Origin of the sequence: Synechococcus sp. A15-44 (assembly GCF_014280115.1) — a bacterium.
In the GTDB taxonomy this organism is placed as follows: Bacteria; Cyanobacteriota; Cyanobacteriia; order PCC-6307; family Cyanobiaceae; genus Parasynechococcus.
Window position 1 is genome coordinate 1,089,591 of record NZ_CP047938.1, and the last position, 109,484, is coordinate 1,199,074.

Annotated in this window: 121 protein-coding genes, 1 tRNA gene and 1 pseudogene (2 of these 123 cut by a window edge); 70 read left to right on the forward strand and 53 right to left on the reverse strand. The window is 60.6% G+C overall.

Features of this window, described 5'->3' with window-relative positions:
* A protein-coding gene (gene msrA / locus SynA1544_RS06075) for a peptide-methionine (S)-S-oxide reductase MsrA (protein WP_186515197.1) crosses the window boundary here: on the reverse strand, positions 1–340 show its 5' portion. The gene continues 374 nt to the left of window position 1, outside the view; 340 of the gene's 714 nt are visible here — the first part of the coding sequence; its start codon is at positions 338–340; the stop codon falls past the left edge of the window.
* A 105-nt stretch (positions 341–445) separates the two neighbouring features.
* Here msrA and SynA1544_RS06080 point away from each other — a divergent pair, with 105 nt between their 5' ends.
* The gene (locus tag SynA1544_RS06080; protein ID WP_186515198.1) at positions 446–709 is read left to right on the forward strand and encodes a hypothetical protein; all 264 of its coding nucleotides are present in this window, start codon (positions 446–448) and stop codon (positions 707–709) included.
* A 232-nt stretch (positions 710–941) separates the two neighbouring features.
* Here SynA1544_RS06080 and SynA1544_RS06085 read toward each other — a convergent pair whose 3' ends face one another.
* Both SynA1544_RS06085 and SynA1544_RS06090 read right to left on the reverse strand, forming a co-directional pair.
* Positions 942–1,205 (reverse strand): hypothetical protein, encoded by a 264-nt coding sequence (locus SynA1544_RS06085; RefSeq protein ID WP_011364125.1) that lies wholly within the window; start codon positions 1,203–1,205, stop codon positions 942–944.
* A gap of 67 nt (positions 1,206–1,272) precedes the next feature.
* Complete coding sequence (locus SynA1544_RS06090) at positions 1,273–3,036, reverse strand: ABC transporter ATP-binding protein (protein WP_186515199.1); 1,764 nt, start codon at positions 3,034–3,036, stop codon at positions 1,273–1,275.
* Positions 3,037–3,197: 161 nt separating this feature from the next.
* Between SynA1544_RS06090 and trpD the strand changes: the two genes are divergently transcribed.
* From trpD to SynA1544_RS06130, 8 genes are all read left to right on the forward strand, one after another.
* Positions 3,198–4,244, forward strand: coding sequence for an anthranilate phosphoribosyltransferase (gene trpD / locus SynA1544_RS06095; RefSeq protein ID WP_186515200.1), 1,047 nt, complete (start codon positions 3,198–3,200; stop codon positions 4,242–4,244).
* Positions 4,245–4,251: 7 nt separating this feature from the next.
* Complete coding sequence (gene carA, locus SynA1544_RS06100) at positions 4,252–5,412, forward strand: glutamine-hydrolyzing carbamoyl-phosphate synthase small subunit (protein WP_186515201.1); 1,161 nt, start codon at positions 4,252–4,254, stop codon at positions 5,410–5,412.
* Between the two features lie 42 nt (positions 5,413–5,454).
* Complete coding sequence (locus SynA1544_RS06105) at positions 5,455–5,844, forward strand: STAS domain-containing protein (protein ID WP_186515478.1); 390 nt, start codon at positions 5,455–5,457, stop codon at positions 5,842–5,844.
* On the forward strand, positions 5,841–6,251 hold the full coding sequence (locus SynA1544_RS06110) for a Mini-ribonuclease 3 (RefSeq protein ID WP_186515202.1): 411 nt from the start codon (positions 5,841–5,843) through the stop codon (positions 6,249–6,251). The genes SynA1544_RS06105 and SynA1544_RS06110 overlap by 4 nt, the downstream gene beginning before the upstream one ends.
* Positions 6,252–6,426: 175 nt before the next feature.
* A complete protein-coding gene (rlmB, locus tag SynA1544_RS06115; protein WP_370594102.1) occupies positions 6,427–7,899 on the forward strand; it encodes a 23S rRNA (guanosine(2251)-2'-O)-methyltransferase RlmB in 1,473 nt (490 codons plus the stop codon).
* Between the two features lie 57 nt (positions 7,900–7,956).
* Complete coding sequence (locus SynA1544_RS06120) at positions 7,957–8,202, forward strand: DUF1816 domain-containing protein (RefSeq protein WP_115132509.1); 246 nt, start codon at positions 7,957–7,959, stop codon at positions 8,200–8,202.
* Positions 8,203–8,230: 28 nt separating this feature from the next.
* Complete coding sequence (gene gatA / locus SynA1544_RS06125) at positions 8,231–9,706, forward strand: Asp-tRNA(Asn)/Glu-tRNA(Gln) amidotransferase subunit GatA (RefSeq protein ID WP_186515204.1); 1,476 nt, start codon at positions 8,231–8,233, stop codon at positions 9,704–9,706.
* A 70-nt stretch (positions 9,707–9,776) separates the two neighbouring features.
* Positions 9,777–13,295: a DNA polymerase III subunit alpha gene (locus SynA1544_RS06130; protein WP_186515205.1), complete on the forward strand. Its 3,519-nt coding sequence runs from the start codon at positions 9,777–9,779 to the stop codon at positions 13,293–13,295.
* 36 nt (positions 13,296–13,331) lie between these two features.
* Here the strand turns inward: SynA1544_RS06130 and SynA1544_RS06135 are convergent, their stop codons facing one another.
* Genes SynA1544_RS06135 through ruvA form a run of 3 tightly spaced genes read right to left on the reverse strand, consistent with a single transcriptional unit; the run spans position 13,332 to position 14,728 of the window.
* Complete coding sequence (locus SynA1544_RS06135) at positions 13,332–13,745, reverse strand: PAM68 family protein (RefSeq protein ID WP_186515206.1); 414 nt, start codon at positions 13,743–13,745, stop codon at positions 13,332–13,334.
* 12 nt (positions 13,746–13,757) lie between these two features.
* Positions 13,758–14,027, reverse strand: coding sequence for a 30S ribosomal protein S15 (gene rpsO / locus SynA1544_RS06140; RefSeq protein WP_186515207.1), 270 nt, complete (start codon positions 14,025–14,027; stop codon positions 13,758–13,760).
* Between the two features lie 56 nt (positions 14,028–14,083).
* Complete coding sequence (gene ruvA / locus SynA1544_RS06145) at positions 14,084–14,728, reverse strand: Holliday junction branch migration protein RuvA (RefSeq protein WP_186515208.1); 645 nt, start codon at positions 14,726–14,728, stop codon at positions 14,084–14,086.
* Positions 14,729–14,750: 22 nt separating this feature from the next.
* Between ruvA and SynA1544_RS06150 the strand changes: the two genes are divergently transcribed.
* On the forward strand, positions 14,751–15,212 hold the full coding sequence (locus SynA1544_RS06150) for a hypothetical protein (protein ID WP_186515479.1): 462 nt from the start codon (positions 14,751–14,753) through the stop codon (positions 15,210–15,212).
* A gap of 3 nt (positions 15,213–15,215) precedes the next feature.
* Here SynA1544_RS06150 and SynA1544_RS06155 read toward each other — a convergent pair whose 3' ends face one another.
* Positions 15,216–16,106: a DMT family transporter gene (locus SynA1544_RS06155; protein WP_186515209.1), complete on the reverse strand. Its 891-nt coding sequence runs from the start codon at positions 16,104–16,106 to the stop codon at positions 15,216–15,218.
* A gap of 53 nt (positions 16,107–16,159) precedes the next feature.
* Between SynA1544_RS06155 and dnaG the strand changes: the two genes are divergently transcribed.
* The 5 genes from dnaG to SynA1544_RS06180 all read left to right on the forward strand — a co-directional run bounded on the left by dnaG (position 16,160) and on the right by SynA1544_RS06180 (position 19,420).
* Positions 16,160–18,208: a DNA primase gene (dnaG, locus tag SynA1544_RS06160; protein WP_186515210.1), complete on the forward strand. Its 2,049-nt coding sequence runs from the start codon at positions 16,160–16,162 to the stop codon at positions 18,206–18,208.
* 55 nt (positions 18,209–18,263) lie between these two features.
* A complete protein-coding gene (locus tag SynA1544_RS06165; RefSeq protein WP_115132806.1) occupies positions 18,264–18,521 on the forward strand; it encodes a hypothetical protein in 258 nt (85 codons plus the stop codon).
* A complete protein-coding gene (locus tag SynA1544_RS06170; protein WP_186515211.1) occupies positions 18,521–18,832 on the forward strand; it encodes a hypothetical protein in 312 nt (103 codons plus the stop codon). The genes SynA1544_RS06165 and SynA1544_RS06170 overlap by 1 nt, the downstream gene beginning before the upstream one ends.
* Positions 18,833–18,968: 136 nt before the next feature.
* Positions 18,969–19,247 (forward strand): hypothetical protein, encoded by a 279-nt coding sequence (locus SynA1544_RS06175; protein ID WP_186515212.1) that lies wholly within the window; start codon positions 18,969–18,971, stop codon positions 19,245–19,247.
* Positions 19,247–19,420, forward strand: coding sequence for a hypothetical protein (locus SynA1544_RS06180; protein WP_186515213.1), 174 nt, complete (start codon positions 19,247–19,249; stop codon positions 19,418–19,420). The genes SynA1544_RS06175 and SynA1544_RS06180 overlap by 1 nt, the downstream gene beginning before the upstream one ends.
* Here the strand turns inward: SynA1544_RS06180 and SynA1544_RS06185 are convergent, their stop codons facing one another.
* The 12 genes from SynA1544_RS06185 to SynA1544_RS06235 form a co-directional block, all read right to left on the reverse strand.
* Complete coding sequence (locus SynA1544_RS06185) at positions 19,421–19,768, reverse strand: hypothetical protein (protein WP_186515214.1); 348 nt, start codon at positions 19,766–19,768, stop codon at positions 19,421–19,423.
* A 25-nt stretch (positions 19,769–19,793) separates the two neighbouring features.
* Positions 19,794–20,327, reverse strand: coding sequence for a hypothetical protein (locus SynA1544_RS06190; protein ID WP_186515215.1), 534 nt, complete (start codon positions 20,325–20,327; stop codon positions 19,794–19,796).
* A gap of 1,746 nt (positions 20,328–22,073) precedes the next feature.
* Positions 22,074–23,075: an IS3 family transposase gene (locus SynA1544_RS06195; RefSeq protein WP_255477751.1), complete on the reverse strand. Its 1,002-nt coding sequence runs from the start codon at positions 23,073–23,075 to the stop codon at positions 22,074–22,076.
* Positions 22,957–23,244 carry a transposase gene (locus tag SynA1544_RS14690; RefSeq protein ID WP_255477752.1) on the reverse strand — a complete coding sequence of 96 codons (288 nt, stop codon included), beginning with the start codon at positions 23,242–23,244 and terminating at the stop codon, positions 22,957–22,959. The genes SynA1544_RS06195 and SynA1544_RS14690 overlap by 119 nt, the downstream gene beginning before the upstream one ends.
* A gap of 596 nt (positions 23,245–23,840) precedes the next feature.
* Positions 23,841–24,302, reverse strand: a complete 462-nt coding sequence (locus SynA1544_RS06200; RefSeq protein WP_186515216.1) for a hypothetical protein — start codon at positions 24,300–24,302, stop codon at positions 23,841–23,843.
* 80 nt (positions 24,303–24,382) lie between these two features.
* A complete protein-coding gene (locus tag SynA1544_RS06205) occupies positions 24,383–24,781 on the reverse strand; it encodes a hypothetical protein (protein WP_186515217.1) in 399 nt (132 codons plus the stop codon).
* A gap of 220 nt (positions 24,782–25,001) precedes the next feature.
* Positions 25,002–26,297: a DUF4041 domain-containing protein gene (locus tag SynA1544_RS06210; RefSeq protein WP_186515218.1), complete on the reverse strand. Its 1,296-nt coding sequence runs from the start codon at positions 26,295–26,297 to the stop codon at positions 25,002–25,004.
* A 978-nt stretch (positions 26,298–27,275) separates the two neighbouring features.
* Positions 27,276–27,641: a hypothetical protein gene (locus SynA1544_RS06215; RefSeq protein ID WP_186515219.1), complete on the reverse strand. Its 366-nt coding sequence runs from the start codon at positions 27,639–27,641 to the stop codon at positions 27,276–27,278.
* A gap of 83 nt (positions 27,642–27,724) precedes the next feature.
* The gene (locus SynA1544_RS06220) at positions 27,725–29,173 is read right to left on the reverse strand and encodes a translation initiation factor IF-2 N-terminal domain-containing protein (RefSeq protein ID WP_186515220.1); all 1,449 of its coding nucleotides are present in this window, start codon (positions 29,171–29,173) and stop codon (positions 27,725–27,727) included.
* 52 nt (positions 29,174–29,225) lie between these two features.
* Positions 29,226–29,618 carry a thermonuclease family protein gene (locus SynA1544_RS06225; protein ID WP_186515221.1) on the reverse strand — a complete coding sequence of 131 codons (393 nt, stop codon included), beginning with the start codon at positions 29,616–29,618 and terminating at the stop codon, positions 29,226–29,228.
* Positions 29,619–29,839: 221 nt separating this feature from the next.
* Positions 29,840–31,114 carry a Y-family DNA polymerase gene (locus tag SynA1544_RS06230; RefSeq protein WP_186515222.1) on the reverse strand — a complete coding sequence of 425 codons (1,275 nt, stop codon included), beginning with the start codon at positions 31,112–31,114 and terminating at the stop codon, positions 29,840–29,842.
* 12 nt (positions 31,115–31,126) lie between these two features.
* A complete protein-coding gene (locus tag SynA1544_RS06235) occupies positions 31,127–31,558 on the reverse strand; it encodes a LexA family transcriptional regulator (protein WP_186515223.1) in 432 nt (143 codons plus the stop codon).
* Between the two features lie 82 nt (positions 31,559–31,640).
* On the opposite strand from SynA1544_RS06235, the gene SynA1544_RS06240 reads away from it, so the two are divergent.
* Both SynA1544_RS06240 and SynA1544_RS06245 read left to right on the forward strand, forming a co-directional pair.
* Positions 31,641–32,435, forward strand: coding sequence for a calcium-binding protein (locus tag SynA1544_RS06240; RefSeq protein WP_186515224.1), 795 nt, complete (start codon positions 31,641–31,643; stop codon positions 32,433–32,435).
* 45 nt (positions 32,436–32,480) lie between these two features.
* Positions 32,481–32,870: a hypothetical protein gene (locus tag SynA1544_RS06245; protein ID WP_186515225.1), complete on the forward strand. Its 390-nt coding sequence runs from the start codon at positions 32,481–32,483 to the stop codon at positions 32,868–32,870.
* Here SynA1544_RS06245 and SynA1544_RS06250 read toward each other — a convergent pair.
* From SynA1544_RS06250 to SynA1544_RS06270, 5 genes are read right to left on the reverse strand one after another with little or no spacing between them, the layout of a single operon-like run.
* Positions 32,839–33,438 (reverse strand): 2OG-Fe(II) oxygenase, encoded by a 600-nt coding sequence (locus SynA1544_RS06250; protein ID WP_186515226.1) that lies wholly within the window; start codon positions 33,436–33,438, stop codon positions 32,839–32,841. The two genes, SynA1544_RS06245 and SynA1544_RS06250, sit on opposite strands and share 32 nt — an antisense overlap.
* A 2-nt stretch (positions 33,439–33,440) precedes the next feature.
* The gene (locus SynA1544_RS06255; protein WP_255477754.1) at positions 33,441–34,274 is read right to left on the reverse strand and encodes a hypothetical protein; all 834 of its coding nucleotides are present in this window, start codon (positions 34,272–34,274) and stop codon (positions 33,441–33,443) included.
* A gap of 36 nt (positions 34,275–34,310) precedes the next feature.
* Positions 34,311–34,745: a 23S rRNA (pseudouridine(1915)-N(3))-methyltransferase RlmH gene (locus SynA1544_RS06260; protein ID WP_115082171.1), complete on the reverse strand. Its 435-nt coding sequence runs from the start codon at positions 34,743–34,745 to the stop codon at positions 34,311–34,313.
* Complete coding sequence (locus tag SynA1544_RS06265; RefSeq protein ID WP_114989032.1) at positions 34,742–35,170, reverse strand: hypothetical protein; 429 nt, start codon at positions 35,168–35,170, stop codon at positions 34,742–34,744. Before SynA1544_RS06265 ends, SynA1544_RS06260 begins: the two co-directional genes overlap by 4 nt.
* A gap of 3 nt (positions 35,171–35,173) precedes the next feature.
* On the reverse strand, positions 35,174–35,659 hold the full coding sequence (locus SynA1544_RS06270) for a pentapeptide repeat-containing protein (RefSeq protein ID WP_115009256.1): 486 nt from the start codon (positions 35,657–35,659) through the stop codon (positions 35,174–35,176).
* A gap of 78 nt (positions 35,660–35,737) precedes the next feature.
* Here SynA1544_RS06270 and SynA1544_RS06275 point away from each other — a divergent pair, with 78 nt between their 5' ends.
* From SynA1544_RS06275 to SynA1544_RS06310, 8 genes are all read left to right on the forward strand, one after another.
* The gene (locus SynA1544_RS06275; RefSeq protein ID WP_186515228.1) at positions 35,738–36,100 is read left to right on the forward strand and encodes a YraN family protein; all 363 of its coding nucleotides are present in this window, start codon (positions 35,738–35,740) and stop codon (positions 36,098–36,100) included.
* 14 nt (positions 36,101–36,114) lie between these two features.
* Positions 36,115–36,939 carry a 16S rRNA (adenine(1518)-N(6)/adenine(1519)-N(6))-dimethyltransferase RsmA gene (rsmA, locus tag SynA1544_RS06280; RefSeq protein WP_186515229.1) on the forward strand — a complete coding sequence of 275 codons (825 nt, stop codon included), beginning with the start codon at positions 36,115–36,117 and terminating at the stop codon, positions 36,937–36,939.
* 9 nt (positions 36,940–36,948) lie between these two features.
* Positions 36,949–37,872, forward strand: coding sequence for a 4-(cytidine 5'-diphospho)-2-C-methyl-D-erythritol kinase (gene ispE, locus SynA1544_RS06285; protein ID WP_186515230.1), 924 nt, complete (start codon positions 36,949–36,951; stop codon positions 37,870–37,872).
* Positions 37,869–38,186, forward strand: coding sequence for a DUF3082 domain-containing protein (locus tag SynA1544_RS06290; protein WP_186515231.1), 318 nt, complete (start codon positions 37,869–37,871; stop codon positions 38,184–38,186). Before ispE ends, SynA1544_RS06290 begins: the two co-directional genes overlap by 4 nt.
* 182 nt (positions 38,187–38,368) lie before the next feature.
* Entirely contained in the window at positions 38,369–39,352 is a 984-nt protein-coding gene (locus tag SynA1544_RS06295) for a pyruvate dehydrogenase complex E1 component subunit beta (RefSeq protein WP_186515232.1), read from the forward strand.
* A gap of 5 nt (positions 39,353–39,357) precedes the next feature.
* Entirely contained in the window at positions 39,358–40,839 is a 1,482-nt protein-coding gene (gene secD, locus SynA1544_RS06300) for a protein translocase subunit SecD (protein ID WP_114989196.1), read from the forward strand.
* Positions 40,840–40,842: 3 nt separating this feature from the next.
* Positions 40,843–41,832: a protein translocase subunit SecF gene (gene secF / locus SynA1544_RS06305; protein ID WP_186515233.1), complete on the forward strand. Its 990-nt coding sequence runs from the start codon at positions 40,843–40,845 to the stop codon at positions 41,830–41,832.
* On the forward strand, positions 41,825–42,046 hold the full coding sequence (locus SynA1544_RS06310) for a hypothetical protein (RefSeq protein ID WP_115162130.1): 222 nt from the start codon (positions 41,825–41,827) through the stop codon (positions 42,044–42,046). The genes secF and SynA1544_RS06310 overlap by 8 nt, the downstream gene beginning before the upstream one ends.
* On the opposite strand, the gene SynA1544_RS06315 is transcribed toward SynA1544_RS06310, so the two are convergent.
* Positions 42,043–42,279 carry a hypothetical protein gene (locus tag SynA1544_RS06315; RefSeq protein WP_255477755.1) on the reverse strand — a complete coding sequence of 79 codons (237 nt, stop codon included), beginning with the start codon at positions 42,277–42,279 and terminating at the stop codon, positions 42,043–42,045. The two genes, SynA1544_RS06310 and SynA1544_RS06315, sit on opposite strands and share 4 nt — an antisense overlap.
* Before the next feature lie 114 nt (positions 42,280–42,393).
* Between SynA1544_RS06315 and SynA1544_RS06320 the strand changes: the two genes are divergently transcribed.
* Positions 42,394–42,573 (forward strand): hypothetical protein, encoded by a 180-nt coding sequence (locus tag SynA1544_RS06320; RefSeq protein WP_186515234.1) that lies wholly within the window; start codon positions 42,394–42,396, stop codon positions 42,571–42,573.
* Positions 42,574–42,722: 149 nt separating this feature from the next.
* Here the strand turns inward: SynA1544_RS06320 and SynA1544_RS06325 are convergent, their stop codons facing one another.
* Genes SynA1544_RS06325 through mnmH form a run of 4 tightly spaced genes read right to left on the reverse strand, consistent with a single transcriptional unit; the run spans position 42,723 to position 46,242 of the window.
* Positions 42,723–43,712: an AI-2E family transporter gene (locus SynA1544_RS06325; RefSeq protein WP_186515235.1), complete on the reverse strand. Its 990-nt coding sequence runs from the start codon at positions 43,710–43,712 to the stop codon at positions 42,723–42,725.
* Positions 43,709–44,788 carry an AI-2E family transporter gene (locus SynA1544_RS06330; RefSeq protein WP_186515236.1) on the reverse strand — a complete coding sequence of 360 codons (1,080 nt, stop codon included), beginning with the start codon at positions 44,786–44,788 and terminating at the stop codon, positions 43,709–43,711. The genes SynA1544_RS06325 and SynA1544_RS06330 overlap by 4 nt, the downstream gene beginning before the upstream one ends.
* A complete protein-coding gene (psb28, locus tag SynA1544_RS06335) occupies positions 44,785–45,168 on the reverse strand; it encodes a photosystem II reaction center protein Psb28 (RefSeq protein ID WP_025362320.1) in 384 nt (127 codons plus the stop codon). The genes SynA1544_RS06330 and psb28 overlap by 4 nt, the downstream gene beginning before the upstream one ends.
* Before the next feature lie 30 nt (positions 45,169–45,198).
* Positions 45,199–46,242 (reverse strand): tRNA 2-selenouridine(34) synthase MnmH, encoded by a 1,044-nt coding sequence (gene mnmH / locus SynA1544_RS06340; protein ID WP_186515237.1) that lies wholly within the window; start codon positions 46,240–46,242, stop codon positions 45,199–45,201.
* A 40-nt stretch (positions 46,243–46,282) separates the two neighbouring features.
* On the opposite strand from mnmH, the gene SynA1544_RS06345 reads away from it, so the two are divergent.
* Both SynA1544_RS06345 and SynA1544_RS06350 read left to right on the forward strand, forming a co-directional pair.
* On the forward strand, positions 46,283–47,002 hold the full coding sequence (locus SynA1544_RS06345; protein ID WP_186515481.1) for a GUN4 domain-containing protein: 720 nt from the start codon (positions 46,283–46,285) through the stop codon (positions 47,000–47,002).
* 53 nt (positions 47,003–47,055) lie between these two features.
* Positions 47,056–47,493: pseudogene (locus SynA1544_RS06350) on the forward strand (ATP-binding protein).
* On the opposite strand, the gene SynA1544_RS06355 reads toward SynA1544_RS06350, so the two are convergent.
* A complete protein-coding gene (locus tag SynA1544_RS06355) occupies positions 47,453–47,707 on the reverse strand; it encodes a DUF6439 family protein (protein WP_114989049.1) in 255 nt (84 codons plus the stop codon). The pseudogene SynA1544_RS06350 and the gene SynA1544_RS06355 sit on opposite strands and share 41 nt — an antisense overlap.
* 49 nt (positions 47,708–47,756) lie before the next feature.
* On the opposite strand from SynA1544_RS06355, the gene SynA1544_RS06360 reads away from it, so the two are divergent.
* Positions 47,757–48,026, forward strand: coding sequence for a hypothetical protein (locus SynA1544_RS06360; RefSeq protein ID WP_186515238.1), 270 nt, complete (start codon positions 47,757–47,759; stop codon positions 48,024–48,026).
* A gap of 37 nt (positions 48,027–48,063) precedes the next feature.
* On the opposite strand, the gene SynA1544_RS06365 is transcribed toward SynA1544_RS06360, so the two are convergent.
* The 3 genes from SynA1544_RS06365 to glnA all read right to left on the reverse strand — a co-directional run bounded on the left by SynA1544_RS06365 (position 48,064) and on the right by glnA (position 51,038).
* Positions 48,064–48,354 (reverse strand): copper-binding protein, encoded by a 291-nt coding sequence (locus tag SynA1544_RS06365; protein WP_186515239.1) that lies wholly within the window; start codon positions 48,352–48,354, stop codon positions 48,064–48,066.
* A 74-nt stretch (positions 48,355–48,428) separates the two neighbouring features.
* Positions 48,429–49,502: a class I SAM-dependent methyltransferase gene (locus SynA1544_RS06370; protein WP_186515240.1), complete on the reverse strand. Its 1,074-nt coding sequence runs from the start codon at positions 49,500–49,502 to the stop codon at positions 48,429–48,431.
* 114 nt (positions 49,503–49,616) lie between these two features.
* Positions 49,617–51,038: a type I glutamate--ammonia ligase gene (gene glnA / locus SynA1544_RS06375; RefSeq protein WP_186515241.1), complete on the reverse strand. Its 1,422-nt coding sequence runs from the start codon at positions 51,036–51,038 to the stop codon at positions 49,617–49,619.
* 206 nt (positions 51,039–51,244) lie between these two features.
* Between glnA and SynA1544_RS06380 the strand changes: the two genes are divergently transcribed.
* Entirely contained in the window at positions 51,245–51,769 is a 525-nt protein-coding gene (locus SynA1544_RS06380; protein ID WP_186515242.1) for an allophycocyanin subunit beta, read from the forward strand.
* Positions 51,770–51,877: 108 nt separating this feature from the next.
* Entirely contained in the window at positions 51,878–53,062 is a 1,185-nt protein-coding gene (locus SynA1544_RS06385) for an alanine--glyoxylate aminotransferase family protein (protein WP_186515243.1), read from the forward strand.
* Here the strand turns inward: SynA1544_RS06385 and SynA1544_RS06390 are convergent.
* Positions 53,034–53,477 (reverse strand): nucleoside deaminase, encoded by a 444-nt coding sequence (locus SynA1544_RS06390; protein ID WP_255477756.1) that lies wholly within the window; start codon positions 53,475–53,477, stop codon positions 53,034–53,036. The genes SynA1544_RS06385 and SynA1544_RS06390 overlap by 29 nt on opposite strands.
* Before the next feature lie 100 nt (positions 53,478–53,577).
* On the opposite strand from SynA1544_RS06390, the gene SynA1544_RS06395 reads away from it, so the two are divergent.
* Positions 53,578–54,987, forward strand: a complete 1,410-nt coding sequence (locus SynA1544_RS06395) for an aminotransferase class V-fold PLP-dependent enzyme (RefSeq protein ID WP_186515245.1) — start codon at positions 53,578–53,580, stop codon at positions 54,985–54,987.
* A 121-nt stretch (positions 54,988–55,108) separates the two neighbouring features.
* Here the strand turns inward: SynA1544_RS06395 and SynA1544_RS06400 are convergent, their stop codons facing one another.
* Genes SynA1544_RS06400 through SynA1544_RS06410 form a run of 3 tightly spaced genes read right to left on the reverse strand, consistent with a single transcriptional unit; the run spans position 55,109 to position 57,790 of the window.
* Positions 55,109–56,698, reverse strand: coding sequence for a YcjF family protein (locus SynA1544_RS06400; protein ID WP_186515246.1), 1,590 nt, complete (start codon positions 56,696–56,698; stop codon positions 55,109–55,111).
* Between the two features lie 34 nt (positions 56,699–56,732).
* A complete protein-coding gene (gene lspA, locus SynA1544_RS06405; RefSeq protein WP_186515247.1) occupies positions 56,733–57,224 on the reverse strand; it encodes a signal peptidase II in 492 nt (163 codons plus the stop codon).
* A complete protein-coding gene (locus tag SynA1544_RS06410; RefSeq protein ID WP_186515248.1) occupies positions 57,221–57,790 on the reverse strand; it encodes a biotin transporter BioY in 570 nt (189 codons plus the stop codon). The genes lspA and SynA1544_RS06410 overlap by 4 nt, the downstream gene beginning before the upstream one ends.
* 56 nt (positions 57,791–57,846) lie before the next feature.
* On the opposite strand from SynA1544_RS06410, the gene SynA1544_RS06415 reads away from it, so the two are divergent.
* Positions 57,847–58,074 (forward strand): DUF3148 domain-containing protein, encoded by a 228-nt coding sequence (locus SynA1544_RS06415; RefSeq protein ID WP_006849608.1) that lies wholly within the window; start codon positions 57,847–57,849, stop codon positions 58,072–58,074.
* On the opposite strand, the gene SynA1544_RS06420 is transcribed toward SynA1544_RS06415, so the two are convergent.
* Both SynA1544_RS06420 and SynA1544_RS06425 read right to left on the reverse strand, forming a co-directional pair.
* Positions 58,071–59,327 carry a pitrilysin family protein gene (locus SynA1544_RS06420; protein WP_186515249.1) on the reverse strand — a complete coding sequence of 419 codons (1,257 nt, stop codon included), beginning with the start codon at positions 59,325–59,327 and terminating at the stop codon, positions 58,071–58,073. The two genes, SynA1544_RS06415 and SynA1544_RS06420, sit on opposite strands and share 4 nt — an antisense overlap.
* A complete protein-coding gene (locus tag SynA1544_RS06425; protein ID WP_186515250.1) occupies positions 59,324–60,607 on the reverse strand; it encodes a pitrilysin family protein in 1,284 nt (427 codons plus the stop codon). The genes SynA1544_RS06420 and SynA1544_RS06425 overlap by 4 nt, the downstream gene beginning before the upstream one ends.
* Before the next feature lie 18 nt (positions 60,608–60,625).
* On the opposite strand from SynA1544_RS06425, the gene SynA1544_RS06430 reads away from it, so the two are divergent.
* The 11 genes from SynA1544_RS06430 to SynA1544_RS06480 all read left to right on the forward strand — a co-directional run bounded on the left by SynA1544_RS06430 (position 60,626) and on the right by SynA1544_RS06480 (position 71,241).
* Entirely contained in the window at positions 60,626–61,369 is a 744-nt protein-coding gene (locus tag SynA1544_RS06430; protein ID WP_186515251.1) for a phycocyanobilin:ferredoxin oxidoreductase, read from the forward strand.
* A complete protein-coding gene (locus SynA1544_RS06435) occupies positions 61,369–62,265 on the forward strand; it encodes an HlyD family efflux transporter periplasmic adaptor subunit (protein ID WP_186515252.1) in 897 nt (298 codons plus the stop codon). Before SynA1544_RS06430 ends, SynA1544_RS06435 begins: the two co-directional genes overlap by 1 nt.
* A complete protein-coding gene (devC, locus tag SynA1544_RS06440; RefSeq protein WP_186515253.1) occupies positions 62,262–63,431 on the forward strand; it encodes an ABC transporter permease DevC in 1,170 nt (389 codons plus the stop codon). Before SynA1544_RS06435 ends, devC begins: the two co-directional genes overlap by 4 nt.
* Positions 63,431–64,108 carry a DevA family ABC transporter ATP-binding protein gene (locus SynA1544_RS06445; protein WP_186515254.1) on the forward strand — a complete coding sequence of 226 codons (678 nt, stop codon included), beginning with the start codon at positions 63,431–63,433 and terminating at the stop codon, positions 64,106–64,108. Before devC ends, SynA1544_RS06445 begins: the two co-directional genes overlap by 1 nt.
* 36 nt (positions 64,109–64,144) lie before the next feature.
* Positions 64,145–64,300, forward strand: coding sequence for a hypothetical protein (locus tag SynA1544_RS06450; RefSeq protein ID WP_006850288.1), 156 nt, complete (start codon positions 64,145–64,147; stop codon positions 64,298–64,300).
* 94 nt (positions 64,301–64,394) lie between these two features.
* Entirely contained in the window at positions 64,395–65,327 is a 933-nt protein-coding gene (locus SynA1544_RS06455; RefSeq protein ID WP_186515255.1) for a glycosyltransferase family 2 protein, read from the forward strand.
* A gap of 130 nt (positions 65,328–65,457) precedes the next feature.
* Positions 65,458–66,174 (forward strand): 30S ribosomal protein S2, encoded by a 717-nt coding sequence (gene rpsB / locus SynA1544_RS06460; RefSeq protein WP_006850376.1) that lies wholly within the window; start codon positions 65,458–65,460, stop codon positions 66,172–66,174.
* Positions 66,175–66,258: 84 nt separating this feature from the next.
* Positions 66,259–66,921, forward strand: a complete 663-nt coding sequence (tsf, locus tag SynA1544_RS06465; RefSeq protein WP_038555235.1) for a translation elongation factor Ts — start codon at positions 66,259–66,261, stop codon at positions 66,919–66,921.
* A 5-nt stretch (positions 66,922–66,926) separates the two neighbouring features.
* On the forward strand, positions 66,927–68,048 hold the full coding sequence (locus SynA1544_RS06470) for a hypothetical protein (RefSeq protein WP_186515256.1): 1,122 nt from the start codon (positions 66,927–66,929) through the stop codon (positions 68,046–68,048).
* 32 nt (positions 68,049–68,080) lie between these two features.
* A complete protein-coding gene (gene recG, locus SynA1544_RS06475; RefSeq protein WP_255477782.1) occupies positions 68,081–70,519 on the forward strand; it encodes an ATP-dependent DNA helicase RecG in 2,439 nt (812 codons plus the stop codon).
* A 20-nt stretch (positions 70,520–70,539) separates the two neighbouring features.
* Entirely contained in the window at positions 70,540–71,241 is a 702-nt protein-coding gene (locus SynA1544_RS06480; RefSeq protein ID WP_186515258.1) for a M15 family metallopeptidase, read from the forward strand.
* Here the strand turns inward: SynA1544_RS06480 and SynA1544_RS06485 are convergent.
* Positions 71,205–72,947, reverse strand: a complete 1,743-nt coding sequence (locus SynA1544_RS06485) for an NADPH-dependent assimilatory sulfite reductase hemoprotein subunit (protein WP_186515482.1) — start codon at positions 72,945–72,947, stop codon at positions 71,205–71,207. The genes SynA1544_RS06480 and SynA1544_RS06485 overlap by 37 nt on opposite strands.
* 88 nt (positions 72,948–73,035) lie before the next feature.
* On the opposite strand from SynA1544_RS06485, the gene glyS reads away from it, so the two are divergent.
* The gene (gene glyS, locus SynA1544_RS06490; protein ID WP_186515259.1) at positions 73,036–75,201 is read left to right on the forward strand and encodes a glycine--tRNA ligase subunit beta; all 2,166 of its coding nucleotides are present in this window, start codon (positions 73,036–73,038) and stop codon (positions 75,199–75,201) included.
* 50 nt (positions 75,202–75,251) lie between these two features.
* Positions 75,252–75,476, forward strand: a complete 225-nt coding sequence (locus SynA1544_RS06495) for a hypothetical protein (RefSeq protein WP_255477758.1) — start codon at positions 75,252–75,254, stop codon at positions 75,474–75,476.
* Between the two features lie 49 nt (positions 75,477–75,525).
* Here the strand turns inward: SynA1544_RS06495 and chlP are convergent, their stop codons facing one another.
* Complete coding sequence (gene chlP / locus SynA1544_RS06500; protein ID WP_186515260.1) at positions 75,526–76,893, reverse strand: geranylgeranyl reductase; 1,368 nt, start codon at positions 76,891–76,893, stop codon at positions 75,526–75,528.
* Positions 76,894–77,001: 108 nt separating this feature from the next.
* Between chlP and SynA1544_RS06505 the strand changes: the two genes are divergently transcribed.
* The 8 genes from SynA1544_RS06505 to ccsB are packed head-to-tail and all read left to right on the forward strand — an operon-like array spanning position 77,002 to position 85,830.
* The gene (locus tag SynA1544_RS06505) at positions 77,002–77,754 is read left to right on the forward strand and encodes a M15 family metallopeptidase (RefSeq protein ID WP_186515261.1); all 753 of its coding nucleotides are present in this window, start codon (positions 77,002–77,004) and stop codon (positions 77,752–77,754) included.
* Positions 77,751–80,282: a U32 family peptidase gene (locus tag SynA1544_RS06510; RefSeq protein WP_186515262.1), complete on the forward strand. Its 2,532-nt coding sequence runs from the start codon at positions 77,751–77,753 to the stop codon at positions 80,280–80,282. The genes SynA1544_RS06505 and SynA1544_RS06510 overlap by 4 nt, the downstream gene beginning before the upstream one ends.
* A 57-nt stretch (positions 80,283–80,339) precedes the next feature.
* Entirely contained in the window at positions 80,340–82,148 is a 1,809-nt protein-coding gene (gene typA, locus SynA1544_RS06515) for a translational GTPase TypA (RefSeq protein ID WP_186515263.1), read from the forward strand.
* Positions 82,148–82,504: a DUF309 domain-containing protein gene (locus SynA1544_RS06520; protein ID WP_186515264.1), complete on the forward strand. Its 357-nt coding sequence runs from the start codon at positions 82,148–82,150 to the stop codon at positions 82,502–82,504. Before typA ends, SynA1544_RS06520 begins: the two co-directional genes overlap by 1 nt.
* A gap of 50 nt (positions 82,505–82,554) precedes the next feature.
* The gene (locus tag SynA1544_RS06525) at positions 82,555–82,992 is read left to right on the forward strand and encodes an LptA/OstA family protein (RefSeq protein WP_186515265.1); all 438 of its coding nucleotides are present in this window, start codon (positions 82,555–82,557) and stop codon (positions 82,990–82,992) included.
* Positions 82,989–83,717 (forward strand): LPS export ABC transporter ATP-binding protein, encoded by a 729-nt coding sequence (gene lptB / locus SynA1544_RS06530; protein ID WP_186515266.1) that lies wholly within the window; start codon positions 82,989–82,991, stop codon positions 83,715–83,717. Before SynA1544_RS06525 ends, lptB begins: the two co-directional genes overlap by 4 nt.
* A gap of 29 nt (positions 83,718–83,746) precedes the next feature.
* Positions 83,747–84,877: an LptF/LptG family permease gene (locus tag SynA1544_RS06535; RefSeq protein WP_186515267.1), complete on the forward strand. Its 1,131-nt coding sequence runs from the start codon at positions 83,747–83,749 to the stop codon at positions 84,875–84,877.
* A gap of 38 nt (positions 84,878–84,915) precedes the next feature.
* Positions 84,916–85,830, forward strand: a complete 915-nt coding sequence (gene ccsB, locus SynA1544_RS06540) for a c-type cytochrome biogenesis protein CcsB (RefSeq protein ID WP_186515268.1) — start codon at positions 84,916–84,918, stop codon at positions 85,828–85,830.
* A 31-nt stretch (positions 85,831–85,861) separates the two neighbouring features.
* Here ccsB and SynA1544_RS06545 read toward each other — a convergent pair whose 3' ends face one another.
* The 3 genes from SynA1544_RS06545 to rpe form a co-directional block, all read right to left on the reverse strand.
* Entirely contained in the window at positions 85,862–86,338 is a 477-nt protein-coding gene (locus SynA1544_RS06545; RefSeq protein ID WP_186515269.1) for a glycine zipper 2TM domain-containing protein, read from the reverse strand.
* Between the two features lie 1,088 nt (positions 86,339–87,426).
* Positions 87,427–87,555 (reverse strand): hypothetical protein, encoded by a 129-nt coding sequence (locus SynA1544_RS14695; protein WP_255477759.1) that lies wholly within the window; start codon positions 87,553–87,555, stop codon positions 87,427–87,429.
* 155 nt (positions 87,556–87,710) lie between these two features.
* On the reverse strand, positions 87,711–88,394 hold the full coding sequence (rpe, locus tag SynA1544_RS06550; protein ID WP_115008971.1) for a ribulose-phosphate 3-epimerase: 684 nt from the start codon (positions 88,392–88,394) through the stop codon (positions 87,711–87,713).
* 150 nt (positions 88,395–88,544) lie between these two features.
* On the opposite strand from rpe, the gene glpX reads away from it, so the two are divergent.
* The 7 genes from glpX to SynA1544_RS06585 all read left to right on the forward strand — a co-directional run bounded on the left by glpX (position 88,545) and on the right by SynA1544_RS06585 (position 95,488).
* Complete coding sequence (gene glpX, locus SynA1544_RS06555; RefSeq protein ID WP_006851350.1) at positions 88,545–89,549, forward strand: class II fructose-bisphosphatase; 1,005 nt, start codon at positions 88,545–88,547, stop codon at positions 89,547–89,549.
* A 31-nt stretch (positions 89,550–89,580) separates the two neighbouring features.
* Positions 89,581–90,879: a glutamyl-tRNA reductase gene (locus tag SynA1544_RS06560; RefSeq protein ID WP_186515270.1), complete on the forward strand. Its 1,299-nt coding sequence runs from the start codon at positions 89,581–89,583 to the stop codon at positions 90,877–90,879.
* Positions 90,880–91,000: 121 nt separating this feature from the next.
* The gene (locus SynA1544_RS06565) at positions 91,001–92,296 is read left to right on the forward strand and encodes a glucose-1-phosphate adenylyltransferase (protein WP_186515271.1); all 1,296 of its coding nucleotides are present in this window, start codon (positions 91,001–91,003) and stop codon (positions 92,294–92,296) included.
* Between the two features lie 134 nt (positions 92,297–92,430).
* A complete protein-coding gene (gene gndA / locus SynA1544_RS06570; protein WP_186515272.1) occupies positions 92,431–93,849 on the forward strand; it encodes an NADP-dependent phosphogluconate dehydrogenase in 1,419 nt (472 codons plus the stop codon).
* Between the two features lie 11 nt (positions 93,850–93,860).
* Positions 93,861–94,574 carry a 6-phosphogluconolactonase gene (gene pgl, locus SynA1544_RS06575; protein WP_186515273.1) on the forward strand — a complete coding sequence of 238 codons (714 nt, stop codon included), beginning with the start codon at positions 93,861–93,863 and terminating at the stop codon, positions 94,572–94,574.
* On the forward strand, positions 94,555–95,115 hold the full coding sequence (locus SynA1544_RS06580; protein ID WP_186515274.1) for a CIA30 family protein: 561 nt from the start codon (positions 94,555–94,557) through the stop codon (positions 95,113–95,115). Before pgl ends, SynA1544_RS06580 begins: the two co-directional genes overlap by 20 nt.
* 4 nt (positions 95,116–95,119) lie before the next feature.
* On the forward strand, positions 95,120–95,488 hold the full coding sequence (locus SynA1544_RS06585) for a hypothetical protein (RefSeq protein ID WP_186515275.1): 369 nt from the start codon (positions 95,120–95,122) through the stop codon (positions 95,486–95,488).
* Positions 95,489–95,499: 11 nt separating this feature from the next.
* On the opposite strand, the gene ilvD is transcribed toward SynA1544_RS06585, so the two are convergent.
* Genes ilvD through SynA1544_RS06600 form a run of 3 tightly spaced genes read right to left on the reverse strand, consistent with a single transcriptional unit; the run spans position 95,500 to position 98,138 of the window.
* Positions 95,500–97,173 carry a dihydroxy-acid dehydratase gene (ilvD, locus tag SynA1544_RS06590; RefSeq protein ID WP_186515276.1) on the reverse strand — a complete coding sequence of 558 codons (1,674 nt, stop codon included), beginning with the start codon at positions 97,171–97,173 and terminating at the stop codon, positions 95,500–95,502.
* Positions 97,174–97,217: 44 nt separating this feature from the next.
* Complete coding sequence (locus SynA1544_RS06595; RefSeq protein ID WP_114989086.1) at positions 97,218–97,496, reverse strand: hypothetical protein; 279 nt, start codon at positions 97,494–97,496, stop codon at positions 97,218–97,220.
* A 36-nt stretch (positions 97,497–97,532) separates the two neighbouring features.
* A complete protein-coding gene (locus SynA1544_RS06600) occupies positions 97,533–98,138 on the reverse strand; it encodes a uracil phosphoribosyltransferase (protein WP_186515277.1) in 606 nt (201 codons plus the stop codon).
* A gap of 73 nt (positions 98,139–98,211) precedes the next feature.
* On the opposite strand from SynA1544_RS06600, the gene SynA1544_RS06605 reads away from it, so the two are divergent.
* Positions 98,212–98,703 (forward strand): pentapeptide repeat-containing protein, encoded by a 492-nt coding sequence (locus tag SynA1544_RS06605; protein ID WP_244273103.1) that lies wholly within the window; start codon positions 98,212–98,214, stop codon positions 98,701–98,703.
* A gap of 5 nt (positions 98,704–98,708) precedes the next feature.
* Complete coding sequence (gene cobW, locus SynA1544_RS06610; protein WP_186515278.1) at positions 98,709–99,821, forward strand: cobalamin biosynthesis protein CobW; 1,113 nt, start codon at positions 98,709–98,711, stop codon at positions 99,819–99,821.
* Here cobW and SynA1544_RS06615 read toward each other — a convergent pair.
* Positions 99,758–100,624, reverse strand: coding sequence for a DMT family transporter (locus SynA1544_RS06615; RefSeq protein WP_186515279.1), 867 nt, complete (start codon positions 100,622–100,624; stop codon positions 99,758–99,760). The genes cobW and SynA1544_RS06615 overlap by 64 nt on opposite strands.
* A gap of 86 nt (positions 100,625–100,710) precedes the next feature.
* Here SynA1544_RS06615 and SynA1544_RS15030 point away from each other — a divergent pair, with 86 nt between their 5' ends.
* Together SynA1544_RS15030 and SynA1544_RS15035 are read left to right on the forward strand one after the other, a co-directional pair.
* Positions 100,711–101,229 carry a DUF389 domain-containing protein gene (locus SynA1544_RS15030; protein ID WP_370594103.1) on the forward strand — a complete coding sequence of 173 codons (519 nt, stop codon included), beginning with the start codon at positions 100,711–100,713 and terminating at the stop codon, positions 101,227–101,229.
* Positions 101,230–101,262: 33 nt separating this feature from the next.
* Positions 101,263–101,796: a hypothetical protein gene (locus SynA1544_RS15035; protein WP_370594105.1), complete on the forward strand. Its 534-nt coding sequence runs from the start codon at positions 101,263–101,265 to the stop codon at positions 101,794–101,796.
* A gap of 46 nt (positions 101,797–101,842) precedes the next feature.
* On the opposite strand, the gene SynA1544_RS06625 is transcribed toward SynA1544_RS15035, so the two are convergent.
* On the reverse strand, positions 101,843–102,796 hold the full coding sequence (locus SynA1544_RS06625) for an SDR family NAD(P)-dependent oxidoreductase (RefSeq protein WP_186515483.1): 954 nt from the start codon (positions 102,794–102,796) through the stop codon (positions 101,843–101,845).
* A gap of 131 nt (positions 102,797–102,927) precedes the next feature.
* Here SynA1544_RS06625 and SynA1544_RS06630 point away from each other — a divergent pair, with 131 nt between their 5' ends.
* The 4 genes from SynA1544_RS06630 (at position 102,928) to SynA1544_RS06645 (ending at position 104,986) form a co-directional block, all read left to right on the forward strand.
* On the forward strand, positions 102,928–103,470 hold the full coding sequence (locus SynA1544_RS06630; RefSeq protein WP_186515281.1) for a TIGR00730 family Rossman fold protein: 543 nt from the start codon (positions 102,928–102,930) through the stop codon (positions 103,468–103,470).
* A complete protein-coding gene (locus SynA1544_RS06635; RefSeq protein WP_186515283.1) occupies positions 103,470–104,165 on the forward strand; it encodes an SDR family NAD(P)-dependent oxidoreductase in 696 nt (231 codons plus the stop codon). The genes SynA1544_RS06630 and SynA1544_RS06635 overlap by 1 nt, the downstream gene beginning before the upstream one ends.
* A gap of 69 nt (positions 104,166–104,234) precedes the next feature.
* Positions 104,235–104,522: a hypothetical protein gene (locus SynA1544_RS06640; protein ID WP_186515484.1), complete on the forward strand. Its 288-nt coding sequence runs from the start codon at positions 104,235–104,237 to the stop codon at positions 104,520–104,522.
* A 5-nt stretch (positions 104,523–104,527) separates the two neighbouring features.
* On the forward strand, positions 104,528–104,986 hold the full coding sequence (locus tag SynA1544_RS06645; RefSeq protein WP_186515285.1) for an HIT family protein: 459 nt from the start codon (positions 104,528–104,530) through the stop codon (positions 104,984–104,986).
* Here the strand turns inward: SynA1544_RS06645 and SynA1544_RS06650 are convergent.
* From SynA1544_RS06650 to nrdJ, 4 genes are all read right to left on the reverse strand, one after another.
* The gene (locus tag SynA1544_RS06650; protein ID WP_255477760.1) at positions 104,970–105,386 is read right to left on the reverse strand and encodes a hypothetical protein; all 417 of its coding nucleotides are present in this window, start codon (positions 105,384–105,386) and stop codon (positions 104,970–104,972) included. The two genes, SynA1544_RS06645 and SynA1544_RS06650, sit on opposite strands and share 17 nt — an antisense overlap.
* A gap of 2 nt (positions 105,387–105,388) precedes the next feature.
* Entirely contained in the window at positions 105,389–105,625 is a 237-nt protein-coding gene (locus SynA1544_RS06655; RefSeq protein ID WP_186515287.1) for a hypothetical protein, read from the reverse strand.
* A gap of 592 nt (positions 105,626–106,217) precedes the next feature.
* Positions 106,218–106,304 (reverse strand) — tRNA-Ser (locus SynA1544_RS06660).
* Between the two features lie 58 nt (positions 106,305–106,362).
* Positions 106,363–108,693 carry a ribonucleoside-triphosphate reductase, adenosylcobalamin-dependent gene (nrdJ, locus tag SynA1544_RS06665; RefSeq protein ID WP_186515289.1) on the reverse strand — a complete coding sequence of 777 codons (2,331 nt, stop codon included), beginning with the start codon at positions 108,691–108,693 and terminating at the stop codon, positions 106,363–106,365.
* A 121-nt stretch (positions 108,694–108,814) separates the two neighbouring features.
* Here nrdJ and SynA1544_RS06670 point away from each other — a divergent pair, with 121 nt between their 5' ends.
* Positions 108,815–109,484, forward strand: the 5' portion of a protein-coding gene (locus SynA1544_RS06670; RefSeq protein WP_370594106.1) for a trans-aconitate 2-methyltransferase. The gene runs 8 nt beyond the window's last position; 670 of the gene's 678 nt are visible here — the first part of the coding sequence; the start codon lies at positions 108,815–108,817; its stop codon lies beyond the right edge, outside the window.

Consider the following 109,484-nt stretch of genomic DNA (forward strand, 5'->3'; position numbering starts at 1 on the left):
TGGGGTCGTGGCACTCCCAGAACAGTTTCAGCAGGTCGCTGAAGTCGAGGGCGGGTCGGCTCCACACCACACGCACCACTTCCGTGTGTCCCGTTCTGCCGGAGCAGACCTGGTTGTAGGTGGGTTGCTCGGTCTGGCCGCCCGCATACCCCACAGCAGTGCTCACCACCCCAGGCAGTCGCCAGAACCCTTTTTCAGCACCCCAGAAGCATCCACAGGCAAAGATTGCTTCCTCCTGGTCGGCCATCAGGGGTGCCTTCAGCGGCGTTCCCAACACGGCGTGCGTTGCCGGGGCCGAGGATTCGGCGCCGCCGCGGAGAGACAGCCAGGAAGGAAGCATGTTGGTTGCGCTGGTCCGCAGAGCCTAGGCAGCGGATTCCGCACAGTGATGCTGCCACGAAGAGAGCAATCAGTGAACTTTCAGTGATGGCTCACCAAGTGAGAGATGAAAGGGAACGAATCAAAGCTTGTCTTGAAGAGTGGTTCTTCTTTGAACAATGTTCTGCAGAAAGGTGTTGATGGTTTGTCAGTGGTTTTCAGCCTGAAGGGCGCTGTTGCTGAGCTGTCTCGAGGCGAGTCTGCGGGGCAGGCACATTTGATGGTTGACACCATTGGGAATGTCATCAGGGGTGGAGGAGATTGTGCCGATGGCTGGGCTATGGCCAGAAAGAAGACGAATTGGGAGGATCAATCAATTGCAAGCCATTGATTGATGGCTTGTTGATGAAGAAAGCTGTTTCTCAGAAACAAAACCAGATGGTTCATTCTGTTGAACCAGAAAGCGCACCTGCGCCAGGACTGTCTGCCCTCAATCTCTGTGCAGGATGGAACGAGCTCCTGGTGATGGTGACCAAGGGATCGTGGTCTCGTCCTGAGGAACCATCGCGGGATAGCCGTTCCGGACGTGTTGATAGGCCCTCGTTTCTTGTTGCCGTGGATGCTCAAGACGCGTTGGCTTCCCCCTCAACTGGGTTGAGCTGGATGTGATTCAGCAGCGTTGTGACGAAGGCGAAGAGCAGAAACGGCAGGCTGAGCACCAGAATCAGCCCCACCCCCACCAGCGCAAACACCGGTCGCGACGAGCCCATCAGGGCAAGCCCCGCAGCCAGGCTCACAAAAATGACGGCCATCCAGGCCAGCACCTGTCCGTAGATATCGCCAAAGGTGAGCGTGCAGCGCACCGCGAAGGGGGATCCGCTGGTCATAGGCAAGGAGTTGTCTTCACAGCTAAGCCACAAACGTTGGTGTTGTCAGAAACCGCCCGGAGATTCTTCAGGAAGCCAACGCATCCAGTTGTTGCGACGCCTGCTGACGCTCCCAAAGCCGTTTGTACACACCCGGCTGCTGAATCAAGGCGTTGTGGTGACCCTGTTGAACGATGCGTCCGTTCTCCATCACCAGGATGCGATCACAGGCCGCTGCGGCTGAAAGTTGATGGCTGATCATCACGATCGTCCGGTCGTCCTGAGCTCGGATCGAATCCAGAATCGCCGCGGCCGTGTTGTTGTCAACGCTGGCCAAGGCGTCGTCGAGAACCAACACCGGCGCCGACATCAGCAGAGCCCGGCCCAGGGCTGTGCGTTGACGCTGACCACCACTCAAGGTGATGCCGCGTTCGCCAACGATGGTTCCGAAACCATCGGGGAAGCCCTTCACGTCATCAGCCAGGCGGGCTTGCTCTGCCGCCAGTTCAACCCGCTGATCACTGGCGTCAGGGTCGCCATAGCGCAGGTTGTCCGCCAGGGTGCTGGTGAACAGAAAGCCCTCCTGGGGAACGATCGCCACGTCACGGCGCAACCTCTTCAGGGGCATCTGGGTGACATCCACACCATCCAGGAACAGCTGTCCCGGTTCCAGTGGCACCATCCGACCGAAGGCCCGAGCCAGGGTGGTCTTGCCGCAGCCCACGGCCCCTACAACAGCCACCAACTCCCCAGGCTCGATGCAGAAGCTCAGGCCATTGAGGGTGTTCTGCTCTGCGCCCTGGTACTGAACCGTCAGGTCACGGGCTTCAAAACGCCCCCGGTGTTCTGCCGTTGGCTGGGGCTGAACATCAGAGGGATCCGGGTCTTTGATCTTGGGTTCCCTTTTGAGTAGCTCCTCCACCCGCTCGAGACTCACCTGGCCGGTCTGGAAGGTGTTGAGCGTGAATCCCAGCAGTGCCGTTGGGAAGACGAGCTGCTCCACATAAAGAATCAGGGCCACCAGTCCTCCAATGCTCAGACGACCGGCTTCGAGCTGGCCGCTGCCGATGGCCAGCAGCAAAAGAACCGAGAGGGAGGAAATGCCCTGAAGCAGCGGGAACAGAGTGCTTTGTGTTCTCGCCAGCTGAATGGCACTGTCGCGGTAGCGGCGGTTGCGCGTGGCAAAGGCCTGCTGTTCTGCTCCCTCCTGGCCGTAGATCTTGATGGCCCCGATTCCCGAGAGATCCTCCTGAATCAGGTTGCTGAGGGCGGAGAGTTCTTCCTGCTGCGCACGCTTCTGACGCATCATGCGCCCACCGAACAGGCGCACGGTGCTGAGCATCACGGGGTAGAGCCCGACGGCGGCCAGGGTCAGCCACGGATCGATGGCCAACATCGCGGGCAGCGTCAGCGCATAGGCCAGCAGCGTGTTGGTCAGGCTGAGAATCGCGAATCCGAGCAGGCGCCGGATGTTTTCCACATCGCTGGTGGCGCGACTGATCACTTCACCGCTGCCCTTGCTCTGAATCCAATCGGGTTCCTGGCGGAGCATGTGCTCGAACAGGCGCTGACGCAGATCCACCTCCACCTGCCGACCCACACCGAAGATGAGCTGTCGCGAGGCCAGCCGGATCACCCCCATGGTGCTGGCGAGCAGCACAACCCATCCCGCCTGGCGCAGGACTCCGGCGTAGCTGAAGCCCTCCTGCAGCTCGTCCACAACGCTGCGCACTTCCATCGGGATCGTGACCCGCAGAACGTTGACCACCACCAGGGCGATGGCTCCCAGCAGCACCGTGCGGCGGTGGGGACGCAGATAGCGGCCGATCAGATCGAGACGAAGGGCGGCCATGCGAGCTCGTGGGTCCCGTTGGCAGGCCAACCTAGGCATCCGGCTTCAACGGCTGGTCGTTGGCTGGTCGTTATCCGTTGATCTGGGGGATAGTGGGACTGTCCCCATCACCCGGCCCGGCGTGCCTCGCACCCCGGGTTTTTTACTGCCAGCTCCCCTCCATGTCTTCAGACCCGCGTTCCTGGTCCGGTTGCTTGGACCATCTGCTGCAGGGCAACAACCTCAGCTCCGATGAGGCCACTGCCCTGATGCGTGCCTGGCTGGCCGAAGAGCTCGAGCCCGTGCAGACCGGGGCGTTCCTGGCTGGACTGCGGGCCAAGGGGATGGTGGCCAATGAGCTGGCGGCCATGGCGGCTGTCCTGCGCGAGGCCTGTCCCCTTCCCTGCCCCCGGCCCGATCTGGCCATGGTCGACACCTGCGGCACCGGTGGTGATGGTGCCGACACCTTCAACATCTCCACGGCGGTCGCCTTCACCGCCGCCGCCTGCGGGGTCAATGTGGCCAAGCACGGCAACCGCAGCGCCAGCGGCAAGGTGGGTTCAGCCGATGTGCTCGAGGGGCTTGGCCTCAACCTCAAGGCACCGTTGAACAATGTTGTGGAGGCGTTGCCGGGAACCGGTGTCACCTTCCTGTTCGCTCCCGCCTGGCATCCAGCTCTTGTGAATCTGGCGCCGCTGCGACGCAGCCTTGGGGTCCGCACGGTGTTCAACCTGTTGGGACCTCTGGTCAATCCGCTGCAGCCCCAGGCGCAGGTTCTTGGCGTGGCGCGTCCGGAACTTCTCGATCCCATGGCGGGCGCTCTGCAGCGCTTGGGCCTGAGCCGAGCCGTGGTGGTTCATGGTGCTGGAGACCTCGATGAAGCGTCCTTGGCGGGACCCAATGCCTTGCGTCTGATCGAATCCGGGGGCATCACCACAAAGGAGGTTTCCCCTGAAGATCTGGGCCTCACCCGTGCTGGTCTCGATCTGCTGCGCGGTGGTGACTGCGCGGTGAACCAGCAGATCCTTCAGAACGTTCTTCAGGGGCAGGGATCCCTGGCGCAGACGGAGGTTGTGGCCTTCAACACAGCCCTGGTGCTCTGGGCTGCCGGGCTGCAAAGCGATCTGCCGGCTGCTGTTGCTCAGGCTCTGGCTGTTCTCAACGAGGGCAAGGCCTGGAACAAGCTTGTGGCTCTGCGGGCTGCCCTGTCCGACGGAGATGGAGAATGAGTGAATGATGACCTGCGGCGGCCCTTCGATGCCCGATTCCCCATCAGACAAGGCTTATCTCGTCCTTGCCGATGGCACGGTTCTCACCGGTGTCGGCTTCGGCCATCGCGGCACCACCATCGGTGAGGTGGTGTTCAACACCGGCATGACCGGTTACCAGGAGGTTCTGACGGACCCCTCCTATGCCGGGCAGCTGGTGAGCTTCACCTATCCCGAACTCGGCAACACCGGGGTGAATGCAGACGATCAAGAAGCTGATCGCCCCCATGCCCTTGGCGTCATTGCCCGCCAGCTGGCCCCAGTTCCCAGCAACTGGCGCTGTGAACAGTCCCTTGAGAGCTGGATGCAGACTCACCAGCTTGTGGGCATCAGCGGTTTGGATACCCGTTCCCTGGTGCGTCACCTGCGTGAGGTGGGGGCCATGAATGGCGTGATCAGCAGTGACGGTCAGACCCCGGCGCAGTTGCTTGAGCTCCTAAAGCAGGCCCCGTCGATGCAGGGGTTGAACCTGGCGGACCGCGTCACCACTCGTGAGCCTTACCAGTGGAATCAGGCCTGCAGTGTTGGCTTCGATCAGCGTTTGCAGCGCCGCAGCGACGCGCCCTTTCGCGTTGTCGCCATCGATTTCGGCATCAAGCGCGCCATCCTCGATCGATTGGTCGCCCATGGCTGTGACGTCACGGTTCTGCCCGCAGGCACGGATCTGGACACAGTTCGTTCCCATCGCCCGGATGGCGTCTTCCTGTCCAACGGCCCTGGCGACCCGGCAGCGGTGACCCATGGGATTGCCCTGGCCAAGCTGTTGCTGGAGGAATCCGATCTACCCCTGTTCGGCATCTGTCTGGGCCATCAGATCCTTGGTCTGGCCCTGGGCGGAGAGACGTTCAAGCTGTCCTATGGCCACCGCGGCTTGAACCATCCCTGTGGCACCACAGGCCAGGTTGAAATCACCAGTCAGAACCACGGCTTTGCCCTCTCCGCTGATTCTCTGGATTCAGACGTCATTGACGTCACCCATTTGAATTTGAACGACCGCACCGTGGCAGCGATCGCCCACCGTCAAAAGCCGGTGTTCGGGGTGCAGTACCACCCAGAAGCGAGTCCGGGCCCCCATGACGCCGACCATCATTTCGCCCGCTTTGTGACGCTGATGGCCGATCGCCGTTGATGAGGTGGTAGCCAACGCTCAGCATCACTACACTTCGTGCCGATGATGCCTGGGGGGCTTGATCCCATCAGCGAACTGCAGCGACTGACCGTCTCTCTCCGGGGCGGATTCGAACAGAAAGACGGCTGTCTGGTGTTTCATTTCACCGGTCAGCTGGATGCGTACTCCGAGAAGCAGTTCATGGAGTACGTGGGTGATGTTTTGAAGGCCAACAAGCTTCCTTCTGTTCTCGATCTCAGCAAGATCGATTTCCTCGATTCATCCGGCCTTGGGGCTTTGGTTCAGCTGGCCAAGCAATGCACGGATGCCAAACGGTCGTTTCTTTTGGTGGGCAACACCAGGGTGACGCAAACGATCAAGTTGGTGCGTCTTGAGGAGTTCCTTCATCTGGTGGAGGATCTGCCCACAGCCCTCAACCAGTTGGCCGCTTGAGCGATTGGATTCGAAGCCAGTCTCCTAGGGACATCAACGAACAGCTGGGACCATTGCAACTGGCTTGGATTGGTGATGCCGTGTGGGAGCTGCATCAACGGCTCCGCCATGGGTCGAGGCCAGGACGTTCTGACGACCTGCATCGTGCCGTCGTGGCTGATGTTCGTGCTGACGCCCAGTCCCGTTTGTTGAGCTGGCTGGAAGAACGCGAGCTCCTCTGCTCAGAAGAACTCGATCTGGTGCGGCGGGGTCGCAACAGTGTCGGGCGGGGGCCACGGCGCGCAGACGCTGCGGTTTATGGAAGGGCCACAGGGTTTGAGACAATGGTGGGCTGGCTGTTTCTGAACAATCCAGCCCGGCTTGCGGAGCTCTTCGATCACTTGGAGCAAGCCGAATCCAACCCATAACGTTGCCTCGCACACCATGAGCCCTCGCTTTGAACGCCGCTCCAGCGGCCCATCCCGCGATGGCCGTTCGGGGCCAGGGGGAGGAGGGGGCGGTCGACCACCAGGAGGCAGGCCGCCGAGTGGACGCGCATCCGCTGGCCGCTCCTCGATTGGGCGCTCGGATAACGGTCGCCCCATGCCCAGCAACCGCCGTTCCGACGGCGGTCGTTCTCCCTATGCCAAACCTGGGCGTGATGGCGGCGGTTATCGCGAACGACGCGCTCCACGGGATGGAGAGTGGGACCAGTCGCGAGGTGGCGATCGACCCGGTAATCGGTTTGGTGAGCGCTCTGGTGATCGACCCGGTTATCGGTTCAAGGAGCGGTCTGGTGAGCGTTTCGGTGATCGCGCCGCTGATCGATCCGGTGATCGAACTGGAGAACGTTTCGGTGATCGCCCGAAAGAGCGGTTCGGCAACCGCTCCCGTTCCTTTGACCGAGATCAGAACGCCCCCCGCTCGGGCTCTCAAAACGAACGCTCAGGGCCTGGCCGTTTTCGCGATCGCAACGATCGGTTCGGCGACCGCCGTCGCTCCGGGGATGAACGGCGCCAACCGTCCCAGCGCCCCAGATCCCGCTTCGACGAGGCTCGTCCTCAGCGGTCGGATGCAGCCCCGGAGGCTGCAGCGGCCACCCCGCCAGCGGACGATCTGATCTGGGGGCGTCATGCCACCCAGGCCGCGTTGGAGGCCGGACGCCCCATCCATCGCATTTGGTGCACTGCAGAGATGCGCAGTGCCTCCAAATTCCTCCAGCTTCTGCGTGAGGCCAAGGCCTCGGGAGTTCTCGTGGAAGAGGTGACCTGGGCCCGGCTGGGACAGATCACAGGTGGGTCCGTTCACCAGGGCATCGCCCTGCAGACGGCGGCGGCGGAAACCCTCGACCTCGACAGCCTCATCGAGGGCTGCTCGGATCTGGGGGAACCTCCATTGTTGGTGGCCCTGGATAGTGTCACCGACCCCCACAACCTCGGGGCGGTTGTTCGTTCCGCTGAGGCCATGGGAGCCCACGGTGTGGTGATCCCCCAGCGCCGTAGTGCTGGCTTGACCGGTTCGGCCGCCAAGGTGGCCGCCGGAGCCCTGGAACACCTGCCGGTGGCGCGCGTGGTCAACCTCAATCGCTCCCTGGAAAAGCTCAAGGACGCCGGTTACAGAGTGGTGGGCCTTGCCGCTGAAGGGGATGTGACCCTCACCGATGTCGACCTCAGCGGCCCGCTGGTGCTGGTCACCGGATCCGAGGATCAGGGCTTATCGCTGATGACCCGTCGCCATTGTGACCAGCTGGTTCGAATCCCTCTGCGGGGCATCACGCCCAGCCTCAACGCCTCCGTTGCCACAGCTCTCTGCGTCTACGAAGTGGCACGCCGCAACTGGATGAAGGACATTCATGGCCAAGCGCCTTCTCCGCCGATTCGGCGACCCAATCTCGCGGCTGCTGAATCGTCCGTTGAGACGGCTGATGTGGCTGCTCCGCCTGAACAGCCCGCTTCGCCCGAACAGCCTCAAGCTCCTGTGGAGAAGTCTCCAGAACAGCGGATTGACCTGGATCTGAATCCATCGCAGCCGGATGCTTCCTCGCCGTTCGATCAGAACATCCAGCTATCTCCCTGAATACAGCGCGTTTTTCCAAGATCTCGGGGCAAAATGCCCCGAGGTCCTGTTCATCCCATGAGTCCCCTGATTCGGCCGCTGCGCAGCCTTGCCAATGGCTTTGGAGTCGCTTGGTGGGCTCGCGTTCAGACGTCAGGCCCTGATGTGACCTATTGGTTCGGTCCCTTCATTACCCGCAAGGGGCTGGAGAGCGAGCTCAGTGCCTTCCTGGACGACGTCAAGTCGGAGCAACCCCAGTCGATCAGCCATTCCCTGCTGCGGACCCGGCGCTCCGAGCCCCTCACCATCTCAGCTGAGGGCTGATCCTGCGGCTGATAGCGTCCTTGCTGCAATGGATCGCAGGGACATGACGATCAGCGCGTGGCGTCAGCAACTGCAGAGCGGCGAGGTTTCCTCCCGCGAGCTCGTTGATCAGCACCTCAAGCGGCTCGAACGTTCTGAGCCTTCGCTGAACGCCTTTGTTGAAGTCACGGCTGATCAGGCCCGTGCTGAGGCGTCCCGCATTGATGAAGCCCGGGCCGCCGGCGAGACGCTCGGCCCCCTGGCGGGATTGCCGCTGGCGATCAAGGACAACCTCTGCACCAAAGGTGTTCGCACCACCTGTTCCAGCCGCATGCTCGACCAGTTCGTGCCGCCCTACGAATCCACGGTCACCGAGCGGCTCTGGCAGGCCGGTGGTGTGTTGGTGGGCAAGACAAATCTGGATGAGTTCGCCATGGGTGGCTCAACAGAAACGTCCGCATTCGGAGCCACACAGAACCCCTGGAACACCGCCCATGTGCCGGGTGGAAGCTCAGGTGGCAGTGCAGCGGCCGTCGCCGCCGGCAGTTGCGTTGCGTCGCTTGGTTCCGACACCGGTGGCTCCATCCGCCAACCGGCGTCGTTCTGTGGTGTGGTGGGCCTTAAGCCCACCTACGGCCGCGTCAGCCGTTGGGGCCTGGTGGCCTTCGCCAGCTCTCTGGATCAGGTGGGACCCTTTGCCGGCAGCGTTGCTGATGTGGCCGAACTGCTCCAGGTGATCGCCGGGCCCGACCCCCGCGATTCCACCTGCCTTGATGCAGCGGTTCCCGATTTCAGCGCCGGCCTCAATCAGTCCATCAAGGGACTCAAGGTGGGGGTGATCAAGGAGTGCTTCGATGCCGAAGGCCTCGATTCTGAGGTGAAGGCATCGGTGCAGGCCTCTGCTGCCCAGCTGGAGGCTCTTGGCGCTGAACTGGTGGAGGTGAGCTGCCCCCGCTTCAACGACGGCATCGCCACTTACTACGTGATCGCACCATCGGAGGCGTCGGCCAACCTGGCGCGATACGACGGTGTCAAATACGGCTTCCGTGCCGAAGACGCCGAGAGCCTTGCCGCGATGACGGCGCGCAGCCGTGCTGAAGGATTCGGTGCTGAGGTGCAACGGCGAATCCTGATCGGTACCTACGCCCTGTCCGCCGGATACGTCGATGCCTACTACAAAAAGGCGCAGCAGGTGCGCACCCTGATCCGGCGAGACTTTGACGCGGCCTTTCAGAGTGTGGATGTGCTGCTCACGCCAACAGCGCCGTCCACGGCCTTCAAGGCTGGCGCCCACGCCGACGACCCGCTGGCGATGTATCTGGCTGACCTGCTGACGATTCCGGTCAACCTTGCTGGACTTCCGGCCATCAGTGTTCCCTGTGGATTCAGCGCGGCAGGTCTGCCGATCGGGATGCAGCTGATCGGCAATGTGTTGGATGAACCGCGTCTGCTTCAGGTGGCTCATCAGTACGAGCAGGCCGCTCAGGTGTTTGCTTCACGCCCGGAAGCTGCACTGGTTCCCTGATCTGCGCCACATATGGGGGGTTGTGTTCCCCCTGAACGCTGGATCTTGCGTTGGGTCCTAGGCTGACCCCATGGCTTTCGTTCCTCTCCACAACCACAGCGACTACAGCCTTCTGGACGGTGCGTCGCAGTTGCCGGCCATGGTGGAGCGGGCAAAGCAGCTGGGCATGCCCGCCATCGCCCTGACGGATCACGGCGTGATGTACGGCGCGATTGAGCTGCTGAAGCTCTGTCAGGGTTCAGATCTCAAGCCGATCATCGGCAATGAGATGTATGTGATCAATGGCTCCATTGACGACCCACAACCCAAGAAACAGAAGCGATATCACCTGGTGGTGCTGGCGAAAAACGCCACCGGCTACCGCAATCTGGTGAAGCTCACCAGCATCAGCCACCTGCGGGGGATGCGGGGACGCGGGATCTTCTCCCGTGCCTGCATCGACAAGGAACTGCTGAAGCAACACAGCGAAGGCCTGATCATCGCCACGGCGTGCCTCGGAGGTGAGATCGCCCAGGCGATTCTGCGGGGTCGCCCCGATGTGGCTCGCAAGGTGGCGGCTTGGTATCAGGAGGTGTTCGGCGACGACTACTACCTCGAGATCCAGGATCACGGATCCCCGGAAGATCGGATCGTCAACGTTGAGATCGTCAAAATTGCCAAGGAGCTTGGCATTCAGATCGTTGCCACCAACGATGCCCACTACCTGAGCAAGCAGGACGTTGAAGCCCACGATGCCTTGCTTTGCGTGCTCACCGGCAAGCTGATCACCGATGAGAAGCGGCTGCGTTACACCGGCACCGAATACATCAAAACCGAAGAGGAGATGGGCCTTCTCTTCGGGGATCACCTCGAGCCTGAGGTGGTTCAGGAGGCGATCGCCAACACCGTCAAGGTGGCCGAGAAGGTGGAGCCTTATGACATTCTTGGGCGCTATCAAATGCCCCGCTTCCCGATTCCCGAGGGCCATACCCCCGTCAGCTACCTGAGGGAAGTGACCGAGCAGGGATTGCGGGATCGGCTCGAGCTCAGCCCTGATGCTGCCTTGCCCGACGACTATGCCGAGCGCATGGCCCATGAGCTCAAGATCATGGAGCAGATGGGATTTCCCACCTACTTCCTGGTGGTGTGGGATTACATCCGTTTTGCCCGGGAACAGAACATTCCCGTCGGTCCGGGTCGTGGTTCCGCCGCAGGGTCGCTCGTCGCGTACTGCCTGGGGATCACCAACATCGATCCGATCACCAACTGCCTGCTGTTCGAGCGCTTCCTCAATCCGGAACGCAAGTCGATGCCTGATATCGACACCGACTTCTGCATCGAGCGTCGTGGTGAGGTGATCGACTACGTCACCGAGCGCTACGGCGAGGACAAGGTGGCGCAGATCATCACCTTCAACCGGATGACCTCCAAGGCGGTTTTGAAGGATGTGGCACGGGTGCTCGACATTCCCTACGGGGATGCCGACCGTCTGGCGAAGCTGATCCCGGTGGTTCGCGGCAAGCCCGCCAAGCTCAAGGCGATGATCGGCGAGGAATCACCCAACCCCGAGTTCCGCGAGAAGTACGAGGCGGATCCAACGGTGAAGCGTTGGGTGGACATGGCAATGCGGATTGAAGGCACCAACAAAACCTTCGGTGTTCACGCTGCTGGTGTGGTCATCGCCGCTGATCCCCTCGACGAACTGGTGCCGTTGCAGCGCAACAACGATGGTCAGGTGATCACGCAGTACTTCATGGAAGACGTGGAATCCATGGGTCTGTTGAAGATGGATTTCCTGGGGTTGAAGAACCTCACGATGATCGAAAAGACCCTCGAACTGGTGGAGGTGAGCAGTGGCACCCGTGTCGACCCCGACAAATTGCCGCCCCAGGATGAAGAGACCTTTGCCCTTCTGGCGAGAGGTGATCTGGAGGGGATCTTCCAGTTGGAATCCAGCGGAATGCGGCAGATCGTGCGTGATCTCAAGCCGTCATCCCTGGAAGACATCTCCTCGATTCTTGCCCTTTACAGACCGGGTCCCCTCGATGCTGGCCTGATTCCCAAATTCATCAACCGCAAGCACGGCCGGGAGGCCATCGACTTCGCCCACGCGATTCTTGAGCCGATCCTGTCCGAGACCTACGGGATCATGGTGTACCAGGAACAGATCATGCGGATCGCGCAGGATCTGGCCGGTTACTCCCTGGGTCAGGCCGATCTGCTCCGGCGGGCGATGGGCAAGAAAAAAGTGTCCGAGATGCAGAAGCACCGCGGCATCTTCGTTCAGGGTGCTGGAGAGCGCGGCGTTGATCAAAAGGTCGCCGACGAACTGTTCGATCAGATGGTTCTCTTCGCTGAATACTGCTTCAACAAGAGCCATTCCACGGCCTATGGCGCCGTCACCTACCAGACGGCTTACCTGAAAGCGCACTACCCGGTCGCTTACATGGCGGCTCTGCTCACGGTGAACGCCGGAGCTGCCGACAAAGTGCAGCGCTACATCTCCAATTGCAATGCGATGGGGATTGAGGTGATGCCCCCGGATGTGAATGCCTCGCTCACCGATTTCACCCCCAATGGCGATCGGATCCTGTTCGGCCTCTCCGCCGTTCGCAACCTTGGTGATGGTGCGATCCGTCAATTGATCGCCGCCCGCGATAGCGATGGGCCTTTCCGTTCCCTGGCGGATCTCTGCGACCGCATCCCGTCCTCGGTGCTCAACCGCCGTGGTCTGGAGTCGTTGATTCACTGCGGTGCCCTGGATGCCATGGATCCGCAGGCCAACCGTGCTCAGCTGATGGCAGATCTTGATCTGCTGCTCGACTGGGCCTCCTCACGGGCCAAAGATCGAGACAGCGGTCAGGGCAATCTTTTTGATCTGATGGCTCCTGCGGCCGATGCCGATGGGCCGGCGGATCTCAGCCATGCACCCAAGGCGGCGCCGGTGCCGGACTATCCCCCAACCGAAAAGCTTCGTCTTGAAAAAGATCTGGTGGGCTTCTACCTCTCCGATCACCCGCTCAAACAGCTCACACCCTCGTCGAAGTTGCTGGCTCCCATCGGTTTGGGCTCCCTGGAGGAACAGCCTGACAAAGCCAAGGTGAGTGCCATCGCGATGGTGGCTGAAATGCGCCAGGTCACCACCCGTAAGGGCGATCGCATGGCGATCCTGCAGCTCGAGGATCTCACCGGAAGTTGCGAAGCCGTGGTGTTCCCCAAGAGCTACGCGCGCCTCGCAGATCACCTGATGGCAGAAGCCCGACTTTTGGTGTGGGCTGGGGTCGATCGGCGTGACGAGCGCGTGCAGCTGATCATTGACGACTGCCGTGCCGTCGATGAGCTCAATCTGCTGCTGGTTCAGCTCCCCTCCGATCAGGCCAGCGACATTGCCATTCAGCACAAGCTGCGGGAATGCCTGAACCAACATCGCCCTGAGCGGGATGAGCTGGGCGTGAAGGTGCCTGTGGTCGCCGAGGTGTGCCACGGCGACAGTGTTCGCTATGTGCGACTCGGCTCCCAGTTCTGCGTCAAAGACGTTGATGCAGCGATCGCGTCACTGCGCACTCAATCCTTTGAAGCCCGGTGCAGCGACCGTCTGGTGCTCACCTAATTGTCTGATCAGGAGGGCCTGATCCACAGAACTGGATCAGGACTTTGGTTGCTTTTGCTGCTGCTTCTGGGCCCGGATCGACTCCTTCATCCGCTGAATGTTCGGCTTGAAGTTCTCGAATCCGAGCAGAGAACCCGGTTCGGGATCCCAGCTGGCGGTCAACACGCCAACGCTGAGGCCCACTAGACCCAGGAGGAAAAACAGGCCGGAACCCGTCAGCGTGAGCCCTGGAGCGATATCGGCGATGCCACGGGTGACAACGAAATAACTGCCAACAAAAACTCCCATCCCAGCGAGGGACGGGAGTCCTGTGAATACAGCAACCCGGCGAGCCATCCGATCGGCCACGTAGCGAGGAATGGCTTCCTGCCGAGGCGTCCCTGAAGCAGGCTTGCTTCCCTTCCCAGACCCTTTGGGCTCAAAGGGGAGGGCGTTGCGTTGCTCAGGCATGGGGGACGTCGATCAGCCGCGGATGCCCAGTTTGGCGATCGTGTCGGCGTAGCGTTGCTCGCTCTTGCTGCGCATGTAGCTCAACAGGCGCTTGCGGCGGCCAATCATCTTGAGCAGCCCCTGCCGTGAGGAGAAGTCATGGATGTTGTTCTGCAGGTGGGTGCTGAGACGGTTGATCCGCTCACTCAGCATGGCCACCTGGACCTCGGCAGAACCGGTGTCGGTGCCGTGGGTCTGGTGGGTGTTGATCAGCTGCTGCTTCTCGGTGGTATCAAGCGACATGCGCGGGGGGCGGCCTTGTCAGTGCAAACAACCAGCTTACCTTCGCGTGGTGCGGCTCAGGCCGATTCGCGGCTCAGCCATTGCAGGCAGCCCCGCAGCCAGGCGTCCTGGTCGTCTCCAGCAGGCGGTTGGCCATCGGCGCCCTCAGCGATCGCACGGATGGCTCGACGGATTTCCAGATCGTCGTAACCCAGCATCGAGAGGGTCGCTTCCACATCGGCACCGCTTGCCGGCATCTGCTCCGAGCTGACGCCTTCCGCCAGCGATGGGGCGGGATCCACGCCCGCGAAGGCCGCAATCGAGGCCCTGAGTTCCACCGCCAGGCGCTCAGCGGTGCGTTTGCCGATGCCCTGCGCCTTGCAGAGGCGACGCAGATCACCGCTGCTGATCGCTTCCACCAGCTCCTGGGGCTTGCATTCCTGCATCAGCGCCAGACCGGCCTGGGGGCCTACACCGCTGACGCTGATCAGCAGCCGGAACAGATCCCGCTCCTGGCGCAGGGGAAAGCCGTAGAGGCTGCTGCCGTCCTCCCGCTGCACCTGATGAATCCACAGGTTTAGGTCGCCGTCCGCCGGAAGGTTCTGCTGATGCCGCTTGGTCAGGTGCACCTCATATCCGACCCCACCGCAGAGCAGCAGAACGCCGCTACGGTTGCCTTGACTCCAGCACTCCATCGGTCGTCCCTGAAGCCAGCCGATCATGGGGAGAGGTTTCAACCGCGTCATGTTGCCGCAGCTGTCATTGCCTGTCTCTGCTTTCAAGCGCGTTGTGCGCCGTTTGCTTCAGGTGCTGTGCGTTCTATCGATCGTGGTTTCACTGACGGCATGCAATGGATCTCAGCCGCCACGGGCTCTCCTGAATGAAGCGCTGGCCCTGCAGATTCAGCTCACCCAGTCGGCCATTGCCAGCTCCCTCGATCTCACCCCGATGCCCATCGCCCCAAGCGTGAGTCGGGTGCGGGTGGAGGACCAGGAAAGTTTTTCCCTGGGTGACGAGCAGGGCCTCAGGATTTCAGGCCGCTTCGACTGGCAGCTCCCCGGCGACCGTGTGCAGGTGGATAGCCCGTTTGAACTGTTTCTGCAGCGGGGCTCCCGTGGTCAGAGCTGGCGCCTGGCCAGACCCAAAGGCGGATCCGACGACCGCCAGGCCTGGCTGACGTACCCCCTGGGTTTGGACAAAGCCTGAGCTCTAACGTCGCGCCGACAGGCTGATCAGGGTGGCGGCCAGCACCAGCATCCCGCCGCCCACCTGCCAGGCATTGATCGATTCGGCGAACCACAGCCAGCCCCAGCCTGCGGCAAAGACCACCTGCACGTAGTTGATTGATGTGGCTCGGGCGGCGGGCAGGCAGCGCAGGCCCTCGGTCACCCAGATCTGGCCCAGCTGGGTCATCACCCCGACCCCCAGGAGCCAGAACCATTCGATGCCTTGGGGCCAGACCCCTTGCTGCAGCACCCAGGGCAGGGTCAGGGGAACCGAGATCATCGGGAAATAGAGGATGATCACCAAGGGGTGCTCGGTTTGCGACAGCCGCCGCACACTCACGTAGGCCAGGGCGGTCATCAGAGCGCCACCAATGCCGATCAGGGCAGGGATCAGTTGCGCAGGTTGGGCTGTTCCCGTGAGCCACTGCGGTTGCACCACCAGGGTGACGCCGATCCAGCCCAGCAGAACCGCTGCACTGATGCGTCGGCGCAGGGGCTCGCCCAGCAGCAACAGCGCTGCCACGGCGGTGAAGGTGGGGTAGGTGTACTGCAGCACCGTCGCTGAAGCGAGCGGCAGCTGCTCGATCGCTTCGAAGAAGCAGAGCAGGGCCAAGCTGCCCAGCACCCCCCGCGCCACCAGCAGCCCCCGTCGCTGGCCCCACGGGGAGACCCCGGCCAGGCGCAGGCCCACAGCGGTCAGAACGATGCTGATCAGGGCCCGGCACAGCACGATTTCCGCCACCGGAAGCCGACTGTTCAGTTGCTTGACGCAGACCGTCATCAGGCTGAAGGCCAGGGAGCTCAGGATCAGGGCACGGCTGCCCCGCACCGAGTCCTGGTTCCACCAGGGCTGTGGGGTCTGCGGTTCGGCCATGGCTGTTCGGATGACGGGGTGCACGGAACCCTGCGACTTCGCAGAATGGACCGATGGTGAACGCCCGCCTGCACCCAAGAACGATCGAGGCCGTCAAGGAACGGGCCGACATCGTTGATGTGGTGGGCGAGCACGTGGTGCTCAAGAAGAAGGGACGGGAATTCGTCGGGATCTGTCCGTTCCATGACGACAGCAAACCGTCGATGACGGTGTCGCCCGCCAAGCAGTTCTACTACTGCTTCTCCTGTGGTGCTGGCGGCAACTCCATCAAGTTCCTGATGGAGTTCCAGCGCCAGAGTTTCAGCGATGTGGTGCTGGATCTGGCGCGGCGTTATCAGCTGCCGATCGAGACGGTGGATGGTCCGCAGCAGGAACGGCTGCGGCAACAGTTGTCCCGCAGGGACAAGCTGCAGCGGGCCCTGGCCCTGGCTGCCGGTTGGTTCCGCAGCCAGTTGATGGCGCCTGCTGGAGCAGAGGCCCTCAAGTACCTCAGTGAGGCCAGAGGGTTGAGTCCCGCCACCCAGGAGACCTTTCAACTCGGCTATGCGCCGGATCAGTGGGATGGTCTGCTCAAGCATCTTCAGCAAGTTGAGGGGCTGGCGCCTGAGCTTCTCGAGGCTGCTGGGCTGGTGGTTCCCCGCAAGGGGGGCAACGGGTTCTATGACCGCTTCCGCCATCGGGTCATGGTGCCGATCCATGACCGTCAGGGCCGGGTGATCGGTTTCGGGGGACGCAGCCTTGATGGCAGCGAACCGAAATACCTCAACTCCCCCGAGACCGAAGTGTTCGAGAAGGGGAAGCATCTGTTCGGTCTCGACAAGGCCTCCAATGCCATCCGCAAGGACGACAGGGCAGTGGTGGTGGAGGGCTATTTCGATGTGATTGCCCTGCATGCCGCCGGCATCACCAACGCTGTGGCCTCCCTCGGCACGGCCCTGAGCAGTCAGCAGATCACCCAGTTGTGCCGCGTCAGCGACAGCAAGCGGATCGTTCTGAATTTCGACGCCGACGGTGCCGGTGTCCGTGCAGCCAATCGAGCCATCGGCGAGGTGGAGCAGCTGGCGATGCAGGGCCAGCTGGAGCTGCGGGTTCTGCACCTTCCTTCAGGCAAGGACCCCGATGAGTTCCTCAAACAGAACGGGGCCGGCGATTACCGCGCCCTGCTCGATCAGGCCCCCCTCTGGCTGGATTGGCAGATCGAGCAGGTGCTGGAGGAGCGCGATCTCAGCCGGGCCGACCAGTTCCAACAGGCGGTCACGGCCCTGGTGGGGCTGCTGGGCAAACTGCCCCAGTCCGCCGTGCGCACCCACTACCTCCAACGGGTGGCGGAGCGCCTCAGTGGTGGCCAGGGACGCCTGGCGCTTCAGCTCGAGGACGACCTGCGGCAGCAGGTGAAGGGCCAGCGTTGGCATGGGCGCTCCAGCCGTCATGAGCAGCCCGGTGAATCCGGACAGCGGGAGCGTTGTGAGGCCGATCTGCTGCGGCTGTATCTGCATTGCCCCCGGCATCGGGCCACGATTCGCCAGGAACTGCGCAAACGCGAACTGGAGGATTTCGCCATTCCCCATCACCGCCATCTCTGGGCGGCCATTACGGATCTCGAGGAGACCAACCTGGGTGAGGGGCGCATGGAGTCGATCAGCCGTTGCGACGACGACGGCGAGGGTCTGGATCTCATCGATCTGCCCCGCTTGCTCACCGATCAGCTTTTGCTGGAGAGCAGTGCGCTGGTGTCTCGCCTGACGCCCCTTTTGGAGCCAGGTGAATTGCAGCGTGTTGCCCTGGCGGAGCCCCTGGAGCAGCTGCGGGGTATTGCTGCTCTGCTGGAGCGTCAGAAAAGCTTGAAGCGCTGCCGGCACCTGTTGGAGGCCTGGGGCGGCCAGCGTCTGCAAACCCTGGAATCCTGCATCGCTGTTCTGATTGATCAGGAGGCTTCGTCAGATCAGGCCTCCGTGGACATGGAGGTGCGGATTCAGGCCCTCTTCGATGACCTCAACCGTGATGCGCTGCGCTACCAGGAGTTGTATTACACCGAGCGAAAACACATCGGCCATCTGGATCAGCAACGTTGCGCCAGTTACACCGTTCCCCCGGCCGCCTGAGCCATGGGCCGGTGGTCTGGGCAAACTGCATCAGGATCTGTTCCTCGAGTTGAAGATGTCTGAATTCTTCGAAGCGATCTGGCACGGTGAGGGCGTCGGCGACGGCGGTGATCTGGAGGAAGCGCTGCAGGCCTACGTCGCGGTGAAGCCGGAGGAGGGGGATTGGGTTGAGGCTTGCGCCGCCGAGGGGGCCGACCCTGTGATCGAGCGCTTCGCCTCGTTTGACGCCTACCTCGACAACGCTGATCCGCTTGAGCGCATTGCCGTCACCCCGCAGATGATCAGCGAAGCCCTTGCGTTGTTGCCGTCCTGATGACTGATTCGCAGCTGGATTTCGCCGCGCTCGATCCGGTCAACCACCTCTGGCCGGCCTTTGTGGAGCGTCTGGGTTCCGAGAAGGCTCAGCGGGCTGTTCGTCAGGCGCTGGATCTGCAGGGCATGCGAGGGCATCAGGGCACCCTGCCGGTGCTGTTCACTGAAACCGGAGGACTGGCGTTGGCCAGCACCGATCTGGTGCGGGAGCATACCGGATTAAATTCTCACGGGCAAGACATGGTGCTTTTGCTTTCCTCCAAATCCCAGCAGTGCCAGTTGATTTGGGGAAACTTCAAGGCTGAGGGCTGACCTCGCCGAGGAGAGTCAAAAGGGCCAAGGTTGGAAAAAAGTTGGAAAAACGGGGGTCGCGGCGGATCGCTCCGGCCCTGCTCAGGGCGCTGTTCTCAATAAGTCGGGGGCTGTTTTGAAGCCCTGAATCAGGGTGTTGCGCGTTGCCCTCGGGCTGCCAAAACTGGAGGTCTGCAGCAGCACCCTCATGCCCGATCTCGCCCCGCTGATGGAAGGCATGGAAGCGGTGGTGGCTGAGATCGATGTGCATTGCGAATGCCTTGCTCAGGAGCTGCTGCCCCATGACCGCCAGCACATCGAGCTGAACCTTGCGCCCGGCTGCGCCCGGGGGCTCCAGCTGATCGCCATCCACCAGCAGCTGCTCAACATGCAGCTCGATCGGATGGTGTTGGATCAGCTGGTTGAGGCGGACTGATGCCGGAACCGATGAAGCCCAGGGCGCTGACTTACACCGAAATGATGAACGGCGGCCGCCAGCAGATGGATGAGGCCGAGCACGTCCGTGAGCAAGAGGTTCAACAGCGGGTCGATGCCCTGGAAAAGGACGTTGATCAGCTGGAGCAGGCCCTGGCGGCTGAGGCCGACTGATCAGATCTCCTCGGGGTCGATGCCCCGGGCGTCGAGCAGATAGCTCTGCTGATTGATCAGGCGATCGACTTTCGTCTCGAGCCGCTGGAAATCAGCCTTGGTTGGACCCTCGGCGATTTGGTCGCTTATGTCATCGAGCTGGCACTGGATGGCTTCCGTCCCTTTCTCGACGGCGGTGCCCACCGCTTTTGTGTCCTCGCTCAGGTGCTCCTGGCTGATCAGAACATGCTTTCGCAGCGTCTGATTGGAGTTGGCCACGTTGCTGAGGCCCTTATTGGCAGCCTGCATCTGGCGCTGAATCAGCTCTGCCCACTGGTTGCCGCGAGCGTCGGGAAGTTCGTAGTTCATGGATTAAGGGAGACAGGGTTACGAGTCAGAACAGCCAGTGATCACTGAGCCGCTTGCAGAAGTCGGTGACTGCAGAGCGGAATTCGCACTGGGTTTCGTATTTGGAGACTGCTGATTTCGGAATCGTTCCGTCTTTCCTCAGCTGAGCCAATCCAATGGCCAGCGCTTCGGCAGCGACACCGGAAAGGGATTTGCCCTCCGCTTCTGCCCACGCCTCGAGCAGGAGTTTTTGTGTGGAGGCCAGCGATACCTGCAGCTTGTCCTGCTTGTCGCTGGGCTTCGAGATCCTCGCGACCTCTTGGAACCAAAAACAGTGGGATGAATCGTCCAGCTGTTTCTGGAGTCCCTGAGGATCCCGGGTGTTGAACGAGCGGAAGAATTCATCGATTCGGTCCATCGACCGCTCCATCACCTCGAGGGCTCTGCGATAAACGCCGGGAGAGTAAGAGCCTTCCTCCTCAACTTTCTCGAGCTGAGCCATCGCCTCAGTTCGATTCACCTCGAGCTGGTGGTTGAACTCCCGTGCTTTCTGGATCTCCTCGCTGACTTTCTCGGCCATAGATGAACTGCTGCTTGTGGAAAACGTAGCAGCGTCTTTGCCTGCTTGCATCACTCTTGCAAGATTCTCAGGAGATTCTTCTGCGGGTATACCGTGAGAGTTGTTGCCCTGGCTGAGGTCTGCGGGGTTGACTCTCCGCGGCATTGCGAGGGGTGAGCAGGGCGGCGACGCCCGTAGCCGCCCCAGCTCCAGCAGGGATTCGCTTGCGGATCATCCAAAGCTGATCTGACTGAGTGACCCTTTGCCGGTGGTTGGCGTATGGCTGAGCGGTAGCGAAAGCGCCAGTCCGTAATTGGTGGCTAGAAGCAGCTTGCCAAGCCTGAAGACATGTGATTGTCCCTCTGTCGTCAGTGCTGGCGAGGATTATGCGATTTTTCTCACTGCCTCAATCCCGAGGCTCTGACTGGCATATGCCGGTCGGTGGGAGCGAGCTTCTCGGGGTTGTCGATATTCGAGCCAACGACCATCTGCCCCAGTGAGGGCACTAACTCCATTCCGTTGGATAGAGCCGTGTCTTAGTCGCGCTGAGTCCGGGGGTGTCCTCAAGGAGGTGCTGTGCAGCCCACATTCCTCTGACGACGCGGCAGACACCTTCTTGATCGCAGACCCTGTAGTACTCGAAGCCCTGCGGAGCAGTGGTGAGTTTGGTTGCTCTCATGTTCGTTATCCCTGCTAATCCAATAAGTAGGCGGCAGGATGGGTCCTGGCTGAGTAACTCGAGACAGAACGTTCCTCTCGTTACAAATCCTTGGTTGGCTTAACGATCTCGCCTGCCGGAAGTGACGCTCTTAGGCCGTCGCTTTGAAAACGAAGGTCATGACAAGGACTGCAATCGCGACGGTGCCACCGAAGTAAGCAACGTTCGTGTGGAGTCCTTTCATGCAGCCTCTGCAAGTCGTATGAGTCTGCTGTTTTTTCTCTGGCCGATGGCTAAGGCTTAATGCCTAAATCTCCGCAAAAGAGGAAGGCCGCCCCTCCCGGTGGAGAGACGGCCTAGCTCGCTCGTTTATGCATTGCAGTCGACCTAGTCAGTAGGTGTTGCCTTTGGGGATCTCCATGGCAATGGAACTGAAAGAAGAAGGTCGAAGCGTCTGGCTTGTGGCAACCCTGGGGCCATTTGGACCAGGTGTGATGCGGGACTCCTGCGGGGCACCTAGACGAACGGTGCAGAGGAGTGTCGACTGATCAGACGCACATCAGTGTCGTCACAGACGAAGCGCTCACGGTTGGGTTGAAAGTTGGAGCAGGGGCCAGAAAAGTCAGGCTGCTTCTGGGATTTGCTGTGGTGGAGTGTCGGCCGTCATTGGCACCTCCGATCTCGATGGACACACTCTCGGCAGCCGTGGAGCACCCGGCAATCAGCTGTCGTGCTCATTGCCTTCTGAGGCGAATCGGTCGATTGTGGGAGCGGCTTGCTGACTGCTGGCTGTGTTTCGTCTCAGTGCAGCAGAAAAGCGTTTCGCCCTCACTTCCTTCGCTGTGAAGCTGGCGATCTTTTGGATTGCTCAGTTGTTGGTGTGCGTATTGGATCCGCGTCGGCTGGTGTGCGGTGTCGTGGAGAGGGGGTTCCTGCCCTGCCTGATCAGCTTTGCGGTGATGGATTTTCTAGTGATTCCGCAACTAAGGCGCCGCTGGGACCGCTAGTCCCGTTGCCCGACCACATTTGACTGAATTGTGCGGGGAAGAGTCCTTGCGGCCCTCGATTCCCCTGTTGTTAGGGAGGAGGCCAAGTGAGGTGGGTGCTTTTTATTGGACAGTTCTGGCCCCTGAGATCGTTAACTCCAGGCGGGAGGGATTGGGTTCGGTTTCAGTGTAGACGGCATAGGGAGTTTTCCCTCCCAGTGAACTGTGGGGTCTTACATGGCAGTACCTCCACAGGAAGCGAGCCAGGCTGATCTCAGCCTCCCAGCCATCGCTGTAGGCATGGATGTACACCTCCTCGTATTTGACGGTGCGCCAAAGCCTTTCGACCAGGATGTTGTCGTAGCAGCGCTTTCGTCCTGACCAGCTGATCTTGATCTTCTCGGCCTGCAACCGTGCCACAAAGTCAGTTGAGGTGAACTGGCAGCCTTGGTCGGAGTGGAAGATCTGCGGTCTCCGGCCACTGCTGAGGGCCATCCCCAGAGCCTCCAGGCAAAACTCCGTGTCAAGACTGTTGGACAGCTTCCAGCTGAGAACATGCCTGGAGTGGAGATCCATGATCGCCACCAGGTGCAGGAATCCTTTCTGCAGTGGGATGTAGGTGATGTCGGTGGCCCACACCTGATCCACCGCCGTGATCGCTTTGAGATCCACCAGACAGGGATACCGCTCGGCAGGATCACCGGGCACAGTGGTGCGGGGTTTCTGGTAGATCGCCCGCAAACCCATGCGGTGCATGAGGTTTCGGACACGGTCACGACTGATCGGGATCCCTTCTCCGGCCAGGTAGGTGACCATCCGCCGACTGCCACTGCAGGGATCCTCCAGGTAGAGGGCATCGATCCTGGCCATGATCCGCAGCGTCGATTCACGCACCGGAACTGACCGGTAGTAGAGCGTCGATCGCGGTAAGCCCAGCAGAGCGCATTGCCGGCTGACGCTGAGCCCAGGGTGGTCGTGATCGACCAGCTTGCGCAGTTCATGGGCGTCAGAGCAGCTGAGATTTTTTTTTGAGCCACTCCAGCTCCATCTGGAGCTTGCCGATCTGTTGGAACAGCTCAGCTTCCTTGGCCTGGCTCTCGCTGCTGTCCTTGCTCTTCTTGCCACGGGTGAACAACTCACTGGCGCTATCCAGGAGTTGCCTCTTCCACTGGCTCACCTGGATGGGATGGATGGCGTGATCAGCGGCGATCTCCTGGATCGTCTTGCGACCACTGATCGCCTCCATGGCGACTCTGGCCTTGAATTCGGGACTGTGGGTGCGGCGCTTGCTCATCGGTGGGAGCCCCGATCAGGGGCGATGCCCTGCCTCAGAGGTTAACGATGGGACCTGCCCAGAAAAACCAATCCACCTCACAAGTGGTCCTCGACTCCCAGGTGCAGATCCCCCTGGGCCTGCAGGGTCAACATGCGCTCAACCCTGTAGCGGTAAAGGGAAGGCCCTTGTTTTCTTCAGGCGCTCTGTATCCCTCAGCCGCCGCGTCAGGAGCATGGACTTCCCTGGATAAAGAACTCCCTAGCGAGGGCTCTGGCGTCCAGCCAGCGCTTGTCCCTTGAGAGGAGACTCAGACGCTCGTTGAACCATGCCGATGTCTCTTCTGAGTTGACGATGCGAGCTTTCCCGGCGGGATCGAATGCCATTGCTGTAGAAGAGATGGCATCGAAAAATAGTCGCGATTTCTATTCTTCAAATTCAGGTATTTACATAGAGAAGGTATAGCTTGCTGCTAAACAGCTGATTTTGGTTCTTTTGATACAGGTCGGTTGATTTGTTACAAAGAATTTGTCGGGAGATGGATAGCGACAACATCAGCGCCCCCTGCTTTACCCGAAGAGTTTTTTTTATTCTTTTTTCATTGGTGTCATATAAAATTAGTTGTAAACGTCATAGCCCATGCCATACAGGTGGCGTTTCAAATTTTGTTTGATGCCAGGCGTGCAGACCTTCAAAACATCAACCATTTTAGACCCTTCTGACATGCCAGTGGATACACATTGGCAATAGGTATCAATCGTTGGGGTAAATGCCTTCTCGACGTCAGTCCCATATTCTCTGACCATCCGTTGAATGCCTGGATCGCTATCAAACTTCCTTTTCATATTGGCTTGGCATTCACCTGTTTCGAAATAATCGATCCACACCTGCCTTTTGCTCTTCTTTTGGGCTGATGCCTGTTGAACTGAGTCGCTTCCGCTGGCTGAACGCGACAAGGAACTGACTACATCCCTTGTTATACTAGAGCCAGTAAGAGCTCTGTATCCTGCAAAAATTAATAGAAAAGGCAGGCTGATGTACCACCATGAATAGTCTTTTTTGTTTTGTTCGTTGCTCATTTTCTCTGCCAAGGTGCAAGTGAGTTTGGTATCAGTCGATAGAAAGTAATCACTAAGGACCGTTTAATTTTTTAGGTCTCTTATTTGTTTTTTGTTGCCGATGCAATTTCTAATCTTGAGATTGCGCCATTAAATAAACGGTGGAGATAACTCCAGTCCAAGTTTTTGGCAAGAACATAAATGTCTCCATTTGTAGCTTGATGCAGCTGTTTCATTGCAGGCATTGCATCGGGATCACTAATTGCCCAATCATGCTTAATGAGATTAAGGAGAACACCCGAAAATTCTGTCTCACCAGCTTGAGCATGTACAAGCTCAGCTTCCGTAAAAACTACATCAATACCTAGTGCCATCACAAGCGCAGCAGAACGTGTTGCCCAGTGGACTTCATCCGATTCGTTGTTGACTGCTAAAACTACATTGCTAGCAGCCTCACGAGATTCAGGCGTGAATTTTGGGTACTCCAAGGGTTGATCCATTGCGTGAGGCTCTCGCCTCTTGAACACATCATCTCAGTTCCAGCTGGGAATCACCTCCCCCAACTGAGGGATTTATTCAGCGGGCTCTCTCCCCCATTAGGGGGTGAGCAGGGCACCCGCCCGAAAGAGGTGCCCCAGCCCTGCAGGAGATCTCCCTTTGATCACAGATCTAGAGGCCGACCACTGCTGAATCAATGTGCCGAGATATAGAGATGTGCCTTTACGCAGCGAAGCGCTCACTAACGCTCTGTCGATACTGCTCAGCTAAGGCGTATCGCGTCCATCGAATTTCGGCAGTTACACCCAGATTTTTCGCAGCTTGTGCTGTGGCTTCCTCTAGCTCCGGCATCGAGAGCTGGAAGAACTCACGTCGATCATTGACTCGGTTTACTCGGTGCTCCCAGATCTGACGGTGGATCTCCTTTTCGAAGCCAGGTGCATCTTCGGTGAAGATCATTGCGTGCACGTCAAAGGGGAATGGCACGGAGGCGTCGCCAAGCTCTTTGACTCGTTCCATCGGGTCGAGTCGCCGGCTCATGCCCACTTTGAAGACGTCCTGCCCGAAGGAGCCGACGTTACTGATGACATAGACGTGACCGCTGCGGGTCATTTGGGCACGGCTGATCGCCCGTTCTCGGTTCTCTTCGGCCTCGGCCAGACGGCGCTCAAGTTCGGCAATTTTCGAGAGGTGTTCAGCTTCTTCCGTCTCGCTGTAAGCCTCTTCCTTGGCCTTGCGGAGGAGTTCCTCGTATTTCTCGGCCTCTCGTTCGGCATTCCGTTGAGCCTCCTCTGCCTCTCGCAGTGCCCGCTCCTCTTCCCGCATCTCACGGCGGATTTCGGCCTGCTCTTCTTTCTCGCGTTGCTTCTCGACGTGGTGCTCATGCACCAAGAAAGCCTCTTCCTCCTTCAGCCCCGAGAGCGCTGATGACCAGGGGAAGCTTTGTTGCTCAGCCTTCTTTTCGTAGAAGTTGAAGGCTTTGTCGATCTTGTTCAGCACGGTCGAGTCGTTCGAGTGCTTAAGGGTTGAGATGGCGGCATCGCACTCGGCGTTGAAGCCTCTCAACCAGGACGTGACTGTCCGCTTGGCGAAAGCCCGGCCCTGAGGGATCGAATCGTTGTAGGTGAAGTTGAGGTACTGGCATTTGTCCAAGATCGATTTCCCGACCTCTTTCTGTCTGGTGCGGTTGTCCTTAAGCCTTTCCAGAAGCGCATCTGAGTCGATGCCCAGATAACGGCGAGCGGCAAAGCCAGCCATCTGAAGGTCGTTTTCGACCTCGATGACTTTCCTCATTGAGATGAGATCAGCTCGCATGGACGCGACCTCGTCAGTGATCTCAGAGCGTTCATTCCTCAGTCGCTCGATCGCCTCTTCTTGCGAGTTGAAGGATCCCGTCGCCTTCGCCAAGCGGTCTTCAACTGATTTGAGGTTCTTTGATGAGCGGCTGATCTCGTCCTCAATGTCCAGGACACCTGCAAAGCGCTTCCGTGTCTTGCTTTCTGTAAGCAGTGCCGCCACTGCTGATCCAGCTCCACTGGCTGTCCCAGCGGCAAGTAGGGCCTTGCTTGCGTTTCCCTCAGCGGCGAGTCCGGCTGCTGCGAGGACTGCTGAGGCTGCAAGGCCGATAACGGAGGTTCTGTTCATGGCGTCTCTGGGCTAACTCCCTCTGAACACCATGCTCAAAACAGCGGTGAGTCGCCTCCCCCATGTGAGGGAGGTTTATGCAGCTCTCTTGCCCCAGCTGGGGGATAGGGGTAGGGCGATTGTTCGATTGTTCGATTGTTCGGGTGCGTAGGAGCTGATGGCCGGATACGTGCGCAAGTAACCCGTTCAATCCCGGATCCAATTCGGACTGACCCCCTATGGCGCCGCGGCCGAATCAAATCGCTTCCGTGGGGGGAGGGGAGTCGCCCTGTGGGTGTCACTTACTCCGGAAGATTGCGCCTCGTTAGTTACATCGATACGATTGGCGCACGAAAGCAATGAACAGCTGAAGCGCGATCAGCTGTTTCAAGCACTGCTCAGGCTGAGACGTGGCCTGAGTCCAGAGGCCCGTCCAGCAGCGCGTACCTGTCACAACGGCAGGTACGCAAGATCACCGGGCTCAGTAATGCCAACGGGTTTGAAGGCCCAGTGTGCGTCCAATTCCTGTCCAGATCAGCCCCAGGCGGTCTAGGCGGCTGAATCAGCCGCTTTTTCGCTGCTTCGGAGCGCTATTTCTCAACTAAGGCGTATATCTGTCAATGGGCTAATGCTGCCCTGGAATCTTGGTGAGACAGTATTAGTAACCCTGCTCAGCAGTTGGTGATGCCGTGGTGCTGCACTTCTCTGCGCACGTGGACCCTCGGTGTGTCGGGTAAGGATGCTGTCGGGCTGAAATTGAGCAGGTTTGTGATACTCAGCTCTGCCTAGGTGTTATGCAGGTCGGTGATCCTGGTCGAAGGGGGGATGCCCCCCCCCCCGGCGCTATTGATGAGAGACGATAACGGTCTCGGATCAGAATTTGCTTCCGTCGCCAACACCCAGCAGCTTGCACTGGGCAAGGATCGAGGCGTGCGTCACCGCCAGCTGCTTCTGCTCGAAGCTCTTCTCGACCACCAGATCTAAACGGCTGAGCTGCTGAGCTACGAACTCTTGCCGGTCGGTGTTATTCCATGCTTCCCGGAATTCATGGCGGGCTTGCTTGATTCGGGCATCGATCACCCGATCGTTGGTGTACCCCCAGAGCCTGCAACCTTCTGTGCAGATCTTCTGGCGACTCCAGCCGAGGGTTAGCCACTCCATAATTTGGATGGTTTGGCGCCTTTGCTCTTCTTTGGTCGCCTTGGGGTGCTTATGTTTGTTCGTATTTTCAGGGCGCATTTTTAAGGCCGCTGGATATGAATCAACTCTAATTCAGCTACCGCAACTAATGCACAGAGGTACTAATCAAAGCTGCGTAAGTATCAGCCCCTTAAGAACATCTCCCACCGGATCCTCAGCGCTTCCTCGCTCACTTCCGCGTGCAACCGGCTCTCCGTGATCTGGAGCATCTCTGCAGTCAGTCCATCGGCCAGCTGAATCTCCAGCGTGTCGGGGTTGATTGAGAACAGGTGGCGATCAAAGGCGCTGTGATGCGTCGGACAGAGAGGCAGGCCGTTGGAGGGTGAGTCGCTGCCATCGTTGGCAACGGGAACGATGTGGGCGGCCTCCACCAGCTCTGGCAGCGCCATTCCGCAGCAGACGCACCGTGCGCCATGCCTTGCCAGTACACCGGCGCGGAAGCCTGCGTTCCTGACCCGGGCTGAGGTGGTGACGGTGCGCACCTCTCGATCGGCAACGGCGCTGGTTGGAGTATCCAATTCGTCAACGTTGCGCCGCGTCATCTCGGCGGCCATACGGTTCAGCGGTGCCAGGGCAACCTTGGCTTCTCGGCTGAAAGCCCTGCGGAATTGGCCAATGTCATCGGTCTTGTAACCGGCACGGATACAGATTGATGTTTCGGCAACACCTTCTGCCAAGCCCTTCAGGCAGTGCTGCACCAAGGTGCTGCCCGTCATTTTTTGTGGTTTCTGCGCAATTGTTTGCTGTGCTTGTGCTGTCGGCACATTCGAGCTTGCTGGTGGTGCAGTATTCGTGCTGTGAGTTCTCTGAGCCTCGGCGGATTCTTTTTGCCGTTGTGCTTCGAGTTCTTGCTGAAGTAGTTCGCGCCTCTTCTGTTCGGCTGGTCGCAGCTTTGTCTTGATGAAAGATAAATTACTTCCGTTGCTAACTTGGTCAGCAATTTTCTGAGCGTCCTGAGTTGTTATAGATGGGTAATATCCACTTCCAATTCCCAATGCATTTGCGACTTGGTGAGCTGGATCATTCAATGTAAGTCCAAGCTCGCGGGCAACAGCCTCAACAACTTCTACTTCACAAGAAAGCTTAGAAGCAACAATTTCAATGCGTACCCGATTTGGCTCTAGATCTTGAAGTATCCGATGAATGACTTTCATCGCTTTCTTTGACCATAGATAGCTTTTTCTAGGATCTTTGCCAAGATTGAGCTTCATTGATTTGGCAGTGTCTACTACCTGCTGAATTTCACAGCCAAGCGCTTCTGATATTTCATTAATGAAAACCCTCTTTTCTTGACCGTTCTCTGGCTCTTCTGTTTGTTTTAGTACTGATTTTTGAATACTGATTAGGGTGCCTTTTTTGAGATCCTCAATAAGCTGTAGACGTTCTTCTTTGAGTTGAGAAGCGTGCTTCCCTAAATGGTTGGCAATCTTTTCAGCCTCCGCCTGCGTTAGTGGCGAAGAATGAGACTTGGCGACGATGTTTATTTCTTCTGCTGCATCCAAAACATCCTTGTTCTTTAGGCCCAGTGCTGTGGCTAGGGCATAGACGCGGGTTCCGAGTTCATCAGGCATGAATTAATTATTGCCGTTGCACCCTGTTTTCCAAATCCCCTATTTGGGGGATTCATCGCGTCCAGGCGCACTGGTGGGCGTACTTCCAATAGATCCGGGCATGACCGCTGGCGACCATTGCCTGCTGCACGTTGGTGCCGTTGGCGTACAGCTCTCCGACGGTCCTGCCGTAGCGATCGGTGGTGATACGGCGCACCGTGATGGCCTTGCCGGCGAGAAAGCCGCGCAGGTGATCCCTGGCAGCAGTGGCAGCTGCAGGCTGGGCGTACTTCCCCCGCAACTCCGGGGTGTCGATGCAAGCCAGTCGGATCCGCTCCCCGGTGATGGTCCGGCAGGTGTCGCCGTCGTAGCAGCTGCGGATCGTCACGCTGGCGGCCCTGGCTGGTGCAGCCCAGGCACTGCTCAGCAGGGCAACGGTCAGTAAGGCAGCAGTGCGCCTTCGCATCAGTACGTCGGTACGTCGGGCCGACAGTCCTACGCACAAAGGCGCCAACGCTTAAGAGCACTCTTCAGATTCAGTTCCTGGACCCCGGAGCCACAGCTGTACTAATACGGCTGTACTAGCGAGAGGGGTATGTCGGTTGATCATTCCAGCGGCGTTTCAGCACCCGTGAGCAGGTCATCCAGTTGCTGCAGGAGGTTTGAGGCCTGGCTCAACGCTGTGGGTCAGGCCTTCACCACCGGTAGGTCCTGCAGACGGGTGGTGGCGGCGCGGCTGAGTTGCTCACGCCGCATCAACCAACTGGGCTGCAGTCCGCAACCGGCCCATTGCAGGGTTCCACGCCCGTAACGCCGATTGATCCGGTCGATGGTCTGCATCAGGCACTCCCGTTTCTGCTGCTGCTCCTCACTCATCGGCACCATCAGATGGGTCTGCAGGATGTCGTGGCTCTGCAGGTGCTGCATCAGCACGCCGGCCTTGGCCAGTGGACGGTGGGGGCGAAAGATCCGTGCCACCAAGGGCCGTGCCGCCTCCAGCAGCACGGCTGTGTCATTGCTCGGCAGGTCCAGCTGCGTGCTGGCGGCTTGGCCGTAAAACCCAGGAGCGAACGGGCTGGTGCGGGTGTAGATGGTGAGGGCTGCTGCCCGTTGCCGTTGCTTGCGCAATTTCTCGGCGGCGCGCACCACATAGGTGGCGATGGCCTGGTGCAGCTCCTCCTGGCTGGTGATGGGTCGACTGAAGCTGCGGCTCACGCAGGTTTCTTGCTTTGGTGCTGGTGCCAGCTCCAGCGGCAGGCAGGCATGGCCCCGCAGCTCCCGTTGCAGCCGCAGACCCACCACGCCGCATTTGGCGCGCAGTTCACCGCTCGGCATGTCCCGGAGTTGTCGTGCGTTGCTGACGCCCCGCAGGCGACACCAATGGGCCAGTTGTCGACCGATTCCCCAGACATCCTCAATCGCAATGGTTTCCAGCCAGCGATCAGGGTTGTCGCACTGGCCGAGGTCGAACATCCCGGCATGGTCTGGGGTCTGTTTGGCCAGGCGATTGGCCAGCTTGGCCTGGGCCTTGCTGGCCCCTAAGCCGATGGCGATCGGTAGGCCGAGGTTCTGCCGTGCCCGTGCCCGCAGCTGGCGGGCCCAACCCTGCAGGTCGCCATCGCGGGGACGACGAATTCTCCCGAAGGCCTCGTCAATCGAATACACCTCCAGCTCTTCACAGTGGGTCTCCAGCAGGCTCATCATCCGCTGGCTCATGTCGGCATAGAGGGCGTAGTTCGAACTGCGCACCACCACGTTGTGCCGTTCAAGCTCCCGGCGCGCCTTGAAGTACGGCGTCCCCATGCGGATGCCGAGGGTACGGGCTTCGGCACTGCGCGCAACGATGCAGCCGTCGTTGTTGGACAGCACCACCAAGGGGTGACCGATCAGAGCCGGATCCAGGCTCTGTTCGCAGGAGGCATAGAAGTTGTTTCCATCGATCAGAGCCGTGGCCTGAGGCATGGCGATGTCGCTTCAGAGCGGATGGATCACGTGGATAGCGACGCCCCAGACCTGCACTTCGCCGCAGCGGTGAAGCTCCAGTGGCGGATAGTCCGGATGGGCGGCTTCCAGGCGCAACCGGCCGCGATGACGCATCAGGCGTTTGAGGGTGAAGGCACCATCGAGCACCGCCACAACCACCTGGCCCGGGCGCGGGTCGAGGCTGCGATCGACCACCAGAAGATCGCCGTCGTGGATGCCGGCGTCGGTCATCGATTCGCCGCTCACATGCAGGAAAAAGGTGCTGGTGGGATGCCGGATCAGCTGTTCATTGAGGTCGATCCCCACGTCGACGTAGTCATCGGCGGGGGACGGGAAGCCAGCGGCGACCCGTTCTCCGGCCAGGGGCAGCGTGAGTCGACTGCGCTTGGGCTGCAGGGGAAGCGGTCTGTGTTGGAGCTCCACAGAGCATCAAATTAGTATTTTTGTACTATAGAAGAGGTTCTTGTTGGCCGAGCTACGTTCAGGTTGTGCCGGTTTTCAGCCGATGGACAAGTGGTGGAAACGGAGCCCACCGACGGCCCTAGGCCAGGCTTTTTATCTCAGCCCTATGTTCTCGAGGCTGAGGATCGAGACGAGGGATTACCGATCTCATCCGGTTCTGGGTGGAATTAGTAGCACCCGTTGGGGAGCTTACGAGCGGTTTGAGCGGGGTCATGCTTCGCTTGCATATCAATTGAAGGATCAGCCGGTGGCATCGTCAGCCATTCAGTTGATCGGCAGGAGAGCAAGAGTGATGCCAGCTTTATTGTCTCCTGAGATATATGGCATCAAAGCAGTTGCTGCGAGGCACGGGCGGCTGAAGAAGCCCGGAGTTATTGCAGGTCATCGCGGTCGGAACCGTTTGGCTGGAAGTCGTGGTGATGACGTCCTCATGGGCTTCGCCGGACGGGATGTTCTGATAGGGGGGAAGGGGAGCGATCTGCTGTCGGGGGGCACTGGAGCAGACCGTTTCCGATTTCGAAAGGTCGATCGTCGGGGTCAAGGCGTGGATACGGATACGGTTGTCGACTTCAATCCAGACGAAGGGGACCGGATCAAAATCAATGGCGTTAGCCATGACGTCGGCATGGATGGCTTCTCCGGGCGGTCTGGCGAGCTTCAAGCGATGGTCTGGATGGCTGGAATGTTGCCTGAATCGGAGGGCAGGGTGCCGGGTTGGATGATTCAGGGAGTGATGCTGGCGGTGGACGACGACGGGGATAAACGCGCCGATGCTTTCATCCAGCTCCCTGGCCTGGGTGAGTGGCGAAAAGAGTGGCTGGTTTCTCAAGGGATGTGATTCCTTAATTCATCAGGGAAGATGTCGTTTCTCGCTCGAAACGGCATGGCTGATTCCCCTTACCTCGTGGCCATGGCGCTGATCGATCAGCAGGGCCGGCGCGCCCTGCCCCTGGGGGGACGGTCTCAGGAAGAGGTGGCTCCGCAAGGTGAGGCCCCGGAGGCGTTGGGCCATGTACTGGTGCTGGAGCTGTTGCTGCGGGTGTGGCAGCGCAGTGATCAGGGTGTGCTGCAGCGTGCGGCTGGAGCCGACAGCCTGCTGCTCGTGGAGCTGCCGATGGAACGGCTGCCGGAGGACGTGCCCAGGCTCAAGGCCGACTGGTTGAACACGGGGGATACGGCCGCGTTCAAAGCGGGATTGCAGGCTTTCTCCCCACGGGCCTGGACGGTATCGATCGAAAAATTCAAGCCAGTGGCTCTCCAGCCGTTGTGGTGAGGGGCGCTTGCTCCCAGATGTTCACGGCCACGGAATAGCGCTCGCCTTCGAACGGGTTGATCCGGTGCAGGATGCCGGGGGAGAACAGCACCAGACGGTTCACCACCGGTGGGATCGAGATCACCGAGCGGAACGTGGGCAACGGCCCCTGGTATCCGTTCTCGATCGGAGGGTTGTCGGCTACCAGCAGTTCGCCGCCAGCGCAGCTCACATGGGGGTAGAACACGGTGGACAGCAACGGAAGCAGGAAACGGCCGCTGCGTCGGCCTTCCAGTTCGTCCTTGTCGATATGCCAGTCGAGATCGTTGTTGGTGTTGCACCACCACTCGACTCCAGCCCGCTGGGGTGCGAACGGTGTTGCCAGAGGGAGCAGGGCCTCGTCGAGGTAGTGATCGACGACGGCTTGCTGAGCGGCTGCGTGAATCGAGCGGGGAGAACCGGTTTCGGGTCGCCAGCTGAATTGAGCATCACCGTCGTGTTCCTCCTTGAGTCGCCCGTGGATGTCACAGAGGTCGCGTAGGTCCTGAAGGCTGCTGGCAGGCAGAAGGTTGTCGATGATGTGAAGCATGGTCAGGCCTCCCCTGCAGCTTGTGCCTGCAGGTGCATCACGTAGTGAAACGCCTCACTGTCGGTGTCACGAGCAATTTTTTTGAGCCCGAAGCCGTCGCGACGTTTGATCATGCGATCGATGCTTTTGCAGGACACGTTCTTTGTCTTTGGAACTTTGATCAGTGGGTCGCGGAAGCGCTGATCGGGACCCTCTAGGAGCCTCAGGATTGTGGGGATCGCGACCTCGGTCAGGGGCCAGTGACGTTGGGGATGTTTTTCGAAATGGCTGGTGTCGAAATAGGCGTTGTAGATCACGCCAAAGCTCTTAAAAACGGACCAGGGCATGTGTGCGCCACAGACGCGGCCCATGCGCAGTTGGGATGAATCTCCATCGAGCATCTCCGCGACAAACCGCTGGATACGTCGGTCGTTTTGGGCTTTGTTGGACCATTTCCAGCCTGCTTTGTCGCCTCGAAATGACCGATTGCCGCAGCCGATCTTGCTCATGATCAGCTGCTTTTTCACATCGCTGGAGACGAGTAGATCCGTGTCTGTATGAATCAGCACCTTGTCGTGACTGTGCTGGTCGGAAAGGACGGTCTTGATCAGCTCACACAAGGCGTAGGCCGTGCAAGCCCGCCAAGTGGGTCGACTGCGTTTGGCGAAGACAACACTGTGCCCCTCCCGTTCGGCGAAGGCGCTGAGCTGGGATTGGAGATCCGGGTGGCTCTCCAGAGACACGTGGAAGTAATGACGCAGCTCGAAGGGCGCAAGAAACACCCTGTAGTTCTCCAGTTGTCGGGCGATGTGATCAATTGACTGGCCATGAATCGGAGACAGCAGAGCCAGACGCATGGTCGAGGGGGAGAGATCAACGGCCATCGCCGAACCTTAGGCGCGGTGATAAGGGCTGCCCTGAACAATCGCCTGGGCTCGGAACAGTTGTTCCACGAGCATGAGCCGCGCCAGTTCGTGGGGAAAGGTCATCGGTGAAAGGCTCAGGCGCCATTTGGCCTGTGCCTTGAGCTCAGCCGTCAGACCGTCGGCGCCACCGATCACGAAGGCCAGCCGTTGGTTGCCGAATTGCTCGAGACGTCGCGCGAAGGGAACTGACGCCAAGGTGTCGCCCTGTTCCATCAGTGCAATCAGGGTTTCGTCGGGTCGCAGGGCCGCTCTGATGGCATCAGCTTCCTTGTCTGGATTGCTGTCGCGCAGTTCGCTGATGGTCAACCCAGGCAGGCGTTTGAGGTAGAGGTCAATGCCGTCCTGAATCCAGCCACGACGCACTTTGCCCACCGCAAGAATCCGGCAACGGGCCGGGTTCAAACGTCGTCTCCCTCATCCTCGAGCAGCAGCTGCCCGAAAGCCACGTAGAGGCTTTCTTCCTCGCTGCCCGGGTCCACCTTCGGCCGTTTCGGCTGGGTGTTTTTTCCCGGTCCGGGCTGGCTGCGCGCTGGTGCGGCAAGGGCTGGTGTGGTGTCGTTGTTGTTGAACGGCGATGGTTGAGCCGATGGTTTGCGTTGGGCCTCCAACTGTTTGAGGCGGTCCATCAGGTGCTCAGGAACGGTGCCGTCCTGGCTGGCCTTCATCAGTTCCCGGAAGAGCTCCTCGGGGTTCTTCTCCGTTTCAACGCGATGGCGCACCTGGCTGGCTTTGGGAGCTGACGCAGGCTTCTCCGGTTCCGGCAGGCGTGCAGGGAGTTGACGCCCCAACTCACGGAGGCGCTCGAGGCTGCGGGGATCAAAACTCATGGTTCAGGCGCAACCGAGACTTTCACGGGTGCTGCGGCCCGTGACGGAATTTGTTCCGTCGGCAACGGCGCAGAGGCTTTTGAGTTGGTCCCCGCGCATGGGAACGTCGGTGAAGTCGGCCCCCGTGATCAACACATCGCTGAAGCGGGTGTTGAAGGCAAAAGCCCCCTCCAGCACGGCATCCTCAAGGTTGGTGCCTGTCATCACAGCGGCGTCCAGGGTGGCTTCGCGCAGGTCGGTGCCGCTGAGGTCGGCATCCTGCAGCTTGGCGCCGTAGAGGCTGGCTCCCCGCAGATCAGACCCGGACAGGTTGGCTTCGCGCAGGTTGCTGAGGTTGAAGGTGGCCCCCCGCAGGTCCTTGTTGGAATAGTCGGCTCCAATCAACACCTGTTTGGCCACATCCATCGCGGCGTGGGCCGGAGCCGGCATCAGCCACTGGCATGTGAACACCACCAGAGAGATCAGTACGGCCGTGAAGCGTCTGCCCATGATCGGAACCATCACCGCCGAACCCTAGAACCGTTCCAGGGGGGAATGGTTTGAACCAAGACGTGAGGGTTCAAGCCGGTGGGGTCTCAATGCAGCGGTGGCTGGGCGGAGCAGCAGGCCTTGCAGCAGCTGGAAGCGCAGGGATGGCGGTTGCTGAACCGCAACTGGCACTGCCGCTGGGGCGAGCTCGATCTGGTGCTGGAGCGGCAGCAGCAGCTGCTGGTGGTGGAGGTGAAGGGCCGCCGCACGGGGCATCGGGACCGCCATGGCCTTGATGCCTTTCATTCCGCCAAACGGCGCCGCATGGCTCGCGCGATCAGTTGCTGGAGAGCTGTGCATCCGGCATCCGCTGAGCAGCTGCTCCGGGTCAAGCTGGCCCTCGTTCCCTTGATGACGTCCCGCCGAAGGATTCGCTGGATTGATGTGGAGCGGCTGTGCTGATGCACAGTTGACCCATGGGTTTCTCCGGACATCACGCCCGCAAGCGGTTTGGTCAGCACTGGTTGCGGGACGAATCCGTGCTGCAACGAATCATCGAGGCTGCTGACCTGCAGTCCACCGATCGGGTGCTGGAGGTGGGGCCCGGTCGCGGGGCATTAACCGAGCGTCTACTGGCCGCGGGGCTGAAGGCGGTGCATGCGATTGAGCTCGACCGCGATCTGGTGGATGGTCTTCAGGAACGTTTTGAGGCTCAGCCTGGGTTCAGCCTCCATCAGGGCGATGTTCTCGAAGCCCCACTGGAATTGAGTGATGGCCGCATCGCCGACAAGGTGGTGGCCAACATTCCGTACAACATCACTGGCCCACTGCTGGAGCGGTTGGTGGGCCGACTGGACCGGCCGGTGGATCCGCCCTACCAACGGCTTGTGTTGCTGGTGCAGAAGGAAGTCGCGGAGCGAATTCGTGCCCGACCCGGCCACAGCAGTTTCAGTGCCCTGAGTGTGCGCATGCAGCTGCTGGCCCGGTGCCGTTCGGTGTGTCCGGTGCCGCCGCGCTGTTTCCAGCCGCCGCCAAAGGTGCAATCGGAAGTGATCTGCCTGGAGCCCTTGCCGGCCTCGGAGCGGGTGGAGCCGGCTCTGGCCGCTCAGGTGGAATCGCTGTTGAAGCAGGCGTTTCTGGCCCGGCGCAAGATGTTGCGCAACACCCTGGCGGGTGTGGCTGAGCCAGACCGCTTGAAGGAGCTGGCGGCCTCCGCGGGTTTCAGCCTGCAGCAACGCCCCCAGGAACTCGCGCCCGCCACCTGGGTCGCCCTGGCCAGGGGTTTGAATCGGGGCGACTGAACAACCACCATGATCACGGTGACGGCCCCGGCCAAAGTCAACCTGCACCTGGAGGTCCTGGGGCTGCGATCGGACGGTTTCCATGAGCTGGCCATGGTGATGCAGAGCATCGAACTGGCGGATCGCCTGAGCTTTCAGAACACCGCTGATGCACAACTCAGCCTCACCTGCGATGACGCCAGCCTCAGCGTCGGTGACGACAACCTGATCCTCCGGGCGGCCCAGTTGCTGCGGGACCGTTCGGGTTTCAGTGAATTGGGGGCGTCCATTCATCTCGAGAAGCGCATCCCCATCGGTGCTGGCCTGGCTGGTGGCTCTAGCGACGGCGCCGCGGCTCTGGTTGGTCTGAATGCTCTGTGGGGCTTGGGCCACAGCCCCGCGGATCTGGAGCGAATGGCCGCTGAGCTCGGTTCAGACATGCCCTTCTGTGTGGCCGGAGGATGTCAGCTCTGTTTCGGGCGAGGCGAACAACTGGAAGCCGTGCCACCAACGCCTCAACCCCTGGCGGTGCTCTTGGTCAAAGACCCCACGGTGAGCGTCTCAACGCCCTGGGCCTACAAGCGTTGCCGTGAGCTCAATCAATCCCACTACCTCGCTGACGAAGCGGCTTTTGAACAACGACGGCAAGCCTTGCGCAGCGTTGATTGGCTCCAGCCATTGCGTAGCGAGCTGCCACCTCCCTTGCGCAATGACCTGCAGGACGTGGTTGCTCCTGAAACAGCTGCGGTGCGTTCGGCGCTCGATCTGTTGAACAGCGTTCCCGAAAGCCTGGCGGTGGCCATGAGTGGTTCTGGACCCAGTTGTTTCGCGCTGTTTTCCGATCTGGCGTCATGCCGCCAGGCGCAGGATCAGCTCACTCCGCAGCTGGACCGCGCCGGCCTGAAGGCCTGGTCTTGCGCCCTCCGCAGCGATGGCGTGAGGATCGAGGCATGACTGATGTCCCCACACCAGAGAGCCCCGAACCACGGGATCCGCGTAAAGGTCCGCTGAGTTTTCTCTCCGGAGCCCTGACGGCTGGGCTTTTGGCCTGGTTGGCCCTGGGGCTGAGTCGGCGGATGGTGGTGTACTTCGCCGTTCACCCCCCGCACTACAGCTCGCCGATTGCCCAGAACATCGCCGTCACCCTCAAGACCCTGCTGGTGGGTTTGTCCTTCCTGGCCACCTTCAGCACCGGGTTTGTGGCCCTTGGCCTGGCCCTGGTGTTTCTTCGCAGTCTCTTTACGGCTCGCGATCAGAACCCTGCCTAGCGTCCGCTCATTGCCAGGGTTCGGATGACGCCCCACGACCTCGGCCAGCTGGCGTTGCTGCTGTCTCCCGCCATGCTGCTCTCCGTTTTGTTGTTGTTCACCTTCGCGGCGGGCGGTTGACCCTGCGCTGACTGAGATAGCTTGGCCTCACCACCCGGATTGGCCGGGATCACTGTGACGCCGTGGCAGGAACACTTCTCTTCAACGCTCTTCGGGAAGCCATCGACGAGGAGATGGGGAGAGACCCCCACGTCTGCGTGATGGGAGAGGACGTCGGTCATTACGGCGGCAGCTACAAGGTCACCAAGGATCTGGCGGAGAAATACGGCGATCTCAGGGTGCTCGATACCCCAATCGCTGAGAACGGCTTCACCGGAATGGCGGTTGGTGCTGCGATGACCGGTCTCCGGCCGATCGTTGAGGGCATGAACATGGGCTTCCTGCTCCTGGCCTTCAACCAGATCTCCAACAACATGGGGATGCTCCGCTACACCAGCGGCGGCAATTTCACCATTCCCACCGTGGTGCGCGGTCCCGGTGGTGTGGGACGTCAGCTCGGAGCTGAGCACAGCCAACGGCTTGAGGCCTACTTCCATGCCGTCCCCGGCATCAAGATCGTGGCCTGCAGCACGCCCACCAATGCCAAAGGCCTGATGAAGGCCGCGATTCGCGACAACAATCCCGTGCTCTTCTTCGAGCACGTTCTGCTCTACAACCTCAGCGAGGAGCTCCCCGAAGGCGACTACACCTGTGCCCTCGACCAGGCGGATCTGGTGCAGGAAGGCACCGATGTGACGATCCTCACCTACTCCCGGATGCGTCACCACTGTCTCAAGGCAGTGGAGCAACTGGAGGCAGAGGGGGTGAGCGTTGAGCTGATCGATCTGATCAGCCTCAAGCCCTTTGACATGGAGACGATCAGCCGCTCCATCCGCAAGACCAACAAGGTGATCGTGGTGGAGGAATGCATGAAGACCGGCGGCATCGGGGCCGAGTTGATTGCGCTGATCACCGAACAGTGCTTCGACGATCTGGATGCCCGGCCTGTGCGTCTTTCCAGTCAGGACATCCCCACCCCCTACAACGGTTCTCTCGAGAACCTCACGATCATTCAGCCGCATCAGATCGTTGAGGCGGCGCAGGCGTTGGTCAACAAGGGCATCTGACGTTGATGGCGCGTTATCAGGGTTGGTTTGCCCTTGTTCTTGCCCTGGCGATCGCCGCCGGGATGTTTTTGGTTCGGACGCCGCTGGAACTGGGCCTTGATCTGCGGGGCGGCAGTCAGCTCACCGTTGAGGTGAAGCCAGCCGGAGAAATCACCCGGGTTGGTGCCGAAGAGATGGAAGCGGTCAAAGCCGTGCTCGATCGTCGGGTCAACGGTCTTGGTGTGGCTGAGTCCACCCTGCAGACGGTGGGTGAGTCGCAGCTCGTGCTGCAGCTCCCAGGTGAGCAGGATCCCACCGCTGCTGCGCGGGTTCTCGGCGACACAGCCCTGTTGGAGTTTCGTGCCCAAAAGGCCGACACCGAAGCAGAGTTCCGAGGTTTGAGGCAGCTCCGTTCCCAGGTGGAAGCGATCCTCAGGTTGCGTGAAGATCAGATCCGCCGTGGTGAGACCCCGGAGCCTCTGGATCTGGCTCAGCTGAAGTCAACCCAGCAGACCCTGGGTCTGGATGGGCAGGCCAGCTCGGAAGAGGAGCAGCTCCGCCAGCTTCTGAACAAGGTTGATGCCGATCTGCTCACGATGCTTGAGCCGGCAGCCCTGACGGGCAAGCAGCTGGTGACGGCAGGCCGCCAACCGCTCCAGAACAACCCGAACAGCTGGGAGGTGACCCTCAATTTCGATGGTGAGGGTGCTGAGGCCTTCGCTGACCTCACCAAATCGATTGCCGGTACCGACCGGTTGCTGGCCATCACTCTGGATGATCAGCTGATCAGTGCCGCCAGCGTTGGCCCCCAGTTCAAAAGTGCTGGAATCTCTGGTGGTGCAGCCACCATCAGTGGCAATTTCAGTGCGGAAACGGCCCGTGAGCTCGAGGTGAAGCTCCGCGGCGGCTCCCTGCCCCTCCCCGTTGAAGTGATCGAGGTCCGCACCATCGGGCCCACGCTCGGAGCAGAGAACATCCGCCGCAGCCTGGTGGCCGCCCTCTCGGGCCTGGCTCTTGTGGCGGTGTTCATGGTGGTGGCCTATCGCCTGCCAGGGGCGGTGGCTGTGATGGCCCTCAGCCTCTATGCGCTGTTCAACCTGGCGGTGTACGCCTTGATTCCGGTCACCCTCACCCTGCCTGGAATCGCTGGTTTCATCCTCTCGATCGGCATGGCCGTGGATGCCAATGTGCTGATCTTTGAACGGATCAAGGACGAATTGCGGCGGGGCAACACCTTGATCCGCTCGATCGATACAGGCTTCTCCGAGGCCTTTTCATCGATCGTCGATGGTCACCTGACCACGCTTATCAGTTGTGCAGCTCTCTTCTTCCTTGGCACCGGCCTGGTCAAGGGCTTTGCTGCGACCCTGGGCATTGGTGTTCTGCTGAGTTTGTTCACGGCCCTGACCTGCACCCGCACCCTGCTTCGTTTCCTGATGGGCTACGCCGGTCTGCGTCGTGCCAGCAATTTTCTGCCCACCGGGCAACTTCCTTCCCCCACCGCCTGAACCATGACTGAAGCATCGTCATCGGCACAAGCGGCCACGGTCCTCAGATTGCGCTGGACCCTCAGCAGCATGCGCCGCAAGGTGTGGCTCGTTTCTGGTCTGGTGGTTCTGATCAGCCTGTTGGGCCTGGTGCTCAGCTGGTTGGATCCTGCGATTCGTGCTCCCCTCCGTCCCGGCCTGGATTTCACCGGTGGCACGCAGATTCAACTGGAGCGTCGCTGTGATGACGCCTGCGCCGAGCTCAAGGCGATTCAGATTTCGGATGTGATCCGCAGCCTGGAGCTGCCCCAGGAGGAGGGTCAACCTCTCCCCAACCTGGGCGCTCCCCGGGTTCAGCTTCTGGATGGCGGTCAGTCGTTGTTGCTGCGCCTGCCAACCTTGTCGGCTGCCCAGGGCCAAGTGGTGATTCAGGCGGTTGAGCCTGTTGCAGGGCCATTCCTCTCCGGTGGTCAATCGGTCGACACGATCGGGCCGAGCCTGGGCAAACAATTGCTGCGCAGCAGCCTGATTTCTCTGTTGGTGGCCTTCAGCGGTATTGCGGCCTACATCAGCTTCCGCTACGACCGCCGCTACGCGTTTCTCGCTCTGGTGGCGCTGGCCCATGACGTGGCGATCGTCTGTGGAGTTTTTGCCTGGCTCGGGGTTGTGCTCCAGCTGGAGGTGGACAGCCTCTTTGCGGTTTCATTGCTGACCATTGCTGGTTATTCGGTCAACGACACGGTGGTGGTCTTTGATCGCATCCGTGAACGCAGCAAGGATGCTGCCGACCTGCCGCTTTCAGTGCAGGTGGATCAAGCGGTGTCCGCCACCCTGACCCGCACGCTCTACACCAGCGGAACCACCCTGCTGCCTCTCTTGGCGCTCGTGTTTTTCGGTGGAGCAACGCTGTATTGGTTTGCCATCGCCCTCGCCCTCGGGGTTGTTGTTGGTTCCTGGTCGAGCATCGCCCTGGCGCCCTCGTTGCTCACGCTGTGGGACCGCTCCCGTGACTAAATCCAGCGGTAATTCAGAGCGGAGACGCCGTGCTGCTTCGGCCCGTTGGTTTCCAATTCTGTTGATCCTGCTGGCTCTGGCTGATCTGCGCACCGAAGTTCTGCTGCTCAGTGATCAGTTCACAATCACAGGGCTTGGTTATGCCATTCGGCATCATCAGCTTGCTGTCGTGGTCTTGCTGGGTTCCGGCTCTCTCTGGCGTCGTTTCGGTTAGCGCTTGGGGCCGTTGCCGAATTCCCGCCAGATCGAATCCCAGGTGCGTTGTTTTACCTCGGCGTTCCACTGCCCCGGGCTGTGGGTTGAGGCCCACCACGATTCGAACAGATCGTGGGCTTCCTCTTGCAGCAAATCGGGGTCAAGATTCTCGCGAACCAGCTCCATCACGGCCTGCCTCAGTTCCTCGTAACGGGAGAAATTGAAGATGACGTCCAAGCCCGCTCGTCTCACGACCTCTTGGACACATTATTGGATTGAAGAGCGCCAAGCTGGCTTCTTTGGTATCGGGGTGAACGTCATGGCCTGTAAAGGCTGAGTTACGACTCAATTGGTTGCTCAGGTTCCATGGAGTTGAATCCTGGTCTCAGCGAGGTGGTCTTCGGCTTGCGTGCTGAGGTTGAGGCGCTCAAGACGCGCTTGAACAAGATTGAGCGTGGCCAGGAGGTCGCGGTTTCTGCGGCCTATTGGCAAGCGGTTGAGCGGGAGCGTGATTCGACAGACAAGAAGCGGCGTCATCTGCTCTGATCTGGTCGAAAAAAATGGGACCCTCTCCCAAGAGTCCCAAGGCTCGACGCGTCGTTCTCACGACTCCGCAAAAATACGCATGCAGGTCGGGTCTCAGGTGTGACCCTTGCTACCGGATGTTCGTGCGGATACAGGCCTCATGGCTGGATTCACGCCCAGCGGTCCATGATCTGCTGAACCACCACCCGCTGCGTTAACACCTGAAGCACCACCACCAAAGGGAGGGCCAGCAGCACGCCCGGAAGCCCGAGCAGAGCGCCAAGGCTGAGCTGAGCCGTTAAAGCCACCGTTGGCAGCAGATTCACGGTTTTGCGCAGCAGCAGTGGTGTGAGCAGAAAGGCCTCCAGGTTCTGCAGCACCAGCCGGAACACCAGCACCGACAGCATCAATTGCGGCGACTGCAGCAGGGCCAATCCCGTGGGCAGCAGCGTTGCCGCCGTGGGCCCGATGGTCGGCACGAACGTGAGCAGCCCACACACCAGGGCGCTCAACAGGGCCAGGGGTGATTTCAGCAGCAACAGGCCGCCCCAGGTGAGCAGAAAAACGGTGGTGGCGGAGAGGGTCATGCCACTGAGCCAACCCCCCAACGCTTGCCTGCACTCGTCGAGCAGGTGCTCCATCCGCTCCCGGGCGGGTCTGGGCGTCATGGCCACCACCATGCGCCTGTGGGCGCTTGGATCCAAGGCCAGCAGGATCGCGAGCAGCACCATCAAGAACAGTTGAATCAGCGAGTTCGCTGCACCTCCTGCGAACCCCAGCAACGGCTGAAGTCCTTTCAGATTGAGGCCCTCCCCCAAAGCGTCATTCAGCTGCGCCAGGCGCGGCTCACTGCTCAGCAGGTCGGACACCTTGCTGACCAACTGCGGCAGATCCCGTCCCAGTTGTTGAAACTGGCTGATCAGTTCCGGCACCAGCAGTTGCCCCAGCAGCCCCCCGGCCAGGATCAAAATCCCCAGCACGGCCGCCAGGGCCTGGGGGCGCTCCAGTGGGGTTCGCTTCTGAACCTGAACAAGCAGCACATCCAGGGCTACGGCCACCACCACGGCGCCAAAGAGCACCAGCAGCACCCAGCGCAGGTGCCAGAGCAACAGCACCAGCACCACCAAGGTGAGTGCAATGAGAAAAGTGCCGGCGGTCATCGAACCGGCTCCAGGCGTTTCCAGCGATCCAACACATCGTGGATCACGACTTCACGGATGATCACCTGCAGCACCACCGCCAAAGGCAGCGCCATCAGCAGGCCGAGGGGGCCAAACAGGAGTGTGAACAGGAACTGAGCCGCCAGAGTCAATCCGGGCAGCAGCTTCACCTGGTGGTGCATCACCGATGGTGTGATCACGTAACTCTCGATGTTCTGGATCACCACGTAGGCACCCAGCACCGCAGCGGCCTTCCAGGGGGCATCCAACAGAGCCACCGCCATCGGGAAGATCGTGCTCATGGTTGGCCCCACATTGGGGATCACGTTCAACAGCCCTGCAAGAAGTGCATTGGCCAGAACGAGCTTCACGCCCAACAGCGTTAAGGCAATGCTGCAAAGCACAAACACGGCCAGGGAGCTGATCAGCACACCCACCATCCAGCTGCTCAAGGCAGCACCGCACTGATCCAGGATGCGACGCCCCCGGCGTCGGTAGAAGGAGGGAATCAACTGCAGGCCAACATTCCGATAGGCCTGGGGCTGAATGCTGATCATCAGAGCCACCGCCACCACAAACAACAGCCGCAGGACGCCGTTGCCGAGGTTGCCCGCCAAACCAAGCAGACCCAGCAAGCCACTGCCCACACCAGCGGCGAGGGATGAACTGTCGGGCACAAGTTGGCGTGGACCGTTCAGGCCCAGTTGATCCAGATCGGGGAATGCATCGGCCCCATAAATGGCCTCACTGATGCTGTCGATCCAACCGAGTCCCAGCCGCACCAGGGTCTGACCCGCTTCGGGCAGCTTCTGCAACAGCAGTGCGAATTCCTCGAGAAACGGGGGGACAACAACACCAGCCGCACCGGCGACCAACAACAACGACCCAACGATGCAGAGCAACAGGGCCAGGGGCCTTTGCATCGGCCGCCGCTCGCGAAGAATGCCCACCAAAGTGCACAGAGCCATGGCCAGAACCACTGCTGCGAAGATCAGCAGCAGCAGCTCACGCAGCGACCACAGCAGAACGATGGCTGCAATGAAGGCTGTCAGTAACAGCCACTGGGGCAGTCTCAAGCTTGTTGGTCGTCGGCCCCTTCAGTCTGATTGGAATCCTGGCTTTGTGAATAACCCAAGCCATTGGCATCGGCGTAGCGCTGGGCGAAGCGCATGAACCGCTCGAAGTCCTGCTCGGACTTCCATGAGTAAACGGCTTCAAGGGCACTGGCTGTGCCGTTCACGAATTTGCCATTCACTTCGCGGGTGACCATTTCGCCTTCTTCATCCACCATCCACATTCCGGTGATGTCACCCATGGTTTCGGGAGCAATCGCAGCAGGCTGCTCGAAACGGAAGGTGGCTTGACCGGTGCGGCCGTCGCGGCTGCGGGTCAGACGGATGTCGGGCACCACCGGCTCGTTGACTCCCCGAAAGAACTGAATCGCCGCTTTGCTCATGCCGTTCTCGAACCGTCGATGGGGGCGATCCTAATCGGGGATTTCAACAAACCCGCCGTCGATCAAGGTCTCGGCGGCTTGATCAGCGCTGAGCCCTGAGAGATCGATCGTGTCGCGTTTGGGCGATCGCGCCAGTTCATGGTCGTAACAGCGGTCGTAGTAATCGAGCGTGGCGCGGCAGGCGGTGGCCCAGTCTTCCCTGGCAATCGCTTCCAGGGCTTCCTTGGTGCGCTGGGGCCCCAGGCGACGGCTGATCCGTTCGGTCGCCTCAGCCAGAGCGGCTCCCTCCTGGTGGCCGTACACCTGCACCAATTGGTTCACCCGTTCCCCGAGGTCGCGCTGAATCTCCAGCACAGGGGCCTCTTGCATCTGATCGAAAAGGGCCTTGGGAATGCGGCAGCGGCCCACCTGGATGCTTTCCGCTTCCAACCAGATGGCTGTGGCCCCACGGCGTTGGTGTTGATCCAGGGCCTCAGCCAATTGGTTTTCGTAGTGCTCGGTGCTGGGTTGATCCGGCAGACCCAGACCGCCGAAACTGCTGCCACGGTGGTTGGCCAGCCCTTCCAGATCAACCACGGCTGCACCGCGCGAGGCCATGGCCAACAGCAGATCGGTTTTCCCTGTTCCCGTTCGGCCTCCCATCACGCGAAGGGGCCAGATCTGCTCAAAGCGGCTCTGGGCCCAGCGCCGATAGCTCTTGTAGCCCCCCTGAAGGAGCCTTGGCTTGAGATCGATCTGCTGCGCAAGCCAGGCCACGCTGGCCGACCGCATTCCGCCCCGCCAGCAGTAGATCCGTGGTTCCCCCTGCTGCCGCAGGTTGTCCAATTGGCGGGCCAGGTTGCTGAGCTTGGGGCCGGTGAGTTCAAGCCCCAGGTGAATCGCTGGTGTGCGTCCCTGCTGCTTGTAGGCGGCGCCCACTGCGGCGCGCTCCTCATCGTTGAACAGCGGCACGTTGATGGCCCCTGGCCAGTGGCCCTTCTCGAATTCGCCTGGGCTGCGCACGTCCACCAAGGGGCCCTTCAGCTCGCGCAGCTGCTGGATTTCGATTGAACATGTCTCGCCCATGCCTGACATAGTGGGCCAACACCGAGCCAGTTGGGGCCGGTTGCGACTCATGCTCTCCGGTTCCACACCCGCTACCAAACTCAGCGTTGATCAGCTGCTGGATCGTTTCGCGAAGGGAACACCTCGCCAGCGACGTCCGCTGATCAAGCAGATCGAAACCCGCGCCGACGAGTTGGCTGCGGTGGGCCCAGACCTTCTTTCTGGCTTTGACCCCGCCGGTGATGACTGGGCTGCAGGTTGGATCTTGCAGGTGTTGCAGCGACACCATCCCGATGCAGTCACCGCTCTCATCGCGTCGTCCGATCGAGGCTGGTTGACCACTGATTCCGGGGTTGGCCTGGATTACGGACCGCTGCAGCAGGAGCTGCTCGATCAGAACTTTGAAGAGGCGGATCGCGTCACAAGCCAGTGCCTGCGTGAATTGGCCGGTGATGCCGCCGTGAAACGGGGCTACGTCTACTTCACAGAAGTTGCGACGATGTCAGGCGTTGATCTGGTCACTCTTGATCGCCTCTGGACGGTCTATTCCCAAGGTCGCTTCGGCTTCACAGCCCAGTCCCAGTTGCTGTCAGCCCTCGATGGGCGTTACGAACGCCTTTGGCCCCGGATTGGCTGGAAATGCGATGGCGTCTGGACGCGTTATCCGGGTGCCTTCACCTGGTCGATCGAGGCTCCAGAGGGGCACATGCCGTTGATCAATCAGCTCCGTGGCGTTCGCCTGATGGATTCCCTCTTGAATCATCCGGCACTTGTGGCCCGCAGATCCTGACGGGGCTTCCCATCAACGGTAAGTTCGAAACACCGACTTCAACGGGCCCCACTGTGCCGTCCAAGAGGTTTCGCTGGGCTGAGTTCACCTTGCCGTCGACCCTGCAGCTGGCTCCTCTGCTGGAGCTGCTGACCGAGCCCGTCGGTTGTGTTCTCACCAGTCAGCGGATTGAGCTGGGGTTGCATGAAGCCCTGGTCAATGCCGTTCGTCATGGCAATGCCGAGAACCCCGCCAAGAAGCTCCGTGTTCGCCGCATCCTCACGCCCAATTGGATGGTCTGGCAGGTTCAGGATGAGGGTTGCGGCCTCCCATAACAGTCCCGCACAGCCACCCTGCCGCCGGCTCTCGATGCTCCCAGCGGGCGTGGGTTGTTCCTGATCCATCAATGTTTTGATGATGTGCGCTGGAGCCGACGGGGGAATCGCCTGCAGCTGGCCTGCCGTTGGCCCGTCAGTGACGCGGACAGCCTGGATCCTTCAGCTCTCCTTTGAACCACCCCAGTGCCTGTTGGGTCAGGTTCTCCACGTCGGCGCTGTCCCCTTGGCGGAGCAGTTGCACCATCGCTGCTGCTAGTAACTCAGCTCCACGCCGCTGTCGGTTGCTTTTCAGTTGATGCCAGTCGCGATCGCCGATGCGGAGCAACTGGTGCAGTTCTTCCGCCTTGGCTGTTGCGGAGTCGGGCCATGGGGCGTCAGGTGAAGTCATCCCTGAATCATCAGATCGATCTAGTTTCGGTTGATGTGGGTGCAATGGCGTGGAACAGCGCAAAGGCCAACGACGCGTTCGTGAACTGCGTTGGTTGCACCATGCCTCACGGCTGGTGTTGCAAGGGCAATGTCAGGCCCATGCCCGGTCGGGTGTTGCGGCGCGGCGATGGCTGCAGCGCCGCAAACTTGCTGCGAATCTGATCACCCAACGGCCTGTGGGCTGGGCCCTCTCCCCCGTGTCTGGGGAGCGCTTCTGGAGAGCCTTACGCTTCGGTGGAGCAGGCTTTGCAGTGGCCTGGCTGCTGGCACAGCTGTAAAGGCACCAGGAGATCAGACCTCCAGTTGGCGATGGGACTAGCCAACCACCACCAGAGATTTGGAAGCCAGTGCATCCTCCTTCGTGGGTGAGACCCCCGTGGGCTGCGCCATGTCCTGACCGCGAAGCCAGGCATTGTGTAGGGCTCGCCTGCGGCGATCTTCAGACAACACCAAACGATCGGCTGCAGCCTGAGGACTTTCCCCCGGCATCACGGCCGTGCGCAGACAGATACCGAAGCCATGGGCTTCCACCTGCACATGGCCTTCCATCAGCACCACTTGGAATGTCCAGCCCTGAAGCCAACGCAGACGGAAGGGATTGCTCATGAAGTTCCCTTCGGGATTGAGCACACCCTATGGCTCGCAGCCGTTCGTGCAAGGGACGCTGTCAGGGAATCCCCTCAGCTGGCCTCTGCGATGGGTTTGCGTGCCGACCAGACTCGCGTCATGAAGTGGGTTTCCGCGGTGATGCCTTCGAACCCTGCAGCTGAGAGGCGGGCGTCGATGTCGTCGCCGATGTAGTCGCGGTAGTAGGGCTCATGGAAGACGCGCCGGAAGTTCTCCATCACGGAGGAGAACTTGGCTGAATCGGCCATCTGCACAGAGTCGGCAAGCACGAACACACCGCCGGGTTCAAGCACCCGCCAGGCCTCGTTCAGCACGTTTTGGCGGGCATCCGCAGGAAGTTCGTGCAGCAGGAACACACTGGTGACGGCCTGAACCGATCCATCGGCCAAGGGCAGTGATTCCCCGTTGGCACGAATCAGCTGAACCAGCGATGCATCGCCGTCATTCAGCCAGCGGTTGGCTTGACGCAGGTACGACTCGGAGAGATCGGTTCCGATCAGCTGCGCGTGAGGGACGGCGGCGCGGATCTGCTGCAGAGTCCGGCCGGTGCCGGTGGCCACATCGAGAATTTTGAGGGAACCCGGAGCACGGTCTGCGAAGTGCTTCAAGCCGCGTTTCAGCGGAGCCAAAACCCTGCGTCGCATGGCATCGGCGGTGCCATTGAAAAGGATTTCCACCTGCAGGTCGTAAAGACCAGCCGAGTGGTCACTCAGGTAGCCGTCGGTTTGATGGTGAAAGTTCTGGAGGTAATACTCGGGGTAGAGGGTTTCCTCGGTCTCCTTGGGTAGGTCCCGCACATTGCGCTCCCGGCGTCGATCCCAGGTGGAGGGAAGATCCATCCAAACCTGCGGGTAGCGGCTAACCCAGTCGAGCCAGGGTGCATCGAACAGCAACTGCTCGGGGTAAATCCCCTGTTCGGCGTCCTGCCAGTCCTGTTCTTGGAGTTTGTTCATATCGAGCCGGAGCTCTCCAAGAACTTCGGCGGACACGGGCTCCGTTTTCGGCACCGCATCCGGCGCCAACAGCTCCATCAGCTTGGTGCTCAGCTCCTTGTGGGCCAGGCCCGCGATGCTTTTGCCTTGCTGAAGCGTTTGGTACGCAAGCTTGCTCAGGGGCGTTGACGCCATCGCGGATTCAGACAACATGACCATTCCAACGAATGAGGCGCGCAATCGCGTGGCCAGCAGTCCACAAAAAAACCCGCCTCCTTGGAGGCGGGTCGTGGGATGCACCGGCGCTGATCAAGCGTCGTAGTACATGGTGAATTCGTGGGGGTGAGGCCGCTGGCGCAGCTGTTGCACCTCCTCGTATTTCAGGTCGATCCAGTTGTCGATGAAGTCGTCGCTGAACACACCGCCGGCGGTGAGGAAGCCGCGATCGGCATTCAACGCTTCCAGGGCACCGTTGAGGGATGCGGGGACCGTAGCGATCTTGGACAGCTCCTCAGCTGCCAGTTCGAACAGGTCGCGATCTTCGCCATCGCCAGGATCGATCTGGTTCTTGATGCCGTCCAGACCAGCCATCATCATGGCGCTGAAGGCCAGATAGGGGTTGGCGAGGGCATCGCCGGAGCGGAACTCGAGGCGCTTGGCCTTCGGGCTCGGGCCGGTGAGCGGGATCCGCACGGCGGCGGAGCGGTTGCCCTCGGAGTAGACGAGGTTCACCGGGGCTTCGAAACCGGGCACCAGACGCTTGTAGCTGTTGGTGGTGGGGTTGGTGAAGGCCAGGAAGGCGGGGGCGTGCTTGAGGATGCCCCCGATGTACCAGCGTGCCGTCTGCGAGAGGTTGGCGTAGGTGCCTTCGCCGAAGAACAGGGGCTGACCGCCTTTCCAGAGGCTCTGGTGCACGTGCATGCCGGAGCCGTTGTCGTTGAAGACCGGCTTGGGCATGAAGGTGGCCGTCTTGCCGTACTTCTTGGCCACGTTGCGCACAACGTACTTGTACGTCATCACGTTGTCGGCGGCCTGGATCAGCTCAGCAAATTTCATGCCGAGTTCGTGCTGACCAGCGCCTGCCACCTCGTGGTGGTGCTTCTCGGTGGGAATGCCCAGCTGACCCATCAGCAGGAGCATCTCGGAGCGGATGTCCTGGGCAGTGTCGTTGGGAGCGACAGGGAAGTAGCCCTCCTTCTCCTGGATCTTGTAGGCGAGGTTGCCGCCTTCTTCGATCCGTCCGGTGTTCCAGCCCGCTTCGATCGTGTCGACGCTGTAGAAGGAACCCCCTTCAGCCGAGTTGTAGCGGACGTCGTCGAAGAGGAAGAACTCCGGCTCAGGACCGAAGAAGGCCATGTCGGCCAGGCCGGTGCTGGCCAGATGATTCAGTGCCCGCTGGGCCAGGGCGCGGGGGCAGCGCTCGTAGGGCTGGCCGGTGCGTGGCTCCTGAATCGAGCAGATCATGCTCAGGGTTTTGTGCCGGTAGAAGGGGTCCACCCAGGCCGTGTTGGCGTCCGGCACCATGGCCATGTCGGAGGCCTGGATGCCTTTCCAGCCGCGGATGGATGAGCCGTCAAAAGCCAGGCCCTCCGTGAAGGATTCTTCCTCCAGCAGATCGGTGCACACCGTCAGGTGCTGCCACTTGCCGTGCAGATCGGTGAATTTGAGGTCGATCAGTTCGATGCCTTCGTCCTTGATCTGGCGCAGGACGTCCTGGGGGGATTTCGACATAAGAAGGGACTGCTCGACTGAATTGTGCAGTGTTGTGACCGTATACAGCCACAAGTCACCATTTTGTATCAAGAGGTACGTTTCAGCTGCTGGAAGGCGACTGCGTAACCGTTTCTGTCAACTTGGCTGAAATGCAGGCATGCCAAAGGATCTGCCCGCCTCAACGGTGTTAGCTTCCGCTGCGGATCCTCTGGAGATTCAGGGACATGCGCGATGCAATCAGCGGTCTGATCGGTCGCTACGACCAGCTGGGTCGTTACTTCGATCGTCCAGCGATCGACAGCATCAATACGTATCTGGATGAATCCGCGCTGCGAATTCAGGCCGTTGAGCTGATCAACGGTTCCTCTGCTGAGATTGTTCGTGAGGCCAGCCAGCGCCTGTTCCGGGATGAGCCCGACCTGCTGCTGCCCGGTGGTAACGCCTACACCACCCGCCGGCTCGCCGCCTGCTTGCGTGACATGGATTACTTCCTTCGTTACGCCAGCTACGCCCTGGTGGCCGGTGACTCCACGATCCTCAATGAGCGTGTGTTGAACGGACTCGACGACACCTACAAGAGTCTCGGGGTTCCCACCGGCCCAACGGTCCGCAGCATCGTTCTGTTGGGAGAGGTTGTTTCCGAGATGCTTCTGGCAAACGGTGCTGCATCCGATCAGCTCGCCACCGTTCTTCAGCCGTTTGATCACCTGGCCAAGGGCCTGGGTGAAACCAATGTTCGCCAGCGCTGATCCAGCACGCTCAACGCAAGATCTGAACAGATTGCAATCAAGCCTCCCTCACCCCTTCCAAGGGGCGTGACTGCGTAGGCTCAACACTTCGAACCAACGATCAGGGCTTTGGCGACGACGAACTCACTCCTTCCCGTTGACGATCGTCACCGCAATGCCTTTGCACCGATCGGCACACCCGACCGCCTCCTGCTTGGACCAGGCCCCTCCAACGCCCATCCAACGGTTTTGAAGGCTCTGTCGAGAACTCCGATTGGTCACCTTGATCCTCTTTATGTGGATTTGATGGGTGAGGTGCAGGAGCTGCTGCGTTACGCCTGGCAGACCGACAACCGCCTCACACTTCCGATGAGCGGCACCGGCAGTGCTGCCATGGAGGCCACCCTGGCCAACACCGTCGAGCCTGGGGACACCGTTCTGGTGGCGGTGAAGGGGTACTTCGGCCTGCGACTGGCTGACATGGCCGGCCGCTACCGCGCTGAGGTGAAAACCATTGAGAAGCCCTGGGGTGAGTGGTTTTCCCTCGATGAGCTGGAAGCTGCCCTGATCGAGCACAAGCCCGCCATCTTGGCGATGGTTCATGCCGAAACCTCAACGGGTGTCTGTCAACCCATGGAGGGCATCGGCGACCTCTGCCGAAAGCATGACTGCCTTCTTCTGCTCGACACCGTCACTTCTCTGGGGGGTGTGCCGCTCTACATCGATGAGTGGAAAGTCGATCTCGCCTACAGCTGCAGCCAGAAAGGCCTGAGCTGCCCTCCCGGTCTTGGACCCTTCACCATGGGTCCCCGCGCCGAGGCCAAGATGACAGCGCGTCAGGGCAAGGTTCCCAACTGGTACCTGGATGTATCCCTGCTGAACCAGTACTGGGGCAGCGACCGCGTCTACCACCACACCGCGCCGGTCAACATGAACTTCGGCATGCGTGAGGCCCTGCGTCTCCTGGCTGAAGAAGGACTCGACCAGGCCTGGGCACGCCATCGCAGCAATGCAGAGATGCTCTGGAATGGCTTGGAAAGTCTCGGCCTCTCGATGCATGTGCCGGCCGAGCGCCGACTTCCCACCCTCACCACGGTTCGGATTCCTGACGGTGTGGATGGCAAGGCTTTCAGTCAGCACCTGCTCAACAACCACGGCATTGAAGTAGGTGGTGGACTCGGCAGCCTTGCCGGCAAAATCTGGCGCATCGGCCTGATGGGTTACAACTCCACCCCTGAAAACGTGAACCGTCTGCTCAACCTGTTTGAGACAGAGCTGCCTCGCTTCAGCGGTTCCGTTGCCGCCGCTGCTTGAACCAGCGTTCCAGCTTCTCCCTCGCCTCAGGCTCGCGCACGCCCTGAATCACCTTCATGTGGTGATGGGCACTGGCATGGGTGGAGAGGTCAAGGCTTCCCCCCAGGCCACCGCGCTTGGGATCTGACGCCGCAAACACCACTCTTCCCATGCGGGCCTGCACCAAGGCCCCCGCACACATGGGGCAGGGTTCGAGGGTCACGATCAGGGTGCAGTTGTTGAATCTCCAGTCGTTCTGAACGATCGCTGCCTGTTGCAAGGCCACCAGTTCGGCATGCCCGAGGGGATCCCTGTCGTTCTGGCGCCGGTTCCGCCCATGGCCGATGGCTCGGCCCTGTCCATCCAGGATCACTGCGGCCACCGGAACTTCTCCTTCCGCTCCAGCTTCCTCCGCGCGCTGGAGCAGAACATCCATCCAGCGAGTGAACTCATCCCGCTGATCCACTGCTGTTCCACGTTGTCCTTTGAGCACCATCCCACGAGACGCGAAGATCGGTGCAGTTCACGGGTCTCCGTTGCAAGCCTGTTCCGAGTCTCAGCACCCACCGGATCGGCTTGCTCCGTTCGCCATCCCCTCGGCCGAAGACCCGGTGCTGAGGAACTTCCTGCATCGCAGTTCGGATCTGCTCTGCCGTTGGATCGGCTCCGCTGATCGATCAAGCCCGGTCCCTGTCATGCGGCCCTTGCCTGACGTGGCACCAGGGCTTGATGGGGCCAGCGTTGAATCGCTGCTCAGTGATCTTCAGCAGGTGATGGATGGGGCGTATCAGCCGTCCCATCCCGGTGCTCTCGCCCATCTCGATCCGCCCCCGCTGACCGCGTCCATTGCAGCGGAATTGGTCTGTGCAGGTCTCAACAACAACCTCCTGGCCGAGGAGCTTTCGCCTGGTCTGACCGGCCTGGAACATGACCTCTGCCGCTGGTTCTGCCACAGGATTGGCTTGCCCGCCGGTTCCGGAGGGGTGCTGGCCAGCGGCGGGACCCTGAGCAATCTCATGGCCCTGGTGGCCGCACGGGCGGCGTTGGGGGCCACCCATCGGGATCCTGTACTGCTGTGCAGCCAAGACGCTCACGTCTCCATCAACAAGGCCGCAAAGGTGATGGGGCTGGCGGATGATGCCCTTCAGACGCTTCCCGTGGCCGCGGATGGTGGCCTTTGCCTCGAGGCTTTGGCCAAGCGTTTGAGAGCTCTGCAAGCGGAGGGGCGGCCTTGTCTGGCGGTGGTGGCCACGGCCGGCACCACGGTGCGTGGAGCCATTGATCCTCTGTCGGATCTGGCAACCCTCTGCCGTGATGCTGAGGTCTGGTTGCACGTTGATGCGGCCATCGGCGGTGTGTTCGCCCTCACGGCCCGCCATGCCTCTCTGATGGATGGCATGGAATCTGCCGATTCGATCACGCTGAATCCCCAGAAATTGCTGGGCATCACCAAGGCGTCATCCCTGCTGTTGCTTCGGGATCGAACCCATCTCCGTAAGGCCTTTTCAACAGGATTGCCCTACATGGAGGCGCCCAAGGGGATGGATCACGGCGGGGAGATCGGCTTGCAGGGCACCCGACCTGCGGAGAGCCTCAAGCTTTGGCTGGGCCTACGCCAGTTGGGCGAGGCGGGCATCGAAGCAACGCTCAGCGGAGCTTTGCAACGGCGAAACGCCTTCGCAGCCCAGTTAGACCCGGAGAAGTTCACGTTGCTGCCGGGTGACCTGCACCTGCTGGCCTTTCATCCCAAACATGGAGATGCTGCTGCAGCCGGCCGTTGGAGTGAAGACACCCGGCAAATGCTGCTGTCTCACGGCTACATGCTGTCGCGACCCTTTTACGGCGACCGTTTCTGCCTCAAGGCGGTTTTTGGAAACCCCCACACCACGGCTCAGCACCTCAGCGACCTGTCGGGACGACTGAATCAATCGCTGGCTCCAGCCTGATCGTTCACAATCGCCATCGTTCGAGACGCTCCGATGCCGGAACAGCAGCAGGGTTCACGCTGGGTTGCCATCGTCACCGGGGCGATCTCAGTGGCGATTGGTGTGCTCTATCTGCTTCTGATCACCGTTCTGGATGCCCGGGGGCCGATGCTTCCCCCTCCTGCTGAGGCCCTGGCCGGGGGGGGAGACGTCCCGCCGCCGACTGCTGAAGCGGTTCAACCACTTGCCGCATGGCACTGGCCAGAAAGCGCTGCAGTGAGAGTTCCCGTCGGTTGAGCTCAAAGGCCTGTTGAACCACGGTCTGCATGCCACCGTCACCCCAGTCCTGGTCCTGTTCGAAATAGCGCATGAAACTGCTTCCGGCGATTCGGGTGAGCCATGCGGTCACCACCCCCTGGAGCACCTGCCCCAGCACCAGAGTGGGCAAGCTCAGGCTCAGGCTGGTGCCCAGCAAGCTCATGGCCCCCTTGACGATGCCCAACTTGCCCAGGGTCTGTCCAAGGGACAGGGCCAGATCCTTGGCGCGATCACGTGACATCTCGACCCCATAGATCTTGGCCATCTCCAGGATCATCTGGGCATTTACAGCTGCGGTGCTCAACAGATCCACCCCGGGCAGCGGATTGGCAGCGACAATCCCCGCTCCCATCCAGCTGTAGCGGTCAATGCAGCGTTTGGCTTCCCGAGACCGCTGGTCGTTCAACAGGTCACGCCCGCGGCTGTCGAGGGATCGGCACTGCAGAAGGATGTTGTCGGCAATCAATTCCTCGCCCTCGGCGTGCAGCACAACGGCGAGGCGCTGCAGCAGATCGCTGACGTCAGGCAGCGGCTGCAGCGGGCGAAGGCCGGGTTGAGGAATCGATTGAGGAGAGGCGCTGCAGGCCACCACATCAGCAGCGTTGAGCTGTCCCTGGCAACGGGAGCGAAGCACCTGCAGGAGCCTTTTCTCCTCGTCAACTCCGCGTAAATCCCGCTTGTTCAGCACCAGGAGCAGCCGCTTGCCGAGCCCGGCGAGCGAGGTCACGACGGCGTATTCCGAGGCTCTGAGGTCCCCGTCCACCACCACGATCAACAGATCGGCACGAACCGCCCGACGACGGGCTGTTTCCTCCCGGCTGAGTCCTTCGTCTCCGGCTTCCAGGATTCCTGGGGTGTCCACGAGCTGAAGACCACGCTCCAGGCCTTTCAAACGCAGGCGGTAGGCGCGGCTGGTTTTGGTCACGCCCATGGGCGCTCCCACATCGCCGACCATTTCATTGAGCAGGGCACGGATCAGCGATGTCTTGCCACTGGATCCAGTGCCGAACACCACAACCACCAGATCGCCTCGCTTGAGTTCCTCGGCGACCCGGTCGCGTTCGTTCTGAAGGCTGCGGCGACTGATGTCGTTCTGAATGCGTTCGATCAGACGATCCACATGGCCGAGGCTGGTGGTCGCGGCATCCCGCCGGTTCTGTGGAGCCGGGGTGGCTTGGCGTGGGTGTTGGCTTGGGCGTGATTTCAGGCGTTTCCACATCGGCCAACCCACCTGCACCGCCAGGGTGGCCACCAGCACGAGCCCCAGCAGCAGCACCGGCGTGAGCAACCAGGGAGGCAGGAAGTAACTCAGATCCCACAGCAGGCTGCGGATGGTCTGAACGGCAGCGCCGATCAGCACGAGTGCCACAAAGGCAACGGCGAGACCGATCAGCAACCGGGTTTGGCGTTTCATGCCTGCGTCACACCAGCCTCAGGGCAAGTTTGGGTCAGCCACGGCTGTTGTCACGAAGGCTGGTATCACCCCGGCGGGTCCAGAGGTCGATGGCAAAGCAGAGCACGGCGAGATTGATGGCGACATCCGCCCCGTTGAAGATCGGGAAATCGATCGGTTCGAGGGCCAGAAAATCCACCACGTGGCCCAGACGCCAACGGTCGATCCCATTGCCCACGGTTCCACCCAGAAGCGCTGCTGCGGCGAGGGCCTGCCAGAACGGCAGCACCCGTTCACGCCAGATCCACAGGATCAGCCCGATGCCCACCCCCAGGCTGAGCAGCCCAAGCAGGGCAGTGGAGCCCTGCAGAACACTGAAGGCCGCGCCGGTGTTGTGCACCAATTGCAGCGAGAGCAGATGTGGCAGCAGGGGGAGGGATTGACCCCCTCGCAAAGCGCTCGAGGCCGCCGCCTTGCTCAGCTGATCCACCACCACGATCACCAGGGCAATCAGCAGGGTTGAGCGACGTGGAAGTGGTCTTGTCATGGCTCGATGATCAGCAACCGACGCAGCACGATTGAAAGGAATCCTGCACCAATGCAGAGCAGCATCTGAGCCGGTAGCGGACCGATTGAAAACTGCATCAGCAGCTCGGGGAAACCAAGGCTCCATCGCCCCAGCACCGCCCCGAGGGCGAGATTCAGCACCCCGCAGATCTGGAGAACGAGCAGCCCTGCCAGGGCACAGAGCGACTGTCTGGGCAGGTCATCCATGCCGTCCTGCTGCGCCAGTCGACCGGTGAGCCAGGCTGCGGGCACGAAGCCCGCGAGATAGCCGAAACCCGGTTCAAGCATGTAGTGCAGCCCTCCACCGCCATGGAACACCGGCAGGCTGAACAATCCCAGGCTCAGATAGCCAACAGCGGCCATCACGCCGGCACGCGGGCCACTGACCATGGCGCAGAGAAGCAACGCTGGCACCTGCCACGTGACCGGCAGGGGGAGAAGGATGGGCTCGGGAGCAGGCAGGACCAACGCGGCCGGCACAAGACCACCGATGAGGATGGCAAGCAGACCCGCCAGGGCACCACACCAGGAGGCGAGAGCCCTCACATCACTCACTCAACTCGGCCCATCCTGCTCGACAATGCAGATCCTGCCCAGTTCAGATGTCGGTATCGATTGGTGATCAGCTGCGCCTGTCGCAGCAGCTTCCGTACCTCAAGTCGGCGGATCCGATGCCGATGCTGCGACCGCCGGATCTGGTGGCCGCCGGTGAAGTGGGCGAGGTGGTTGCTCTTCATCCGATGGACACGGTTGCTGTGCGTTTTCGCCGGGGCACGTTTCTGATCCCCCTCGATCGGCTGGATCCGGTGGATGCAGCTGAGGTGGACTAAGCAGCGTCCCGCCGATCCCAGCGCCGTTCGAGCTGCTTCAGTGCAGCGGAGGTTCCGCACAGGCTGAGTCGTGGTTCCCTCAGCCAACGTTGGGCGGCATGGAGCACATCCGTCGGTGTCAGTTCCGCAAGGGCCCGCACACAGCGCTGGTCATGATCGTCGGGGAGCCCTTGGGCCTTCAGCTGAACCCGTCGCTCTGCCCGTTGGGAGCAGGTCTGCAGGCCCTGGGCGAGCTGACCGATGTACTTTGCCCGTGCGAGCTCGAGTGCGGCCTCACTGAGGGGTTGCTCACTCAGCTCGTCCCAGATGTTCAGCAGCAAGTCCAGCGCGAGCTCTGAGCGCTCCTCCACGCTCGAGGCCATCAGCACAAAGGGCGCCGGTCCTGCCAGGGCAGGGAAGTGCGCGGCCACGTCGTAGGCCACACCGTGGTCTTCCCGCAGGCGCTGGAACAGCAGGCTCGACATGCCCACGCCCAGATGGCACTGCAACAGTCGCAACGCCAGTTCATCCGGGTGTCCATGCCCCAGCGTCGCCTGCCCAAGCATCAGAACCACCTGTTCGGTGTCCATCGCTTCGAGCTGGATCGTTTCGGTTCCCACCGCTTCGGCGTAGGGACGGCGGCCTGAGCGATCGTTGCCGCTCCCTTCTGGCCAGTCGCGAAAGTCCTCAAGGGAGCCAATCGTGTCGATGATTTGCGGTGGGACGCTGCCCGCCAGGGCGAGAACGCTCGATGCCCTCGGTAGCCGCTCGGCCAGGGGGAGAAGTGCCTCCCGATCCAGATCATCCAGCTCTTCAGCGATGCCCATCGGGTCGTGGCCGTAGCCCCCGTTGCCATAGGTCAGCTGCCGCCATCCGGTCGTGGCGCAATGGAAGGGGTCCTCCCGCTGCCGTTGCAAGGCCTGAATCGTGAGCGAACGTTCAAGGGCCACCTGGCCAGGCTCAAGCTGGGGGGAACGAACCATCTGGGCCAGCAGGGGAAGGAGCTGCTCCGCGTCTTCCACCGTGCAGCGCAGGCTCAGCACGAGCGCATCTTCCTGGGCATCGCAGCGCAGACCTGCTCCGCATCCCTCAACAAGGTCCGCCAGGTCAACGTGGTTGTGTCGTCCACAGCCGCGGCTGAGCAGAGATGCCAGCAGGTCATGGGCACCCCGTGTTCCTGCAGGGTCGTCGGCGCTGCCGAAAGGAAGCAGCAGTTTCGCGGCCAGAATCCCCGGGCTTGAGACCGGTTCGATCAGCAGTTCGGGGTTGCTCATCCGTGTTTCGTCTTGGCCTGGGCGGTCAGCACAAACGCCTGTTCGGGTTGAAGCCTTGGGAACAGGTCTGAGCGAAGCCGCTCGGCCGTCCATGGCGGCAGGAAAGCAAGAGGATGGAGCAGATCCTGCTGCCGGTCCCAGAGGGTCTGGCTGGCGCTGAGCCCAGACACCTGGCCCGTCGATTCCAAGGCATAGCGCAGTCCGTTGCTCACCAGCTGCTGGCCCCGTTTCAGCTCCTGATCGCTGACGAGCTCTTCCGCCATGGCGCGCAGCTGCCGGTTCACCTCGTCTTCCACAGCCTCCAGATGCTCGTCTGGACAGATCACCTCCAGCGTGATCAGGCTTCCCTGCTCCAGAACCGAGAGGTCCATCGACACGCTTTCAACGATCTGCAGTTCCTCCCTCAAGCGGTTCACGAGACGACTGCGTCGTCCTTCCCCCAGCAGGGTTGTGGCGAGATCAGCGGCCATCACGCCTGTTTGATCCTGGGCCCGTGGAGCTTCCCAGAGCATCAGCAGTCGGGCGGATTCGAGCCGGTCCACAACAACGCTTTCGCGTCCAGGACGCACGCTCAGGGGTGATGACGTTGATGAGGGCTCAGGCGCATCCAGGAGGTCCGCCAGAGCCGAGGAACCCAGGGCACTGCGCAGCTCCGCTGACGAAGGCCCGGCCATCGCCAGGCAGCAGTTGGAACCGCGGTACTGCCGCTGATGAAACGCCCGCATGGCCTCGGGCGTGATGGCCTCCAGGCTGCGGGGGGTGCCCAGGATGGGTCGGCCGTAGGGGTGCTGGTCACAGCCCTTGCTCAACAGCAGTTGCAGCACCTGCTCATTGGGTTGATCGGCGTATTGAGCGATCTCTTCAAGCACCACCCCCCGTTCCGTGTTGAACCCCTCAGGCTCGAGGCTTGGCTGCAACACCAGTTCCAACAACAGATCCAACGCTTCGCGGGATCGATCCGGGGGTGTCAGCACGTGGAAGTGAACGTCATCAAAGCCTGTGGCGGCATTGCTGCTGCCCCCCAGAGCTTCGATGGCTTCATCGAATGCCCCTGCGGCCAGCTGCTCACTTCCCTTGAACACCATGTGCTCCAGGAAATGGGCCATGCCCTCTTCCCCTTGCTGCTCACTGGCACTGCCGGCACGGCACCAGAGATCGAGACAGGTCAGGGGTGCATCCGGCATGTCCGCCGTCACGCAGCGCACTCCGTTGGGGAGGGTCCAATGGTCCAGTTGGGGACCGGAGAACGGAAGGTTCAGAACTGCGTGGCAAAGTTCCATTCTGTGCCTGCCCCTTCGATGCAGCCCAAGCCGCTGGCGCCACCGCCAGGACAGCATCCCCTCGTGCATGCCTTGGCGGCGTCGATCCGCAGTGCCTGGGCGGGATTACCGGGATTGGAGATACTTCCTTGTGACGAGGATTTGCGCTTCATCCAGGGGCAACTCGATGGTGAAGGCCTATCGATCGGGAACGAGCTGTTCCGCTGTGTCGGTCTTCGCAAGCTGCATCTGGAGGTGGCGCGACTCGGCAACGGACTTCAGATCCTTCACAGCGTCTGGTTCCCGGATCCCCAGTACGACCTACCGATTTTTGGCGCCGACATCGTGGCCGGCCCCGCTGGCGTATCCGCCGCGATCGTCGATCTCTCACCCACATCCGATGCCTTGCCGGAGCAGCTGATCCAGCGGCTTGAGGCCAGGCCATGGCCGGCGTTCCGTCAGGTTCGGGAGCTGCCGGCCTGGGGATCAGCCATCTTCTCGAACAAGGTGTGCTTCATCCGCCCCGATGGTGCTGACGAGGAAACAGCCTTTCAGGAACTGGTGAGCCACTACCTGCAGGTGATGGCCACCAGCGTGATCGAGGCCACTCCCGAACCGTCCACGGCTCTCACTACAGTCCGCCGGTACGAAGGTCAATTGAACTATTGCCTTCAGCAGAAACGCAACGACAAGACCCGCCGCGTGCTCGAGAAGGCCTTCGATTCAGCCTGGGCCGATCGCTACATCGACATGCTTCTGTTCGACAACCCTCCGGAACTCTGATGACCCCCAAGCGCTGGTCTGTTCTGGCTGGAAGTTTGGTCATTGCGGTCATCGGCGGCTGGTTGCTGCGGCCGACGCCCGAACCCAAGCCGGTTGAAACGACGCCTGCACCCACGGTTCGTCCGGAAGCAGTTGCCGCCCTTGGGCAGCTCGAGCCCGCTGGAGACATCCGCAATCTGGCGGCTCCCAATGCCGGGATGGCGGGGACACCCCGGGTGGCAGCCCTCAAGGTGAATGAGGGTGATCTGATCAAGACCGGCCAGGTGTTGGCGTCCTTCGATCACCGGGATGGACTCCTCGCTGATCTGGAGCGCGTCGATGCGCAGCTGCGCAGCCTCGATCAGGAGATACAGCTACAGGCCCTTGAGGTGGAGCGCTTCAGCAAAGCCGCCGATTGGGGTGCGGCCGAATTGACTCTGGTGGACAACAAGCGTGAGGAGCTGGTTCGTCTTCAGGGACAGCGGGATCAGGCCCTGGCGGAGCGCAAAGGGCTTCAGGCCGACCTCGTGCTCAGTCAGCTGATCTCGCCACTAGATGGTGTTGTGCTCAAGCTGCATGCCCGTGCAGGCGAGCGCCCTGGTGCAGAGGGGGTGATGGATGTGGGGGCCAATCAGGCGATGCAGGCCAGCATCGAGGTCTACGAATCCGACATCTCCCTGATCCGGCTCGACCAGTCCGTGCGCCTCATCAGCGAGAACGGTGGTTTCCGAGGTGAACTCGTCGGGCGCGTCCTGCGCATCAGCCCGCAGGTGGAACAACGGTCTGTTCTCTCCACCGATCCCACCGGCGATGCCGACGCCCGCGTTGTGATGGTTGATGTGGTGTTGAATCCTGAAGATGCCGCCAAGGTCAGTCGTCTGGCGGGTTTGAAGGTGATCGCCCGCTTCGATCCATGAACCGGATCTGGCGGGGGCGTCGGATTCCCCTCTCCTGGCTGTTGCTGACGCGCCAGCCCGTTCGCTTGCTGGTGGCGCTTGCTGGCATCAGTTTCGCGGGAATTCTGATGTTCATGCAACTTGGATTCCGTGATGGCCTCTTTGACGCCAGCGTCACAGCGCACCGGCTGTTTGATGCTGATGTTGTTCTGATCAGTCCCCGCTCCGCCAGCTCCGTGAGCATGGAGGCCTTTCCAAGGCGGCGGCTGGTTCAGACCCTGGCTGATCCAGACGTCGATGGGGTGACCCCGGTGCACTGGGGGCTGATGCTGTGGCGGAACCCGGAAACGCGGCGCAACCGGTCGATCCTGGCCTTGGGTTTCAATCCCGACGACCCCTTTTTTGTCGATCCCTCCCTGGCTGAGAAAACTGACGCTCTCAAGCAGAAGGGGCGGATCCTCTTCGATCAGCTGTCACGTCCTGAATTCGGACCGATTGCCGATTGGTATCGCGATGGCCGTGTGGTGGAAACCGAGATCGCTGGCAACCGCGTCCGGGTGGCGGGTCTGGTGAGCCTGGGCACCAGCTTCGGTGCCGACGGCAACCTGCTCACGAGCACGGAGACGTTCCTCGATCTGATGCCTCAGAAGCCGCCTGGGGCGATCGAAGTGGGTCTAGTGCGGTTGAAGCCCGGCGCGGATCCTGAGCGGGTGGTGTCCCGATTGAGACAGCGACTGCCCAAGGATGTTTCGGTGCTGACCAAGCAGGGCTTCATCGATTTCGAGCAGAACTACTGGAAGAGCAGCACCTCCATCGGTTTCATCTTCACGCTCGGCGCCGCCATGGGCTTCGTGGTGGGCTGCGTGATCGTGTATCAGGTGCTGTACACCGATGTGAGTGATCACCTGCCGGAGTACGCCACTTTGATGGCCATGGGCTATCGCCTCAGCCATCTGTTGGGAGTGGTGGTTCGTGAGGGCTTCTATCTGGCGGCGATGGGGTACGTCCCCGCCTACATGGCCGGTCAGGGGCTGTACTGGTTCGTTCGTGACGCCACCAAGTTGCCCGTCGGCATGGATCTGTCCCGGGCGTTGACCGTTCTGGTGATGATCCTGGTGATGTGCATGTTGTCGTCGTTCCTGGCCATGCGTCGTCTCATCGATGCAGACCCTGCGGAGATCTTCTGATGGCAGCTGTTGTTGTCGACAACCTCTCCCACGCTTTCGGCCAAGGGGAGATGCGCCGCGCGGTTCTTCAGAACATCAGCTTCAGCATCGAGCCGGGCGAAGTGGTGTTGCTGACCGGTCCTTCGGGCTGTGGCAAGACAACACTGCTCACCTTGATCGGCGCCTTGCGGACGGTTCAGCAGGGTGAGGTGTCGGTGCTTGGTGAGTCCCTGCATGGCGCTGGCCGTCGGCGCCGCCAGCAGGTGCGCCGGCGCATTGGAATGATCTTTCAGGGGCACAACCTTCTGCGCTGCCTCACGGCTGAACAGAACGTGCAGATGGGAGCCGATCTTCTGCCTGATCTCAGTTACAGGGCGCGCCGGGATGAGGCTCGTCAGTGGCTCCGTGCCGTTGGCCTGGAGGACCACATGGCCAAAGTCCCCCATGACTTGTCCGGTGGACAGAAGCAGCGGGTCGCCATTGCCCGTGCCCTTGCCGCCAAGCCCCGCCTTCTCCTGGCTGACGAACCCACCGCTGCCCTGGACAGCCGTACGGGCCGGGAGGTGGTGGAGCTGCTTCGCCGACTCGCCCGTGAACAATCCTGCGCGGTGCTGATGGTGACCCATGACCCGCGCATCGTTGATGTGGCCGATCGCCTGCTTCAGATGGAGGACGGGCGATTAAAGAATGCTGTTTAGTACGATGAAAGTTGACATCAGAGCCCGCAGTTCCGCATGGCCAAGCGCAGAAACCTGAAGAAAGAAAAGCAGGAGCGGAACCGCGCCTACGCGCGCAAGTTCAAGAAGCGCAAGATGCGGAACGATGGCCGTGGTGAAGGCGCTGGTAACGGTGTGACCGGAACCGCCAACAATGGTGGTGCCGCCGACTGATCAACGGATCAGACCATGCATCAAAAAGGGGGGGGCCTGCGGGCCCCTTTTTTGTTGTTCGTAGGGTGGGTGGCCATTTGCATCGGCCGTCGCGATGTTCGTCAGCGTCGTTATTCCGACCTACAACCGACGCCCGATCCTCGAGAAATGCCTCTCGGCACTGGAAGATCAGCAGCTTGCTGGAGCTCTTCAGGACTACGAGGTTGTTGTGGTTGACGACGGTTCCACCGATGGAACGCCGTCATGGCTGAGCGAGCAGTCCCAGCGTTTTCCCCATGTGCGCCTGATCGAGCAGGAGCACGGTGGTCCTGCCGAGGGCCGAAACCGCGGTGTGGATCACGCCCGTGGCGATGTGATCGTCTTCATCGACAGCGATCTGGTGGTCACAGAAACCTTTCTGGCCACCCATGCACGGGCGTTGCAGCAGTGCTGGCAACGGCGTGGTGATCGGCTCTGCTTCACCTACGGCGCTGTCATTAACACCGCCAACTTCGAAGCACCCTGCTCGGAGCGCCACAAATTACGAGACTTGTCCTGGGCTTATTTCGCCACCGGCAATGTGGCCATTGATCGGGAGGTGCTGGAGCGCTCAGGCCTGTTTGACACTGGTTTCCGCCTCTATGGCTGGGAGGACCTGGAACTGGGTGAGCGTCTGCGGCGGATGGGGGTTGAGTTGGTGAAGTGCCCGGATGCTGTCGGTTATCACTGGCACCCCGCCCTCAGCCTCGACCAGATCCCCCGACTTGTGGAAGTGGAGGGTGAACGGGCCCGTATGGGGCTTGTTTTCTACCGCAAACATCCCACCAGGCGGGTGCGGTTGATCATCCAGTTCACCTGGTTCCATCGCATCCTTTGGGAAGTGCTCACCCTCGGTGGGCTGATCAATCCCTCAAGCCTTCGCCCGCTGCTCCGTTGGCTGATCCGGCATGGCTATCCCGGAACGGCGATGGAGTTGCTTCGTTTGCCCCTCAATCGCATCGGTGTGCGTGCCCTGTTCCGTGAAGCCAGAGCGGCAGGGCTTCGCTGATCAACGTTTTGATACCTTCTATAGGTCCTTTCACTCCGCACACCTGCCCGTTTCGGGTGCACCGTGAGACCAGCTCCTGCTGGTTGTTCAGGTCCCTGGCAGGTGGAGGCGAACCCGAAACCCTCAAACCATGGCTGTCGTCACCCTCGCCGAGATGATGGAGGCTGGTGCCCACTTTGGGCACCAGACCCGTCGTTGGAACCCCAAGATGTCGCGCTACATCTACTGCGCGCGCAACGGCGTTCACATCATCGACCTCGTGCAGACCGCCGTCTGCATGAACAACGCCTACAAGTGGACCCGTTCTGCGGCACGCAGCGGCAAGCGTTTCCTTTTCGTTGGCACCAAGAAGCAAGCCTCTGAAGTTGTGGCGCTGGAAGCTGCCCGCTGCGGAGCCTCCTACGTGAACCAGCGCTGGTTGGGCGGCATGCTCACCAACTGGACCACCATGAAGGCGCGGATCGACCGTCTCAAGGATCTGGAGCGGATGGAGTCCAGCGGCGCCATCGCCATGCGCCCCAAGAAGGAAGGTGCGGTGCTGCGTCGCGAACTCGAGCGTCTCCAGAAGTATCTGGGTGGCCTCAAGAACATGCGTCGCCTTCCCGATGTTGTGGTCCTGGTGGACCAGCGTCGTGAGTCGAATGCGGTGCTCGAAGCCCGCAAGCTCGACATCCCTCTGGTTTCCATGCTGGACACCAACTGTGATCCGGACCTCTGTGAGGTGCCGATTCCCTGCAACGACGATGCCGTTCGTTCTGTGCAACTGATCCTGGGCCGTCTGGCCGATGCGATCAATGAGGGCCGCCACGGTTCCAACGATCAGCGTGGTGGCGACAGCGAAGGCTGATCTCCTCTCACCGCTAAGTTCACGCCGCTGATTCCAACCAGGGAATCGGCGGCGATTCAATTTCCCTTCTCACTGCTCCGACCGATGGCTGCTGCCGTATCCGCCAAGCTTGTCAAAGAACTGCGCGACAAGACCGGCGCGGGGATGATGGATTGCAAAAAGGCCCTGGCCGCCACGGAAGGCGATGCCAACAAGGCCGTTGAGTGGCTTCGCCAGAAAGGCATCGCCAGCGCTGAAAAGAAATCCGGCCGCACCGCCGCCGAGGGTGCCATCGGCAGCTACATCCACACCGGTGCCCGCGTGGGTGTGCTGGTTGAGGTGAACTGCGAAACCGACTTCGTGGCCCGGGGCGACATGTTCCAGTCGCTGCTGCGTGATGTCTCCATGCAGGTGGCGGCATGCCCCAATGTTGAGTACGTCACCACCGACGAGATTCCCGACGAGATCCGTGAGCGGGAAAAGGCGATCGAGATGGGTCGTGACGATCTCGAGGGCAAGCCTGAGCAGATGAAGGAAAAGATCGTTGAGGGCCGCATCGGCAAGCGCCTCAAGGAACTCGCCCTCATGGAGCAGCCCTTCATCAAGGACAGCTCCATCACCGTTGCTGACCTCGTCAAGCAAACCGCTGGCAAGATCGGCGAGAACGTGAAAGTTCGTCGCTTCACCCGTTACACCTTGGGCGAGGGCATCGAGGTGGAGGAAAACGATTTCGCTGCTGAAGTGGCGTCCATGCAGAACGCCGGCTGATTCCCTTGTCCGACCCGGACGTCAGGCCTGCTTACGACCCGTCAGAACAGCTGGCACGCCTTCAACGGTTGTGCCGGCTGCGGGCCATCGCCCTGTACAGGGAGCAGGCTCTCTATCTTCAGGTGCTGCGGGAACTGCTGGAAGGAGCCACCCGTCAGGCCCTGTTCAATCTTCTCGGTGAGGTTGATCCCTCCCGTTTTGGTCGGCTGCCGGAGTCGACCCGTCAGAATTTCCATGCAGCGGTCACAGACCTGATCGACCGCTGCAGCGTTCTGCTCACAGTTGAGCAGCTGATGCAGCTGGTGGGGCAGATGCAGCAGGAGCAACGGCGCCAGCAGGCCCATGCCAGCAGAAGCATGCTGCAGAAGCTCAGTCGCCAGTCCCAGGAGAGTGCGCCTGAACCCGAGCCACCCACCTCTGAGCTCCCACGGGACGAACCGAGCGGATCCATTCAGTTGAGCTTGGCTTCACCGCTTGAATCCCCCCCGAGGACCGCTTCCCCGGACCCCGTTAAAGAATCCGTCCCTGAACCTGCAGACAACAAATCTTCGGGTGATTTGGATGTGCTCCGCTCACTGTTCGAGCTGGCCGGTGATGCGATGCAGCAGGCCCAACAGCCCCTTGATCCCGGTGCTGTTCTTGATCCTTCGCTGGACGGCAACGACCACTTTCTCCCGAATGAACCGGATGCGCTGTTGCACTGGATTCAGGCCATGGATCAGGCGCTTGAGCGACGCCTTCGCAACCTGTCCCATGCGGTGAATGTGCAGATGCTGCGGTCAGGACTGGCCCAGACCCTCCTTCCTATCAGCCTTCTGGATGCTGTCCTGAAGGGGCAGGTCGAAACGCAGCCAACCGCCACGAACGTGCTTCGCCTGCGCCTCCCTCTGGCCGTCGGTGAGCTCGACCAGGGCATGGATGTGCTCTGTGTGCTCTTACGCAGCAACGATCTGGAGTTCGACAGCCCACGTCTGCGTCAGTGCCGCAAACGATTGCGCGCTCACCACCATGCTCTGCTCACAATGGTGCGGCAGCAGCGTCATTGGCAGCGTCGCTCCCTGGATCGTGAGGCCCGGACCCATTGGCAGACCCCATCGGATTCAACGCAGCAGCTGAGCGGGGACTGACCAGCGAGCAGCTGTCGCTGCTCCTCACCTGGATGCTTCCCCTTCAGCGCTCGCTGGGGTTGGAGGCCGACCGTGGTTTTCAGAATCTGCAGGGTCGCCAGCAGCGCTTTCACGCCTTTCTGCAGCAGCAACTCGCAGCGCCTCCGGCCGTTCCCTTCCCCCAGGGGGTCAGTGAACGCATGTCCAAGCTCAGCTCTGGCTTTGCCGACTATCCGGAGCTCGCTGATCCTGCCCGCCGTCGCTTGGTCACCGATGCCCGTCAGTGGCTGCATGAGCTGCGCCATCGCCTGGAACCCTCGGCTCCTATGGCACCGCCACGCCTCAAGGTTCAGGCGTCGCCCCAGCAGCGTGCCAGCTCACCACTGCAGCTCGATAGTCCCATCACCCAGATCCGTGGTGTGGGTCCGAAATTCGCGGCACGGCTGGCTTCGATCGGCCTGCTTCTGGTGCGTGACCTGCTCCGTTATTACCCCCGCGACCATGTCGATTACTCCGCGATGCGCCGCATTGAGGCGCTGGTGTCGGGGGAAACAGCCACGATCGTCGCCACGATTCGCCGTTGCAACGGATTCGTCAGCCCACGGAACACCAACCTCGCCATCATTGAGCTCCAGCTCCAGGACCCGACCGGTCGCCTCAAGGTGAGCCGTTTCCTGGCGGGCAAACGCTTCAGTTCTCCGGCTTACCTCAAAGGCCAGCAGCGTCTCTACCCCGTTGGTGCCACCGTGGCCGTCAGTGGTCTGGTGAAAGACGGCCCCTACGGCATCACCTTTCAGGATCCGTTGATCGAGGTGCTGGACAGCCCCTCGTCTCCGGTCCAATCCCCCAGCATCGGCCGGCTTCTCCCGGTGTATCCCCTCACCGAAGGGGTTGGCGCGGATCGGTTCCGCAGCCTGATCGATCAGGTCCTGCCCCTCGCGGCATCGTGGCCTGATCCGCTTCCTGCCCTGCTGCAGCGGCAATTCCAGCTGCCGGCACTGTCGGAGGCCCTGCAGGCCCTGCATGCACCCAAGGATCGCGAAAGCCTTGATCAGGGACGGCGCCGGCTGGTGTTCGATGAGTTTCTGCTCCTGCAGCTCGGTCTGTTGCGCCGACGCCAGGCCCTGCGCTCCCGGACGGGACCGGATCTGGATCTCCAGTCCAGCTCCAGCGGGCTTGTGGGGGAGTTCATGGATCTGCTGCCCTTCCGCTTCACCGCAGCTCAGCAACGGGTGTTTCAGGAGATCGAAGCTGATCTGGCGCGCAGCGAACCCATGGCCCGTCTGGTGCAGGGGGACGTCGGCTCGGGAAAGACGGTGGTGGCCATTGCAGCGTTGCTCAGCACCATTGCCTCGGGCTGGCAGGGGGCCCTGATGGCCCCCACGGAGGTGTTGGCCGAGCAGCATTACCGCAACCTCTGCCAGTGGCTGCCGCCGCTCCATGTGAGCGTCGCTTTGCTGACGGGATCCACGCCGCGGCCCCGCCGTCGGGAGCTGCTGGATGACCTGGCCAACGGTTCGCTGAAGGTGCTGGTGGGCACCCATGCCTTGCTCGAGGATCCTGTTGTTTTCAACCGCCTGGGGCTTGTGGTGGTGGATGAACAGCACCGTTTCGGTGTGCATCAACGGGATCGCCTGCTCAACAAGGGCTTGCAGCCCCATCTGCTCACCATGACGGCAACACCGATCCCACGGACCCTGGCGCTCTCGATGCATGGGGATTTGGATGTCAGCCAGATCGATGAATTGCCGCCAGGGCGAACGCCGATTCGCACCCGCATGCTCACGGCTGCGAAGCGGGAGAAGGCCTATGAGTTGATCCGTGAGGAGGTGAAGCTGGGCCAGCGGGCCTACGTCGTTCTGCCTCTGGTGGACGAATCGGAAAAGCTCGAGCTTCGCTCGGCCGTGGAAGTTCACGCTGAATTGGCCTCGGAGGTTTTTCCTGATCTGGCCGTTGGTTTGCTGCACGGGCGTCTCTCCAGTGCTGAAAAGCAGGCGGTGCTGACCGATTTCGCTGCTGGCACGACTCAGGTGCTGGTGTCGACCACGGTGGTGGAAGTGGGCGTGGACGTGCCCGAAGCCAGCGTGATGGTGATCGACCATGCCGAACGTTTCGGCCTGGCGCAGCTGCATCAGTTGCGGGGGCGCGTTGGCCGTGGCGCCGCTGCCTCCCATTGCCTGTTGATCAATGGCAGCTCCAATCCCCTGGCCCGCCAGCGTCTCGATGTGCTGGTGCGCTCCACCGATGGTTTCGAGATCGCCGAGATGGATCTGCGCCTGCGCGGACCTGGACAGGTGCTGGGGACCCGTCAGTCGGGCCTGCCTGATCTGGCTCTGGCCAGCCTCGCCGATGATGGTGCCGTTCTGGAGGATGCACGAACAGCCGCCCAAGAGCTGTTGAAGACCGATCCTGAGCTCGAGCAGCACCCGTTGCTGCGCGAGACCCTGGATGCACAGCAGCGTCGTCTCAGCGGCGGCACCCCCTTGAACTGATCCCATCTGTTGCCGCCTCGATGCGTCCCTGGAGCCCGATTCCCATCGAAGATTGCGGCGAGCCGATGCAAGAGCTGCCTCCAGCTTTGTTGCGGATGGAGCCTCATCCGTACATGGCGCTTGGGGCCCCCTATGGGGCATCGGGGACTCCCTTCAAACTGCGCCTGGGGGTGGTTCAGCGCCTGCTAGACGCCCAGCAGCAGCTGGTTGAGCACGATCCCAGTCTGCGCCTGAGCATTTTTGATGCCTGGCGGCCCATCGCCGTGCAGGCCTTCATGGTGAAGCACAGCATCTCGGAGCTTTGCCGCGAGCGCGGCGTGGAAGCGCGCTCGGGGGACGCCTTCGATCGGGTGGTGGCCGATGTGGGGCGCTTCTGGGCCGACCCCAGTCGCGATCCCGCGACGCCGCCCCCCCACAGCACCGGTGCGGCGGTCGACCTCACCCTCAGCAGCTGTGATGGAACGCCGCTGGCCATGGGTGGAGAGATTGATGCCATTGGTGCGGTGTCTGAACCGCAGCACTACGCCGCTCGGGAGGATCTCGAGGCTCGCTGTTGGCATCAACGCCGGCAGTTGCTGGCTGATGTGATGGAAGCGGCCGGCTTCGCCCAGCATCCCAACGAGTGGTGGCACTACTCGTTCGGTGATCAGCTCTGGGCCTGGCGAAGGGGTGAAGTGGTGGCGCTCTATGCCGAGGCCGTCAGCAGCGCGCTCACTTCCTGATCCCCCAGCTTCTCGATGTGGTCCCCGAAGCTGCGTCGGCCGCCGGCGGCTTTCCAGCTCAGGAGGAGCGGCTCAAGGGTTGTCTCCAGATCATCCAAGGGCAGCTTCTCCATGTAGGGGCGCGCCAGACGCTGGAGGTTGGGAGTGCCGCCGAGCCAAAGCTGGTATTGGTTGACCCCGTTCCCCACCAATCCGAGCTCGGCCATGTAAGGGCGGGCACAGCCATTGGGGCAGCCGGTCATGCGCACGAGCAGAGACTTCTCGATCTCGAGGCGCCGGAGCTGAGCATCGAGGCGTTCCAGAACATCCGGAAGGATGCGCTCCGATTCCGTGATTGCCAGCCCGCAGGTGGGTAGAGCAGGGCAAGCAATGGCATGCCTGGCCAGGGGTGCTGGTGCTTCAGGTGCCTCAAAGCCGAGGGATTCCAGCTGGGTTCGAATGCTGGCCCGCTGGGCGGTGCCGATGTTGCACAGAAGCAGGTCTTGATTGGCGGTGAGACGAATCTCCAGCTGATAGGTCTCAACGATCTGCCTGAGCCCTGCCTTGAGATCCCCGTTCAGGCGACCGCAGAGCAGGGGCAGCCCCACGAACCACATCCCGGCTTTTTGACGATGCCAGCCGAGGTAGTCGAGAAGTTTGGCCTTTGGCTCATTGCGCAGCCCCTTGAGGCTTCCCTTGAAGTAGGTCGCGCACAGGGTGTCGCGGAACCATTGAATGCCCTTGTCGTGCAGCAGATATTTCATGCGGGCGTGCTTGCGCACCTCTCGATCCCCGTGATCCCGTTGCAGCGCCAGGATCGCCTGAACCACATCCAGAACGTCGGCAGCATCGACGTAACCCAAAGGATCCGCCGTGCGGGCGAAGGTTTCCTCTTTGTTGTGGGTGCGGCCCATGCCACCGCCCACGTAGACGTTGCAGCCCCGCAGATCGCCGGAGGGGTCGGTGAAAGCCACCAGGCCGATGTCCTGGGTGAGCAGGTCAACAGAGTTGTCCCCCGGCACGGTGACGGCCACCTTGAATTTCCGGGGCAGGTAGGTGTCCCCGTAGAGAGGTTCCTCAGTGCTGCCGGAAAAAACGCCGCCCTCGCTCTGCCGCTTCCTGGCCTTCTGAACGGCTCGGCTGGGCTTGAAGCGATAACTCAGGTCACCATCCACCCAGAGGTCCAGATAGGCCCCCTCGGCCGCTTCGGGGCTGAGCAGATCAGCAATTTCATCGGCCAGGCGCCGTGCCACGGGGTAGCCGCCTTTCTCAAAAGGAGCTGGTGGTGCCATCACATTGCGGTTGATGTCCCCGCAGGCCGCCAGGGTCGAGCCCATGTTGCGAACGATGGTGCCGATCACCTCTTTCAGGTCGGCCTTGGCGATGCCGTGCATCTGGAAGGCCTGACGGGTGGTGGCCCGCAGAGTTCCGTCCCCAAGGCGGTTGGAGAGGTCATCGAGGGCGAGGAACAGTCGGGCAGGGATGCGTCCGCCCGGACTGCGTAGCCGCAGCATCATCTGCCAGCTGCGAACCTTGTCCGTCTTGCGTAGTTCGCGGTGGTGCTGTTGGTAGCTGCCGTGGAACTTCAGCAGTTGAACGGCATCTTCCGTGAAGCGAACATCGTCGTTGCTGAGCTCGCTCAACAACGGGTCGCGCAGATGGTCGCTGTCCAGCTTGCGCTGCTCCGCCTTGGACAGCGATTGAGTTCCTGTTTCCGCCACTGCCAAGGAGCCTTCCCCCACCCCGAAAAGGATTTCTTGATTTGAACGTAGCGAAACGGCTTCCAATACAGTCGCTTCCGGCTCTGACCTTGGCGTGACGGCAACCTTTCTTCTGGAAATCGGCACCGAGGAGCTTCCTGCCGATTTCGTCAGGCAAGCGCTTGACCAGCTGCAGCAACGGGTGAGCCGTGATCTGCGTGAGGCAAGGCTTGGCCATGGAGCGGTGTCGGTGTTCGGCACCCCCCGGCGTCTGGTGGTCTCCGTTGCTGATCTGGAGGACCGCCAACCCGATCTTGAGGAAGACCGCAAGGGCCCTCCCGTGGTTCAGGCTTTCAAGGACGGCGTCCCAGGGCCAGCGGCGATCGGTTTCGCCAAGCGCTGCGGGGTTGATCCCTCAGCTCTTGAGCAGCGTGATACTCCCAAGGGGCCTTGTGTCTTCGCAACCGTGCTCACCCCCGGTCAAGCCTGCGTTGAACTGCTCCAGGGGCTGATCCCCCAATGGATTGATGCGTTGCAGGGCCGGCGGTTCATGCGCTGGGGCACCGGAGCCCAGCGCTTCAGCCGCCCCATTCGCTGGCTGCTGGCGCTGAAGGGTTCAGAGGTGATCCCGGTGGTGCTGGGCGGCGCTGACCCTGAGGTCCGCAGCGATCGTTTCAGCCGTGCCCACCGTCTCCATGGTGACGAGCCCCTCTCCATCGCATCAGCGGAACAGTTTGGAGAGACCCTTGCCGCCGCTGGCGTTGTTGTCGATCGTGCGGATCGGGCCAAACGAATTCGCACCAGCCTGGACCAGTCGGCACAGGCCGCCAACGGAACTCCCGACTGTCCGGAGTCGCTGTTTGAGGAACTGGTGGACCTGGTTGAAGACCCCAGGATTCTCGAGGGAACCATTGCTGAGCGGTTCCTCCAGCTTCCTCCGGAGGTGATCAGCACGGTGATGCAGGCCCACCAGCGTTATGTGCCGCTGCAGGTGCCTGGTCTGGAGGCTGATCCGCTCCGACTCACCGCTGAGGCTGTGCTTCGGCCCCAGTTCCTTTTGGTGGGCAATGGCCTGGCCCCGGCGTCGTCCTTGATTGTTCGCGGCAATGAACGTGTGCTTGGAGCTCGCCTGGCGGATGCCGAATTTTTCCTCGATGTTGACCGGCGTCAGTCCAGCGAATCCCGACGTGAAGCTCTCGACCGTGTCACCTTCGCCGAAGGCTTGGGAAGTCTTCTGGACCGCTCCGAGCGAATCGAGCGGCTCACGGGCCTGCTGTTGAAGCAACTCGGTCTGGATCAGAGCGTGGTGGATGCGGCCCAGCGTGCCGCTCATTTCTGCAAGAACGATCTGGTCAGCCAGATGGTGGGTGAGTTCCCTGAACTTCAGGGCCTGATGGGGGGCAAATACCTCCTGGAGGAGGGAGAACCCCGCGATGTTGCTCTTGCTGTGGTGGAGCACTATCTGCCCCGAGGAGCCGGTGATGCTCTGCCCGCAACCCCCGCGGGAGCCGTTGTGGCCTTGGCGGAACGGCTCGAGCTGCTGCTCAGCATCTTTGCCAAGGGAGAGCGACCAACCGGATCCTCCGACCCCTATGCCCTGCGGCGGGCCGGCAATGGTGTTGTGCAGATTCTCTGGGGCATGGCCTGGCGCCTAGACCTCATGGCCTTCCTCAGCAACGCCGTGGAGGAGTGGGCTGCTCTGTTCCCGGCCTTTGCGGTGGATGCCAGCCAACTGCATAACGACCTCTGTCAGCTGATGCGGCAGCGGATCGTGTCTCAACTGGAAGACGACGGCTTTGCGCCTGATCTGGTGCAGGCTGTGGCTGGTGATGCCGTCTCCAGCCAGCGTCTGCTCAGTGATCCCCTGGATGTCAAGCAGCGGATTCAACTGTTGCGTGACCTTCGGGACAGCGGTCAGCTGGATGCCGTCCAGGCGGTGGTGCAGCGGGCAGCGAAGCTTGCCGAAAAAGGTGATCTGGCACGCGATCAGCTTGTGGCCGGCGAAGTGGTTGAGGCCGAACGGTTCGAGTCCGCCAGTGAGAAGGATCTGTTCGCAGCTCTCGAGCAGCTGCAGCCATTGGCTCAGCAGCGGTCGTATCAGGCCCTTGCCGATGCCCTCGTCGCGGCAACCCCGGCGCTCCAGGCCTTCTTTGATGGTGACACCAGCGTGATGGTGATGGTCGACGATGCCACGCTGAGGCTCAATCGCCTCAACCTGTTGGCGGTCCTGCGCAATCAGGCTTCGGTCTTGGCCGAATTTGAATCGATTCAATCCAAATGAAGGCAGCCCTGGCCTCTGCGGCTAAGCAGGGGCCAGTCCAAGCAGCCTCAATGTCTGCTCAACAGACGAACACCACCCAGCAGCCTGTGGTGATCCGCCAGGGAGGAAATGGTCTGGGCAGCGTGATTGCGGCGCTGATCTTGGCTGCTGCCGCCGTTTACGCCGTCAACGTCTGGTCGACGACCAAGAAAGAAACATCCCCCGCCAAGAACATTGAGCAGGGGATTGAGCGGATCAAGGATGCCGCTGGCAAGGCGATCGAGTCGCGCAACTGACCAGCAGCATTGTTGTTGGTGTTGGAGTGATGTTGAGGGCCGGCCTCCGTCAGGAGACGGCGGCCTTTTCCTTCGACTCGGAACCTTTGGATTCGCCAGCCTGTGCCTTGATCTGCTGGGCCGCTTCCTCCGCCAGGAAATCGCCGTCGGAACGGCCAACGGCCGAAGGAACAGGGTTGTAATCGGACGGAGCTAGGGCCTCGCCTCGAATCAGGCTGCCCAGGGTGCGGAGGGTGAGCTTGATCTGCTGCCAGGGGTTCATCATCACCACCCGCTTGTACAGATAGCTGTCGAAGGTCAGCTTCTGCACGTCCTTGTCGTCGCACATTTCGACGAAGGCTTCCCGGGCAGCGTCGTTGCGGTAGAAGATTCGCTGCAGGATGTCGAGCACCGCATAGGTGGCACCGTATTTGCGGTCCCAGCGTTTGAGATAGGTCGACTTGATCTGCTTCTCAGTGGGGATGGAAGCACCGTTGTTGGAGATTTCCACAATCGCTTCGGCACACATCCGGCCGCTCTTGGCAGCGAAATAAATGCCTTCCCCGGAGCTCTTGGTGACGTAGCCCGCTGCATCGCCCACCAAGGCCATGCGGCCCACAACCCGACGCGGACGGGGGTGCTCAGGAATCGGATGGGCTTCCACCTTGATCACTTCGCCCTGGAACAGGCGCTTGTTGGCCCGTTCACGAATGCCCCTTTGCAGACCCTTGATCAGGCTCTGGTTCTGCTGCATGGTTCCCGTTCCCACGGCCACGTGGTCGTATTTGGGAAACACCCAGGCATAGAAGTCGGGAGAGACGTCTGTTCCGACGTACATCTCAGCCAGATCTTGGTAGTAGGTCATCTCCTCAGCAGGAAGCTTGATCCGTTCCTGGAAGGCGATGGCCACGTTGTAATCCCCGGCGTCCATGGCTTTCGCCACCCGGGAGTTGGCGCCATCGGCACCGATGATCAGATCCACAGCCAGAGTCTTCTGCTCACCGGTGGGGCCACCACCGCTGTAGTCGGCGTAATGAATGGTGTAAGGGCCCTGACGGTCTGCACCGGTGTCGATCTTCTGCACCAGACCGTTGATCAGAGTTGTGCCCAGATCGGCGGCGCGGTTGCGCAGGAAGGCATCGAACACCTCACGACGGCACATGCCGATGTAGGCGTTTTCGTCGTAGCCGAGGGGATCGAGCTTGATGTCCACCTCCCGGTTGGAAGGAGAGATCATCTTCATGTTGCGGACCTTGCGGTCGATGATTTCGTCGGGCAGGTCGAACTCTTCGACCATGCAAAGCGGAATGGCTCCACCACAGGGTTTGGCGTTGTCGAGTTTGCGCTCGAACAGCCAGGTTTCAATTCCCGCCTTGGCCAGAATTTCGGCAGCACAGGAGCCACTGGGGCCGCCGCCGATCACCGCAACTCGCAACATCTCAGCCCGTCTCCGCTGGATTGTTTTGTGAAGCTATCACTGTCACAACAACCATTGTGGGTTGAGCTGGCTGCTGCCTTTACGATCGAAACAACACGCATCAGCGCCTTGGTTCGGGCCTCCTCTGCGCGACGCATCGAGCGGGAGGACATTCCGGTCGCCCGTCGAACACGACAGCCGCGACAACGCAAGGGAAACAGCGCGGCTGGTCTGCTGTTCGGGCTTGTTCTTGTCTGTGCCGGAAGCCTTGCTGGGGTGGTGCTGGTTCCCACGCTGCTGTCCCGTCGTCAGCCCACGCAGAGCCTCGAGATATCGGGGTTTCGCGAACGTCCCGACGCCGATGGCCGTCTCCTGGGTCACTTCCCCTATGACGAGGCGGACGCCGATCAACTCATCGTCTTTGAGCCGGGGATTGAGCTGAATGTGGAGGCCGCGGATGCCCTCGACACGATGATGCGATCCGCCTCGGCAGACGGGGTTGATCTGCGTCTGCTCAGTGGATTTCGCTCCCTGGCCCTCCAGGAATCGATCTTCTTTGACGTGGCCTCCGAACGGAACCAGACCGCCGAAGAGCGAGCCCAGGTGTCAGCTCCACCGGGCTACTCCGAGCACAGCACCGGTTACGCCGTCGATCTCGGCGATGGCCGTTTCCCTGAGACCAACCTCTCCCAGAGCTTTCAAGACACCGCCGCCTTTCGCTGGTTGCAGGACCATGCGGCGAGATATCACTTCGTGTTGTCCTTCCCTGAGGGCAACAAACAGGGTGTGATGTACGAGCCCTGGCATTGGCGCTACGAGGGCAATGCGGATGCACTGCGTTTGTTCGAGCCGGCCAGTCGGTTCTCCAGGCGCGACCCTTGACCGTTCCCGAACTGCTGTCACCTGCCGGCGACTGGGCTGCGATGAAGGCGGCCGCTGCCTCCGGTGCCGATGCGGTCTATTTCGGTGTTGACGCTTTCAACGCCCGCCAGCGGGCTGAAAATTTCCGACTGCAAGACCTTCCTGAGGTGATGCAGTGGCTGCATCAGCGGGGTGTGAAGGGATTCCTCACCTTCAACGTGTTGGTGTTCAGCGATGAATTGGAGGCAGCAGCTCAGTTGCTGATCGCTGCAGATCGAGCCGGTGTGGATGCGGTGATCGTCCAGGACGTGGGGCTCTGTCGCCTGGCCCAGCGGCTGGTGCCGAACCTCTGTGTGCACGGCTCAACCCAGATGTCGATCACCAGTGCCGCCGGGATTGCCCAGGCTGCGGCGCTCGGTTGCCAGCGGGTGGTGCTGGCCCGGGAGCTGGCCCTGCGTGATCTTGAGCGCCTGCAGACACAACTGGTTCAGCGGAACCTTGCGATGCCGTTGGAGGTGTTTGTGCACGGCGCCCTTTGCGTCGCCTATTCCGGTCAATGTCTGACCAGTGAATCCCTTGGGCAGCGCAGTGCCAATCGAGGTGAGTGTGCCCAGGCCTGTCGCCTGCCCTACGAAATGGTGGTGGATGGTCAACCCCACCCCCTTGAAGATCAGCGCTACCTTCTCTCGCCCCAGGATCTGTCGGCCTGGGAGCTGCTGCCGGAGTTGCAGCGCATCGGCGTGGCCAGCCTCAAGATCGAAGGGCGTCTGAAGGACGCTGCCTACGTGGCTGCCGTCACCGACGCCTATCGCCAGCGCCTGGATCAAACCCCCGCTTCGGCACCGCAGGTTCAACGCCAGCTGGAGCTGGCCTTTTCCCGAGGCCTGTCCACCGGTTGGCTTGAAGGGGTGAACCATCGCCGTCTGGTGCATGGCCGCTGGAGCAAGAAGCGGGGCCCGCTGCTGGGGCAGTTGCTGCGGATGGAACGGGGTGGTTGGTTGCATCTGCGCAGCCGGGAACAGCTGCATCCCGGGCAGGGCCTTGTGCTGGAACAACTGTCGTCCGACCCGCTGCAGCCGCCTCGGGAGATCGGTGGCCGGATCATGGTGTGTGAGCGGATGGGCGACGAACGCTGGAAGCTGCGCCTGGGGCCCGATCGTGTGGATGGCTCAGGCTTGAGACCTGGCGCCTCGGTCTGGCTCACCAGTGACCCCGATTGGCAGTCCCGTTGGCAGCGTGCCGCCCGTCGCACGGTGGAGCCTCGGTCCCGGGATCTGGCGCTGCGGGTGTCCGGTCGGCTGGATGCACCGCTGGAGTTGCAGGTGCTGGAGCCCCAGGGATTTGAGCTGAAGCTCTGCAGCACCATGCCGCTCCAGAGTGCTTCGCAGCGCCCCCTGGATCGGGAACGGCTTGAGCAGCAATTGGGACGCCTGGGGGGAACCGGTTGGTCGCTTCAGCATCTGGAGATCGAACTGGAGGGCGATCTTTTTCTGCCTGTGGCGGAACTGAACCGCATGCGCAGGGCTCTGCTGGAGCAGTTGGAGGCCACAGGGGATTGCAGCACCGGTTCAGGGCCTGTCCCTGCAGCCACCAAAACGGCAGACCCAACGGAGCTGCTGGCTCAGATGTGCCCACCAGCTGTCGCTCCCCTCAGTGAGACCAAGCCAGGCTTGGTGGTGCTGGTGCGCAGCCTGGAGCAGCTGCAGGCCTTGGTGGATCTCTCCGGCACGGACCTGCCGATTCGCTCGGTGGTGGCGGATCTCGAGCAACCTCGGGAGCTGCGGGAAGCGGTGGCGATCGGTCGAGGCTGCTGGCCGGAGGGTGTATGGCTGGCCGGTGCACGGATCACACGGCCTGATGAACGCTGGTCGCTTGAGCCACTGATTCGGGCCCGCCCTGACGGTTTCCTGGTGCGAAATGCTGATCAGCTGGAGGTGCTGACGCCGCTGGCCCCCTGCATTGGTGACTTTTCCCTCAACACCTCCAACCCCCTCAGTTTCCACTGGTATCGCGACCACTGGAATCTGCAGCGGCTCACGGCCAGTTACGACCTCAACCTTCAGCAACTGCTGGATCTGGCCGCCGCCGTTGATCCAGCGCTGCTGGAGGTCACCCTGCATCAGCACATGCCGTTGTTCCACATGGAGCATTGCCTGTTCTGTGCATTCCTCTCGGACGGCAAGGACCACACCGATTGCGGTCGTCCCTGTGAGAAGCACCACGTCACCCTGCGGGATCGCAGTGGCGTTGAACATCCCCTGCGGGCTGATCTGGGTTGTCGGAACACCCTTTTCAATGGCACGGCGCAATCGGGCGTTGAAGCGCTTCCGTCGCTGCTGCGGGCAGGCGTGCGCAGGATCCGGCTCGAACTTCTCGATGAGGATGCCGCTGCGACGCAACGGCGCGTCAGCCTTTACGCCGAGGCTCTGGCGGGTCGGATGGCCACCCAGGAGGTCTGGTCCCAGGAGCAGATCCACCACCAGCTGGGCGTCACCCGCGGCAGCCTGCGCAGCAAGGGTCCGGAGCGCACCAGTCGATTCTCACGTTGAGATAACCTGTCGCACTGCGCCTTTGGCGTTCTTCACAAATACTTACGGTCAGCCCGCATGAGCGCCAACAACAAGGCGATCCGCAACATCGCGATCATCGCCCACGTTGACCACGGCAAGACGACTCTGGTCGATTCGCTGTTGGCGCAGTCAGGAATTTTCCGCGACAACGAGGCCGTCCCCACCTGTGTGATGGACTCCAACGACCTGGAGCGTGAGCGGGGCATCACGATCCTGTCGAAAAACACGGCGGTCACCTACAACGACACCCGGATCAACATCGTTGACACCCCTGGTCACGCCGATTTCGGTGGAGAAGTGGAGCGGGTGCTGGGCATGGTTGACGGTTGCCTGCTGATCGTGGATGCCAACGAGGGGCCAATGCCCCAGACCCGTTTTGTGCTGAAGAAGGCCCTCGAGCAGGGCCTGCGTCCGATCGTGTTCGTCAACAAGATCGACCGGGCCCGGGTGGATCCCGAGACCGCCGTCGACAAGGTGCTCGACCTCTTCCTCGAACTCGGCGCTGACGATGATCAGTGCGATTTCCCCTACCTGTTCGGCAGCGGTCTTGGAGGCTTCGCCAAGCCCGACATGAAGACCGACAGCGACAACATGCGTCCGCTGTTCGATGCCATCCTGCGCCACGTTCCGCCCCCGGTTGGTGATCCGGAGAAGCCCCTCCAGCTGCAAATCACCACCCTTGACTATTCCGACTTCCTCGGCCGGATCATCATTGGCCGCGTTCACAACGGAAAAATCAAGCAGGGTCAGAACGCTGCGCTGATCAAGGACGACGGCAGCATCAAGAAGGGCCGCATCAGCAAGCTGCTGGGCTTCGAGGGTCTGCAGCGCGTCGAGATCGAAGAGGCGTCTGCCGGAGATCTGGTGGCCGTGGCTGGCTTTGACGACGTCAACATCGGCGAAACCATCGCCTGCCCCGATGAGCCCACCGCTCTGCCGCTGATCAAGGTGGATGAGCCCACCCTGCAGATGACCTTCGTCGTCAACGATTCACCCTTCGCGGGCAAGGAAGGCAAGTTCGTCACCAGCCGTCAGGTGCGTGACCGCCTGCAGCGTGAGTTGCTCACCAACGTTGCCCTGCGTGTGGAAGACACCGATTCACCGGACCGTTTTGCGGTGAGTGGTCGCGGTGAGCTGCACCTCGGCATCCTGATCGAGACCATGCGCCGTGAGGGCTATGAGTTCCAGGTGTCCCAGCCGCAGGTGATTTACCGCACCATCGATGGCACCCCCTGCGAGCCGGTGGAAACCCTGGTGATGGATGTGCCTGAACCAGCGGTGGGCAGCTGCATCGAAAAACTGGGCACCCGCAAGGGCGAGATGCAGAACATGGAAACCAGCGCTGATGGCCGCACCCAGCTGGAGTTCATCGTTCCCTCCCGCGGTCTGATCGGTTTCCGCGGTGAATTCATCCGGGCCACCCGCGGCGAAGGAATCATGAGCCATTCCTTCTATGAATACCGGCCGATGATGGGTGAATTCGACACCCGCCGGAACGGTGTGCTGATCGCCTTCGAAGAGGGAACAGCAACGTTCTATGCCCTTAAGAACGCCGAGGACCGCGGCCAGTTCTTCATCAGCCCGGGCACCAAGGTCTACAAGGGAATGATCATCGGGGAATACAACCGGCCTCAGGACCTCGAGATCAACGTCTGCAAGACCAAGCAGCTCACCAACATGCGTTCCGCGGGCGCTGAGGAACTGGACACGCTGCAAGCACCGGTGCAGATGACGCTGGAGCGCGCGCTGGAATACATCGGTCCCGATGAGATGCTCGAAGTCACGCCCGAGTCGATCCGTCTGCGCAAACTTCCCGGCAAGAAGCCGGCCAAGTCCAAGCGCTGATGCCTCAGGCGGACCCTCGCTTTCAGCAGGGTGTGGAGCTCTTCAATGCGGGTGAGTGGTACGCCGCTCATGATCTGTTTGAGGAGCTCTGGCATGAAACAGCTGATCCGGAACGGCGCAGCCTTCAGGGGATCCTGCAGGTGGCGGTAGCGCAGTTGCATCTGCAACGGGGCAACCGGCGCGGTGCCACGATTCTTTTCGGTGAAGCTCTGGGTCGTCTCAAACGTCCTGGAACCCCGGATCTTGGCTTGGATCTTGCGTCTCTGTGCCGTGCTGTGCAACAGCGGCTTGAGGCGCTTCAGCAGGATGGGGATCCCGAGTCATGCACTGTCCCTGTTCTTGAGTTCATGCGCTGAAGCGCCGGTAATCTCAACAAACTTAGGCAGGTGGTGTGGCAGTGAAAGCAATGCTCCGTTCTCGGGGGCTTCTTTTAGCTCTGCCCCTTCTGGCCACTCTGTGGCCCCTGTTGCCGGCCCAGGCTCAGCAAACAGCTGACGCAGGCGTCATCACGATTGAGTCTGATCTTCAATCGGCCGACAACGCCACCGGTGTGATCACCGCCAGCGGCAATGTTCGCTTGGTGCATGCCGGTCGCGGTTTGGTGGCCACCAGCCGACAGGCCCAGTACTTCACGGAGGAAGACCGGATTGTGCTGAGTGGTGATGTGGATGTGATCCAGGCTGATGGCAACCAGCTGCGCGCTGATCGCTTCACCTATTTGCTGGACGAAGGTCGTGCGATTGCTAGCCCTGTTCCCGGCCAGCAGGTGTTCAGTCAGTGGTCGCTCACTACCGGTCAACCCGTGCTCGACGTTCAGGCCGAGACAAACCCGGTGACTCCATGACCCTGGAACTGTCGAATGTCTCCATCACCCTTGGGGGCCGCCAGTTGGTGAAGGGCTTGGATCTGAAGCTTGCCCCCGGCGAGGTGGTCGGCCTGCTCGGTCCCAATGGAGCTGGAAAAACCACCACTTTCAATCTGGTGATTGGTTTGCTCTCCCCTGATCAGGGCGAGGTGACCGTGAACGGTGAGCGGGTCACCCATCTGCCCATGCCGGAGCGAGCCCGGCTTGGTGTGGGTTACTTGCCCCAGGAAGCCAGTGTGTTTCGCAATCTCACGGTGCGTGAAAATCTGGATATCGCCCTTGAACAGACCGATCTCAGTTCCGAGGAGCGTCGCGATCGGCGCCAGCAGCTAATCGAGGACTTTCACCTCAGCGCGTTCATCAACCGTCTTGGCTTCCAACTCTCCGGGGGTGAACGTCGCCGTTGCGAAGTGGCCAGGGCACTTGCCTCGGGTGCCAACGGACCGACGTATCTGCTTTTGGATGAACCCTTTGCCGGCGTCGACCCCCTTGCGGTGGCGGATTTGCAGCAACTGATCGAGGGGTTGCGCTCCCGGGGCATGGGGATTCTGATCACCGATCACAACGTGCGCGAAACACTGGCCACCACCGATCGGGCTTACATCCTCAACGACGGTGCGGTGTTGGCCGCAGGACGTTCCGAGGAGGTGGCAGCTGATCCACAGGTGCGTCGTTATTACCTCGGGGAGGGATTCCAACTGTGATTTTGGATCGTCTCAAACGGGCCACCTGGATGCGGCTGGATCTTCTGGATCGTTGGTTGCTCAAGGAGCTGCTTGGTCCGCTTCTGTTCTTCATTGCCCTGTTCACTCTGCTGCTGCTCACGGGTGGCGTGATGTTTGAACTGGTGCGGCAGATGGTCGACAAGAACCTGCCGATCACGATCGCGGTTCAGGTGCTGCTGTTCAGCATTCCGCGTTGGCTGGCCTTCTCAGTGCCGATCGGAACGCTGATGGCATCCCTGTTCGTGTTCACCCGTCTTTCTGCAAACAACGAACTCACCGCCCTGAGAAGCCTCGGCATCACCACGAAGCGGATAATCAGTGCCGCTCTCGCCCTCTCGATGGCGATGACCCTGTTCACCTTCGTTCTCAACGACGTGGTGGTGCCCCGCAGCCAACGCTATGCAGAGGTGAGCTTGAAGCGCGCCTTGGGGCGTTCTCTCGCCAGTGAGACTGGACGCGACGTCATTTATCCCCGCTTCGGCAGACGCATTGGTTCAGATGGTGAGAAGGGTGACAAGGGCCTGCTTCAACTGTTTTATTCCCGCAAATTCCAGAACGGCCAAATGCTGGATGTGACGGTTCTGGATTTCACCAGACCCGGTCTTACCCAGATGTTGCGTGCTGATCGGGCCATCTGGAATGAGGCCCAAGCCAGCTGGGATTTCATGGGTGGCCAGATTCTGACTTTGGCGGCGAATGGCAGTTCAACCAAGGCCGATTTCGATCGTTACGTCTATCCCCTGGGATCTGGGCCGCTGCGTTTGGCGGGGATTGAGAACGATGCCGTGAACATGACCGTTGCTGAAGCACTGCAGGCCCAAAGGGTGTACGAAGAGGCCGGCAGCATCAAGGAAGCCCGAAAAATCCGTGTGCGGATCCAGGAGAAGTTCACGGTTCCGATGGCCTGTCTGGTGTTTGGCTTGTTTGGAGCCACCCTCGGCGCTCAGCCCAGTTACCGAAGCAGCCGAAGCTTCTCGTTTGTGCTCACCCTCGGCATCATCGCTGTCTATTACGTGATTGGTTTCAGCTTCAGTTCCCTCGGGGTGAAGGGAACCCTGCCGCCGATCCTGGCGGCCTGGCTGCCTGTGATGTTGTTTCTCGGGGCGGGTGGTCTGTTGCTGAAACAGGCCAGTCGCTGATTGGCCGGGGCAGAATCGACGTGTCTTCAGGAAATGGTGTGCTGAACACGCCCTTTGAGCTAGTCACCAGTCTTGGTTTCGCTGGCTTTGTGTTGCTGCTGCTGGCCATGCCCCTGGCTTTCTGGGCGGTGTCCAGCCAGTCCCGGGCGGGCTTGGTGCGGCTGCTGGTGGCCGTCGCCAACCTTCTGTTCACGGCTCAGCTCATTTTGCGTTGGTGGCAATCCGGCCACTTCCCGATCAGCAACCTGTACGAATCCCTGTGCTTTCTCGCCTGGGCTTGCACCCTCACCCAGCTGCTGGTGGAACGGGCCTGGCCTTCTCCCGTCGTTGCGGCTGCGGCCACCCCCATGGGCCTTGGTTGCATTGCCTTCGCCAGCTTTGCCTTGCCCGATCAATTGCAGTCAGCGGCTCCTCTGGTTCCCGCCCTGCGCTCAAGCTGGTTGGTCATGCATGTGAGCGTGATCATGGTGAGTTACGCCGCACTGCTGGTGGGATCCCTGCTCTCTTTGGCGGTGTTGGTCACCGATCGCGGCCAATCCCTGGAACTGCGGAGCAGTTCGATTGGCAGTGGTGGATATCGTCAGGCGGCCTCGATCGCGAATGGTGGTTCTGTTCAGCTGCAATCGGTTCAGCTGAGCACCAATGAGCAACTCGACAGCCTCAGTTATCGCACGATCACGGTTGGGTTCTTGATGCTCACAGTGGGTATCGTGAGTGGTGCTGTTTGGGCGAATGAAGCCTGGGGCAGCTACTGGAGCTGGGATCCCAAGGAAACCTGGGCCTTGATCTGCTGGCTGGTGTATGCCGCTTATCTGCACACCCGCCTCAGTCGCGGTTGGCAGGGCCGACGCCCAGCTCTTGTGGCTGTGGTTGGCCTTGTGGTGATCGCTGTTTGTTACATCGGGGTGAATCTGCTGGGCATCGGTTTGCACAGCTACGGATGGTTTTTTTAGCGAGCCGTAGCTGTCTGAACTCAATAGAGGCTCAACCGCCATCCACCTGACATCCAACAAGGGCACCGCCAACAGCCCCGGCAGGAATCGACCAGATCCAGTTGTCTTTCGTGGCTAGTACACCACCTAAGGCTCCACCAAGTACACCGCCAGCGAGAGTTCCTTCTAGACAGGAATTGTCGTCTTTGGTTGAAGGATGCTCAACAATGGTTTGGTTACCCGAGTTCCCCGGTGAATGAACATGATGGTCATGAGCAAGTTGGCCTTTCTGGTGTTTATGGCTTTTTCGTCCATGGAAGTGAAAATTCTTTGGGCAAGGGCGCTCAACTTTTTCCTCGCGACTGCTAACGTATCCAGGCTTATCTCGAGTGCCAGGGTGGTAAGTCTCAACGTAATGGCTTTTGTAGCAAGTTTTCGCTTGAGAATATGTTTTGTGAGCTAATGCCGGTTCACTCATGGCTGTTGCTAATGCTGCAACTGCCATAAGTGCGGGTAAATGATTATTCATGATCAATAGAATAAATCGCTCAAATTATTCTACATCCTCTAGTTGCATCAGATATCTCAGCTTCAGTTGGATCTGTTACAGGATGCATCCATTTGCGAATTTATTGGTTCTTGCTGTACGTTTTTAATGTGAATTTTGCCTTTAATCAATCCCTGGGATGCGGGATTGATCCTTTGGCCCAGATCCCTTATTCCAGGGATGTTTCGCCCGGGCTCATCCGTGAAGACGGCGCAACAACAGTGGAAGAGATTCTTGAGCTGTAAGCCTGAAGCTGTGGATGGAGAGCATGGTGGAGATGTGGGCCTGGCAGCGCAAGCGGCCGCCACCAGGGGATCGAGGCCTTACGGACTCTCCCCACCACTCAGGGGGGATCGAGGTCCACTTGGACTCTCCCTCCACAACAATCAACTCTGGGTTGTGATCACAACCCTCTCCTGTACAGCAGGAAAGAACAAATCAGCGCCTGCAGGGGCATTCCTCACTGAGATGAGCGATGCCGGTTCGTTTGTTGGGAGGTTTCGCTCTCTTCTGCTTCAGAGCGCAGATAACGCTTCCGCTGCGCTGATTCCAGGCCAGACAGCAAGACAGCGCGTCTTGAAGGTGCGACCCGCTGAGGCCGATCAAGACCCCGAAGCAGTGGATGGATGCCTCGTCTGCTCATGCTGTTCTCTCGGTTATGCGTGAATCTCGCGCCGTGACCTGTAGTCCATCGCGTGACTGAATGATTCCATGATCTTCAGTCTTGTTTTGTGATCCACGTCACTGATTGGCGTGATGCCCTTCCAAGTTGTTGTTGGCTTCTCAGGACATGCATCAAGCCAACAGGTAAAAAGGAAGGCCACCCCTGCAAAGGGATGGCCTAAACCTTGTTGGCGTTCTTTGAAGCTGAACGAAGCGTCTGGCTGTATGGCTTGTCAGACCAGTCAGGCAGCTTCTAGATCTTGCTCAGTTGGACCGTCGTCACGCATTGGACGCCTCCGACTTCGACTCTCCCAGTCTCCTCCAGAGTAGCTGCTTTGATCATCCGTATTTCAACTCAGCGGCAGGGAAGAGAGCCTGGGCCTGCCCGATGCGCAAAGTCAACGGAACTATTGAGCCAGATGTTGAAGGACTGCACCGATATTCATGCTCCCTTTGAGATACCCGGCAAAAGCCAATGCGATCACACCAGCATTCAGCGCCAGGAAGGCGGCAACCAATTTGACGTCATCATTCATCCATTGATTATCGGAGGCCTGTTCGCATCACTGTGGACATCAAATCTTTGGAGATGTTGAAACTGTTCAAGCGCTGGGTTCTTTCTTGAAGTGCTCATAAAAGAAAGCCCGGCATCGGCTGTCGGGCTTGTGGTGTTCAGCTGATGGTCTCCTGATCAGGCAAGAACAGCTTCCTTGCTGCTGCTGTTGCGGATGCCCTTGATCGCTTCGGCGTAATCGGGCTGGTTGAACACACCGGAGCCGGACACAATCGCGTTGGCACCTGCTTCGATCACCTTCCAGGCATTGCCTGCTTTGATGCCGCCATCCACTTCGATCCAGGGATCGAGACCCTTTTCGTCGCACATGCGGCGCAGGTCGCGAATTTTCTGAACCTGGTTTTCGATGAAGCTCTGGCCCCCGAAACCGGGGTTCACGCTCATGATCAGCACCAGATCGCAGAGCTCGAGGCAGTACTCGAGGGTGTCGATCGGTGTTGATGGGTTCAGGACTGCACCTGCTTTTTTGCCCAGGTCCTTGATCTGAGCGAGGTTGCGGTGCAGATGAGGGCAGGCTTCAACCTGCACGGAAATGATGTCGGCACCGGCTTTGGCGAAGTCGGGGACGTACTTCTCCGGCTCAACGATCATCAGGTGAACGTCCAGGGGCTTCTGGGTCACCGGCCGCAGCGCCTCAACAATCAGCGGTCCAATGGTGATGTTCGGAACAAAGCGGCCGTCCATCACATCCACATGGATCCAATCCGCACCGGCTTCGTCCACGGCTTTCACTTCTTCGCCGAGGCGTGCGAAGTCAGCCGACAGGATTGACGGCGAGATCACCAGGGGCTTGGTGCTCATTGATGAGGAGCGCGAAGTGCCGGGAGATTTTAGGGACTCCTGCAACCACTGATACAGTGAGCCGCGCTCATACGTCGAGATCCACTGCGGCGACGGCCAACTGCCCGTCCAGGAGATCTCGCCAACCCGTCCCACCTCATCCGGAGTCCCGTGGATCAGACCCTCATTCAGGAAATTCTCGAGATCGTCGAGCAGGCCGCCATCGCTTCCGCCTCGCTCTCCGGCAAAGGCCTGAAGGATGAAGCCGATGCATTGGCCGTTGATGCCATGCGCAAGCGCATGAATCAGATCCAGATGCAGGGCCGCATCGTGATCGGCGAGGGTGAACGTGATGAAGCTCCGATGCTCTACATCGGAGAAGAGGTCGGCACCGGCACCGGCCCCGGCGTTGACTTTGCTGTTGACCCTTGCGAAGGCACCAACCTCTGCGCCTTCAACCAGCGCGGTTCCATGGCTGTTCTCGCCGCTTCCGACCGTGGCGGTCTGTTCAACGCCCCCGACTTCTACATGAAGAAGCTGGCTGCTCCTCCGGCAGCCAAGGGCAAGGTGGACATCCGCAAATCAGCCACTGAAAACATCAAGATCCTCAGCGAGTGCCTGGGTCTCCCCGTCGACGAGCTGAACATCGTGGTGATGGATCGCGCCCGTCACAAGGACCTGATCGCTGAGATCCGTGCCACCGGCGCTCGCATCCAGCCCATCTCCGATGGAGACGTTCAGGCCGCCATCGCCTGCGGTTTCGCTGGTACCGGAACCCACTGCCTGATGGGCATCGGTGCTGCCCCTGAAGGTGTGATCTCCGCCGCTGCCATGCGCGCTCTTGGTGGTCACTTCCAGGGCCAACTGGTGTACGACCCTGCGATTGCTCAGACCTCCGAGTGGGCTGACATGACCAAAGAGGGCAATCTGGCGCGTCTCGCTGAGATGGGCATCGCCGATCCCGACAAGGTCTATGAAGCTGAGGAGCTGGCCTGCGGTGAGCATGTTTGTTTCGCTGGCAGCGGCATCACGGATGGTCTGCTCTTCGATGGCGTTAAGTTCGAAAAGGACTGCACCCGCACAAGCAGCCTGGTGATCAGCAACCTGGACAACACCTGCCGCTTCACCAACACCGTGCACATCAAAGACGGCGCCCAGAGCATCGCTCTGAGCTGATCGTCATCAACTGGTTGAGAGGAACGTCTTCATGCATATCTCCGTCGTCGGCCTCAGTCATCGGACGGCACCGGTGGAGATCCGGGAACGGCTCAGCATCCCTGAGCAGACCATGGAGACGTCCCTTCAATCCCTCCGCGGTAATGAGCAGGTGCTCGAGGCATCGATCCTCAGCACCTGCAACCGCCTTGAGATTTACACCCTGGTCCGCAATCCGGACCTCGGAGTGTCTGCTGTCAGCGACTTCCTCAGCAGCCACTCCGGTCTTGAGACAGGGGAGCTGACGCCCCACCTGTTCAGTTACCACCACGAAGACGCTGTCGACCACCTGATGAGGGTGGCAGCTGGTCTCGACAGCCTTGTGCTGGGGGAAGGTCAAATCCTCTCCCAGGTGAAAAAAATGATGCGGCTCGGCCAGGAGCACAAATCCCTGGGTCCGATCCTGAACCGCTTGCTCACCCAGGCTGTTTCCACCGGCAAACGGGTGCGCAGTGAAACCAACCTCGGAACGGGTGCTGTTTCGATCAGCTCAGCTGCCGTTGAGCTCGCCCAGCTCAAGCTCGGTCAATCCCGAGGTCTGGATCAATTGGTCACCCTGGAAAGCGAGCAGATCGCCGTTGTTGGTGCAGGGCGCATGAGCCGTCTGTTGCTCCAGCACCTTCAGGCCAAAGGTGCCTCGGGTGTTGTTCTGCTCAACCGCACCGTTGAACGGGCCGAGCAGCTGTCGGCTGATTTCCCTGATCTTCCTGTTCAGTGCAGGCCGCTTACGGATCTGGATCAGTACCTGAGCACCTGCTCGCTGATGTTCACCAGCACCGCCGCCGATGATCCGATCATTGATGCCGCACGTCTGGCTCCTCTGAACCGGCGCAGCAAGCTGCGCTTGATTGATATCGGTGTGCCGCGCAACATCGCTGCGGATGCTGCCGATGTGGACGGCGTTGAATCCCACGATGTGGACGACCTGCAAGAGGTCGTTGCCCGTAACCAGGAAGCCCGTCAGGCCATGGCCCGCGAGGCTGAGCAGTTGCTTCAGCAAGAAGCGCAGCAGTTCCTTGAGTGGTGGGACAGCCTTGAGGCTGTGCCGACCATCAACCAGCTGCGCTCTTCGATGGAGTCGATCCGTTTGGAGGAACTCCAGAAAGCCCTCAGCCGAATGGGCCCTGATTTCTCAGCCCGGGAACGCAAGGTTGTCGAAGCGTTGAGCAAGGGAATCATCAACAAAATCCTCCACACGCCGGTGACCCAGCTGCGGGCTCCCCAGACCCGTCAGGATCGCCAACAGGCCCTCCGAATTGTCGAACGACTGTTCGATTTGGAAGCTTCTTGAGCTCTCGAGCGATTCAGTCGCGATCTGAATCCCAGTAATCTTGACTGATTCTTCCGAAAGACGGTTGCGAAGCCAAAAACTCCGGTAAGTTCTTGCGGCAACGCCGATTTGGGACAGCGGCATGAAGCGGGTCTTGGCCATCATTCTGGGCGGCGGAGCAGGCACGCGCCTGTATCCGCTCACAAAAATGCGCGCCAAGCCGGCCGTCCCTCTGGCAGGCAAATATCGACTGATTGATATTCCGATTAGCAACTGCATCAACTCCGACATCAACAAGATGTACGTGATGACGCAGTTCAACAGTGCGTCACTGAACCGTCACCTCAGTCAGACCTACAACCTCAGTAATTCCTTTGGTGGCGGTTTTGTTGAGGTGCTCGCAGCTCAGCAAACCCCCGACAGTCCCACTTGGTTTGAAGGCACTGCAGACGCTGTACGCAAATACCAGTGGTTGTTCCAGGAATGGGATGTTGATGAATACCTGATCCTTTCCGGCGACCAGCTCTACCGGATGGATTACAGCCTCTTCATCGAGCACCACCGCCGCTCAGGTGCTGATCTAACCGTTGCTGCCCTTCCCGTTGATCCCAAGCAGGCAGAGGCTTTCGGTCTGATGCGGACCGATGAAAACGGCTTGATCAAGGAGTTCCGCGAGAAGCCCAAGGGTGATTCGCTGCTGGAGATGGCTGTCGACACCTCTCGCTTCGGCCTCAGTGCCGATTCAGCCAAGAAAAGGCCCTATCTGGCCTCGATGGGCATTTACGTCTTCAGCCGTCAGACCCTCTTTGATCTGCTCGACAAGCATCCCGGGCACAAGGATTTCGGCAAGGAGATCATTCCCGAGGCTCTCGCGCGGGGGGACAAGCTTCAGAGCTATGTGTTCGACGACTACTGGGAAGACATCGGCACCATCGGTGCGTTCTATGAAGCAAACCTCGCGCTGACCCAACAACCCACGCCCCCCTTCAGCTTCTACGACGAGAAATTCCCCATCTACACCCGTCCTCGCTATCTGCCCCCTAGCAAGCTGGTTGACGCCCAGATCACCAACTCGATTGTTGGCGAAGGCTCGATCCTGAAGTCCTGCAGCATCCACCACTGTGTTCTCGGTGTGCGCAGTCGCATTGAAAGTGACTGCGTGCTTCAGGACACGCTGGTGATGGGGGCCGACTTCTTCGAATCTTCAGACGAACGCGCTGTCTTGAAAGAGCGCGGAGGCATTCCTCTTGGCGTGGGCAAGGGCACCACGGTGAAACGCGCCATTCTCGACAAGAACACCCGCATTGGTTCGGGTGTCTCGATCATCAACAAGGACAACGTGGAAGAAGCCGACCGTTCCGATCAGGGCTTCTACATCCGCAACGGCATTGTGGTGGTTCAGAAAAACGCCACCATCGCTGATGGAACGGTGATCTGAGGGCAGCAACCGTTTTCAGGAATGAGCCGACGTCTTTCCACTGATGGCTCATTCCTGACATTTATTGGTTGATTTGCGGTCGAGACCAGGCGAGATCAACACACTGAGATCAGTCCTCAGTGGTCCTTCAGGCCATGTCCAAGTCTCACTTCGGCCTCATCGGTCTTGGCGTGATGGGCGAGAACCTCGTCCTGAATGCGGAACGCAACGGTTTCTCCAGCGTTGTCTACAACCGCACCTATGCCAAAACCGAAGACTTCCTCCAGGGGCGTGGCAAGGACAAGAACATTCAGGGCGCCACTGACCTCGAAGATTTCGTTGGCAAGTTGGAACGCCCCCGCCGGATTTTGATGATGGTGAAGGCTGGGCCTGCCGTGGATGCTGTTGTTGATCAGCTCTCGCCGTACCTCGAGGAAGGCGATCTGTTGATCGATGGTGGCAATTCCGATTATCACGACACCGAACGCCGGGTGAAGCAGCTTGAGAGCAAGAGCTTCGGTTTCATCGGCATGGGTGTCTCAGGTGGTGCCAAGGGGGCTCTCGAGGGGCCGAGCATGATGCCCGGCGGTACCAAGGCGTCCTACGAGGCCATCGAGAGTCTTGTGAACAAGATGGCGGCCCAGGTCGAGGATGGGCCCTGCGTCACCTACATCGGTCCCGGCGGGTCAGGACACCTGGTTAAGACCGTCCACAACGGGATTGAATACGGCATTGAGCAGATCCTTGCCGAGGGCTACGACCTGATGAAGCGGGTCAAAGGAATGACCGGTGTGCAGATGGCCGACGTTCTCGGTCAATGGAACGCCACAGAAGAGTTGTCGTCGTATCTGGTGGAAATCACCGAGGTGTGTCTCCGCACCAAGGATCCCGTCGATGGCACTGATCTGGTGGAAAAAATCACCGATCAGGCTGGCCAGAAGGGCACGGGCCTCTGGACCGTGGTGACGGCGCTGCAGATGGGTGCTTCTGTTCCCACCATCTATGCCTCTCTCAATGCAAGGGTGATGAGCTCGATGAAGCCCCAACGCGTGGCGGCCGAATCGATCCTCAAAGGACCAACCATCAAGGACTTTGACCTGGGAACGCCTGACGATGCCATGGCTCCGCTGATGGATGCCACGGTGCTGAGCTGCATCGCCAGTTATGCCCAGGGCATGGAGCTTCTGCGAATCGCCTCCCAGGACCTCGACTATGAACTCCACATGCCATCGATCGCTCAGATCTGGAAGGGTGGCTGCATCATTCGGGCCCGTCTGCTGAAGCGCATTCAGGATGCTTTCCACGCGGATCCCCAGCTGCCCAACCTGATGGTTGATCCCTGGTTCGCTGAACAGATCAACCGACGGCTTCCCGGACTGGCTCAAGTGGTGGCCGGTGCCGCCGAGGCCGGCATTCCCGTTCCCTGCTTCAGCAGCACCCTCGACTACATGAACAGCTACCGCTCCGGTCGCCTTCCTCAGAACCTGGTTCAGGCGATGCGCGATTGCTTCGGCTCCCACACCTACCAAAGGGTCGACAAGGAGGGCACGTTCCACACCGAATGGCTCAGCTGAGTGGTTGAGCGATGACCAACTACCGCATCGAGCGGGCCAAGGATCCTCAGGACCTCGCCCGTCAGGCCTGTGAAACTGTTGCCGCCCAAATTGATCTGGCCTTGGATCAACGGGACCGCTGCCAGATCGCTCTCTCCGGTGGGAGCACCCCCGCCAGTGCCTACTCCCTGCTCGGTCAGGAACGGTTGCCCTGGGACCGGGTGGACGTTGTGCTGGGTGACGAGCGCTGGGTGGCTGCCGACGATGCGTCCAGCAACGCCGGCATGCTGCGCCGCACCCTTCTCGCCCCCGGGCCTGGAGCTTCAGCTGCTTTTCATCCCGTGCCCACCGTGGAACTGGAGAGCCCTGAGGCCAGTGCCCAGGCTTTTGCTGACCAGCTTTCTCAGCTGTGCTCAGGAGCCCCACCGGTGTTCGATGTGATGCTGCTGGGCCTGGGGGATGACGGCCACACCGCATCCCTGTTCCCCGGCACCGAGGCTCCATCGGTGCTGGATCGCTGGACGACCATCGGGCGCGGCAAGGGGTTGGATCGCATCACCATGACGGCTCCTGTGCTCAGTGCCGCCCGTCAGGTGATCTTCCTCGTCAGTGGGGCCGGTAAACAGGAGGCCCTCCGGAGACTGGTCGATCCCTCCGAATCCTCCGATCGCACTCCCGCTCGGCTGGTTCAACCTGCTAGTGATGTGCTGATCCTTGCTGATCAGGATGCAGCCGCCGGCCTCTGAACAGATCCTTTTCCAGGGCAGCGATTTTGCTGACTGGTCCAGCCTGAACGACACGATCATGGGCGGCCGATCCCGTGCCGGTTGCCGCGTGATCCCCGACGGACTCGTGCTGGACGGGGAGCTGGTGGAGACCGGCGGTGGTTTCGTGAGCTGCCGATCCCCTCGCCTGCAGCCCCCGCTCGATCTGTCCCCTTATTCAGCACTTCAGCTGGATGTTGAGGGTGAGGGACGCACCCTGAAGATTGCCCTTGGTTGCCGGGATGGAGCCATGGGACTCACGGAACTGATTCCCGGTGGTCTCCGCTGGGTGGTGGATGTTGCGACCAAACCGTCCGGTTTGACCCCTGTTGTGGTGCCATTCGCCGACCTCAGACCCACGGTGCGTGCCAAGCCCGTTGGCTTACCGCTGCGCTTCGATCCCAGTGGCATCACCCGCATTCAGGTGTTGCACTCGAAATTCGGCGATGCTGGGGATCTCAATCCGGGGTTTCGCGCTGGGTCCATCCGGGTGCTGATCCGTTCAATCCGCGCCTTGCCTTGAGTCCATGGACCTTCTGGTGTTGATTGCCAAGGCGGCTGACGTTTGCCTCAAGCCCTGGAGCCATGCTGTTGTTCTGATCGATCCTTCGGCTCCAGAACAGATCGACGATCTGCACGTGCGGATTGAATGCCGTGATGGCGACGGCCAGCGTTGCTCCGATCAGGATCTTGAACTGGAGATCTATCGGAGTGGCGATGAGATCAATCTGATGCTGAGCTGGTGGGACCAACCGGAACGTCCAATGCTCTGGCACGGGCGCCATCCGGTCTGGATGGAAGGCGCATCTGGGCAGCGCTGTGCGGCACCGCAGGATGCCGCCCCGCTTGAAGCATTGGGTCGGCGCCTACGGGCTCTGGTGCAACCGGCTGTTTGATCGCGCCGAATTCAATCGGCGTGGTCGGTGGTCGCACCCCGGCTTGAGCTGGAGACGAGCCGCGCGTACTTGCCGAGAATTCCGTTGCGGTAACGGGGTTCCGGCTTGCTCCATCCCGCCCGGCGCCGATCCAGTTCCGCGTCATCCACGTTGAGTTGGAGCAGCCGTTGGTCGGCGTCGACGGTGATGCTGTCGCCCTCTTGAACCAGCCCGATCGTTCCGCCAACAGCGGCTTCAGGAGCCACGTGACCCACCACCAGGCCATAGGTGCCGCCGCTGAAGCGGCCATCGGTGATCAGGGCGACCTTGTCCCCAAGGCCCTGACCAACGATCGCTGAGGTGGGAGCCAGCATCTCCCTCATGCCCGGTCCACCGACGGGACCCTCGTTGCGAACCACCACTACATCCCCGGCCTGGACCTTTTTGTCGAGGATGGCGGCAAGGCAGTCTTCCTCGCTTTCAAACACCCGCGCCGGGCCGGTGAGCACAGGGGTCTTCACACCGCTGATCTTGGCCACGCTTCCCTCGCTGGCGAGGTTGCCCTTGAGGATGGCGAGGTGCCCTTTGGCGTAAAGCGGATTGCTCAGGGGGCGGATCACGTCCTGCCCGGAGGGCGGCTCCGAGGGCACATCGGCCAGCAACTCCTTCAGGCTTTTGCCCTCCACCGTTCGGCAGTCGCCGTGCAGCAAGCCTGCATCCAGCAGCAGCTTCATCACCTGGGGAATGCCGCCGGCATTGTGCAGATCAACGGTCACGTAGCGGCCGCTGGGCTTGAGATCACAGATCACCGGCACCCGCTGACGAATCCGTTCGAAGTCATCGATGCTCAGGTCAACGCCGGCGGTGCGGGCAATGGCCAGCAGGTGCAGCACCGCATTGGTGGAGCCACCCACCGCCATGATCACGCTGATGGCGTTCTCAAAGGCTTCCTTGGTGAGCAGGTCCAGGGGGCGGATGTTGGCTTTCACGGCCTCCACCAGCACCTCGGCGGAGCGAGCGGCACTGTCGGCTTTTTCCTCATCCTCGGCAGCCATTGTGGAGCTGTAGGGGAGGCTGAGGCCCATCGTTTCGATGGCGGCACTCATGGTGTTGGCGGTGAACATGCCGCCGCAACTGCCAGCCCCAGGGCAGGCATTTTTCTCAACTGCGGTGAGCTGCTCTTCGTCGATCTTGCCGCTGGTGAGTTGGCCCACGGCCTCAAAAGCGCTCACCACCGTGAGATCACAGCCGCCCAGCTTGCCCGGCTTGATCGTGCCGCCGTAGACGAACACCGAAGGGATGTTCATCCGCGCCATCGCGAGCATGGCGCCGGGCATGTTCTTGTCGCAGCCACCAACGGCCAGCACCCCATCCATGCTCTGGCCATTGCAGGCCGTTTCGATGGCGTCAGCGATCACTTCACGGCTCACCAGGGAGTACTTCATCCCTTCGGTGCCCATGGAGATTCCATCACTCACGGTGATGGTTCCGAACATCTGTGGCATGCCTCCGGCCTGCCGGGCCGCTTCCTCAGCTCGTTTGGCCAAGTCGTTCAGCCCCACATTGCAGGGGGTGATGGTGCTGTAGCCGTTGGCGATGCCCAGGATGGGCTTGCCGAAATCGCTGTCTCCAAAGCCCACGGCCCGCAACATGGCGCGGTTGGGAGACCGCTGAATCCCCTTGGTGACGGCGTCGGAGCGAAGCATGGAACGGAGCGGACCAGTGGCAATCAAGCCAACCTACCGAGCGCTCATCCTTCGCTACCGAGTCCCTCGAGCTGGGCGCGAACGCGGGCGATCTCCGCGTTGAGTTTTTCCACCCGCTCCTCGAGGTGTCCGTTGCCTGCGCTGTCCAGCACTTCGGAACCGTCCTGCATCCGCGGTGCGTGCAACATCGACTTCTGCGCGCCGTAACGCCTGCGCCTGTCGGCTTCGTTGAGGAGCCACCAGGCCAGGCCTGCAGCACCGAGCACTGCTCCGGTGACCAGAGTTGCCAGGGTGCCTGAGCCCGTGTCGTGCTGCTGGGCCATGGGTGCGTTCAACCTGCCTGAAGGTTAGTCATGCCCTCAAGATCTGAGGTTCAGCCGTCGCACAGGGTCACCGATTCCCGGACGAATCTCGCCCTGCTCCCCCACGCCTTCGTCAATGCAGGCGGTGTGCAGCGTTAGGTCTGGAATCGCTTCACCCAAAAGCTTCAGTCCTGGACTGGCGCACAGGGCAGTGATCAGCCGCAGCCGCCGACCATCCACACCCTTGCTTTTGAGCTCCTGCAGAAGCTTGAGGGTGGCCTCACCATCACTGATCTGATCAACAAACAGAATCACCCCGGCGTTGGCTTCGATCTCCTGTGGGCACGACCCCAGGCAGAGGGAGGAATCGGGAAGGACGGATCGTCCTCCCTGCCAAAGATCGAGGCCTGCTGGCAGCACTGGAATGGCGATCAGCGGTACCGATGCTTCAACGAGGGTGCCTTCGGTGTCCCCATGGAGTCCGGGCACCATCTCCCGGCGATGGGGCAGCCAGTCCCGCAGGGCTTCGTAGGTGAGCCACCGGCCCAGTTCCTGCAGGGCTGTGGCGTAGAGGGCCGCAGGGGTTTCCCGATGCCGAAGCATGGTCAGCCAATGGCCGATCAGGGGATGGGGTGGAACCACCACCCGCAAGCTCATGGCCATATCGACTCGCTCCGCGGACAGTTGCCATAACGTGATTGCTCAAATTACCGGTCTCATGGGCGCCCTTCGACGTATGGCCTCGCTGCTGGCGGTGATCACGCTGGCGTTCAGCACTGTTGTTTGGGCTGAATCAGTGCAGGCCATCACCGCTCCCGAGCTGCGTGGTCAGTTCGCAGTTCAGGAGATCAGCGCCGATATGCACGGTCTTGACCTCAAGGAAAAAGAGTTCCTCAAGGCCGATTTGCGCGAGGTGAATCTCAGCGGCACGGACCTGCGCGGTGCTGTGATCAACACCTCGCAGCTGCAGGGGGCCGATCTCCGTGATGCCGATCTTTCCGATGTTGTGGGCTTTGCCAGCCACTTCGAGGGCGCCGATCTCCGGGGGGCCAATTTCACCAACGCGATGATGATGCAGAGCCGTTTCACGGATGCGCAGATCGACGGTGCTGATTTCACCAACGCCGTGATCGACCTTCCCCAACAGCGGGCCCTCTGTGCTCGGGCGGATGGATCCAATCCGATCAGTGGTGTCTCCACCCGTGAGAGCCTGGGCTGCCGCCCTTAATCGTCATGGCTAAGCGTCTGCCGGTGACCGTGATCACCGGGTTTCTTGGGGCCGGCAAGACCACGGTGCTCCGCCATCTGCTCACCCGTGGCGGTCAGCGATTGGCCGTGATGGTCAACGAATTTGGCAGCGTTGGGCTTGATGGTGATCTGATTCGCAGCTGCGGGTTTTGTCCTGAGGAGGAGGTGGACGGCCGTTTGGTTGAGCTGAACAACGGCTGCCTCTGCTGCACGGTGCAGGACGACTTCCTGCCGACCATGGAGACGTTGCTGGAACGGGCGGATCAATTGGATGGGATCGTTGTTGAAACCAGCGGTCTCGCTTTGCCAAGGCCTCTGCTTCAGGCCCTGGATTGGCCGGCCATCCGCAGCCGTGTGCACGTGAATGGTGTGGTGACGCTCGTGGATGGCGAAGCTTTGGCTGCAGGCAGCCCAGTGGCTGATGCTGAAGCGCTGGAACGGCAACGGGCCGAGGATCCCAGCCTCGATCACCTCACAGCGATCGACGACTTGTTTGAGGATCAACTCCAGGCCGCTGACCTGGTCTTGATCAGCCGGGCTGATTGCCTGGATGCACCAGCGATGGCTGAGGTGCAGGGGCGGATCAAAGACAAAGTGCGCCCAGGCACCGCTCTGCTTCCTGTGTCTCAGGGACAGGTGGAGACATCCGTTGTGTTGGGCCTCGAGCACAAGCCCACTCCCCAGGAGGCCCACACCCACCATGACCACGACCACCACGACCACCATGACCATCACGACCACAGCCATGTCGACATGGTCGGCAGCAATGTTCGTGTTGAAGGGGCCTTGGACCGTCAGGCCCTCGAGCAGTTGTTGCCCAGCCTCGTGAGCAATCTCCAGGTGGTTCGACTCAAGGGGCGTGTCTGGCTGCCCAGCAAAACGCTTCCGCTTCAGATCCAGATGGTGGGTCCGCGGTTGAACAGCTGGTTTGAAGCAGCTCCCAGCCATGCCTGGCGTCCCGATCAGGGCTGTGGTGCTGATCTTGTGGTGCTGGCTTTGAACGAGGCTGCAGCTCCGGCCCTGGAATCCGGCCTTCAGAGGCTGGTGCAGGCCACACCGGCCAAAGCCAGCCCCGCGGCAGCCACGCCGGAGAGCTGAATCGGGTCTCCTTCCATTCGGCCCACAAAAAGAGCTATCACTGGCGCCGTGGCCATCAGCGTCACCCCTTCTCCAACGGGCATGGACTGCAACACCACCTGTTGCAGAAGGATTCCCCCATTGGTTCCGATCACGGTGGCGATCACAAGCTTCCACTGCTCTCGCCGCGAAAGAGCTGCTTGACTCCAAATCCCTTTCAGTAGAGGGAGCAGCCCAACCCATCCCCCCAGCAAACGGATCGCTGCCGTCTGCAATGGGGTGAGGTCGCTGCTGAGCAGCACATGACGGGCCAGAAAGGCGCCACTCAGTCCACAGATCACGGCTGTGAGTGCCAACAGCAGCCCAGGACCAAGCTCAGAGTCGAATGCATGCGGTTTGTGTTGGCTCTTTTCTTTGGCCTGCAAAGCAATGAGAACCACCGCGCTTGAAACCAAAAGCGCGCCGACAGCGTTCCTCACTCCCAAGCTGTCACCCATCACCAGCACTCCTGCGATGCTGGCCAGCACCGGTCCGCTGGCTTCCACGGTGAGGGTTCGTCGGGTGCCGAGTCGCCGCAACGCCCCGAGATAGAAGCTATCGCCGGCCGCAATGCCGATCAAGCCGCTGAGCAAGAGCAGCACCACGGCGTGTGGTGCGCAGTCCCGAGGCAGGGTGAGCAGAACCGGCAGGAAAAGCAGGCTGGCCAGCCCGTTTTTCATGGCATTGAGCCGGATCGCCGTGATCCGACCCGATAGCGACCGCCACAACGCACTGGCTCCCGTCCAGGCCATCGCTGCTCCGAGGGCCGCCAGCACTCCCGTCATTTCGTGGTGGTCATCCCCGTGAAGTCTGCTGCGCTGCTCAGAACTCTGTGCACAATTCAGGAACGTGAGGCCTGGAGTCGTTCGAGGTGCTGAGGCAATTGCTGGAAAGCCTGTCGGGGCATTGGGCAGTTCATCTTGAAAGTCGTGTTCCCCGCACGGAGCTTTATGAAGCGCGGATCGCCTCATCCAAGCCGACGCTTGGTTTCTTCGTTCTGTTGATCAGTTCTGCGGTAATCGCCACCCTCGGACTGGTGTCCAACAGCACGGCTGTCGTCATTGGGGCCATGATCGTCGCGCCGCTGATGGACCCCATCCTCAGCCTGGCCTTTGGTTTGGCGGTCAGTGACGGAAAATTGATCCGCCGTTCCGCCGTCACCATCGGATTCGGCGTGATGGCCGTGGTTGCGACCGCAGCGCTGATCAGTTGGGGGCTCGGCATCAGCTATGTGCAGTCGGAGATCACCGGGCGCACGTCTCCCAACCTGATCGACCTCGGTATCGCCATTGCGGCGGCTGTTGCCGGTTCATTCTCGATGACCCGCAAGCAATTGTCGAACTCGATTGCGGGGGTGGCGATTGCTGTTGCCCTGGTGCCACCGCTCTGAGTCAGCGGCATTGGCCTCACCCTTGGCTCGGAGATGGTGGCTGTGTTTGGTCGCGGAACGGTGGCAGGTCTCACCAATCAGATCGCCGAGGGTTCGTTTCTGCTTTTTCTGGCGAACCTGATTGGCATCACCGTCACCAGCCTTGTGGTGTTTTTGCTGCAGCGTTATGGGTCATTCCGCACCTGTTGGCGCAATCTTCTGGTCTGGCTGGGATTGCTCGGATTGCTGAGCCTGCCGTTGTCATCGGCTTTGCATGACTTCAGTGTGCGCCAGCAGATGGATGCTGTGTTTGCCCATGTCAAAGCTGGACGACTCAAACGCGTTGCCGTCGCGCAAGGAAATCCGAGATTGTGGTCCAAGGTTCGCCTGATGTACAGCAATGTCAGCGTTGTTGATAACAAGGCAATGCTTGATCTCGTCTTGAATGCGCCTGAAGATTTTTTGAATCAGTCCTTGATGAATTCACTGAATCAACGGATGTTGGAGCGAGCCAAAGAATTTGGCTTGGATGATCTTGATATCAATATCAGTGTGATCCCCAATCGTGTGTACAAGTTCGATAATTAGAAAGTGAATGAAGTTGTGGTTGTCTATTTTGTGTTCGATGTGAATATCATTTTGCTGGCGCAAGCGATGCGTTGATGAGATCGTTCGACAACCTCCAGAGCATCGTCGCTTGATCGCTGTCAGATGCCTCCTCGGAGGGTTCTGTTGGCTCGAATTGATGCCGGCCGGGGCCCAACAGGCCATTGCTCCAGTAGCTGAACCCTGGCCGCTGAACCTGTTCAGTGATGAGCTGAACCAGCAGTTCTCCAGCTCGCTCAACGCTCTCCGTCAGTCTCAACAGATCTCGTGCGACAAACCCGAACAGGGCTTGGCCCACTGGATTGGCTTGACGGCTCTCTCTGAAAAAACCTCCCGATGTCCGAGCAATTACCAGCCCCGGGCTCCACACCACAACGGCCAGGTCAGGCTGTTGCCGATGTAGCTCCAGGGCCATCAGGAGATTGCAGAGTTTGCTGTCCTTGTAGGCCTTATCCGCATTGAACGGGCTCACCCCATCCACCATGGCGGCTCCCGGTCCCTGGCGGAGCCCCTCCATTGTTCCCAGGCCGGCAGGCTGTCCGACCCGTCCTCCGCCTTTGGATGGGTTGTGCACTTCAGAGCCTGTGATCACGACGGCTTGGGTGTGCTGCCTCAATCCATCAACCAGCAGTTGATGGGCCAAGTGATTCACCGCAAAGGTGAGTTCAATCCCTTGTGCACTCCAACGGGGAGAGCGATGCCCGGCGTATTGCAACCCCGCATTCAGCACCAGAGCATCAAATGGCGCCTGGTGTTGGCGCAGTTCTTCGATCACCTCGGCCACGGAGGCCAGATTCGCCAGATCTGCAACGCAGGTCTGAACCGATCCAGACAACGCTGCTCTGGTGTGGGCGGCCCGCTCTTCATTACGGCAAAGCACGGTCAGCTCATCTCCATGGGCCAGCAGGGTCTTTGCTGCCTCCAGCCCGATCCCGCTGCTGGCACCGGTGATCAGAATTTGGCGCCGTTCAGCTGCCGCCATGGAGTTGGAACCCGTAGAGATCGTTGTCACGATGGCTGACCACGTCCATCCTCGGCCGATCGCGGTTAAGCACTCAAGGCCTGTTGAGTGGATCGTCTCAGGGGAGGATGAACGGATTAGGGCAAGGGCGCATGCATCGGATCGCTGTGTACTGCGGCTCGCGAAGTGGCGACTTCAGCGTGTTCACCACTGCAGCAACTGAACTGGGCTCGCTGCTGGCCTCCCAGGGCATCGCCCTGGTTTACGGCGGTGCTCAGATTGGCTTGATGGGCGCGGTTGCCGATGCGGCTTTGGCGTCTGGGGGGGATGTGATCGGCGTGATTCCTGAAGCGCTGATGCTCGATGAGGTGGTTCACACCAGCTTGACCCGTCTTGAGGTTGTTGGATCGATGCATGAGCGCAAGGCGCGGATGCTTGAACTTGCTGATGGGGTCGTGGCCATGCCCGGTGGCCTCGGGACGCTCGAAGAGTTGTTCGAAGCCTTGACCTGGGCTCAGCTTCGCTTTCACGCCAAACCGATCGGCCTGCTCAACCTGAATGGCTACTTCGACGACTTGCTGAGTTTTCTGGACAACAGCGTTTCGACAGGTTTTCTCTCCCCGCAAAATCGCGCACTCTTGCTGCACGCAACAACGCCAGAATCGCTGCTCCACCGACTCGTCAACGTGGCTTGATGCAACGAACGGTTTTGCTCACTGGAGCCAGTCGTGGCATCGGACGATCGATTGCCAGGAGGCTGCTCATCGATGGCCACCGTCTCAGCCTTGGCTTGCGCGATCCAGAGGCTCTAAGGGGTACAGATCTGGATGTCGAGGCTGTGATCTATCACGCCTATGACGCCAGTGATCCATCGACTGCTGAATCCTGGGTTGACGCCACCCTCAGTCAGTGGGGAGGGATCGACACCCTGATTCATTGCGCCGGGATTTTGCATCGCACACCCCTGCTGTTTGCCGATGGTGAGGAGCAGCAGCTTGATCAACTCTGGGCCGTCAATGTGAAGGGGCCCTGGTGGCTAACCCGTGCGGCCTGGCCATCCCTGGCATCGAGTGGCCAGGGGCGGATTCAGGTGCTGGTGTCGATGAGTGGCAAGCGCGTTAAAGGGCGGATGGCCGGCTACCCCGTGAGCAAGTTCGCCTTGATGGGGCTCTGTCAGAGCATGCGCAACGAAGGTTGGGACCAGGGGATTCGTGTGACTGCCATCTGTCCCAGTTGGGTCAACACTGAGATGGCGCGAGCGGTGACGGCGGTCGAGCCTGCCGCGATGACCCAACCTGACGATCTTGCCTCCCTGTGCAGCAGTCTGTTGTCGCTACCAAATGCTGCCGTTCCTTTTGAGTTGGCGATGAATTGCTCGCTCGAAACATGAGTTTTCCCATCAGGACGATGTCGCCTCCAGCTCACGTCGCTATGGATGACTCAGCGTCCGTGCCCTGCGATGTGTCTTCTGGCGGCGATTGGCCTGCTGGCCCCACGCTTGGTTTTGGTCTTGATGTGGTTGATCAACAGCAGCTTCGTGCTGCAGCCATTTAGCGGCACAAGTGTGCCCAACCCAGTGCTGCCCGTCCTTGGCTTGTTGTTTCTCCCCACCACAACCCTCGGTTTTTGCTGGGCGGTGGCCTCGTTTGGAGGGGTGTCGTCGTTCAGTGGCCTGTTGGTGGTGTTGATCGGACTGATCATCGACTTTGGCTTGATCGGTAATGGCCGCGGTGCTGTTCGCCGTTGAAGCTCATGCCCGTGGAAACCTGTGCGATCTGTCAGCTGCATGGCGACCCTGCAGCGCGAGAGCGTTTCGAGATCGAGCGATCAGAACTCTGGGTTCTTCGCCATCACCCCGACCCAGCCCCCCTGCCCGGCTGGATTCTGTTGGATTCACGGCGCCATTGCTCCGGACCTGTGGATTTCTCGGAGGCAGAAGCTTCGGACTGGGGGCGTGCGGTGCGTGATGCAAGCGATCTCGTCAAGCAGATCACCGGTTGCGATCGCGTCTATGCCATCGCCTTTGGCGAGGGGGCCCAGCATCTTCATTTGCATCTCATTCCCCGCCACTTAGACGATCCAGCGTCCAAGGCCTGGGCGGTTGCCGATCTCTATCGAGCCATGGATTCAGGAGATCGCGCTGCTGCCGATCCATCCGTTGTGGCGTCTTTAGTTGATCGCTGCCGTTCTTGGATCAGCGCTCAAGGTTGAAGCGTTTGGGCCTGTTGGCCTTATTTAGGCCTTGGTTCAAGCGACCAATGGGCCAGCCAAGATGCTTGAGATGGCTCAGCGTGTTCGGTGACGCGCTGAAGCAGTTCTCGCTGTAGCTGCTGGAAATTCCGATTTCCTTGAGGGTGAGCAGCAGCAACCGTTGCTCCCGGCGGGTTCCCCGGCGACTTTCGAGCACGACAAAATCCCGATCGCGAAGCTGGTCGCCGATCGGGTCAATGTTGTCGCAGTAGCCCAGCGTCAGGGTTTGATCAATGGCGCGGTAGGCCGTGTAGATCCGTCCTTCGGGATTTTCTTGAAGGGTCTGAACCCGTTCACTGAGGGCGATCACGGCGTCCATTACCGGTGCCTGGAGGGCTTGTTCCATCTGTTCGATCTGCACGATCAAAGCCCTCCTACGGCCAAACGTTCATCGCAGGCGGCTTCATAAGCACGGACGGCTCCGCTGGGAATCGAGCCATTGCTCTTGAGTTGGCGCACCGAGAGCTCCACGCACTGAAGCACAACGCTGGTGAGCTCTCGGCCTTCGCACAGGGCCCAGCTGCGAAGCAGCACATGAAGGCTTGGTGGTACCGACACCGTCAGCTTGACCTGGGTCTCGCGGGTGGAGGTTTTGATCATGACCCCTGTGCTGCCGAAGCAACTCCAAAGTAACTCAAGAGTAACTGCGGAGCAACTGGCTGGTAACCCAGTAGTCGCTTCAAGGTGGCTCCGGAGTTGCTCGGGGCCGTGGGCTGCTCCATCCCCATCCCCACCGGGTAGTGCAGTGGCCTTAGCAAGCGCGGCATGTCGCCATGCGACGCGTCGCATGGCGACCTCGTGTTGTGAATGTCGACGTCCGTCGCGCTGAATGGGTCAATCCAGGTCTGTCCCAGGTTCAGACTCGGACGCAATTTGTGGATGTCGAGAAATCGGCGCCGAACCCCTTCAAAAAAAAAGGTCGATTCGGCTCATAGTGCCGACGCCAAGTCGCTTGTAGGGCTTGGAAGCCGGGCAGAGCGATGTCCGACGCGTTGGACTTTGACCCCTGCTTCGGCGGCGGTCAAATCCGTTTCTTTCTTAAGAAATCTGGTTGTGTATCCCCGCGAACGGACTCGTCCGTCAATGTATAGCTGTGGTCGTATCGCTCCGGTGGTGCATCACCGTCGGCCACACAACATTCTTTGAGGTGGAACGAACGATCTGGACGATCTTCGTTTCGGTTGGATCAAAACGGAGAGGGTGGGATTCGAACCCACGGTGCCCGTGAAGACACGCTGGTTTTCAAGACCAGAGCCATAAACCACTCGACCACCTCTCCAGAGGTTGTCAGGTGTCCCGCAGGACACCTGACAACTGTATCGGGACGTGCTCCCAGTTCAGTTTTCCGGCTTGGCCAGAGGCAGTAGACACTTATCGGAATCACATCCGGCCGGGCCCGCTTCGGTCAGCTCGCCCTGGTCGTAACGCTGCAGTGCTTCGAAGAAATCACTGCTGACGCGACGCTTCACCACAGCCGATTGCAGCTCCTCGTAGGTGGCTGCATCGATCGGCTCAAAGGGCAGGCGGGGGAAGGTGGCATTGGCATCGAAGCGGGCCAGAAGTGCTGCTGAGATGTAGCCCTCGCCCTTCTCCATGGCTTGATGCAGAGCATCAGCCAACGGTTCGATTTCGTGCTCGCGGAATTCGATCGTGGCGGAGGTGTTATGGGCGGTGTAATGCCGCTGCACCTGCATGTAGAAATCGAACTGCGCCATGGCACTGAAGCCGTTGATGTCGACGGCATCAGCACCGGGCAGATTCGCCCAGCTCACCTCGGTGGGAATCTCCACCAGCCACTCGGTGCAGCGGGGATCGAAGGGATCATTCAGCAGACGACCCTGCTCATCCTTGTCGGACTGGGAGGGAACGATGGTGTAGCCGTAGTCCATGCAAGCCATGGCCACGGGGTCGTTCTTGCGGAAGGTGATCCGGCGGATGAAGCGCTGGGCCTTGGGGGGATGCCAGCCGGGGGCAGCACCGGTGAGCAGGCTCTTGGTGCCTGCAGGTTGGACCGTGGTGCAACGGTTGGGACGACGCAGGCCATGGCGGTCGCAGTAGTCCCAGACCGTTTCATTGACGATCTCTTTCCAGCGGCTCAGGTAAGCGGCTTCCTGCTCCTTGAAGCGCAGACCCTCCTTGGTATCAGGCCGGCCAGCCTCCCACCAGCGCAGCCATTCCGTGCCGAAGGCATGGACGAAGAAGTCGAACAGGCCGGTGAAGCTGACGCCCACGATCGGATCCCACTCACGGCTCTGGCGGTAGCGCTCCACTTCAAAACGATGGTTGAGCAGACAAGCAACCGACAGGGCACCCGCACGGAAGGCATCGGCCTGGCCTTCCTCGTCGCTGGGGTCGATCTGGTTGAGGTGCACCTCGGCCAGATTGCAGTGGAAGTCGGCACCCAGGATCTCGCCGCAGGGATTCAAGCCGTAACGACTGAGGCGGTGCTCCAGCTCGTCAGCTCCGATAGGGCCATGGTTGTCGGACAACCAGCGACCTGCTTCCTCACGCCCCTGATCACAGTAGATCTCAATGAACTCGCTGCGCAGTTCAGGGGTTGTGAGCAGATCAGCATTGGAGCGAGCGATCGCCTCGGGTGCGAACTGGATGGCACCTTCACCGGAGTGGAACTGCTTGGTCACCGCTGCGTGCACAACGTCCTTGCTGGGACGGGTGTGATAAACGCGGGTGTGGTTGGCCATCCGCAGCGCATCACGCTCGGGGTCGATCCTCCAGTTGCCCTCCTCGTCCTGCTGCCAGAGGTTGTCCTTGGAGGACGCAGCCGCCTGGTCGTCCGAAGCGAACTGGCGCATGCCAGCGCTGCGACGGATGTTTCCAGCCACGATCGTGACGGCGGCTTCGTCGATCAGAAGGCAGCACTCCACTGAGGTGAGCCGACGGCCCTGGGCCTTGTTCAGCAGCCGAGCAACGCGCCCGTAGAGATCCTTCAGCTTGACGGGGTTGGCCATGCCGCCGAACCCCTTCAGCGTTTCCCCAACAGGCCGCACATCGCTGAGGTCCACCTCGATCTGAATCGGACCTCCGTTGAACCGTTCATCGCTGCTGAGCTCGAGCATCAGCTGGTAGCTGTCCACCCAGCCGCGACGGGTGTCACCCACCTTGATGGTCACCTTGTTGCCATCAATGCTGTGGGTGCAGTCGTCCTGGCGCTCAGCGGCAGGAGTGATGCCGATTTTGCTGACGCTGAGAACTTCAAAGCTGTTGCGCACCACCGGAAGCCGGTCGATCAGGTGCGGCTCGATGATGGCGCCGGTGCCACAGCCCATCATCGCCAGGTCCATCATCAGACCAAAGGCTTGCCAATCCACCAGGTTGGTGGATGTGCAGTTGTAGGAACCCGAGAAGTTTTCGGGCTGCTCGATCCAGCGGGTGCCACCGATCCAGAGCCAGCGGCCGGAGGGAAGAGCTTTTTTCTCGGCCTGCATGCGAGCCAGCAGGGCCACTTCCGCATCGTTGAGGTTGCCCAATTGACGCAGGCCTTCCAGGTTTCGCGCGCCCACCTGACTCCAGCTCTCACGGCCGCTGGGGGTTTTGCGGCTGTAGGTGCGATAGAAGACCGGGTTGGCAGCAGGAGCGGTTGCGGGGAAGTCGCCGAACCCGGCGACAGCTCCCGCAGAGGTCTCCACACGATTTGGAGTGAGGGTCACGTGCGGTGCTGGGGCTAAGGACAAGTATCGAAACCCTAACGCCACAGATGGGGGTAGCAAGGTCTCTTTACCACCATCGACAGTGTCCCGTTCAAACTGAGCTCCGAATCGGCAGCAAATGATGCAGCGGCGGCTGGAACCTGAATTGATGAACGGCGATACGCAGGTGCAGGCCTATGCCGCTGCCGACTTCAGTTCCGGCGATCAAGCCACCATCGAAGCGATTCAGCGTCTCCTCTCACGCACATCGCCTTTGCCGCCTGATCCACTGGTGGTGGATCTGGGTTGTGGGCCGGGAAACATCACGTTTCGCTTGGCTGGCCTCTTCCCCAAGGCTCGAATCATCGGCATCGACGGTGCCGAATCGATGCTGGCTCTGGCCCGGGAGCGGGCGCAGCATCAGCAACTGGAGATCTCATTCCTCTGTCAGACCCTTCAGGAGGTTGTTGAAGGTCCTCTGCTTGGGCAGGCCGATCTGATCGTCAGCAACAGCCTTTTGCATCACCTGCATCAACCCGATCTGCTCTGGACGGTCAGTCGAGCCCTGGCAGCACCTGGGTGTCGTGCCTTGCATCGGGATCTGCGGCGTCCGGCCTCCGACGCTGAGATTCAACAGCTGCTGCTGAAACACCTGCCATCGGCGCCAGAGGTGTTGCAGCATGATTTCGCTGCCTCGCTGGCGGCGGCCTTTGAGCCTGATGAGGTGATTGCCGAGCTCCACCGGCTGGGACTCAACCAGTTGACGGTGTCGGCAGAGGACGACCGTTATCTGGTGGTGTCAGGCTTGGTGA

Excerpts from the sequence above, each read along its gene's own strand:
- SynA1544_RS06080 (WP_186515198.1), top strand. The coding sequence starts at position 446 with ATGAAAGGGAACGAATCAAAGCTTGTCTTGAAGAGTGGTTCTTCTTTG.
- SynA1544_RS06085 (WP_011364125.1), bottom strand. The coding sequence starts at position 1,205 with ATGACCAGCGGATCCCCCTTCGCGGTGCGCTGCACGCTCACCTTTGGC.
- SynA1544_RS06090 (WP_186515199.1), bottom strand. The coding sequence starts at position 3,036 with ATGGCCGCCCTTCGTCTCGATCTGATCGGCCGCTATCTGCGTCCCCAC.
- trpD (WP_186515200.1), top strand. The coding sequence starts at position 3,198 with ATGTCTTCAGACCCGCGTTCCTGGTCCGGTTGCTTGGACCATCTGCTG.
- carA (WP_186515201.1), top strand. The coding sequence starts at position 4,252 with ATGACCTGCGGCGGCCCTTCGATGCCCGATTCCCCATCAGACAAGGCT.
- SynA1544_RS06105 (WP_186515478.1), top strand. The coding sequence starts at position 5,455 with ATGATGCCTGGGGGGCTTGATCCCATCAGCGAACTGCAGCGACTGACC.
- rlmB (WP_370594102.1), top strand. The coding sequence starts at position 6,427 with ATGCCCAGCAACCGCCGTTCCGACGGCGGTCGTTCTCCCTATGCCAAA.
- SynA1544_RS06120 (WP_115132509.1), top strand. The coding sequence starts at position 7,957 with ATGAGTCCCCTGATTCGGCCGCTGCGCAGCCTTGCCAATGGCTTTGGA.
- gatA (WP_186515204.1), top strand. The coding sequence starts at position 8,231 with ATGGATCGCAGGGACATGACGATCAGCGCGTGGCGTCAGCAACTGCAG.
- SynA1544_RS06130 (WP_186515205.1), top strand. The coding sequence starts at position 9,777 with ATGGCTTTCGTTCCTCTCCACAACCACAGCGACTACAGCCTTCTGGAC.
- SynA1544_RS06135 (WP_186515206.1), bottom strand. The coding sequence starts at position 13,745 with ATGCCTGAGCAACGCAACGCCCTCCCCTTTGAGCCCAAAGGGTCTGGG.
- rpsO (WP_186515207.1), bottom strand. The coding sequence starts at position 14,027 with ATGTCGCTTGATACCACCGAGAAGCAGCAGCTGATCAACACCCACCAG.
- ruvA (WP_186515208.1), bottom strand. The coding sequence starts at position 14,728 with ATGATCGGCTGGCTTCAGGGACGACCGATGGAGTGCTGGAGTCAAGGC.
- SynA1544_RS06150 (WP_186515479.1), top strand. The coding sequence starts at position 14,751 with ATGTTGCCGCAGCTGTCATTGCCTGTCTCTGCTTTCAAGCGCGTTGTG.
- SynA1544_RS06155 (WP_186515209.1), bottom strand. The coding sequence starts at position 16,106 with ATGGCCGAACCGCAGACCCCACAGCCCTGGTGGAACCAGGACTCGGTG.
- dnaG (WP_186515210.1), top strand. The coding sequence starts at position 16,160 with ATGGTGAACGCCCGCCTGCACCCAAGAACGATCGAGGCCGTCAAGGAA.
- SynA1544_RS06165 (WP_115132806.1), top strand. The coding sequence starts at position 18,264 with ATGTCTGAATTCTTCGAAGCGATCTGGCACGGTGAGGGCGTCGGCGAC.
- SynA1544_RS06170 (WP_186515211.1), top strand. The coding sequence starts at position 18,521 with ATGACTGATTCGCAGCTGGATTTCGCCGCGCTCGATCCGGTCAACCAC.
- SynA1544_RS06180 (WP_186515213.1), top strand. The coding sequence starts at position 19,247 with ATGCCGGAACCGATGAAGCCCAGGGCGCTGACTTACACCGAAATGATG.
- SynA1544_RS06185 (WP_186515214.1), bottom strand. The coding sequence starts at position 19,768 with ATGAACTACGAACTTCCCGACGCTCGCGGCAACCAGTGGGCAGAGCTG.
- SynA1544_RS06190 (WP_186515215.1), bottom strand. The coding sequence starts at position 20,327 with ATGGCCGAGAAAGTCAGCGAGGAGATCCAGAAAGCACGGGAGTTCAAC.
- SynA1544_RS14690 (WP_255477752.1), bottom strand. The coding sequence starts at position 23,244 with ATGAGCAAGCGCCGCACCCACAGTCCCGAATTCAAGGCCAGAGTCGCC.
- SynA1544_RS06200 (WP_186515216.1), bottom strand. The coding sequence starts at position 24,302 with ATGAGCAACGAACAAAACAAAAAAGACTATTCATGGTGGTACATCAGC.
- SynA1544_RS06205 (WP_186515217.1), bottom strand. The coding sequence starts at position 24,781 with ATGGATCAACCCTTGGAGTACCCAAAATTCACGCCTGAATCTCGTGAG.
- SynA1544_RS06215 (WP_186515219.1), bottom strand. The coding sequence starts at position 27,641 with ATGCGCCCTGAAAATACGAACAAACATAAGCACCCCAAGGCGACCAAA.
- SynA1544_RS06220 (WP_186515220.1), bottom strand. The coding sequence starts at position 29,173 with ATGCCTGATGAACTCGGAACCCGCGTCTATGCCCTAGCCACAGCACTG.
- SynA1544_RS06225 (WP_186515221.1), bottom strand. The coding sequence starts at position 29,618 with ATGCGAAGGCGCACTGCTGCCTTACTGACCGTTGCCCTGCTGAGCAGT.
- SynA1544_RS06230 (WP_186515222.1), bottom strand. The coding sequence starts at position 31,114 with ATGCCTCAGGCCACGGCTCTGATCGATGGAAACAACTTCTATGCCTCC.
- SynA1544_RS06240 (WP_186515224.1), top strand. The coding sequence starts at position 31,641 with ATGGACAAGTGGTGGAAACGGAGCCCACCGACGGCCCTAGGCCAGGCT.
- SynA1544_RS06245 (WP_186515225.1), top strand. The coding sequence starts at position 32,481 with ATGGCTGATTCCCCTTACCTCGTGGCCATGGCGCTGATCGATCAGCAG.
- SynA1544_RS06250 (WP_186515226.1), bottom strand. The coding sequence starts at position 33,438 with ATGCTTCACATCATCGACAACCTTCTGCCTGCCAGCAGCCTTCAGGAC.
- SynA1544_RS06255 (WP_255477754.1), bottom strand. The coding sequence starts at position 34,274 with ATGCGTCTGGCTCTGCTGTCTCCGATTCATGGCCAGTCAATTGATCAC.
- SynA1544_RS06265 (WP_114989032.1), bottom strand. The coding sequence starts at position 35,170 with ATGAGTTTTGATCCCCGCAGCCTCGAGCGCCTCCGTGAGTTGGGGCGT.
- SynA1544_RS06270 (WP_115009256.1), bottom strand. The coding sequence starts at position 35,659 with ATGGGCAGACGCTTCACGGCCGTACTGATCTCTCTGGTGGTGTTCACA.
- rsmA (WP_186515229.1), top strand. The coding sequence starts at position 36,115 with ATGGGTTTCTCCGGACATCACGCCCGCAAGCGGTTTGGTCAGCACTGG.
- ispE (WP_186515230.1), top strand. The coding sequence starts at position 36,949 with ATGATCACGGTGACGGCCCCGGCCAAAGTCAACCTGCACCTGGAGGTC.
- SynA1544_RS06290 (WP_186515231.1), top strand. The coding sequence starts at position 37,869 with ATGACTGATGTCCCCACACCAGAGAGCCCCGAACCACGGGATCCGCGT.
- secD (WP_114989196.1), top strand. The coding sequence starts at position 39,358 with ATGGCGCGTTATCAGGGTTGGTTTGCCCTTGTTCTTGCCCTGGCGATC.
- secF (WP_186515233.1), top strand. The coding sequence starts at position 40,843 with ATGACTGAAGCATCGTCATCGGCACAAGCGGCCACGGTCCTCAGATTG.
- SynA1544_RS06320 (WP_186515234.1), top strand. The coding sequence starts at position 42,394 with ATGGAGTTGAATCCTGGTCTCAGCGAGGTGGTCTTCGGCTTGCGTGCT.
- SynA1544_RS06325 (WP_186515235.1), bottom strand. The coding sequence starts at position 43,712 with ATGACCGCCGGCACTTTTCTCATTGCACTCACCTTGGTGGTGCTGGTG.
- psb28 (WP_025362320.1), bottom strand. The coding sequence starts at position 45,168 with ATGAGCAAAGCGGCGATTCAGTTCTTTCGGGGAGTCAACGAGCCGGTG.
- mnmH (WP_186515237.1), bottom strand. The coding sequence starts at position 46,242 with ATGTCAGGCATGGGCGAGACATGTTCAATCGAAATCCAGCAGCTGCGC.
- SynA1544_RS06345 (WP_186515481.1), top strand. The coding sequence starts at position 46,283 with ATGCTCTCCGGTTCCACACCCGCTACCAAACTCAGCGTTGATCAGCTG.
- SynA1544_RS06355 (WP_114989049.1), bottom strand. The coding sequence starts at position 47,707 with ATGACTTCACCTGACGCCCCATGGCCCGACTCCGCAACAGCCAAGGCG.
- SynA1544_RS06365 (WP_186515239.1), bottom strand. The coding sequence starts at position 48,354 with ATGAGCAATCCCTTCCGTCTGCGTTGGCTTCAGGGCTGGACATTCCAA.
- SynA1544_RS06370 (WP_186515240.1), bottom strand. The coding sequence starts at position 49,502 with ATGGCGTCAACGCCCCTGAGCAAGCTTGCGTACCAAACGCTTCAGCAA.
- glnA (WP_186515241.1), bottom strand. The coding sequence starts at position 51,038 with ATGTCGAAATCCCCCCAGGACGTCCTGCGCCAGATCAAGGACGAAGGC.
- SynA1544_RS06380 (WP_186515242.1), top strand. The coding sequence starts at position 51,245 with ATGCGCGATGCAATCAGCGGTCTGATCGGTCGCTACGACCAGCTGGGT.
- SynA1544_RS06390 (WP_255477756.1), bottom strand. The coding sequence starts at position 53,477 with ATGGATGTTCTGCTCCAGCGCGCGGAGGAAGCTGGAGCGGAAGGAGAA.
- SynA1544_RS06400 (WP_186515246.1), bottom strand. The coding sequence starts at position 56,698 with ATGAAACGCCAAACCCGGTTGCTGATCGGTCTCGCCGTTGCCTTTGTG.
- lspA (WP_186515247.1), bottom strand. The coding sequence starts at position 57,224 with ATGACAAGACCACTTCCACGTCGCTCAACCCTGCTGATTGCCCTGGTG.
- SynA1544_RS06415 (WP_006849608.1), top strand. The coding sequence starts at position 57,847 with ATGTCGGTATCGATTGGTGATCAGCTGCGCCTGTCGCAGCAGCTTCCG.
- SynA1544_RS06420 (WP_186515249.1), bottom strand. The coding sequence starts at position 59,327 with ATGAGCAACCCCGAACTGCTGATCGAACCGGTCTCAAGCCCGGGGATT.
- SynA1544_RS06425 (WP_186515250.1), bottom strand. The coding sequence starts at position 60,607 with ATGGAACTTTGCCACGCAGTTCTGAACCTTCCGTTCTCCGGTCCCCAA.
- SynA1544_RS06430 (WP_186515251.1), top strand. The coding sequence starts at position 60,626 with ATGCAGCCCAAGCCGCTGGCGCCACCGCCAGGACAGCATCCCCTCGTG.
- SynA1544_RS06435 (WP_186515252.1), top strand. The coding sequence starts at position 61,369 with ATGACCCCCAAGCGCTGGTCTGTTCTGGCTGGAAGTTTGGTCATTGCG.
- devC (WP_186515253.1), top strand. The coding sequence starts at position 62,262 with ATGAACCGGATCTGGCGGGGGCGTCGGATTCCCCTCTCCTGGCTGTTG.
- SynA1544_RS06445 (WP_186515254.1), top strand. The coding sequence starts at position 63,431 with ATGGCAGCTGTTGTTGTCGACAACCTCTCCCACGCTTTCGGCCAAGGG.
- SynA1544_RS06450 (WP_006850288.1), top strand. The coding sequence starts at position 64,145 with ATGGCCAAGCGCAGAAACCTGAAGAAAGAAAAGCAGGAGCGGAACCGC.
- SynA1544_RS06455 (WP_186515255.1), top strand. The coding sequence starts at position 64,395 with ATGTTCGTCAGCGTCGTTATTCCGACCTACAACCGACGCCCGATCCTC.
- rpsB (WP_006850376.1), top strand. The coding sequence starts at position 65,458 with ATGGCTGTCGTCACCCTCGCCGAGATGATGGAGGCTGGTGCCCACTTT.
- tsf (WP_038555235.1), top strand. The coding sequence starts at position 66,259 with ATGGCTGCTGCCGTATCCGCCAAGCTTGTCAAAGAACTGCGCGACAAG.
- recG (WP_255477782.1), top strand. The coding sequence starts at position 68,081 with ATGCTTCCCCTTCAGCGCTCGCTGGGGTTGGAGGCCGACCGTGGTTTT.
- SynA1544_RS06480 (WP_186515258.1), top strand. The coding sequence starts at position 70,540 with ATGCGTCCCTGGAGCCCGATTCCCATCGAAGATTGCGGCGAGCCGATG.
- SynA1544_RS06495 (WP_255477758.1), top strand. The coding sequence starts at position 75,252 with ATGTCTGCTCAACAGACGAACACCACCCAGCAGCCTGTGGTGATCCGC.
- chlP (WP_186515260.1), bottom strand. The coding sequence starts at position 76,893 with ATGTTGCGAGTTGCGGTGATCGGCGGCGGCCCCAGTGGCTCCTGTGCT.
- typA (WP_186515263.1), top strand. The coding sequence starts at position 80,340 with ATGAGCGCCAACAACAAGGCGATCCGCAACATCGCGATCATCGCCCAC.
- SynA1544_RS06520 (WP_186515264.1), top strand. The coding sequence starts at position 82,148 with ATGCCTCAGGCGGACCCTCGCTTTCAGCAGGGTGTGGAGCTCTTCAAT.
- SynA1544_RS06525 (WP_186515265.1), top strand. The coding sequence starts at position 82,555 with ATGCTCCGTTCTCGGGGGCTTCTTTTAGCTCTGCCCCTTCTGGCCACT.
- lptB (WP_186515266.1), top strand. The coding sequence starts at position 82,989 with ATGACCCTGGAACTGTCGAATGTCTCCATCACCCTTGGGGGCCGCCAG.
- SynA1544_RS06535 (WP_186515267.1), top strand. The coding sequence starts at position 83,747 with ATGCGGCTGGATCTTCTGGATCGTTGGTTGCTCAAGGAGCTGCTTGGT.
- SynA1544_RS06545 (WP_186515269.1), bottom strand. The coding sequence starts at position 86,338 with ATGAATAATCATTTACCCGCACTTATGGCAGTTGCAGCATTAGCAACA.
- SynA1544_RS14695 (WP_255477759.1), bottom strand. The coding sequence starts at position 87,555 with ATGAATGATGACGTCAAATTGGTTGCCGCCTTCCTGGCGCTGAATGCT.
- rpe (WP_115008971.1), bottom strand. The coding sequence starts at position 88,394 with ATGAGCACCAAGCCCCTGGTGATCTCGCCGTCAATCCTGTCGGCTGAC.
- SynA1544_RS06560 (WP_186515270.1), top strand. The coding sequence starts at position 89,581 with ATGCATATCTCCGTCGTCGGCCTCAGTCATCGGACGGCACCGGTGGAG.
- SynA1544_RS06565 (WP_186515271.1), top strand. The coding sequence starts at position 91,001 with ATGAAGCGGGTCTTGGCCATCATTCTGGGCGGCGGAGCAGGCACGCGC.
- gndA (WP_186515272.1), top strand. The coding sequence starts at position 92,431 with ATGTCCAAGTCTCACTTCGGCCTCATCGGTCTTGGCGTGATGGGCGAG.
- pgl (WP_186515273.1), top strand. The coding sequence starts at position 93,861 with ATGACCAACTACCGCATCGAGCGGGCCAAGGATCCTCAGGACCTCGCC.
- SynA1544_RS06580 (WP_186515274.1), top strand. The coding sequence starts at position 94,555 with ATGCAGCCGCCGGCCTCTGAACAGATCCTTTTCCAGGGCAGCGATTTT.
- SynA1544_RS06585 (WP_186515275.1), top strand. The coding sequence starts at position 95,120 with ATGGACCTTCTGGTGTTGATTGCCAAGGCGGCTGACGTTTGCCTCAAG.
- ilvD (WP_186515276.1), bottom strand. The coding sequence starts at position 97,173 with ATGCTTCGCTCCGACGCCGTCACCAAGGGGATTCAGCGGTCTCCCAAC.
- SynA1544_RS06595 (WP_114989086.1), bottom strand. The coding sequence starts at position 97,496 with ATGGCCCAGCAGCACGACACGGGCTCAGGCACCCTGGCAACTCTGGTC.
- SynA1544_RS06600 (WP_186515277.1), bottom strand. The coding sequence starts at position 98,138 with ATGGCCATGAGCTTGCGGGTGGTGGTTCCACCCCATCCCCTGATCGGC.
- SynA1544_RS06605 (WP_244273103.1), top strand. The coding sequence starts at position 98,212 with ATGGCCTCGCTGCTGGCGGTGATCACGCTGGCGTTCAGCACTGTTGTT.
- cobW (WP_186515278.1), top strand. The coding sequence starts at position 98,709 with ATGGCTAAGCGTCTGCCGGTGACCGTGATCACCGGGTTTCTTGGGGCC.
- SynA1544_RS06615 (WP_186515279.1), bottom strand. The coding sequence starts at position 100,624 with ATGACGGGAGTGCTGGCGGCCCTCGGAGCAGCGATGGCCTGGACGGGA.
- SynA1544_RS15035 (WP_370594105.1), top strand. The coding sequence starts at position 101,263 with ATGGTGGCTGTGTTTGGTCGCGGAACGGTGGCAGGTCTCACCAATCAG.
- SynA1544_RS06625 (WP_186515483.1), bottom strand. The coding sequence starts at position 102,796 with ATGGCGGCAGCTGAACGGCGCCAAATTCTGATCACCGGTGCCAGCAGC.
- SynA1544_RS06630 (WP_186515281.1), top strand. The coding sequence starts at position 102,928 with ATGCATCGGATCGCTGTGTACTGCGGCTCGCGAAGTGGCGACTTCAGC.
- SynA1544_RS06635 (WP_186515283.1), top strand. The coding sequence starts at position 103,470 with ATGCAACGAACGGTTTTGCTCACTGGAGCCAGTCGTGGCATCGGACGA.
- SynA1544_RS06640 (WP_186515484.1), top strand. The coding sequence starts at position 104,235 with ATGTGTCTTCTGGCGGCGATTGGCCTGCTGGCCCCACGCTTGGTTTTG.
- SynA1544_RS06645 (WP_186515285.1), top strand. The coding sequence starts at position 104,528 with ATGCCCGTGGAAACCTGTGCGATCTGTCAGCTGCATGGCGACCCTGCA.
- SynA1544_RS06655 (WP_186515287.1), bottom strand. The coding sequence starts at position 105,625 with ATGATCAAAACCTCCACCCGCGAGACCCAGGTCAAGCTGACGGTGTCG.